At 37.3% G+C, this 115343-nt stretch carries 101 protein-coding genes, 2 pseudogenes and 1 riboswitch (1 of these 104 running past the window's edge); of the genes and pseudogenes, 75 read left to right on the top strand and 28 right to left on the bottom strand.

Annotated features, from left to right (window positions below):
- The coding region annotated (locus ACIQ7T_RS18630; RefSeq protein ID WP_402872372.1) for a hypothetical protein crosses the window boundary (this coding region is incomplete at its 5' end): on the top strand, positions 1–292 show 292 of its 387 nt. 95 nt of the annotated region lie to the left of the window's left edge.
- Between the two features lie 64 nt (positions 293–356).
- On the opposite strand, the gene ACIQ7T_RS18625 is transcribed toward ACIQ7T_RS18630, so the two are convergent.
- Positions 357–908, bottom strand: a complete 552-nt coding sequence (locus ACIQ7T_RS18625; protein WP_370076849.1) for a hypothetical protein — start codon at positions 906–908, stop codon at positions 357–359.
- 116 nt (positions 909–1024) lie between these two features.
- Here ACIQ7T_RS18625 and lpdA (ACIQ7T_RS18620) point away from each other — a divergent pair, with 116 nt between their 5' ends.
- Positions 1025–2362, top strand: a complete 1338-nt coding sequence (lpdA, locus tag ACIQ7T_RS18620) for a dihydrolipoyl dehydrogenase (RefSeq protein WP_370076851.1) — start codon at positions 1025–1027, stop codon at positions 2360–2362.
- 80 nt (positions 2363–2442) lie between these two features.
- Here lpdA (ACIQ7T_RS18620) and ACIQ7T_RS18615 read toward each other — a convergent pair whose 3' ends face one another.
- On the bottom strand, positions 2443–2718 hold the full coding sequence (locus ACIQ7T_RS18615) for a hypothetical protein (protein WP_370076853.1): 276 nt from the start codon (positions 2716–2718) through the stop codon (positions 2443–2445).
- 425 nt (positions 2719–3143) lie between these two features.
- On the opposite strand from ACIQ7T_RS18615, the gene ACIQ7T_RS18610 reads away from it, so the two are divergent.
- From ACIQ7T_RS18610 to ssuE, 3 genes are read left to right on the top strand one after another with little or no spacing between them, the layout of a single operon-like run.
- Complete coding sequence (locus tag ACIQ7T_RS18610) at positions 3144–4190, top strand: LLM class flavin-dependent oxidoreductase (RefSeq protein WP_370076855.1); 1047 nt, start codon at positions 3144–3146, stop codon at positions 4188–4190.
- Between the two features lie 11 nt (positions 4191–4201).
- Positions 4202–5161 (top strand): ATP-grasp domain-containing protein, encoded by a 960-nt coding sequence (locus ACIQ7T_RS18605; RefSeq protein ID WP_370076857.1) that lies wholly within the window; start codon positions 4202–4204, stop codon positions 5159–5161.
- Between the two features lie 34 nt (positions 5162–5195).
- The gene (gene ssuE, locus ACIQ7T_RS18600) at positions 5196–5726 is read left to right on the top strand and encodes an NADPH-dependent FMN reductase (RefSeq protein ID WP_370076859.1); all 531 of its coding nucleotides are present in this window, start codon (positions 5196–5198) and stop codon (positions 5724–5726) included.
- A 244-nt stretch (positions 5727–5970) separates the two neighbouring features.
- On the opposite strand, the gene ACIQ7T_RS18595 is transcribed toward ssuE, so the two are convergent.
- Positions 5971–6126, bottom strand: coding sequence for a hypothetical protein (locus ACIQ7T_RS18595; RefSeq protein ID WP_370076861.1), 156 nt, complete (start codon positions 6124–6126; stop codon positions 5971–5973).
- A 190-nt stretch (positions 6127–6316) separates the two neighbouring features.
- Between ACIQ7T_RS18595 and ACIQ7T_RS18590 the strand changes: the two genes are divergently transcribed.
- From ACIQ7T_RS18590 to ACIQ7T_RS18560, 7 genes are all read left to right on the top strand, one after another.
- Positions 6317–7705, top strand: coding sequence for an aldehyde dehydrogenase (locus tag ACIQ7T_RS18590; protein ID WP_370076863.1), 1389 nt, complete (start codon positions 6317–6319; stop codon positions 7703–7705).
- Between the two features lie 448 nt (positions 7706–8153).
- Positions 8154–9620 carry a UDP-N-acetylmuramoyl-L-alanyl-D-glutamate--2,6-diaminopimelate ligase gene (locus tag ACIQ7T_RS18585; RefSeq protein WP_402872367.1) on the top strand — a complete coding sequence of 489 codons (1467 nt, stop codon included), beginning with the start codon at positions 8154–8156 and terminating at the stop codon, positions 9618–9620.
- Between the two features lie 251 nt (positions 9621–9871).
- The gene (locus ACIQ7T_RS18580) at positions 9872–11449 is read left to right on the top strand and encodes a peptide chain release factor 3 (protein WP_370076867.1); all 1578 of its coding nucleotides are present in this window, start codon (positions 9872–9874) and stop codon (positions 11447–11449) included.
- A gap of 866 nt (positions 11450–12315) precedes the next feature.
- Positions 12316–15366, top strand: coding sequence for an efflux RND transporter permease subunit (locus ACIQ7T_RS18575; RefSeq protein ID WP_402872364.1), 3051 nt, complete (start codon positions 12316–12318; stop codon positions 15364–15366).
- Positions 15367–15384: 18 nt separating this feature from the next.
- The gene (locus tag ACIQ7T_RS18570) at positions 15385–16470 is read left to right on the top strand and encodes an SDR family oxidoreductase (RefSeq protein WP_370076871.1); all 1086 of its coding nucleotides are present in this window, start codon (positions 15385–15387) and stop codon (positions 16468–16470) included.
- Between the two features lie 623 nt (positions 16471–17093).
- On the top strand, positions 17094–17858 hold the full coding sequence (locus ACIQ7T_RS18565) for a TerC family protein (RefSeq protein ID WP_370076873.1): 765 nt from the start codon (positions 17094–17096) through the stop codon (positions 17856–17858).
- Between the two features lie 129 nt (positions 17859–17987).
- A complete protein-coding gene (locus tag ACIQ7T_RS18560; protein ID WP_370076875.1) occupies positions 17988–19343 on the top strand; it encodes a TrkH family potassium uptake protein in 1356 nt (451 codons plus the stop codon).
- A gap of 455 nt (positions 19344–19798) precedes the next feature.
- Here the strand turns inward: ACIQ7T_RS18560 and ACIQ7T_RS18555 are convergent, their stop codons facing one another.
- Positions 19799–21538: a B12-binding domain-containing radical SAM protein gene (locus tag ACIQ7T_RS18555; protein WP_402872359.1), complete on the bottom strand. Its 1740-nt coding sequence runs from the start codon at positions 21536–21538 to the stop codon at positions 19799–19801.
- A gap of 211 nt (positions 21539–21749) precedes the next feature.
- Between ACIQ7T_RS18555 and ACIQ7T_RS18550 the strand changes: the two genes are divergently transcribed.
- Positions 21750–23216, top strand: coding sequence for a PAS domain-containing sensor histidine kinase (locus ACIQ7T_RS18550; RefSeq protein WP_402872379.1), 1467 nt, complete (start codon positions 21750–21752; stop codon positions 23214–23216).
- A gap of 122 nt (positions 23217–23338) precedes the next feature.
- The gene (locus ACIQ7T_RS18545; RefSeq protein ID WP_370076880.1) at positions 23339–23785 is read left to right on the top strand and encodes a MarR family winged helix-turn-helix transcriptional regulator; all 447 of its coding nucleotides are present in this window, start codon (positions 23339–23341) and stop codon (positions 23783–23785) included.
- A gap of 375 nt (positions 23786–24160) precedes the next feature.
- On the opposite strand, the gene ACIQ7T_RS18540 is transcribed toward ACIQ7T_RS18545, so the two are convergent.
- The 3 genes from ACIQ7T_RS18540 to ACIQ7T_RS18530 all read right to left on the bottom strand — a co-directional run bounded on the left by ACIQ7T_RS18540 (position 24161) and on the right by ACIQ7T_RS18530 (position 25814).
- Complete coding sequence (locus ACIQ7T_RS18540) at positions 24161–24865, bottom strand: hypothetical protein (RefSeq protein ID WP_370076882.1); 705 nt, start codon at positions 24863–24865, stop codon at positions 24161–24163.
- 64 nt (positions 24866–24929) lie between these two features.
- Positions 24930–25544: a CPBP family intramembrane glutamic endopeptidase gene (locus ACIQ7T_RS18535; RefSeq protein WP_370076884.1), complete on the bottom strand. Its 615-nt coding sequence runs from the start codon at positions 25542–25544 to the stop codon at positions 24930–24932.
- An 81-nt stretch (positions 25545–25625) separates the two neighbouring features.
- Complete coding sequence (locus ACIQ7T_RS18530) at positions 25626–25814, bottom strand: YkvS family protein (RefSeq protein ID WP_053483503.1); 189 nt, start codon at positions 25812–25814, stop codon at positions 25626–25628.
- Between the two features lie 123 nt (positions 25815–25937).
- On the opposite strand from ACIQ7T_RS18530, the gene ACIQ7T_RS18525 reads away from it, so the two are divergent.
- From ACIQ7T_RS18525 to ACIQ7T_RS18515, 3 genes are all read left to right on the top strand, one after another.
- Complete coding sequence (locus tag ACIQ7T_RS18525) at positions 25938–26126, top strand: hypothetical protein (protein ID WP_100544207.1); 189 nt, start codon at positions 25938–25940, stop codon at positions 26124–26126.
- 92 nt (positions 26127–26218) lie between these two features.
- Positions 26219–26395, top strand: a complete 177-nt coding sequence (locus ACIQ7T_RS18520; protein WP_132357797.1) for an aspartyl-phosphate phosphatase Spo0E family protein — start codon at positions 26219–26221, stop codon at positions 26393–26395.
- Between the two features lie 309 nt (positions 26396–26704).
- Positions 26705–27571 carry an NAD(P)-dependent oxidoreductase gene (locus tag ACIQ7T_RS18515; protein WP_370076886.1) on the top strand — a complete coding sequence of 289 codons (867 nt, stop codon included), beginning with the start codon at positions 26705–26707 and terminating at the stop codon, positions 27569–27571.
- Between the two features lie 142 nt (positions 27572–27713).
- On the opposite strand, the gene ACIQ7T_RS18510 is transcribed toward ACIQ7T_RS18515, so the two are convergent.
- On the bottom strand, positions 27714–28106 hold the full coding sequence (locus ACIQ7T_RS18510; protein WP_370076888.1) for a DoxX family protein: 393 nt from the start codon (positions 28104–28106) through the stop codon (positions 27714–27716).
- Positions 28107–28270: 164 nt separating this feature from the next.
- Between ACIQ7T_RS18510 and ACIQ7T_RS18505 the strand changes: the two genes are divergently transcribed.
- The 7 genes from ACIQ7T_RS18505 (at position 28271) to ACIQ7T_RS18475 (ending at position 38446) form a co-directional block, all read left to right on the top strand.
- Positions 28271–28588, top strand: coding sequence for a winged helix-turn-helix transcriptional regulator (locus tag ACIQ7T_RS18505; RefSeq protein WP_370076890.1), 318 nt, complete (start codon positions 28271–28273; stop codon positions 28586–28588).
- A gap of 144 nt (positions 28589–28732) precedes the next feature.
- Positions 28733–29329 carry a protein kinase gene (locus ACIQ7T_RS18500; RefSeq protein ID WP_402872352.1) on the top strand — a complete coding sequence of 199 codons (597 nt, stop codon included), beginning with the start codon at positions 28733–28735 and terminating at the stop codon, positions 29327–29329.
- Between the two features lie 673 nt (positions 29330–30002).
- Positions 30003–31328, top strand: coding sequence for an MFS transporter (locus ACIQ7T_RS18495; RefSeq protein WP_370076894.1), 1326 nt, complete (start codon positions 30003–30005; stop codon positions 31326–31328).
- 180 nt (positions 31329–31508) lie between these two features.
- On the top strand, positions 31509–32411 hold the full coding sequence (locus tag ACIQ7T_RS18490; protein ID WP_370076896.1) for a chemotaxis protein: 903 nt from the start codon (positions 31509–31511) through the stop codon (positions 32409–32411).
- A gap of 302 nt (positions 32412–32713) precedes the next feature.
- The gene (locus tag ACIQ7T_RS18485) at positions 32714–34267 is read left to right on the top strand and encodes a Ppx/GppA phosphatase family protein (RefSeq protein WP_370076898.1); all 1554 of its coding nucleotides are present in this window, start codon (positions 32714–32716) and stop codon (positions 34265–34267) included.
- The gene (locus ACIQ7T_RS18480; protein WP_370076900.1) at positions 34257–36413 is read left to right on the top strand and encodes an RNA degradosome polyphosphate kinase; all 2157 of its coding nucleotides are present in this window, start codon (positions 34257–34259) and stop codon (positions 36411–36413) included. Before ACIQ7T_RS18485 ends, ACIQ7T_RS18480 begins: the two co-directional genes overlap by 11 nt.
- 29 nt (positions 36414–36442) lie before the next feature.
- Positions 36443–38446, top strand: a complete 2004-nt coding sequence (locus ACIQ7T_RS18475; RefSeq protein ID WP_370076902.1) for an EAL domain-containing protein — start codon at positions 36443–36445, stop codon at positions 38444–38446.
- Positions 38447–39215: 769 nt separating this feature from the next.
- Here the strand turns inward: ACIQ7T_RS18475 and ACIQ7T_RS18470 are convergent.
- A complete protein-coding gene (locus tag ACIQ7T_RS18470; RefSeq protein ID WP_402872345.1) occupies positions 39216–39830 on the bottom strand; it encodes a TetR/AcrR family transcriptional regulator in 615 nt (204 codons plus the stop codon).
- Positions 39831–40055: 225 nt separating this feature from the next.
- On the opposite strand from ACIQ7T_RS18470, the gene ACIQ7T_RS18465 reads away from it, so the two are divergent.
- The 7 genes from ACIQ7T_RS18465 (at position 40056) to ACIQ7T_RS18435 (ending at position 47254) form a co-directional block, all read left to right on the top strand.
- Complete coding sequence (locus ACIQ7T_RS18465; protein ID WP_402872342.1) at positions 40056–40949, top strand: NAD(P)-dependent oxidoreductase; 894 nt, start codon at positions 40056–40058, stop codon at positions 40947–40949.
- A gap of 15 nt (positions 40950–40964) precedes the next feature.
- Positions 40965–42485 (top strand): CoA-acylating methylmalonate-semialdehyde dehydrogenase, encoded by a 1521-nt coding sequence (locus ACIQ7T_RS18460; protein ID WP_402872339.1) that lies wholly within the window; start codon positions 40965–40967, stop codon positions 42483–42485.
- Positions 42486–42552: 67 nt separating this feature from the next.
- On the top strand, positions 42553–43869 hold the full coding sequence (locus ACIQ7T_RS18455; protein ID WP_370076923.1) for a GntP family permease: 1317 nt from the start codon (positions 42553–42555) through the stop codon (positions 43867–43869).
- Positions 43870–43880: 11 nt separating this feature from the next.
- The gene (locus tag ACIQ7T_RS18450) at positions 43881–44642 is read left to right on the top strand and encodes a 3-hydroxybutyrate dehydrogenase (protein WP_370076924.1); all 762 of its coding nucleotides are present in this window, start codon (positions 43881–43883) and stop codon (positions 44640–44642) included.
- 16 nt (positions 44643–44658) lie between these two features.
- On the top strand, positions 44659–45843 hold the full coding sequence (locus ACIQ7T_RS18445) for an iron-containing alcohol dehydrogenase (RefSeq protein ID WP_402872335.1): 1185 nt from the start codon (positions 44659–44661) through the stop codon (positions 45841–45843).
- Between the two features lie 141 nt (positions 45844–45984).
- The gene (locus ACIQ7T_RS18440; protein ID WP_402872332.1) at positions 45985–46437 is read left to right on the top strand and encodes an HIT family protein; all 453 of its coding nucleotides are present in this window, start codon (positions 45985–45987) and stop codon (positions 46435–46437) included.
- Positions 46430–47254 carry a PP2C family serine/threonine-protein phosphatase gene (locus ACIQ7T_RS18435; RefSeq protein ID WP_402872329.1) on the top strand — a complete coding sequence of 275 codons (825 nt, stop codon included), beginning with the start codon at positions 46430–46432 and terminating at the stop codon, positions 47252–47254. Before ACIQ7T_RS18440 ends, ACIQ7T_RS18435 begins: the two co-directional genes overlap by 8 nt.
- A 6-nt stretch (positions 47255–47260) precedes the next feature.
- Here the strand turns inward: ACIQ7T_RS18435 and ACIQ7T_RS18430 are convergent, their stop codons facing one another.
- Positions 47261–47653 carry a hypothetical protein gene (locus ACIQ7T_RS18430; RefSeq protein WP_402872326.1) on the bottom strand — a complete coding sequence of 131 codons (393 nt, stop codon included), beginning with the start codon at positions 47651–47653 and terminating at the stop codon, positions 47261–47263.
- 180 nt (positions 47654–47833) lie between these two features.
- Here ACIQ7T_RS18430 and fadH point away from each other — a divergent pair, with 180 nt between their 5' ends.
- From fadH to ACIQ7T_RS18350, 16 genes are all read left to right on the top strand, one after another.
- On the top strand, positions 47834–48601 hold the full coding sequence (fadH, locus tag ACIQ7T_RS18425; protein WP_370076929.1) for a 2,4-dienoyl-CoA reductase: 768 nt from the start codon (positions 47834–47836) through the stop codon (positions 48599–48601).
- 230 nt (positions 48602–48831) lie between these two features.
- Positions 48832–49071: a hypothetical protein gene (locus ACIQ7T_RS18420; protein WP_049668244.1), complete on the top strand. Its 240-nt coding sequence runs from the start codon at positions 48832–48834 to the stop codon at positions 49069–49071.
- A gap of 252 nt (positions 49072–49323) precedes the next feature.
- The gene (cbpB, locus tag ACIQ7T_RS18415; RefSeq protein WP_370076931.1) at positions 49324–49764 is read left to right on the top strand and encodes a cyclic-di-AMP-binding protein CbpB; all 441 of its coding nucleotides are present in this window, start codon (positions 49324–49326) and stop codon (positions 49762–49764) included.
- Between the two features lie 68 nt (positions 49765–49832).
- On the top strand, positions 49833–50720 hold the full coding sequence (locus ACIQ7T_RS18410) for a transcriptional regulator CcpC (RefSeq protein WP_402872376.1): 888 nt from the start codon (positions 49833–49835) through the stop codon (positions 50718–50720).
- Positions 50721–50947: 227 nt separating this feature from the next.
- Positions 50948–51145 (top strand): hypothetical protein, encoded by a 198-nt coding sequence (locus ACIQ7T_RS18405; protein ID WP_402872323.1) that lies wholly within the window; start codon positions 50948–50950, stop codon positions 51143–51145.
- A gap of 364 nt (positions 51146–51509) precedes the next feature.
- Complete coding sequence (locus ACIQ7T_RS18400; protein WP_402872321.1) at positions 51510–53897, top strand: DUF7408 domain-containing protein; 2388 nt, start codon at positions 51510–51512, stop codon at positions 53895–53897.
- Entirely contained in the window at positions 53897–54832 is a 936-nt protein-coding gene (locus ACIQ7T_RS18395; protein WP_402872319.1) for an ABC transporter ATP-binding protein, read from the top strand. Before ACIQ7T_RS18400 ends, ACIQ7T_RS18395 begins: the two co-directional genes overlap by 1 nt.
- A complete protein-coding gene (locus tag ACIQ7T_RS18390) occupies positions 54829–55674 on the top strand; it encodes an ABC transporter permease (protein WP_370076939.1) in 846 nt (281 codons plus the stop codon). The genes ACIQ7T_RS18395 and ACIQ7T_RS18390 overlap by 4 nt, the downstream gene beginning before the upstream one ends.
- 12 nt (positions 55675–55686) lie before the next feature.
- The gene (locus ACIQ7T_RS18385; RefSeq protein ID WP_402872316.1) at positions 55687–57147 is read left to right on the top strand and encodes a hypothetical protein; all 1461 of its coding nucleotides are present in this window, start codon (positions 55687–55689) and stop codon (positions 57145–57147) included.
- Positions 57148–57158: 11 nt separating this feature from the next.
- Entirely contained in the window at positions 57159–58154 is a 996-nt protein-coding gene (locus ACIQ7T_RS18380) for an AAA family ATPase (RefSeq protein ID WP_370076943.1), read from the top strand.
- On the top strand, positions 58151–59026 hold the full coding sequence (locus ACIQ7T_RS18375; protein ID WP_370076945.1) for a DUF58 domain-containing protein: 876 nt from the start codon (positions 58151–58153) through the stop codon (positions 59024–59026). The genes ACIQ7T_RS18380 and ACIQ7T_RS18375 overlap by 4 nt, the downstream gene beginning before the upstream one ends.
- An 11-nt stretch (positions 59027–59037) precedes the next feature.
- Positions 59038–60783: a vWA domain-containing protein gene (locus tag ACIQ7T_RS18370; protein ID WP_402872313.1), complete on the top strand. Its 1746-nt coding sequence runs from the start codon at positions 59038–59040 to the stop codon at positions 60781–60783.
- The gene (locus ACIQ7T_RS18365; RefSeq protein WP_402872310.1) at positions 60767–63364 is read left to right on the top strand and encodes a VWA domain-containing protein; all 2598 of its coding nucleotides are present in this window, start codon (positions 60767–60769) and stop codon (positions 63362–63364) included. Before ACIQ7T_RS18370 ends, ACIQ7T_RS18365 begins: the two co-directional genes overlap by 17 nt.
- Before the next feature lie 491 nt (positions 63365–63855).
- Positions 63856–64278 (top strand): MarR family winged helix-turn-helix transcriptional regulator, encoded by a 423-nt coding sequence (locus ACIQ7T_RS18360; RefSeq protein WP_370076951.1) that lies wholly within the window; start codon positions 63856–63858, stop codon positions 64276–64278.
- Between the two features lie 359 nt (positions 64279–64637).
- Positions 64638–64961: a hypothetical protein gene (locus ACIQ7T_RS18355; protein ID WP_370076953.1), complete on the top strand. Its 324-nt coding sequence runs from the start codon at positions 64638–64640 to the stop codon at positions 64959–64961.
- Between the two features lie 15 nt (positions 64962–64976).
- The gene (locus ACIQ7T_RS18350; protein WP_370076955.1) at positions 64977–65456 is read left to right on the top strand and encodes an EVE domain-containing protein; all 480 of its coding nucleotides are present in this window, start codon (positions 64977–64979) and stop codon (positions 65454–65456) included.
- An 81-nt stretch (positions 65457–65537) separates the two neighbouring features.
- Here ACIQ7T_RS18350 and thiW read toward each other — a convergent pair whose 3' ends face one another.
- The 7 genes from thiW to ACIQ7T_RS18315 all read right to left on the bottom strand — a co-directional run bounded on the left by thiW (position 65538) and on the right by ACIQ7T_RS18315 (position 72301).
- Positions 65538–66038 carry an energy coupling factor transporter S component ThiW gene (gene thiW / locus ACIQ7T_RS18345; RefSeq protein WP_402872305.1) on the bottom strand — a complete coding sequence of 167 codons (501 nt, stop codon included), beginning with the start codon at positions 66036–66038 and terminating at the stop codon, positions 65538–65540.
- A 127-nt stretch (positions 66039–66165) separates the two neighbouring features.
- Positions 66166–66273, bottom strand: a riboswitch (TPP riboswitch).
- Positions 66274–66340: 67 nt separating this feature from the next.
- Positions 66341–67537 (bottom strand): MFS transporter, encoded by a 1197-nt coding sequence (locus ACIQ7T_RS18340; RefSeq protein WP_370076959.1) that lies wholly within the window; start codon positions 67535–67537, stop codon positions 66341–66343.
- Between the two features lie 431 nt (positions 67538–67968).
- Complete coding sequence (locus tag ACIQ7T_RS18335; protein WP_370076961.1) at positions 67969–69042, bottom strand: ABC transporter substrate-binding protein; 1074 nt, start codon at positions 69040–69042, stop codon at positions 67969–67971.
- A complete protein-coding gene (locus ACIQ7T_RS18330) occupies positions 69039–69836 on the bottom strand; it encodes an ABC transporter permease (protein ID WP_370076963.1) in 798 nt (265 codons plus the stop codon). Before ACIQ7T_RS18330 ends, ACIQ7T_RS18335 begins: the two co-directional genes overlap by 4 nt.
- On the bottom strand, positions 69833–70645 hold the full coding sequence (locus tag ACIQ7T_RS18325; RefSeq protein WP_370076965.1) for an ABC transporter permease: 813 nt from the start codon (positions 70643–70645) through the stop codon (positions 69833–69835). Before ACIQ7T_RS18325 ends, ACIQ7T_RS18330 begins: the two co-directional genes overlap by 4 nt.
- The gene (locus tag ACIQ7T_RS18320; protein ID WP_370076967.1) at positions 70635–71741 is read right to left on the bottom strand and encodes an ABC transporter ATP-binding protein; all 1107 of its coding nucleotides are present in this window, start codon (positions 71739–71741) and stop codon (positions 70635–70637) included. The genes ACIQ7T_RS18325 and ACIQ7T_RS18320 overlap by 11 nt, the downstream gene beginning before the upstream one ends.
- A 17-nt stretch (positions 71742–71758) precedes the next feature.
- The gene (locus ACIQ7T_RS18315) at positions 71759–72301 is read right to left on the bottom strand and encodes a helix-turn-helix domain-containing protein (protein WP_079559677.1); all 543 of its coding nucleotides are present in this window, start codon (positions 72299–72301) and stop codon (positions 71759–71761) included.
- 406 nt (positions 72302–72707) lie between these two features.
- Between ACIQ7T_RS18315 and ACIQ7T_RS18310 the strand changes: the two genes are divergently transcribed.
- The 4 genes from ACIQ7T_RS18310 (at position 72708) to ACIQ7T_RS18295 (ending at position 75756) form a co-directional block, all read left to right on the top strand.
- A complete protein-coding gene (locus ACIQ7T_RS18310) occupies positions 72708–73250 on the top strand; it encodes a peroxiredoxin (RefSeq protein ID WP_248718040.1) in 543 nt (180 codons plus the stop codon).
- 474 nt (positions 73251–73724) lie between these two features.
- Positions 73725–74177 carry a TlpA family protein disulfide reductase gene (locus tag ACIQ7T_RS18305; RefSeq protein ID WP_053483465.1) on the top strand — a complete coding sequence of 151 codons (453 nt, stop codon included), beginning with the start codon at positions 73725–73727 and terminating at the stop codon, positions 74175–74177.
- 431 nt (positions 74178–74608) lie between these two features.
- Entirely contained in the window at positions 74609–75271 is a 663-nt protein-coding gene (locus tag ACIQ7T_RS18300; protein WP_370077040.1) for a potassium channel family protein, read from the top strand.
- Between the two features lie 5 nt (positions 75272–75276).
- On the top strand, positions 75277–75756 hold the full coding sequence (locus ACIQ7T_RS18295; protein ID WP_370076973.1) for a hypothetical protein: 480 nt from the start codon (positions 75277–75279) through the stop codon (positions 75754–75756).
- Positions 75757–75987: 231 nt separating this feature from the next.
- Here the strand turns inward: ACIQ7T_RS18295 and ACIQ7T_RS18290 are convergent, their stop codons facing one another.
- Entirely contained in the window at positions 75988–77250 is a 1263-nt protein-coding gene (locus ACIQ7T_RS18290) for a dicarboxylate/amino acid:cation symporter (RefSeq protein WP_370076975.1), read from the bottom strand.
- Positions 77251–77689: 439 nt separating this feature from the next.
- Here ACIQ7T_RS18290 and ACIQ7T_RS18285 point away from each other — a divergent pair, with 439 nt between their 5' ends.
- The 7 genes from ACIQ7T_RS18285 (at position 77690) to ACIQ7T_RS18255 (ending at position 86737) form a co-directional block, all read left to right on the top strand.
- Positions 77690–79291, top strand: a complete 1602-nt coding sequence (locus ACIQ7T_RS18285) for an ATP-binding protein (RefSeq protein ID WP_370076977.1) — start codon at positions 77690–77692, stop codon at positions 79289–79291.
- On the top strand, positions 79292–79996 hold the full coding sequence (locus tag ACIQ7T_RS18280; protein WP_370076979.1) for a response regulator: 705 nt from the start codon (positions 79292–79294) through the stop codon (positions 79994–79996).
- A gap of 342 nt (positions 79997–80338) precedes the next feature.
- Complete coding sequence (gene mprF / locus ACIQ7T_RS18275) at positions 80339–82861, top strand: bifunctional lysylphosphatidylglycerol flippase/synthetase MprF (RefSeq protein ID WP_370076981.1); 2523 nt, start codon at positions 80339–80341, stop codon at positions 82859–82861.
- A 511-nt stretch (positions 82862–83372) separates the two neighbouring features.
- Positions 83373–83960: an alpha/beta fold hydrolase gene (locus ACIQ7T_RS18270; RefSeq protein ID WP_402872295.1), complete on the top strand. Its 588-nt coding sequence runs from the start codon at positions 83373–83375 to the stop codon at positions 83958–83960.
- Between the two features lie 234 nt (positions 83961–84194).
- The gene (locus ACIQ7T_RS18265) at positions 84195–85160 is read left to right on the top strand and encodes a S66 family peptidase (RefSeq protein WP_402872292.1); all 966 of its coding nucleotides are present in this window, start codon (positions 84195–84197) and stop codon (positions 85158–85160) included.
- Positions 85161–85225: 65 nt separating this feature from the next.
- On the top strand, positions 85226–85723 hold the full coding sequence (locus ACIQ7T_RS18260; protein WP_370076989.1) for a GNAT family N-acetyltransferase: 498 nt from the start codon (positions 85226–85228) through the stop codon (positions 85721–85723).
- An 18-nt stretch (positions 85724–85741) separates the two neighbouring features.
- Positions 85742–86737 (top strand): S66 family peptidase, encoded by a 996-nt coding sequence (locus ACIQ7T_RS18255; RefSeq protein WP_370076991.1) that lies wholly within the window; start codon positions 85742–85744, stop codon positions 86735–86737.
- Positions 86738–86766: 29 nt separating this feature from the next.
- On the opposite strand, the gene ACIQ7T_RS18250 is transcribed toward ACIQ7T_RS18255, so the two are convergent.
- Positions 86767–87327, bottom strand: coding sequence for a GNAT family N-acetyltransferase (locus ACIQ7T_RS18250; protein WP_370076993.1), 561 nt, complete (start codon positions 87325–87327; stop codon positions 86767–86769).
- A 442-nt stretch (positions 87328–87769) separates the two neighbouring features.
- The gene (locus tag ACIQ7T_RS18245; RefSeq protein ID WP_370076995.1) at positions 87770–90859 is read right to left on the bottom strand and encodes an efflux RND transporter permease subunit; all 3090 of its coding nucleotides are present in this window, start codon (positions 90857–90859) and stop codon (positions 87770–87772) included.
- A gap of 98 nt (positions 90860–90957) precedes the next feature.
- Here ACIQ7T_RS18245 and ACIQ7T_RS18240 point away from each other — a divergent pair, with 98 nt between their 5' ends.
- Positions 90958–91791 carry a TetR/AcrR family transcriptional regulator gene (locus ACIQ7T_RS18240; protein WP_370076997.1) on the top strand — a complete coding sequence of 278 codons (834 nt, stop codon included), beginning with the start codon at positions 90958–90960 and terminating at the stop codon, positions 91789–91791.
- Positions 91792–92176: 385 nt separating this feature from the next.
- Here the strand turns inward: ACIQ7T_RS18240 and rnjA are convergent, their stop codons facing one another.
- Entirely contained in the window at positions 92177–93844 is a 1668-nt protein-coding gene (gene rnjA, locus ACIQ7T_RS18235) for a ribonuclease J1 (RefSeq protein WP_370076999.1), read from the bottom strand.
- Between the two features lie 5 nt (positions 93845–93849).
- Positions 93850–94059, bottom strand: coding sequence for a DNA-dependent RNA polymerase subunit epsilon (locus tag ACIQ7T_RS18230; protein ID WP_370077001.1), 210 nt, complete (start codon positions 94057–94059; stop codon positions 93850–93852).
- A 448-nt stretch (positions 94060–94507) separates the two neighbouring features.
- On the opposite strand from ACIQ7T_RS18230, the gene ACIQ7T_RS18225 reads away from it, so the two are divergent.
- Together ACIQ7T_RS18225 and ACIQ7T_RS18220 are read left to right on the top strand one after the other, a co-directional pair.
- Positions 94508–95278 carry a Cof-type HAD-IIB family hydrolase gene (locus tag ACIQ7T_RS18225; RefSeq protein ID WP_370077003.1) on the top strand — a complete coding sequence of 257 codons (771 nt, stop codon included), beginning with the start codon at positions 94508–94510 and terminating at the stop codon, positions 95276–95278.
- A gap of 369 nt (positions 95279–95647) precedes the next feature.
- A pseudogene (locus ACIQ7T_RS18220) lies at positions 95648–96274 on the top strand (RNA-guided endonuclease InsQ/TnpB family protein); the annotation flags it as partial.
- Between the two features lie 94 nt (positions 96275–96368).
- On the opposite strand, the gene ACIQ7T_RS18215 reads toward ACIQ7T_RS18220, so the two are convergent.
- Positions 96369–96512 carry a DeoR family transcriptional regulator gene (locus ACIQ7T_RS18215; protein WP_402872283.1) on the bottom strand — a complete coding sequence of 48 codons (144 nt, stop codon included), beginning with the start codon at positions 96510–96512 and terminating at the stop codon, positions 96369–96371.
- Here ACIQ7T_RS18215 and ACIQ7T_RS18210 point away from each other — a divergent pair.
- Entirely contained in the window at positions 96485–96886 is a 402-nt protein-coding gene (locus tag ACIQ7T_RS18210) for an HAD family hydrolase (protein WP_402872382.1), read from the top strand. The genes ACIQ7T_RS18215 and ACIQ7T_RS18210 overlap by 28 nt on opposite strands.
- Complete coding sequence (locus tag ACIQ7T_RS18205; protein WP_402872280.1) at positions 96883–97152, top strand: hypothetical protein; 270 nt, start codon at positions 96883–96885, stop codon at positions 97150–97152. The genes ACIQ7T_RS18210 and ACIQ7T_RS18205 overlap by 4 nt, the downstream gene beginning before the upstream one ends.
- A gap of 118 nt (positions 97153–97270) precedes the next feature.
- On the opposite strand, the gene def is transcribed toward ACIQ7T_RS18205, so the two are convergent.
- On the bottom strand, positions 97271–97828 hold the full coding sequence (gene def, locus ACIQ7T_RS18200) for a peptide deformylase (RefSeq protein WP_370077007.1): 558 nt from the start codon (positions 97826–97828) through the stop codon (positions 97271–97273).
- A 394-nt stretch (positions 97829–98222) separates the two neighbouring features.
- On the opposite strand from def, the gene pdhA reads away from it, so the two are divergent.
- From pdhA to ACIQ7T_RS18160, 8 genes are all read left to right on the top strand, one after another.
- Complete coding sequence (gene pdhA / locus ACIQ7T_RS18195) at positions 98223–99338, top strand: pyruvate dehydrogenase (acetyl-transferring) E1 component subunit alpha (RefSeq protein WP_100542608.1); 1116 nt, start codon at positions 98223–98225, stop codon at positions 99336–99338.
- A 3-nt stretch (positions 99339–99341) separates the two neighbouring features.
- On the top strand, positions 99342–100319 hold the full coding sequence (locus ACIQ7T_RS18190; protein WP_079559704.1) for an alpha-ketoacid dehydrogenase subunit beta: 978 nt from the start codon (positions 99342–99344) through the stop codon (positions 100317–100319).
- Positions 100320–100364: 45 nt separating this feature from the next.
- Positions 100365–101708: a dihydrolipoamide acetyltransferase family protein gene (locus tag ACIQ7T_RS18185; RefSeq protein WP_402872277.1), complete on the top strand. Its 1344-nt coding sequence runs from the start codon at positions 100365–100367 to the stop codon at positions 101706–101708.
- Positions 101709–101713: 5 nt separating this feature from the next.
- On the top strand, positions 101714–103129 hold the full coding sequence (gene lpdA, locus ACIQ7T_RS18180) for a dihydrolipoyl dehydrogenase (RefSeq protein WP_370077012.1): 1416 nt from the start codon (positions 101714–101716) through the stop codon (positions 103127–103129).
- Between the two features lie 248 nt (positions 103130–103377).
- The gene (locus ACIQ7T_RS18175; RefSeq protein WP_370077014.1) at positions 103378–104160 is read left to right on the top strand and encodes an SDR family NAD(P)-dependent oxidoreductase; all 783 of its coding nucleotides are present in this window, start codon (positions 103378–103380) and stop codon (positions 104158–104160) included.
- 199 nt (positions 104161–104359) lie between these two features.
- On the top strand, positions 104360–104803 hold the full coding sequence (locus ACIQ7T_RS18170) for a CidA/LrgA family protein (RefSeq protein WP_370077016.1): 444 nt from the start codon (positions 104360–104362) through the stop codon (positions 104801–104803).
- The gene (locus tag ACIQ7T_RS18165) at positions 104796–105473 is read left to right on the top strand and encodes an LrgB family protein (RefSeq protein ID WP_370077018.1); all 678 of its coding nucleotides are present in this window, start codon (positions 104796–104798) and stop codon (positions 105471–105473) included. Before ACIQ7T_RS18170 ends, ACIQ7T_RS18165 begins: the two co-directional genes overlap by 8 nt.
- A 416-nt stretch (positions 105474–105889) precedes the next feature.
- The gene (locus tag ACIQ7T_RS18160; protein WP_370077042.1) at positions 105890–106183 is read left to right on the top strand and encodes a hypothetical protein; all 294 of its coding nucleotides are present in this window, start codon (positions 105890–105892) and stop codon (positions 106181–106183) included.
- Positions 106184–106426: 243 nt separating this feature from the next.
- Here the strand turns inward: ACIQ7T_RS18160 and ACIQ7T_RS18155 are convergent, their stop codons facing one another.
- A complete protein-coding gene (locus ACIQ7T_RS18155; protein ID WP_370077020.1) occupies positions 106427–107944 on the bottom strand; it encodes an SH3 domain-containing protein in 1518 nt (505 codons plus the stop codon).
- A gap of 644 nt (positions 107945–108588) precedes the next feature.
- Here ACIQ7T_RS18155 and ACIQ7T_RS18150 point away from each other — a divergent pair.
- Together ACIQ7T_RS18150 and ACIQ7T_RS18145 are read left to right on the top strand one after the other, a co-directional pair.
- Positions 108589–108783 (top strand): hypothetical protein, encoded by a 195-nt coding sequence (locus ACIQ7T_RS18150; RefSeq protein ID WP_370077022.1) that lies wholly within the window; start codon positions 108589–108591, stop codon positions 108781–108783.
- Positions 108784–110131: 1348 nt separating this feature from the next.
- On the top strand, positions 110132–110473 hold the full coding sequence (locus ACIQ7T_RS18145) for a hypothetical protein (protein ID WP_370083754.1): 342 nt from the start codon (positions 110132–110134) through the stop codon (positions 110471–110473).
- Positions 110474–110720: 247 nt separating this feature from the next.
- On the opposite strand, the gene ACIQ7T_RS18140 is transcribed toward ACIQ7T_RS18145, so the two are convergent.
- Both ACIQ7T_RS18140 and ACIQ7T_RS18135 read right to left on the bottom strand, forming a co-directional pair.
- Complete coding sequence (locus ACIQ7T_RS18140; RefSeq protein ID WP_402872268.1) at positions 110721–111452, bottom strand: hypothetical protein; 732 nt, start codon at positions 111450–111452, stop codon at positions 110721–110723.
- Between the two features lie 244 nt (positions 111453–111696).
- Positions 111697–112293, bottom strand: coding sequence for a class I SAM-dependent methyltransferase (locus ACIQ7T_RS18135; RefSeq protein WP_402872265.1), 597 nt, complete (start codon positions 112291–112293; stop codon positions 111697–111699).
- 173 nt (positions 112294–112466) lie between these two features.
- On the opposite strand from ACIQ7T_RS18135, the gene ACIQ7T_RS18130 reads away from it, so the two are divergent.
- The gene (locus ACIQ7T_RS18130) at positions 112467–112820 is read left to right on the top strand and encodes a helix-turn-helix transcriptional regulator (protein WP_370083759.1); all 354 of its coding nucleotides are present in this window, start codon (positions 112467–112469) and stop codon (positions 112818–112820) included.
- A 162-nt stretch (positions 112821–112982) separates the two neighbouring features.
- Here the strand turns inward: ACIQ7T_RS18130 and ACIQ7T_RS18125 are convergent, their stop codons facing one another.
- Positions 112983–114452 (bottom strand): aminotransferase class I/II-fold pyridoxal phosphate-dependent enzyme, encoded by a 1470-nt coding sequence (locus tag ACIQ7T_RS18125; RefSeq protein WP_370083761.1) that lies wholly within the window; start codon positions 114450–114452, stop codon positions 112983–112985.
- A 151-nt stretch (positions 114453–114603) separates the two neighbouring features.
- Between ACIQ7T_RS18125 and ACIQ7T_RS18120 the strand changes: the two are divergent.
- A pseudogene (locus tag ACIQ7T_RS18120) lies at positions 114604–115197 on the top strand (NAD(P)H-dependent flavin oxidoreductase); the annotation flags it as partial.
- Positions 115198–115343 lie beyond the last annotated feature (146 nt).

Below are 115343 nucleotides of genomic sequence, written 5' to 3'. Positions count from 1 at the left end.
CGCGAAAGCCGAGCGAATCCCCGGAAGCAGAGAGAATACTTGCGGAAGCAGAGAGAATACTTGCGGAAGTGGAGCGAATACTCGCGGAAGCCGAGCGAATCCCCTGGAGCAGAGCGAATCCCCGCGTGCCGAGAGAATACTTGCGGAAGCAGAGAGAATACTCGCGGAAGCGGAGCGAATACTTGCGGAAGCGGAGCGAATACTCGCGGAAGCAGAGAGAATACTCGCGGAAGCAGAGGAAATACCCGCGGAAGCAGAGCGAATATCCGCGGAAGCACATGGAATACCGTGATGAAAATACTTACAATTAAAAATCTCTCATTGTTCTATTAAGAATAATGAGAGTATTTTTTTGCCTATTGTACGTTAAATTCAATTGTTGCTGATGGTTTGTACTCCGTTTTTTGTTCATTCGGGTCTTCTGTGTAAAAGTCATTGCTCCCTTTTACGATATAATGTCCTTTTGGAAAATGACCTTTCATTGTTTGTTTCATAAATTCAACGAGTTTAGGTTCTGAAAATTCGTCGTACACGCCTCCGCTCGTGTAGACCTCTTCGTAGGGCACATTTCGTTCAAGAATACGTGTAATTAGTGGAGTATCCATTACACTAGGTATTTCAAAATTCCGTGTCGTTTCTTGCAAATTAAATAGAAATGGGGAGCCTCCATGGTAAATAGTTACGTTTTGTGCCTGCCCTACATATGTGAGTTTAGCCGTTATTTTTATGGATTCCCCCTCTGTAAAGGTGGGTTTGGAAATAGAGAGTTCATAAAGAAAGTCTTCCTGTTGTGAAGTAGCCGTTTGTGAATAGTTCTTACTTGGTGGGGGCTTTAATGCTTCTTTTTTCTGACAGGCGGCAACTAGGAGTAGCATAGAGATTAACAGTAAAATTTTTTTTGCATACAATCCTCCTTTACGGTAGTGGACGTTGGGGTAGACAAAATGTTACTAAATTTCCTGTAACATTTATGACATTGCATTCAAATTTTGTAAATGCTATGGTGGTAAATGAGGTGAATTTTGTGGAAAAATTTGATATTGCAATTATTGGTGCAGGTCCTGGGGGCTATGTAGCAGCCATTCATGCAGCGAAAAGTGGCAAGAAGGTCGCTTTAGTAGAGCGCGATAAAGTAGGAGGAGCCTGCTATAATGTTGGCTGTATTCCTTCGAAAATATTGTTGGAGCATAGTAAGCTCATTCAAGAAATACAACGTGGTAATGACTGGGGTATTGAAACTCCTACAGTAAATGTGAATTTTCCACGATTGATGAAACGTAAGGATGCTATTATTGACGAGCTTTTAACGAATATTGAGGGCTATATTTTGAGCAATCAAATTACCTTTTATCGGGGAGAAGCGGCAGTATTTAATGATTTAACTGTAACAGTTGGTAGTGAGACCTTTACAGCAACGGATATCATTTTAGCAACCGGAAGTAAACCATTTGTACCACCTTTTAAAGGTATAGAGACTTCTTCCTATTATACAACGGATACCTTTTTCGATATGAAAGAGCTGCCGAAGCAGTTAACAATTATTGGCGGAGGCGTTATTGCAGTAGAAATGGCATTTAGTTTAGCACCGCTTGGAACAAAGGTGACGATGCTGAATCATAGTGAAGATATTTTACAGACAGAAGAGCCAGATGCACGACCACTTATTCGTGAAAAGATGAAAAAGCTTGGTATTGAGCTTGTGACAGATTTCCGATTTGAGCATTTTAATGACAATGAAATTCATACATCTAAAGGCATTTATACATATGAAAATCTTCTGTTTGCAACGGGTCGACGCCCGAATACAGAAATAGCCCAGCAACTTGGTCTAATGTTCGATGATCGATTGATAGCTGTCAATGAGCATTTTGAAACAAGCCAGTCACACATTTATGCTATAGGTGACTTAGTTGGGGGGTACCAGCTAGCTCATTCAGCGAGTGCAGAGGGAATTCATGTTGTGGAGCATATTTTGGGAAATAAACCGGCACTAATTGATCAAACATCGATTCCTCGTTGTGTTTATACACATCCTGAAATTGCAACTTTTGGTTTACTAGAAGAGCAGGTTAACGAACCTTATACGGTGACTCAAATCCCTTTACATACAAACCCTAAGGCATTAATGGAAGGAAATACAGTGGGCTTTATAAAGCTTATTGCGACGGAAAAGGAAGGACGTATTTTAGGAGCTTGTGTTGTTGCTGATGGGGCAACAGAAATGTTAAATGTTATTTTAGCTACTAAAAACGCTGGCGGCACTGCCCACACTCTTGCAAATATGATTTTCCCACATCCTACAGTATCAGAGCATATTGGGGATGCTGCAAAAGCTATTTTTGACAAAGCCATTCACCATTAATGATCGCAAAAACTACATTCTTCAGCGGAAGGCTATCCTTCTCGTTAATGGAATGTAGTTTTTTTGTTTGAATTACTTTATTAAGAGAAAAGTCCCCATAACATTACTGTTAAGCCTAATATTATTAGTCCAAATAAAAGGGAGAGAGTTTTAAAAATAACAATATGATACTTTTGGGGAGCGAATTTTTCGGAAATTAATAATACAACAGCTAATACCAAATCAATTAAAAAGAATGTTTCAAGCTCTCCAGAAAAATCGTCATCTTCTTCGTATTTTTTAAAAGCAACATAAAAAGCGTTTCCAGCAAAAAATAATAAAACTAATGAGCATACAAACAGCATTAATTTACTCATGCAATAACATCTCTCCTTATTGAAAGAACCTTACAATGAGGAGAAGCGAGTTTCTCTCATTTCATTGATTCAGCGACCCACTAACAGAGGATGAAGGTTCAACATGGCGTTTAACCCATAAATGTATGTGGTAATTTGCCATATTCACTTTGACACCCTCTCGAATACTTAACTGATTATAATAAGTATTCACATGGGCTTCAAACACCAATATTTACCTCTGACACCCATTAAATAAAAAACCTATTGACTTTGTATGCTATTATGTTAAATTAAGTTTATAAGAATACTTGGTATTTAAAAATGAGTTGACTAGACATCTAGAGGCTTCTATTTTACGTAACGGATTTCCTCCGACCGTAAACATAGAAGCCTTTTTTTATCTTTATGTTGTGAATTTCTATTGGACTTGAGGAGGATGGAATATGAAATTAGGGTTTTGGCTACCGATTTTTGGAGGATGGTTACGTAATGTAGAAAATGAAAATATGCCTGCAACATTTGAATATGTAAAACAGGTTATTCAAACAGGAGAAAAACTTGGCTTTGATGTGACGCTTATTGCCGAGCTATATTTAAATGATATTAAAGGTATTGATGCTGACGCACTTGAGGCGTGGTCTACTGCAGCAGCTTTAGCAGCAGTTACTGAAAAGATTGAAATATTGGCTGCAGTTCGGCCTGGTTATCATAATCCAGCTGTGATGGCAAAAGTAGCTGCAAATATTGATCATATCGCTAATGGCCGTTTTACATTAAATGTAGTTTCAGCTTGGTGGGAAGAAGAAGCAAAGCAATATGGTGGTTATTTTACAGAGCATAGAGAGCGTTATGATCGCACAGAGGAATTCATTGATATTTTAAAAGGTTTATGGACAGAAGAAACGTTCAGCTATCATGGGAAATATTACGAAATAGAAAATGCATATTTATCGCCCAAGCCAGTCCGAAAACCATATCCAACACTATACGCAGGTGGGGAAAGTGAGCGCGGTAAAGAGGCAATTGCAAAGTCATGTGACGCTTACGTGATGCATGGAGGAACAGTAGAGGAAGTCGGGGCCAAAATAAAGGAAATGCTTGCACGTCGAGAAGCAATTGGAAAAGGCCCGTTCGAAACTTTTGGGATGGCTGCATATGTCATTGTGCGTGATTCAGAAGAAGAAGCACTTGCCGAACTAGCGCGAATTACCAATGTACAGGATACAGCAGGGTATGCAGGCTTTAATGACTTCACAAGTAAATCAAAGCTAGAACAACAAATTACACTACAGGATTATTCAGTTTCAAACAGAGGGCTACGACCAAATTTAGTTGGTACACCTCGACAAGTGGCAGAGCGCATTTTAGCTTATGAAGCGGTTGGCGTAAATCTTTTACTTCTTCAATTCTCCCCACATCTAGAGGAAATGGAACGTTTTGCAAGAGAGGTTATGCCTTTAGTGAAAAGAAAATCAGCCATTATACAGTAAGGAGCGACTACATGACTGCAAAAATTTATATTCTTCATGAAAATGATGAATGGACAATTCATTTAACAAAGCGTTTAGAGGAACAAAACCTGCCATATGAGGTTTGGCATTTGGCAGAGGGATTGATTGACCTATCAAAAGAGCCACCACAAGGAATTTTTTATAGTCGTATGAGTGCTTCATCACATACGCGGGGGCATGTATTTGCACCTGAACTAACGGAGGCAGTGCTCGCATGGCTAGAGTATCATGGTCGTCCTGTTATTAATGGAAGTCGAGCCTTACGATTAGAAGTAAGTAAGGTCAATCAATATTTTGCACTTGAAGCTGTAGGCATTCAAACACCTAAAACGATAGCGACAGTTGGCAAATCGCAGCTAATAGAAGCAGCAAGAACAATTGGTACAACACCGTTTATTACGAAGCATAATCGAGCGGGGAAGGGGCTTGGCGTACAACTATTTCATTCAGTTGAAGCACTAGAAGCATATGCAAATAGTGATACTTTTGAGTCACCTATAGATGGTATTACGCTTGTTCAGCAATTTATAAAATCACCTGCTTCTTATATAACGCGATGTGAATTCGTAGGTGGCAAATTTTTATATGCTGTTCGAGTTGATACATCTGAGGGCTTTGAACTCTGTCCTGCTGATAGCTGTCAAATAGAGGATAAATTTTGTCCAGTAGGTGAAACGGCAACTAATAAATCAAAATTTCAAATTATAGACAGTTTTTCAGAGGAGCTTATTGAGCGTTATGAAGAATTTTTAGCGCAAAATAAGGTAAGTGTCGCAGGGATTGAGTCGATTAACGATCAAGAAGGTAATATTTTCACATATGACGTGAATACTAACACGAACTACAATGCAGAAGCCGAAAAAGCCGTAGGGAAATATGGCATGTTGGCTGTTGCTAATTACTTAGGCGCTACATTACGTCAATATGAAAAGACATTGCATTTGGTGTAAGGACATTTAACTTTGTTAATAAGGAGTGGCTAATATGACAAAAGCAGTTATTATTAATGGCACGAATTCGAGAAATTCACGGGTAACGGCGATTCATGAAAAGGTGGAAAATTACTTAAAAGCACAGGGAATAGCGGTACACACAAATTATGTACATGAATTGCCAGCTGAGGACTTAATTAAGGCTAATTTTGCAAGTGAGGCCATCGTTTCAGAAAATAAACAAGTTGAAGAGGCAGATATTATCGTACTTTTGACGCCAATTTATAAAGCTTCATATACAGGAATATTGAAAACTTATTTAGATTTGCTGCCGCAAAAAGCATTGCTTGGAAAGACCATTTTACCAATTGCTGTAGGTGGCTCTATTGGACATTTACTTGCATTAGAATATGCATTAAAACCAGTTTTAGCTGTATTAGGAGCTACAACTATTGCACATTCTGTTTATATTGTTGATAAACAAATTATTCGATTAGAAGATGGAAGCTTTGCTATCGAGGAAGGAGCTATTAACCGTCTTGAGGTAGAATTAAAACAATTTCAGCAAATTGTATCCATTTAAGCATGAAGAAGCTCAGTAATATAACGTGTGGTTGATTTCCGTTCCGACTAGGCGCTTTGTTGTTGCTGACGCTACGCTTTCGCACAGATAAAACATTTGTTGCTGACGCTACGCTTTCGCACAGAGCAAAGCTTCCTGGGGCGTCAGATGAGTTTTAATAATGTCATCCCAATCTTTGGGGCTGAGCCGTGAAGTTCAAAAAATAGCGCATTATAGGAAATGACCTCCTATAACGCGCTATTTTTTAATTAACTTCAGGTTCTTCTTTTTTCTCATCCGGTGTTGTAGAGAGATATAAGAAAGCCTCATCTTGCAATAGCAATATTTTTTCTTCACAAATACCGTGTGCTAATGGTCCAGAAAAAATAGACTCCCACCAAGTTCCTGTTGTTGTTGTCATTCATCTACGCCCCCATTTCAATTTTCCGATATGTAGTTGTAAATTACTCGAAATCATAAATCATCTACACATTCCATCCATTCAAGAAAGAGGAATTTTGGTTATTAATGTTGTATCGTATAGACAAAGATAGTTTGTTTCGAAATGAAAAAACTATGTATGCCATTTTAAAAAAAGGGGTGCTTTTATTATGAATTTTACGACACAAGATGTAGAAAATATGATTACAGAACAGCGTCAATTTTATTTTTCACGAGCGACGAAGAGTACAAAATTTCGAAAAGAGCAATTAATAAATCTGAAGAAAACGATTTTAAAATATGAAAAAGAAATTTTGAATGCTCTATATTTAGATTTACGTAAGAGTGAGTTTGAGGCATATGCAACAGAAGTCGGCATTGTTTTAGATAGTATTTCTTATATGGTCAAGCATATTGAAGAATGGATGAAACCTGAAGCTGTAAAAACACCGATACAATACCAGATGGGAAAAAGCTTTATTGTAAGAGAGCCATATGGAGTAACATTAATCATTGGTCCATTCAATTATCCATTCCAGCTAGTAATGGAGCCATTAATTGGAGCAATTGTTGGTGGTAATACGGCTATAGTAAAACCATCAGAAACATCTGTGCATACTGCAGGAATCGTTAAAAAAATAATTGAAGAAACGTTTAACCCTTCTTATGTTCGGGTTGTAGAGGGAGAAAAAGAAGAAGTGACGGCACTTATTCATGCATCCTTTGACTATATATTTTTTACAGGGAGTGTGGCAGTCGGAAAGGTTGTTGCAAAGGCAGCGGCGGAACGCTTAACACCAATTGCCCTAGAACTTGGTGGGAAAAGTCCCGCAATTGTTGATCAAACAGCCAATTTAGAAGTAGCAGCGAAAAGAATCGCTTGGGGTAAATTTACAAATACTGGTCAAACCTGTGTGGCACCAGATTATGTCCTTGTCCATAAAGATGTCTATGAGCGATTTATGAAGATATTGAAAGCAACGATTCGTTCCTTCTATGGTAAAAATGCATTAAAAAGCCCTGACTACGGCCGTATTGTGAATCTAAGACAATTTGATCGCTTACAGCAAATTATCATGGAAGAACGCGATGCAATTACATTTGGCGGTAGAACAGATCGTGATGATTTGTATATTGAGCCTACAATTATTGGATATGTGAAATGGTCAAGTCCTTCGATGCAGGATGAACTATTTGGTCCGATTTTACCCGTGATGATGTATGATGATCTACCGCTGGCCATTCACCAGATTCGTCAGTTACCAAAACCTTTAGCGGCTTATTTTTTCTCAGAGCATGAAAAGGCTACCCAGTACTTTTTAGAGGAATTACCATTTGGTGGCGGATGTATTAATGATACGATTACACATGTAGGAAATTTACATTTGCCATTTGGCGGTGTCGGACCATCAGGGGTAAAAGCATATCACGGGAAGGCAAGCTTTGAAAACTTTACTCATTCAAAATCTATCTTAAAAAAATCATCGAAGTTAGAGACGAATGTTCTCTTTCCCCCATATAAACAAAAAGTTAAGCTTGTGCGAACTATCATGAAATAGTAAAAGGCGGTGTCGGACACTAAACTGACACCTCCTTTTTTAACTTCTTTCAGCGAATGTTGGTCACCCACTGAAATAGAGCAACTCAGTCTAAGAACGCCACAACCTATGGCAATTTATCTGTGCGACAGCAACAAATGTTTACTGTGCGAAAGCGAAGCGACAGCAACAATTTTGCCGAAGCATAATTGATCAGCTCGTATATTCCGCATTTCGGTTGTCGATAAATGCCGTTTTTTGATATGTTAGGTAAATATCGGTGAAATATTAAAGATATATTAAAATGATAGCGTTTTCATTTAAAAAACGTTCTTACAGGCATTTTATTTATGGGCGAATAAGTAGTAAAATAAATTCATTAGAATGTGGGGGTATTCATCTTGTCATTTTTTGTCGAATAGACAACAAATGATGAAATGAATGTAGAGATTGATTGGAGGACTATGAAATGTATGCAGAGGAATTGTTGAATGCATTACCTTTGAAAAAAATAATTGGAGTGCTACCAGACCAAGTAAGTGATATTGTAATTGATTCGCGAAGTGTGCAACCAAATAGTATGTTTGTTTGTATAAAAGGTTTTACAGTAGATGGTCATGACTATGCACAGAAAGCTGTCGAAGGTGGCGCAACAATTGTTGTAACAGAACGAAAATTACCTTTAGGAGAAAATATTGCACAGGTCATCGTGAAAGATACGGATCGTGCAGTTGGCCTGTTAGCTGCAAAGTTTTTTGACTATCCGTCGAAAGATATGGCAATGATTGGCGTAACAGGGACAAATGGCAAAACATCAGTAACGGGTATTATTCAAAATATAATGCATGGAATGGGCGAGAAGTCTGCACTATCAGGAACAATCGGCTTTAATCTAAATGGCATTTTATATGAATCTGCAAATACTACGAGCGATGCATTATCGACTCAACAAATGATATTCCGTGCAAAAATGGAAGGCTGCCGATTAATGACTATGGAGGTATCTTCACACGGTTTAGCACTTGGACGTCTAGCTGGCGTAGAATATGATGTAGCTATTTTTACAAATCTTACACATGATCATCTTGATTTCCATGGTACGATGGAGGAATATGGCCATGCGAAGGGCTTAATGTTCTCTCAACTTGGACAAGACTTAGAAAAGAATAAATTTGTAGTGTTAAATGCTGATGATGCTTGGTCAGAGCGCTATGCAGCGATGACACCATTTCCAGTATGGACATATGGTTTAAAAAATGAAACAGCTGATTTCCGAGCTATTAACTGTGAGTATCATGATTTCATGACATCTTTTGACGTTGAAATGCCAGAGGGAATATACCATGTAAAAATGCATTTGCTCGGGGAATTTAATATATATAATGTGCTTGCAGCTATGGTTGCTTTTTATGGTCGTGGTTATTCAATGGAAACAATCATTGAGCAAATTGAGCAATTACCACCAGTGAAGGGCCGCATGGAGAAAGTTTGTTCAGATTTACCTGTGCAGATTTTTGTTGATTATGCACATACACCTGATGCAATTGAAAAGGCGATTTCTTCAGCCCAACCGTATAAAACAGGCAAGCTTATTTTCCTAGTTGGCACAGGGGGCAATCGTGATAAATCGAAACGTCCAGCGATGGCAGAAAAGGCATCAGCCGCTGATTACGTTATTTTAACGACAGATGACCCACGCTATGAGGACTATGATAGTATTACAGGTGATCTTGCCAAAGGGATGCTTCATGAAAATTATGCATGTATAGGAGACCGTGCTGATGCGGTGCGTCATGCGATTGAGGTTGCTGAACCAGGGGATATGATTATTTTTGCTGGTAAAGGCCATGAAGATTATCAAATTATTGAGAATACTAAATATCCGCATAGTGATGCAGATATTGCAATAGAAGCTGGCCACTTAAAATTTGTATAATATATGAACTCCAATAAAGAAGTTAGAGCGGACTTGATTTTGTGAACGCAATGCATGTAATAATGCGATAAGTTCACCTTACTTAGAGAACCCCTTTAGTTAGTACTAAGGGGTTTTCTTTTTGAGTTTTTACACCTTACAGAAGTCTCCTCCTCTATAGACCTCTTTTTTGGGGAATTCATGTAAAAAGGTTGTAAGAAAGGCAAGTATTCTTTTATTATTATTAAGTATGAAAAAAGGAGAATGACGAGATGAATTCAAATTTAGAAAAAGATATATTATCACGTCGAACTTTTGCCATTATCAGTCACCCTGATGCTGGGAAAACGACGATTACAGAAAAGCTTTTACTATTTGGTGGTGCGATTCGTGATGCCGGTACAGTAAAAGGAAAGAAAACAGGTAAGTTTGCAACATCTGACTGGATGGAAATTGAAAAACAACGTGGGATTTCTGTAACTTCTTCAGTTATGCAATTCGATTATAACGGCTCACGTGTCAATATTTTAGATACTCCAGGTCACCAAGATTTCTCGGAGGATACGTATCGTACATTAATGGCGGTGGATAGTGCTGTCATGGTCGTAGATGCTGCTAAAGGTATTGAAGCACAAACTTTAAAGCTATTCAAAGTTTGTAAAATGCGTGGTATTCCGATTTTTACTTTTATCAATAAATTAGACCGTCAAGGGAAAGAGCCACTTGAGCTGATTGAAGAGCTTGAGGAAGTACTTGGCATTAACGCTTACCCAATGAACTGGCCAATTGGTATGGGTAAAGAGTTTCTAGGTATTTATGATCGTTATAATAAACGTATCGAGCAATTCCGTACTGAGGAAGAAGAACGTTTCTTACCAATTGATGATAATGGGGAACTTGCAATCGAGCATCCTATGAAGGTGACTTCTTATTATTCACAAGCAATGGATGACATCATGTTGCTTGACGAAGCGGGTAATGAGTATTCTGAAGAAAAAATTCGTCGTGGTGAATTAACACCTGTGTTCTTTGGTTCTGCTCTAACAAATTTCGGTGTACAAACATTCCTTGAAACATATTTACAATTTGCACCGACACCACAGCCTCGCATTACTGAGAATGAACTATTTATTGATCCTGTTGAGCATGAGGAGTTTTCAGGCTTCATTTTCAAAATTCAAGCGAATATGAACCCTGCACACCGAGACCGTATTGCCTTTGTGCGTATCGTATCAGGTAAATTTGAACGAGGCATGAACATGACTTTATCTCGTACAGGTAAATCATTCAAAGTGACACAATCTACACAATTCCTTGCTGACGACCGTGAAACAGTTGATGAGGCAGTTGCTGGTGATATTATCGGTTTATATGACACAGGCACTTATCAGATTGGTGACACAGTTGTAGGTGGTAAAAAGACATTCCAATTTGAAAAACTGCCACAGTTCACTCCGGAGTTATTTGTTCGTGTTACTGCGAAAAATGTTATGAAATCTAAGCAATTCCATAAAGGGATTTTACAATTAGTGCAAGAAGGCGCTATTCAATATTATAAAACGTTGCATACAGAAGAAGTTATTCTTGGAGCAGTTGGTCAATTACAATTTGAAGTTTTTGAGCATCGTATGAAAAATGAATATAATGTTGAAGTGAGAATGGAGCCAATTGGTTCGAAAATTGCAAGATGGATTGAAAACGAAGAGGATGTTAAAGAATCAATGTCTTCAGGTCGTTCAATGCTTGTAAAAGACCGTTTTGATAATTTTGTTTTCTTATTTGAAAATGAATTTGCTATGCGTTGGTTTGCTGATAAAAACGAAAACATTAAACTGTATAGCCTTTTATAATTTAAACAAAATTGTCGGGATGATTTCCGTTCCAGGCTACTCGCTTTGTTGCTGACGCTTCGCTTTCGCACAGATAAAACATTTGTTGCTGACGCTTCGCTTTCGCACAGATAAAACATTTGTTGCTGACGCTTCGCTTTCGCACAGAGTAGAGCTTCCTGTGGGCGAGCGTCGAGCCGCTTCCTCCGCTAAAGGAACGAAGGCTAAGTGCGTCACGTCCTGTGACAACGCCTTCGTGACCAACATCGTGTTGGCCTCAGGGTCTCGCCTGTCTCGCTTTCCCACGGGAGTCGAGTAGCCTTCCACTACAATCAGCAATAGCGTAGAACTTTTATAAAATTTATGCAATGCAAAAGTGAACGCAGTGGTTACTCATCAGAATGGACTTATAACAGTTAAGCCAATTGTATTATCTGTTATTGCCACTGCTTCGTTTTGCCAAAGGGGCATACTTTTTTATAAGACACCTTAATTACATGAAAAAACACGAATCGACATGTTGCGAATCGTGTTTTTTTACAAGGAAAATTGGAGCTATATGTAGAATATATACATTATTAGGAAATATAAGCCTCATCAGCATAACGTGGGTTGATTTCCGTTCCGACTGGGCGCTTTCCTGGGGGCGTCCGATGAGCCGCTTCACTCGCTTTGCTCGCTCCAGGGTCTCATCTGTGACGCTAATCCCCAAGGAGTCGCCCAGTCTCCACTCCAATCAACTTACATATGGCATATGCTTTAACAAATTGCATCTCCTAATTTTGGCGGTGAGTTATATTTTAAACCTATAAAAAATGGGGAAGTTTCTAAATTCATCTGCTTTTCGGGTATTATAGAAAGGAAGAGATTAAAAGGAGCTTGTAATAATGAACATTAGTAATTTTTCTATTAAAAGGCCTGTTTTTACAATTGTTACGATGTTGTTAGTCATTATATTAGGTGGCGTTTCATTATTAAAAATACCTATTACGCTTATTCCAGAATTACGTCCACCAATAGGCATCGTTGTTACCAATTATCCTGGTGCAAGTCCAACAGAGATTAATGAGAAAATAACGAAGCCGTTAGAAACAACACTCGCCACCTTACCAGGGATAAAAAAACTACAGTCTACCTCTCAAGAAGGATCCAATTTAATTATTCTCGAGTTTGATTGGTCAACCAATATTGATGATGCTCAGCTCGATATTTTACAACGCATCGATATGACCCCTTTACCGAGTGATGCTGAGAAACCTAACTTTTTAAAATTTGATCCATCACAATTTCCTATAATTCAACTTTCACTACGGACGGAAAATGACAATGTAGATGTGCGTTTACTGGCGGAAGCTTTGGAAAAAGAACTTCGTCGAACAGCAGGTGTCGCAAGTGTCAACATTTCCGGTAAGCTAGTAGAAGAAGTTCAAATAACTTTGGATGAATCGAAGCTAGTTGAAAAAGGATTAACCCAAGCAGATATTATTCAAATTATTCAATCGAACAATGTTTCTCTTCCGGGTGAACCGGTGTTAACAGCAGACGGGAAGATGTTAACGACACGTATTTTAAGCACTATAAATTCGCCAGAAAGCATTGCTGATTTAATCATTTCAGTAAATCCACTAGATGGTAAAGCATTAACAGTAGGAGAAGTAGCGGCTGTTGAACGTGTGGAGCAAAAATCCGTAACTACTACACGAGCAAATGAGCATCCTGCGGTATTAATGTCTGTATTACAGGAATCGGGTGCTAATACGGCAGAGGTATCAAAAGCTTTTAAAGAAGCTTTAAATGAATTATTAACAAAGAAGCAATATCAAGGAATCGTTGCAGACGTGCTAGTGGACCAAGGGAACTACGTGAATTTAGCGATTGGTAATATCGGATCCTCTTTACTTCTAGGTGGATTATTCGCAATGTTCGTATTATTCGTCTTTCTACGTAGTGTGAAAAGCCCTATTATCATTGGCATTGCGATACCATATTCAGTGATTGTTACATTTGTTTTAATGTTTTTTGCCAATTTCTCGCTCAATATTATGACATTAGGGGCGTTAGCACTTGGCATCGGTATGTTGGTTGACAATGCTATCGTTGTTATTGAAAACATTGAACGACATTTAGGACTTGGCAAGGATCCGATAACAGCAGCTAAAGAAGGGACAAAGGAAGTGGCACTTGCGATTACTGCTTCTACTCTCACAACTATTGCAGTATTCATTCCTGTAATGTTTATTGAAGGGTTGATAGGACAAATTTTCACAGAATTTGCATTAACTATTTCCTTTAGCTTAATTGCTTCGTTAGTCGTTGCGTTAACAGTTGTCCCAATGCTTGCAAGTCGTCTTTTAAAAATGAAATCAACGAATATTTATGAAAAACGTAATGAGTCATCCTTTTATAAGCGCTACAAAACATCAATTATTTGGGTATTGCGTCACCGTATGCTTGTACTAATCTCAGCAGTTGTCTGTTTTGGACTTGCATTGTTTGGGCTTATGAAAATGGGCACAGAGTTTTTACCGCCAACTGACGAAGGATTTGCATCCATTAGCGTAAACCTTGAAAAAGGGGTAGCAGTATCAGAAACAGAAAAAGTTGTAGCGAAAATAGAAGAACGCTTAAAACAGGAGAAAGATGTTGACGTATATGTTAGCTTAATCGGTGGTACGCAACAGGCACAAGCACGGGGACAAACAAGTGCAAACCAAGCAGAACTATATGTAAAGCTTGTCCCTCTAGCAGATAGGGATCGTTCGATTTTTGAATTTGTAGAAGAAATTGAGCGAGATTTGCATAAAGAGCTAGGTAAGCAAGTTGAAATCAACTTTAATGTCTCAACAACAACAGGATCGTCACCAAATACATTAACGTTTAGGTTAACAGACTCTGATGAGCAAAGACTTCAAAGCTCTGTTGATAAAGTACAGCAGGAGCTATTAAAGGTAAAAGCCATCACAAAAGTATCTACGGATTTAGATATTACTGTAAAAGAAATTCAAGTCGAAGTAGACCGAGAAAAGGCGAAAGACTACGGATTTGTACCTGCGCAAATTGCTCAAACGGTCAATCAAATGACGAAGGGGCAGCTAACTACGCAAATTATGGCAGAGGATGGTGCTGTATTGCCTGTTTATACAGGCTTTGGACAAGTGTTTAATGATAGTATCGAGTCATTAAAATCGATGCAGCTTCGTTCACCTGCAGGTTTGTTTGTAAAGCTAGAGGACATTGCGACAGTTTCTGTACAGGAAGGACCAGTATCGATAAGACGCTCTGATCAGGCGGCTGCGGTTGCATTTTTTGTCGAGTATGAAACGAAGGAATCGCTCGGGGGCATCTCAGCAAAAGTGGACAAAGTATTAGAAAAAGCGGATTTACCAACTGAAACTCAAGTTGTCTTTAGTGGAGATCGTGAGCTTTACGATAGTGCGATTAATGATATGCTTTTAGCCGTGGCATTAGCAATAGTCCTTGTATATATCGTAATGGCAGCTCAATTTGAATCATTCAAATACCCATTCGTTATCATGTTTACAGTACCATTAATGATTATTGGCGTTGCCATTGCAATGTTTGCTACGAACACGCTAGTTGGTGTGACATCTGTTATAGGCATCTTAGTACTAGTTGGAATTGTCGTGAATAACGGGATTGTACTTGTCGATTACATTAATCAACAAAAAGCTAGGGGAATGGCGACGTATGATGCGATTTTACTGGCTACACAAGATCGACTTCGCCCCATTTTAATGACTGCACTAACAACAATCTTAGGATTGCTACCACTTGCTCTTGGTATTGGTGAAGGAACAGAAATGAATCAACCGATGGGGATTGTAGTAATCGGAGGACTTGTGACATCAACTTTATTGACATTATATATTGTACCGATTATTTATAGCCTAATGGATAAAGAAACTAGGAAACGGTAAGCTCAGGGGGGATGAGAGATGGGGGTTCATTTTTTTACAGGTTTTCCGGGTTTTATTTCAAGTCAATTAATACGAGAGTTATTTCGAAAAAAACAATCACAGGAAGTAATCGCAATTGTTTTAGCGGGGGAATTAGTAAAGGCCAATGTAGAAAGAGAAAATATACTTGCAGAGTTTCCTAATTGTTCTATTCATATTGTAGAGGGTGATATTACATTACCGAATCTCGGTCTAGAAAACCAAGCCGTACAGGAAATTGTACCTCAAATTGAGGTGCTCTGGCATCTAGCTGCACTTTATGATTTAGCGGTACCACGCGATATTGCATGGAAAGTAAATGTGCATGGTACGACGATGGTCAATGATTTTGTTCGCACACTTCCGAACTTAAGACGCTATATGTATTTTAGTACAGCGTATGTAGCAGGAACACGTAAAGGTATTTTACGTGAAAGTGAACTAATTCGCCCGCCTACATTTAAGAATTATTATGAGGAAACAAAATATGAAGCTGAGCATCGAGTAGAAGATTTGAAATCAGAAATACCACTGACAATTATTCGACCTGGCATAGTACGTGGACATTCTGAAACAGGAGAAACGATTAAATTCGATGGGCCTTATTTCTTTTTAAATATGGTAGATAAATTAAAATACCTCCCTTTTATCCCGTATATTGGTCAATCAACATCAACAATAAATGTGGTACCAGTGGATTATATTATAAACGCTTCGACTTATCTCGTTGATGAAAAATGTGCTGAAGGGAAAACTTTGCATCTAACGGACCCAAATCCTCATCCTGTGCAGGAAGTGTATCGTACGATGGTAAAATTATTAACTAATCATTATCCTAAAGGGCGATTACCGTTAATACTAGCAAGAACATCTTTACAAATACCACTTATTCGAAAATATCTAGGCGTTGAGCAAGAAACTCTAGACTACTTAGCTTGGAATGCTAAATTCGATACATCCGAAGCAGTTACTATTTTGAAAAAGGGTAGTATTGCATGTCCCGATTTTATACAGACTATGCCTAGAATGATTGATTTTTATTTAGCGCATAAAGAAGATAAACGCTATCAAATTCAAATAAAGTGAAGCTTCAATTAGTGGTACGGTGATAAAAATCGATGTTTACATTCAGTCCCATCTAGCTAACAAACAAGTTGAAGCCTCCGGCGGATGTCACGGAATCGGAAAGGAGTTCATAAAGGATGTTAGCCTAAAATCATCGTATCCATGCGATAACGGCTAACTGACCTGCATCGGTAAAAACGCCACGTCCTGTGGCATTACCGAAATGACCGACATCGTGTCGACCCTCACGCAGGCCTAAGCACAAAGCCGTTTCCGGACGCAATTATGCCGAGGCATAATTGATCTTGCGGTAGACATAGAGTTATTGTTTAAAGTGGGGTAGATAATTTTGCCACTCATATATGATAGTGCTATAATAAGTTTTCAGAAGAAAAAAACCTTCGACGTTTTGTCAAAGGGGAGTAGCTAACAGGTACGAGCGAAGTATCTGGATTCACATTCGTCATGACGTGGTTTTTTACCATCGGGTGTGATAAGCGAATAACTCTATACTAGCGGTATTGAACGATTAGTATTTATTTGCTTAGCGAGACCTTTGCCTTTTTAGAGGCAGAGGTCTTTTCTTTTGTATTCGTATAATAATGACTATTTTGGGTAAACAGAGCTTTAGAGGAGGCACATGAATGGAATCAATTTTATTACAATACGGCTGGGTACTGATTGTACTTGTAGTATTAGAAGGGTTATTAGCAGCAGATAATGCAGTTGTGATGGCTGTGATGGTGAAGCACCTGCCACAAGAACAACAAAAAAAGGCATTATTTTATGGATTATTCGGCGCATTAATTTTCCGATTCTCAGCACTTTTTGTCATTACAGTATTAGTTAATTATTGGCAAATCCAAGCGTTGGGAGCAGCTTATTTACTATTCATGTCTGCCAAAAATATATATGATTTGCGTCATAAAGGGGATTCAAACGAAGAATCTAACGATGAAGCGGGGAAAAAGGGCGCTGGTTTTTGGATGACAGTGCTTAAGGTAGAGGCAGCGGATATTGCATTTGCTATTGATTCAATGCTTGCTGCAGTTGCCATTGCTGTAACTTTACCGCAGTTAGGGAACTTTGATATAGGTGGCATCAATGGTGGACAATTTATTGTCATGTTACTTGGAGGCTTTATTGGGGTTATAATGATGCGATTTGCGGCACAATGGTTTGTGAAAATATTAAATGACTACCCCTCACTTGAGACCGCTGCGTTTTTAATTGTAGGTTGGGTAGGCGTGAAGCTTGTTGTGTTGACTTTGTCACATGAGAAGGTGGGCATATTACCTGCAGAATTTCCGCATTCTACTGTGTGGGAGTTAACTTTCTGGATTGTATTAGTGGCCATCGCACTAGTAGGTTATTTAGTAGGAGTTCGTCATAAACATCAAGATCAATAATTAACTTATTTCAACAGAGGCATATTTGATGAGAGGAATAGTCGTATCTATTCCTCTTTCTTTTTTGATGTATTTTTTCTATACTAATATCTATCGAGTTTGGCATCATATGAGGAAGGGGTTGTCAAAGTGCCCTGGAAAAGATCAAAAAATAGACTTGTAACACCTTTTCAGGTACTTGTCTCTTATTATTTTATAGCTATAGCTATTTCCTTCCTGTTACTACGGCTACCAGGCGTTCATCAAGAAGGAGTTAATGTTTCATTATTAGATAGCTTGTTTACTGCAGTAAGTGCAGTTAGTGTAACAGGTTTAACAACATTCAATATATCTGAAAGCTACACAACATTCGGGATTGCGATGGTACTTGTCATTTTACAGCTTGGCGCAATTGGCATTATGTCACTTGGTACTTTTGTGTGGTTACTAGTTGGGAAAAAAATTGGTATGCGTGAGCGTCAATTGATTATGATCGATCATAATCAATACAATTTGTCAGGGGTTGTTCAATTAATTCGGGAAATATTGAAAATCTTAATTGGTATTGAATTGATGGGTGCGTTAATTTTAACTTTGCACTTTACAAATTATTTTGACACTTTCGAAGAAGCCTTGCTTCATGGTGTCTTTGCCTCAATTTCAGCTACTACAAATGGTGGCTTTGATATTACAGGCATGAGTTTGCTTCCGTTTCATAACGATTACTTTGTTCAATTGATAACGATGGTGTTAATTGTGCTTGGTGCGATAGGCTTCCCAGTATTAATTGAAGTGAAAACCTTTTTATTAAATCGCCATACAAATTTCCGTTTTAGTTTATTTACAAAAATAACTACCTCCACATATGCAATTTTATTTGCGGTAGGGGCTGTCGTTATTTTATTGCTTGAATCGTTCCATTCCTTTAAGGGAATGTCTTGGCATGAGGCACTATTTTCGGCAATGTTCCATTCTGTTTCAACACGATCAGCTGGACTTACGACGTATGATGTAACAACCTTTAGTGAAGCAACAGATATTTTTATGAGCTTTTTAATGTTTATTGGTGCCTCACCAAGTTCAGTTGGTGGTGGGATACGTACAACAACGTTTGCAATGGCCATTCTATTCCTAATTACCTTTTCACGAGGAAGAGAGGATATTCAAGTATTCGGACGTGAAATACATTTAATTGATGTATTCCGCTCGTTTGTTGTTATTTTATTGGCATTCTTTATGGTATTAGTTGCGACTATTATTTTGCTCATTACTGAACCACACGCATCACTGATTCAAATAATCTTTGAAATTACATCAGCGTTCGGAACGTGTGGGATGTCTTTAGGAATCACCTCCGACCTATCGGTAGTTGGCAAAATTATCATTATGATTTTAATGTTTATTGGTCGTGTCGGTTTAATTTCCTTCCTTTACACTTTAGGGGGTGGAGGTAGAGGCAAAAAATCTAATTATCACTATCCTAAAGAGCGTGTAATTATTGGGTAAATTACTAGGAGATTAAAAAAGAGCTAATTTAGCTCTTTTTTATTTTTCCGATTAACCCTAAAGCTTATTTATATGAAAACTGAGAAATTTAGAGATTACCTGAGTAGAAAATCTATGCATAAAAGGGGTCTAAGATTGTTTAATTGACTAAAAAAAGGATGTCGCCACATAATTGTCAAAAAAATTTAAATTGTTTTTCCCGGTTATTACGATTATTCGATAGGTAATTTTTACAATAATAAGGTGGTAACTGGTTGAGAATTTCGTACTAAACTTTTTTAGGATAATTGTAATGCCACTTAGAATATCTGTTGATAGCAATGAATATGGTTATTATTGACAATTTGCATAAATAAAAAAGTAATTGTTTGGTTTCATTTTAGGTTACTGAAAAAGTTAATGATGGATGAAAAAAACGCTAGTCCTAAATTTTATTAAAGGACTAGCGTTTCTTATTATATAGAGTGGATTGTTGCAAAGTATGGTGCTTGACCGTGACGGAAGTAAGTTAATAAATAGCTGTTTTTTTGTACAATTTTGCCATTTGAGAAATTTTGGTAATCTACATGGTGCGGAATAATGAGCGTATGTTTAAACAACTCTTTTTCAGATAGATTGAAGCTGGCGAATTCCTCACCTGCAATTGCAGGGTTTTCACGTAAGGCAGCATAAAGTGCTTTCTGTTGCTCCACTGTAGGGCGCTCCTTCCACCATAATTTACGTGGCTGGAACTGCTGTGCCATTAAATAATCTAGTTGCATTAGGCTTTTAATGATAGTTAAATTAGCACCCTCTACAGTTTCTAAAAACATTAATAAACGACGGAATAAATCTTCGAGCTGATGACCGATACGAGACCAACCTTTTGTTTCCCAATAAGTACCGAAGTTTTGGAAGAAATCAAATGGTGTTTCAAACACTTCAGTTACTAAGTATTCAATCGTATGATCCATACGGTGATCGTTCCAATATTTCTCAAGTACATCCTCTGCATGTTTAATGCGTACTATATCATCAAACGTTAAGACATTGTTTGAGAAAATTTCGTAAGGAGATTGGTCCACATACGTATAGCCGAATTTTTCAGCCTCTAGACGAAGGCCTGTACCACGCAGAAGTTTTAGGAATCCAAGCTGTAATTCTTCTGGTCGCATTGCGAAAACATCATTAAAGGTTTGACGGAAGCTTGCATAATCCTCCTCTGGTAAACCAGCGATTAAATCTAAATGCTGATCAATCTTTCCACCTTCTTTGACCATCGTCACTGTACGCGTTAGTTTTTCAAAGTTTTGACGGCGCTTCACAAGAGTATTTGTTAAATCATTCGTTGACTGAACACCAATTTCAAAACGGAACAGACCTTTTGGTGCGTTATCATTTAAAAACTGGATCACTTCAGGACGCATAATATCTGCAGTAATTTCAAATTGGAATACGACCCCTGGCTTATGTTCGTCGATTAAAAATTGGAACATTTCCATGGCATAGCTGCGGCTTATATTAAATGTGCGGTCGACAAATTTAATAGTACGTGCACCATTGTCCATCAAGAATCGAATATCTTCTTTTATTTTTTCTCGGTTGAAATAACGAACACCTACTTCAATAGAAGATAAACAAAATTGACAGCTAAATGGACAGCCTCTACTTGTTTCAATATATTGAATTCGTTTGCTTAAATGAGGGAGATCCTCTTCAAAACGAAATGGACTTGGTAATTCACGTAAATCTATTTTTGGTGCTTGTGCGTGTATGCGTACTTTACCATCCTCTAAGTAGCAAATCCCTGGAACATCGTCCAATGCAATTTCTCCATGAAAATAGCGTAGTAATTGTTTAAAGGATGTTTCTCCTTCACCCATAATAATGAAATCAACCTCTTCAATTTTACGTAACCAATGGTGGGCATCATAAGAAACTTCAGGTCCACCGAGCAAAATTTTAACATTTGGACAGACAGTTTTTAACATCTTGATGACGTGAATGGTTTCTTCAATATTCCAAATATAGCAACTAAATCCTACAATATCAGGTTTTTTTTGGAACAAATCTGATACAATATTAAAAGCAGGATCTTTAATTGTATATTCTGCAATAATTGGATTAAATTCTGGTAAAGCTGCACCTTTTAAATAACGCAATGCTAAATTTGTGTGAATATACTTTGCGTTTAAAGTAGTTAAAATAGTATTCATGCAATAATCTTCCTTTCAATTTCTAATTGTAACAGTCAAGTAGCTGTCATACAATATAATCCTTTTTACCTATTTATTTTGTGAACAGTTCGTGAAATAATTTTAAATACTTAAATTTACTAAATTTTGTAATAATAGAATCGTACAGTCATAAAGTATAGTAAAGGCTCAAAATTCGAATAAGGGGTTATTTACTCTATTGAAAGGTTCGGTGAGAAAGTTGAAGCAAAATGATATTAATCAATGTTTTGAAAATCTTATGACAAGTACTTCGTCACCAACACTTATTCTTAATAAAGTAGGAAAAATTTTGAACGTGAATGAGGCTGCTGTTAAACTTTTTAACCTCAATTCAACGTATTTTGGCTATTTAACTATGGACGAGCCATCTAATTTAAATTGGGCGAAGTTCGTTAAACAATTAGAAAGCGAGTTAAGATCAGAAGAAATCTTCAATATTCAAACAGCTGGTAATGAGTTTGAAATGATGTCCTTTAAATGTTTTTATGATCCAAGCACTGAAGAAATTGTTGCGCAAATTTCAACGTTAAATAATGACATAGCTCATGAATTATATGTTAGCCAAGAGCAGGAGAGATCACAATCTTTCAATGCTTATGATCACTTACCGTACGCTGTTATTATAAGTGACGCTAGCGGGATAATTCTTGGGCTAAATAAGTATGCTGAAATGTTTTTAAGAATAGAAAAATCGCTGCTTCTTCATAGGGCACATCAGCACATATTCGATACATTTACATTGAAGAAGGGTCAAATTACAACATACCTTTCTAAACTGATGGGTGAAAAGCATGCGAGTATTCATGTAATTGATGAAACTATAGTTACTAGCCCTTGCTATTATGAAATTTCAAGTATCTTTGATGAATATAACAATATTATTGTCACAGTCATTAATGATGAAACAGAAAAGAAACAACTTCAACATAAAGTTGAACATCAACAAGCTTTAAATGTTGTCGGTCAAATGGCCGCAAGTATCGCCCATGAAATTCGTAATCCATTAACTTCTTTAAAGGGCTTTACCGAATTGTTAAAGTTAAATGCTGATGAAGAGTCACGCATGTATTTATCTGTCATCGATAGTGAGCTCCAACGGATGGAACAAATTTTATCCGAGCTTTTAGTATTGTCCAAGCCAACAAGTATGAAAGTGGAATTATTAGAGCTAGATCACATTGTGAAGCAAGTGATTGAGTTTATGCTTCCAGATGCGCTTATGAAAAATATTATGATTCAATACATTTCTCCTTCTACACAAGTATACATTGGTGGCAATGAGAATCGCTTAAAGCAAGTATTCATGAATCTTATTAAAAATGCGATGGAATCCATGAATAATGGTGGAACGATCACAGTAGAAATGAATGCTATTGACTGTGCGATTGTAGAATTACTGATTAAAGACGAAGGTACCGGTATGGACAGTGCTACCCTTCAAAACTTATTCCAACCTTTTTACACGACGAAATCAACAGGGACAGGACTAGGCCTTGCTTTCGTGAAAAAGGTGATTGAAGAGCATGAAGGTGTAATAGGTGTGAATAGTGAATTACAGAAGGGGACATGCTTCCACTTACAATTCCCGATTTACACATTTAATCAGATGGATACAATGGATGTTTCCACGAAAGATTCTGCTTATTTAGTAACATAAGAAGAGTCAAAATGGTAACTTAAACCACCGTAAAAGGCTTAAAATCAAATATTGCTTTTGACAATGCTTTTCTAATATCGCTATAATGGCATGTATAAAACGCGAATTGAGAGGAAAAGGATATGACGTCAGAAGAGATAAAGCAATCTTTAAAATTATATATAGTATTATCACGTGCACATAAAGCGATTAATGAGACGACCCATCAATTTTTTCAAGAGAATGGATTAAACCCTACTGAATTTGCTGTATTAGAGCTTCTTTATCATAAAGGAAGACAGCCATTACAGCAAATTGGCAATAAAATTTTGCTAGCTAGTGGGTCTATTACGTATGTCATTGACAAACTTGAAAAAAGAGGGTATTTATTGCGTGTCTCATGTCCATCAGATCGCCGTGTTACCTATGCAGAAATTACGGACAAAGGTGAAGCATTTATGGGAGAACTATTTCCAAAACATGAACAGCATTTACATGAATTGATGAGTGTATTATCTGTTGAAGAAAAAGGTCAAGCGATCACTTTATTAAAAAAATTAGGCCTGTCTATTAAAGACTTATCTTATTAAAAAGAGTTGTCTCAATGAGTTTGAGGCAACTTTTTTTATGGAACGCAACGTGTTATTGTGGAAGAAGTTAAAGTACTCCAACAACCCCCTCTTAAATCCTTAACGTCAAAGATAAGGAAGGAGCGAGCGCAATCGAAGGCTAAGTATCCTGACCTGTGTTAAAGCCCCCATGATCGCTCCTAGCCGCCCATCTGACATCACCTAGCCGGAACGAAAATCAGCCTCACATTATGCTATAAACCCTATTTAAAATAAAGGAACTGTTAAAGTAGAAAATTGATATTTGGAACCTGTTCAGCTTCTTGAAACCTTAACACCGTCAACATAAAAAAGACTATAGAGCAAACAAGTTTGTCTACAGTCTTATTTGAATAATTATTTTTTAGAAATAGTTGCTGCCATTTTAAGCATAGCATCTGTTAAATCTAATTCGTCGTTATCGTGAATTGTTAGTTTTGTAATTAAACCGTCTTTTTCAAAAACAACGCCGATTACTTTTTCTTTCTCTGCTTCAAAATGTACAACATAACCCTCAATGTTTTTAACATCTTTAAATGCAGCTAAATCTTCAGAAGATAAAGATGATGGTTCACCAACAGCATTCATATAATCTTGCATAGATGTTTTTGCATCTTCGTAGCTTGTTTGTGATGCATCAATAGATTCGATACGCATAAATACTTCAGCATTGTCATTAGAAACTAACATGTCTTTACCTGGTTCTTCTTGTGTAAGTGTAAATCCAGGTAGTTGGTGCACTTTATAGTCTTGATCAACACTTTTAGATTCCGTTGCTTTTTCAGTCTTGTCTACACCTTTTTGTACATATTTAACTTCTTGTTCTTTTTTAGTTGTATTGTCTTTATTATCTGTATTGTCTTTATTTGTTTCATTTGATGTAGGCGTTTCTTGCGATTCATCTACAGTTGTATCCTTAGATGATGGTTGTTGCTGTTCAGTCGGTGTATTTGATGGCTCATTTTTTTGAGCATCAGAATCCTTTGTTTCGGAAGTATTACATCCTACGACTAAAACAGCTGTTAGTAATAATGCAGGTACAGAAAATAATTTTTTTTGCATGAAAAGCCCTCCCTTTCTTAATTAAACGCTGGTAAAGATAAAATGTTTCCAAATTTTAATGTTATCATGTTAAAGGTAACACTAAAAATAATAGTAGTACAAAAACTACATGGGTTACAATAACAAGTGGCATACTTTTACGCCATTCATATAACAAGCCCCAAATAAGGCCGGTTACAAATGCGGCGATCATACCAAGCATAAAACCGCTTAATGCAATAGAGATGGCGCATAAAATCGCAGTTACAATAACAGCAAAAATAGGACGCATAAAGCGTTTCAGCTGTTGTTGAACATAGCCACGCCAAAAAATCTCTTCACCGATTGCAACAATGAATACGAGTAAAATATAGTGCCAAATATTTTGTGGTCCATAGTTTGCTAAAAATTTTTGTACTGACTGTACTAATGAATCATTAATGTATGGTGCAAGCCAATAGCCAAAGCGTATAATACCGTATGTTATTGTACCGTACCCAATACCGAAAAGTAAAAATTTCCACGTAGGTAATTGATCTTCAATTTTACCAGCCAAAATGGCAATGGCAATACATACAAGTAAAGTAAAAGCATATAGGTACCAAAATACAGCTTGGTTAGCAAAGGTATATGCAAGCATGCCATAAACGAATAATAAAGAAAGGAGCAATATTATTGTTTGTTTCGAATTTGTAAGCATTATTCGACCTCCATGCTTTTAATATTATCAAAAAAAAAGCCCCTTATCATCTATAAAGACAAATAGGGACTATTCAGACTATTAAGCCTCGTTTGTATATAAAATTTTGTAACGTTTATGGTTGACGACCGTTTTTTCTTCAATTTCAAGGGAATCGAAATTTTCCATGTATGTTAAATCAACGATCACCGAATTTTCATTTACTTTTTCTACTATACCCTGTAAGCCATCTTTAAACTCGATAATATTTCCAACTTCAGCTATTTTCACAGACAGTCAGCTCCTTCATCGACTAATAATATACAGTTTGCATGAAAAAATGGAAAACGTAAAGCCCTTTTTAAATAATTCATAATTTATTAAACAAAATACTAAGAAGTGAGGAAAAGAAAAATGGAAAAATACGAAAATATGCTTAAACAATTACAAAACGGGGAATTAAAAAGTATAGAGATAGAAAAGGAACAATTTTATGAGTTTCGAGAAGTACTTGTAAAACATCCTTTATTTAAACATTTTAGGGGTGAGGCCAAACAAAATGGACGAGTAATCTATACTTATCAAGAAGTTGCAAGAAGCTAATTTGTCGAACATTGTCGTAAGTTAATGCTGTAAGAAATGAAATATAAATGTATAATAATGGTATGATTATTTGTGTGTGGAGGGTTGTATGAATGGTCAATCTACTCTTGAAACAAATGGAGCAAACTCGTGAAATGATGATTCGCTCAGGTGTAGAGAACGGATTACAAAATGCAAAAACCATTCAACTGAGTCGCAGATTAGATCAGTTAATGAATACTTATTATAGACAGACAGCATTTGAAGAAGAAGAAGATCAAGAAGATTGAAAGAATGTTCCTTCAGAGTATAAACTTTTTAAATAATATGTTTAAAAAGCATTAGTTGGGGAATACTTATTTTGAACACAGCAACATTCTCATTTCCCCCTTTAGAGCAGTGATACCCCATCACTTGCTCTCTTTTTTATTTTGATTTAACTTCTTTCAGCGAGTGTCCAGCACATAAGGTATATAGTACAACTTAATAAAAGGAGTTTGAATTATCGCACTTATTCAACTACACTGAAAGATAAAAATAAGTGCTAATGATTGGTTATGTAGAATCGATAGCCTGGATAAACAAAGGAGTATGTACATATGGGAAAAGAGAGTATTGCATTTATCGGCAGTGGTGTTATGGGGGCAAGTATTATCAAGCATTTATTAAAAAATGGTCATGAGGTGACAGTTTACACACGTACAAAGGAGAAAGCGGAGCCGCTTTTGGCGCTAGGTGCAGCTTGGGCAAGTACTCCGGCAGAAGCATTTAAAAATAAGGATATTGCCTTTACAATGGTTGGATACCCAGCAGATGTAGAGGAAGTTTATTTTGGAGATAACGGTTTATTGCAAACAGCTGAATCCGGCAATATCGTTATTGATATGACCACTTCAGAGCCAACATTGGCAAAGAAAATTTTTGAGCATGCCCAAAAGCTTGGGGTAGAAGCACTAGATGCGCCTGTTTCTGGAGGAGATATTGGTGCTCAAAATGGGACATTATCAATTATGGTTGGTGGTAGCCAAGATACATTTAATAAAGTTTTATCAGTCATGAAACATTTTGGTGAAAATATTGTTTATCAAGGTGAAGCTGGTGCAGGACAGCATGCTAAAATGTGTAATCAGATCGTTATTGCTTCTGGAATGATTGGTGTGTGTGAGTCACTTGCTTACGGTTTAAAGGCTGGACTTGATTTACCAACAGTATTGCAATCTATTTCGTCGGGTGCAGCAGGCTCCTGGTCGTTAAGTAATTTAGCACCCCGTATGATCAAAGAAGATTACGCACCAGGTTTTTATATCAAGCATTTTGTAAAGGATATGAAAATTGCTTTAGACGAATCTAAAAAAATGGGGATTACATTACCAGGTCTAGCACTTGCTTATGATATGTATGACAAGCTAGTGGAAGCAGGCTATGGTGAAAACGGTACACAGGCTCTTTTAAAAGCTTATCAATAAAATACTGACTATAGAGAGCGAAGAATTCTGATTTTAGAAAACCCGAAGTATCATCTTATGAAAGGATGGGTACTTCGGGTTTTTGTCTTTGATAAAGAAGCTGCAGCTTACTAACACACAGAAAATAGCAAACTACGAAACATTACTCTTTATGAAAAAGTTTTGCGTCTAAAGAAAAACTAGATGCTCCTGCAAGTGCAAAGTATAAAGCAATTGCAGCTAAAGCTAAATCAAATTCATATCCAGCTAAGCCGTTTTCGCCGATAAAGCCAATACTAAGCTTCGCCGTGAAAATGGCAACAATCATAGTCACTGTCAATAAAGCGCCAAAAAGTCTTGTGCCTAAACCTAGAATAATTGCAACACCACCGACTAGTTCTATAATGGCAACAATATAAGCCATAAAGCCTGGAATACCTATGGCATCAAAATAATCAGCTGTGAAGCCGATACCACCTTGAAATTTTTGGAATCCGTGGGCGGCAAAAATAAAGCCAAGCACCACACGTAAAATAGTTGAACCGATATTTTGCATAGTTTAATAAACTCCTTTTTTTTTTTTTTTTGTGCTTACATTTCGTAACTTAGTTTATTTTTAAAAACAACTTTTGTCAAGTAACTTAATTTTATTTTTAAAAATGATTTTCGGAAAAATGATATACTGTTATATAAGAACGAAGTACTTAGGAGGCAGGGAAATTGGATCAAAAAAAAATTTGCCCACGATTTGAGAAAGCGCTAAAAATATTAAATCATAGCTGGAACACTCTGCTTATTTATCAGTTATTAGAAGGTCCTCAACGATACTCAACAATTAAAAAACAAATGGGTATTAGCAGTCGCGTGTTAACGGAGAGATTAAAAGAATTAGAGATAGAGAACATTGTGAAACGCACTGTTATTCCATCGACACCAGTAGTGATTGAATACGAGCTAACAGAAAAAGGACATGCACTTGCGCCGGTCCTAAAAGCAATTGAAAAATGGTCTTCTATGTGGGTGAATATAGAAGAATAGTAAAAAGGATATCCAAGCGAGGGGGCTTGGATATCTTTTTTAGGCTGTCTTCGTTGTTCTTCAACTAATCTTTAAGAAGGAAAAATTAACAAAGTGTTGAATTTATATACAGTTAAGTTTTTAGTTGTGTAAGGAGGGGAAACAATGCTTAAACAAATAATTCAAAATTGGAATCAGTATTGTAAAGATGAAAATTTTGTTGGCATAGGTTCTACAAGAAAAGTATATAGAGTTTTGGATTATGTAATAAAAGTGCATTTACATCCAATCGGTTATAAACAATCAAAAAATGAATTAGAAATTTACACTTCAATGGCTGATAAAGGTCTTGCCCCCTTACTCGTTCAGACATACTATGTTGATGAATTCATATCTGTACAAAAATATTACAAACCTTTAGAACTAAAGAATAATCAATCGTATGAGGTAAAGGTTGAAGAACACCGATGCTTGATCCCTAATTTATTTGATGAGGTTTTAGAAATATTAGATAAAAACTTCGACTGCTTTGATTTAAAAGACAGTAGTAATTACGGTTTAAACAATGATGGTAAACTTGTTTTTACCGATTATGGTATGACAAAGAGTTTATATGAAAAAGAGTGGGTTCCATTAGCCGAAGAAGGCATACTTCCGCAAATACATTTTGACTTTTGCAGCGTTTGTGGATTAGAAAAGGAACTCCGTATGTACGGAGACAATGACAAAGACAAACGTTGTTATGATTGTGGTAAGGAATAAAGAGAATCAGTATGTCGGAAAGTTTTAGAAATATTATACATAAACTCCCATGAAGGAACTTAATCATCTTTCATTTTCTGTGGTGAAGTGCTGATTTTTGCGCTCCATGGATGGCTAACGGGGTGGTTTAGTTAAAGAAGGATTTACCAAAGACCAAGTTAATCTACAAAATGTGTAGAATTAACTTGGTCTTTATGTATTAATAGCTACAATCTATATTGAAAACAGCCTTTTTTATTATGAATATGTAATTTTTAGTATTCCGCAGATAAGGCTAAGATTCGTTTATTTTAGAGTGTTAGTCAAGTGAAAATAATTGTATATTGTAAATAGTGTTAATTTTCTTTAGATAAGAGGTATTTTTTATTACATGAGGGAATTTATTTAACTTCTTTCAGCAGAAGTCCCCCACCTCTATGGGTGGTGAGATGAATGCAGTTTTAAGTTACTTTTCATTGGGTGTCCAAACATCCGCTGAAAGAAGTTAAAGCCCCCGGCGGATGTCACGGAATCGGAAAGGAGTTCAATTTAGGATGTTAGCCTAAAATCATCGCATCCATGCGATAACGGCTAACTGACCTGCATCACGCAGGCCTAAGCACAAAGCCGATTCCGGACGCAATTATGCCGAGGCATAATTGATCATATAATAGAGAATGGAAAGGAGGGTTTTATGAAGCGGAATTCAGTAATAGACGCACAGCATCGGAGTCAGTTAGCTCTTTATTTATCACTGCCAATTTTATCGTGGGCATTTTATGATTTTGCGAATACAATATTTTCTTCAAATATTAATACTATATTTTTCCCGTTTTATATGGATGAAGTTTTAGGGACGAATGAGGTAATGCAGCAGGTGGCAAGCACGTTTATTTCTTATGCGAATGCCATTGCAAGCTTTTTCCTCGTCGTTTTTTCGCCACTTTTTGGTGTATGGATTGATAATACAGGCTATAAAAAGAGATTTATAGTGTGGTTTGCATCTATCTCTATCTTTTTCACCTTTATGATGGGTGTTTTTGCAAATCTACAGACGTCAGCGAATTATTCAGGTGTGCCGCTTAGTTTATTTTTAGTTGTAGTCAGCTTTATCATCGCAAAATTTTTCTTTAATTCAAGTCTAGTGTTCTATGATTCAATGATGGGTGATTTAGGAACAAAAGAAGAAATGCCCCTTATTTCTGGCTATGGGGTAGCGATTGGATATCTTGGTACAATTCTTGGACTACTTGTTTATTTGTATGTAGGAAATAGTGGATTCCATCGGGCATTTATTCCAACTGCAATTTTATATTTGTTATTTTCTTTGCCATTATTTTTTATTAATAAAGATACACCGATTCCAAGGTCTCAGCGCAAGCCTATTAAATTTCTAGATGGCTATAAGGAAATTGTTCAGACTTTTAAAGACATGAAGCAATATAAAACTATTTTCACCTTTATGATTGCTTATTTCTTTTTAAATGATGCCATTGCAACAACCATTGCAATGATGGCTGTATATGCAACAACGATTGTCGGCTTTACGTCGGGTCAATTTATCGTGCTTTATTTAGTGTCTACGGTTTCAACTATTATTGGCTCTTTTGCATTTGGTTATATTACAAAAGCAATTGGAGCCAAACGTGCGATTACCGTGGTGGCGCTATTAATGATTGTTGCTTTAACATTTGCTGTCTTTGCGACAGAGCAATGGATGTTCTGGCTTGCAGGTAGTATGTTTGGCGTATCACTAGGATCCATGTGGGTAACATCTAGAACATATATTATTGAATTGTCTCCAGAAGAAAAACGGGGTCAGTTTTTTGGCTTATTTGCATTCTCAGGTAAAGTATCCTCCATTATTGGGCCGGCAGTCTACGGAACGGTCACATTATGGATGAAAGATTACGGAACGCTAGCAAGCCGTGTTGCATTATCGACATTAATTGTGATGACGATAATTGGCCTATTGATACATTTAAAAATTAATGGCTCAAAAGTTGGAGATGACATTTGAAAAAACGTATGCACGCCCAGGTAAGCGCCCTATCGGAATGGAAATCAACCCAATGTTATGATGACAACCCAAGTTCATGATAAAATTGGTAAAAGCAAGTAGGAGAAATGTATTGCCTATGATACAATTGAATTATAAATAGAATTAAATTGAAGTTGAGGAGAAAGGAGCGGGGTTGCTTTGGAACATAAAGGTATATTGTTAGAAAGTGGCACAAATGAGCTAGAGATTGTTGAATTTGAAGTAGCGAACAATAAATTTGGTATTAACGTTATTAAAGTAAAGGAAATTATTCAACCGATTCCAGTAACATTTATTCCACACGCGCACCCGCATGTAGAAGGGATCATTCAATTACGAGGTGAGGTTTTACCAGTAGTTGATATGCTCCGAGTATTAGGTATTCAAAATGCAGAGCGTAGTCCTCAGCAAAAATATATTGTAGCTGAGTTTAATAAACAGCGCGTAGTATTCCATGTAGATAATGTAACGCAGATCCACCGTATTTCATGGAATCAAATCGAGAAACCTTCTGATATGTATCAAGGAGGAACATCACAAGTAATTGGTGTTATTAAGCAAAATGAACAGATGATTTTATTACTTGATTTCGAAAGAATTATGGTGGATATAAATCCGGATTCTGGTATTAGTGTAGAATCCGTTAAAAAGCTCGGTAAACGTGAACGCTCTGAAAAACGAATTTTAATTGCTGAAGATTCGCCATTACTACGTAAGCTCTTATTCGATACTATGAATGAGGCGGGTTATGCGAATGTTGAATTCTTTGAAAACGGCCGTGATGCTTATGAATACCTCGAATCTATCGTCAAAGGTGGTAACGAAGTAGCCGAGCATATTCAATTAGTTGTGACAGACATTGAAATGCCACAAATGGATGGGCATCATTTAACACGTAAAATAAAAGAGCATCCAGACCTCCAAAAGCTTCCTGTTATTATTTTCTCAAGCTTAATTACAGATGATCTTCGTCATAAAGGTGACCAAGTAGGTGCAGAGGATCAAATTAGTAAGCCTGAAATTGCGGAGCTTATTTTACGAATAGATCAACTTATCTTATAAAATTAAGTTTTATCAGGGTTTAACAATAGAGATAAAGGTACTTCACAATATTAATAATGGGTATCCTGAAAGTATATTAATAATTTTAAGAGAGTCGGATGCCTTTTAGGCTCCGGCTCTTTTGTATAGATAAATGAGGCTAGGAACAAAATAATAAGGACTGATTTGTCGGGGGATCTATACAACTTTGACGTGAGTATCCTGACACGGGCAAGCTAAGAGCCCGCAGGTTTGTATCTACAAACCGAGGAGGCTAAACGATCAGTAAATAGTATGAATGTATGCGTTAAGGAAGTGATCATTTGAATGAATTAAAAACTGCTATCATCGATATTGGCTCCAACACTGTTCGATTAGTATTGTATCAATACGATAAAGAAGAGGGACTTCGTGAGATTGGAAATATTAAAACGGTTGCACGTTTACGTACATATTTACAGCCCTCTGGTGAAATGTCTGAAGAAGGTATACAAGTATTAACAGAAACATTATTGACTTTTAAAGAAATGCTCGATGATTTTGAAGTGACTGATGTTAAAGCTGCTGCAACAGCTGCAATCCGTCAGGCAACAAATAGAGCAAAAATTATTACCTTAATGAAAGAACAGACAGGCATTCAAATAGAGCTTTTATCAGAAGAAGAAGAGGCATATTATGGTTTTGTTGCTGTAGCGCATTCAATAGGCACGAAGTCCGCTGTAACTATCGATATTGGTGGTGGTAGTACAGAAATAACGCTTTTTGAAAATAAAGAACTACAGAAATCTTATAGTTTCCCTTTTGGAACAGTTTCTTTAAAGCAACGTTTTGTAAAGGGCGAGATTATGAATGGTAGTGAAAAAAAGGAACTCATTGCATTTGTTAAAGAACAGTTCAAATCACTTCCGTGGATTCAGGATATTGGTTTACCGATTATCGCCATTGGTGGTAGTGCTCGAAATATTGCCCAAATTCATCAACAAAAACATGCATATCCGATAGCAAGTGTACATGGCTACGAAATGACTAAGGAAAATTTAGTGGAGCTCAGTGTGTTTTTAGGTAGTTTAAGTTTTAATGAATTGAAACAGTTAGATGGGCTTTCGACAGATCGTGCAGACATCATCGCTCCTGCACTAGAGGTTTTCAATGTGTTAGTGGAGGTTGTTGGCAGTAAGTTGTTCCAAATAACAAAAAAGGGTTTGCGAGAAGGACTCATTATACAGCGTATTTTGCAAACAGATAAACGTGCGTTTGATAAGTACAATGTGTTTGAGGGAAACGCTAAAAGATTGGCTCGTCAGTATGGTCGAACTGAAATAGAAGTGGACTATTTGACGCGTTTAACGGATCAATTGTACAGTGAATGCTGTCGCGTCGGTTGTTTACAACATAATCCAAAAGATTTGCAATTATTGGCGAAAGCGGCGAAGGTTTTTAATATAGGGGAGTATATTGAGTTAAGTTCGGCGAGCCAGCATACCTTTTATTTAATTGCGAACCAATCTATCGATGGGCTAAACCATAAGGAGCGTGTGAAATTAGCACTGTTAGCCTCGTATAAAAATAAAGATTATTATCAGCTATTCGCAGCTCCTTTTACAGAATGGATAAGTCGTGAGGAGTATCGTAAAATACGAGACTTTGGCGCACTTTTAAAATTTGTCTATGCGTTAAATGTATCTAAAAGAAAGATTGTACGTACCATTAAGATGCAAACAAAAGAGGATTATGTTCAGCTTAACATCTATGTGAAACACAATGCGACCGCTGAAAAATATCAAGCAAATCGACATAAAAAGCATCTAGAACGCGCACTGAAAATACCTATAAAAATAAACTTTATTGAAGAAGGGTTGAGCAATTATGACAACTGAAGTTACGAATAATCAGTTAAGTGAAGGGAATTTAACAGAAGCACAAGGTCGTTTACTAGAGGAAATCGCTAAGCCACAATACTATAATAATCGTGAATTAAGCTGGTTAGCCTTCAACGAACGAGTATTAGAGGAAGCAGAGGATGTCAACAATCCTCTGCTAGAACGATTGAAATTTTTGGCGATATTTAGCTCGAATTTAGATGAATTTTTTATGGTGCGTGTTGCGGGTCTACAGGATCAGGTGCGTGCAGGTTTCCATAAGCCTGAAAATAAGTCAGGCTTAACACCAAAAGAACAATTAGCAAAAATTGCAGAGCGAACTCAGGCATTAGTGCGCCGACAAACTGAAGTTTATAGACATTTAATATATGATTTATTACCACAACATAATGTACATATTGCAGACATGAAAGACTTAAATAATACACAGAAAGCATTCGTCAATGAAATGTTTGCAGAAACTATCTTCCCTGTTTTAACACCTGTAGCTGTAGATGCGTATCGTCCCTTCCCAACTTTGCTTGGTAAAACTTTGAATTTACTTGTTTTATTAGAGCAAGATGAAGCCGACTTAGAAAATCGTGAAAAGGTAGCAATCGTACAAGTTCCATCTGTCTTAGATCGTTATATTAAAGTACCATCAGCAGATGGAGAGACAGTTATTGTCTTATTAGAAGACGTGATTGTAGCGCATATCGAAAAGCTCTTTTATGGTTACAGTGTCAAATCAGCACAGGCTTTCCGTTTGACACGTAATGCTGATTTAACGATTCATGAGGAAGGTGCACGAGATTTACTTGTAGAAATCGAAAAAGAGTTGAAAAAACGTAAATGGGGTGTAGGGAGTCGTCTAGAAGTTCGTGAGGGCGAGATGAGCGAGGAAGTTCTTACATACTTACTTGATGAATTTGAAATTGAAGAAACAGATGTTTTTCATATAGATGGACCACTAGATTTAACTTTTATGTTCTCGTTTGTAAAAGGCATATCTGTTGGTCGAGAACATTTAGAATATGAAAGCTTTATTCCACAGCCACCATTAGATTTGCAATCGGATGAAAATATTTTTGAAAAAGCTCTGCAACAAGATATATTTTTCCATCACCCATATGAGTCGTTTGTGCCAATTGTAGATTTTATCTCAGAAGCGGCGGTCAATCCAAATGTTTTAGCAATCAAACAAACGTTATATCGTGTAAGTGGTAATTCACCTATTATACAAGCGTTAAAGTTTGCAGCAGAAAATGGTAAGCAGGTAACAGTGTTAGTTGAATTGAAAGCACGTTTTGATGAAGAAAATAATGTGCTTTGGGCAAAGCAACTTGAGCAAGCTGGCTGCCTGGTCATTTACGGTATGAATAACTTAAAAACACACTCGAAAATAACGCTTGTTGTAAGTCGTCGAAATGGAAAGATTGAGCGTTTTGTACATCTTGGAACAGGAAATTATAATGATGCAACTGCAAAAATTTATACAGACATGGGTATAATAACGACAGATAAGGAATTTGGCATTGATGCTACTAACTTCTTTAACTATTTAAGCGGTTATACAGAAAAGCCAACTTTTAATCATTTAGTTGTGGCGCCATTTGATATTCGAGATGAGTTTATCCGATTAATGGATGAGGAAATTGCTTGTCATAAGAAGCATGGGAATGGTTTTATTCGAGCTAAAATGAATTCACTAACGGACAAAGACTTAATGATGAAGCTATATGAGGCGTCTATTGCAGGTGTGAAAGTAGAGCTGATCATTCGGGGTATTTGTTGCATTAGACCAGGTATCCCTGGAATTAGTGAAAACATAACAGTAACGAGTATTGTTGGTCGTTTCCTTGAGCATTCTCGTATTTATTGGTTCCATCATAATGGAGAAAATAAAGTCTACTTATCTTCTGCAGATATGATGACTCGTAATATGATTAAACGTGTGGAAATTTTATTCCCTGTATATGCAAGCGAAGCAAAAGCTCGTATTATTAACATCATGAATACACAACTTGAGGATACAGCAAAAGCTCGTATTCAAGACTCCAATGGAAAATATCATTACAAAGAGTTTGACCGTGGTGAAGACCCAATTAATAGTCAGGAAATTTTCCTAAAGGATGCACTAAAACCTACGCTAGACGAAGAATAAAGCAAACACGCTACTTAGTGAGGGATATAATGAAAAAATATAAAGAGAGTGTAGCGCAATTTGCAGACTATCATCAATTCATACAACTCAACCCATTTGATGCAATCGTATGTTTGAGAAAAGTTGATACAAAAGCGTTTGAAGTCGTTCATTTTAACGAAAAGCTACCGTCATTTATTAAGCTACAAGATGTGAAAGCCATCAACGCAGAACAATTTTTTAAGGAGCAATGCTGGCTGCAATTATCAAATATATTACAACAAGAATTCAATATAGACCAAAGTCTAAAGGAAAGTACGGAGCACACAGTAAAAACATTTGTTGTTCGTGTACTGCCCTTAGAAAAATCAGTTATAGCAGTTATTCTACGGGAGAAACAAAATGAGGTAGAACCGTATTTGCAATTTGTAGAACAGCACGTAAGTCCGGTATTAACAACTGATTTACAAGGTCGCATTATTCACCAAAACGTTGTTGCCACTTCTCTATTGTCAAAAGAACATCAAAGCTTGATAGGTCAAAATATTTTTTCATTATTAGAGAGTAAGTATATCAACGAATTTAAATTATTATTCGCAAAAACTATTGAGGGCTCAGCATTTGGTATGCCCAAATGCATGTTTAAAGGTCAATTGCTAAGTAAAGAACCATTTTATTTAAGAACGCATCCAACGTACTTTAATGGTGAAATTATAGGTGTACATTTATTTGTGAAAGATGCCACTTCATTTATGAATGATCATGAGGCCTTTTATTACCTAGCATTAATGGATGAATTAACGGGTATTTGGAATCGCAAGGCTTTTAAGGAGCATTGGCTTCAACATTTAAATGATAAAAAGCGTAATAAGCAAGCAGCTATTATTTTAGTGGATATTGATCGCTTTAAAAAGTTTAATGAATCCCTTGGTGAAAGTAAGGGTGATGAACTTATGCGAATGTTTAGTCATAGACTTCGTGAGCTCTGTTACTCCAAATGCTCTCTTTATCGTTATAATAGTGATGAATTTATTTTTGTTCTAAAAGATGCAACCATCAACAAAATTGAACATACGGCTAATGCTATTTTAGACGCATTAAAACAGCCATTCATGATTGATGGGCAGGAATATTTTATTAGCGTGTCGATTGGTATCTCACTCAGTCCAGCAGATGGCATGGATTTAGAAACGCTTGTACGTAAAGCAGATAAAGCATTGTTTTCTGTAAAAGAACATGGGCGTTCACACTACCGTTACTATCGTGAAGATATGACAACTATTTTTCCAAATGAAGCGCTAATGGAGGCCCATTTACGTCGTGCTATCGAATTTAATGAGCTAAGTATTCATTTACAACCACAAATGGATTTAACGAATAACAGCACCAATAGCTTTGAGGCCTTATTACGATGGAATAATCGAAAATTTGGCTATGTGTCTCCTGCACAATTTATACCTATTGCGGAGGCATCAGGCTTAATAATTGAAATCGGTGATTGGATTATTGACGAGGTATGTCGCTATCAAAAAGAGTGGCAAATGAAGGGTTATCGACCAGTACGAATTGCCATCAATATTTCACCAAAACAATTTAGAAAAGAAAACTTTGCTCGGAAAATTAAAACTGCCTTGAAAAAGTATAATGTGCCACCTGAATTATTAGAGGTGGAAATTACCGAAAGCTCCATGACTAATGTTCATGAAACATTTTCAATTTTAACTGAATTGAAGCAACTAGGTGTTTATGTTTCGGTTGATGATTTTGGAACAGGCTATTCATCTTTAAGCTATTTAAAGCGTTATCCGATAGACATCATAAAAATTGATCAATCATTTATAGCTGATATTACGAAAGATGATAAAAATGAGGCAATTATTAAGGCCATTATTTCAATGTCCCATAACTTGGGATTAGAGGTCATTGCTGAAGGGATCGAGGAACCATCACAGGTTGATTTCCTAAAACGTCATTGTTGCCAAAAAGGCCAAGGCTTTTTATATAACAAGCCATTACCTGTAGAAACCATTGTTAATAAATATTTTGTCGGCTAATGAAAACAAGTCAAGTAGCACTTCATCGTGAATTGGATGAAGTGCTACTTTTTTAGAGTTTTGGGAAGAGGGGTATCTAAGGGAAATGCAGGTACAACCGATCAAAAAAAGGCATAACCTGATCACATCTCCGGGCAAGCCGATCAAAAAAGGACTTCACCTGATCACATCTCTGGGCAAGCCGATCAAAAAGGAATATACCTGATCACATCTCCGGGCAAGCCGATCAAAAAAGGGCTATACCTGATCACTTTTCCGGGCAAGCCGATCAAAAAAGGAATATACCTGATCACATCTCTGGTCTAGCCGATCAAAAAAGGAATATACCTGATCACATCTCCGGTCAAGGCGATCAAAAAAGGGCTATACCTGATCACTTTTCCGGGCAAGCCGATCAAAAAGGAATATACCTGATTACATCTCCGGCCAAGCCGATCAAAAAAGGAATATACCTAATCACATCTCCGGTCAAGGCGATCAAAAAAGGGCTAAACCTGATCACTTTTCCGGGCTAGCCGATCAAAAAAGGACTTCACCTGATCACATCTCCGGGCAAGCCGATCAAAAAAGGACTTCACCTAATCACATCTCCGGGCAAGCCGATCAAAAAAGGACTTCACCTAATCACATCTCTGGTCAACTCGATCAAATAATGCTTTACCCGAGCAGTTCTCCCGTCAACCCGAACGAACGGAGATACAACCGGATTGGAAAAGGACTACACCCGAGCGCATGCTGTTTCCACCTGAGCAAACCTGTCTAAAATGAGCTATTTATTTTCTACTTTCAATCCATCTAACACAATAGCTGTAAATTGCGCCATTTCTGCAGCTAAATTGAAATCTTCATTGTGGATTAACCAATCATAAACATTTGCACGCATACAACGTTGAATAATTGCTTGAATTTGATTAACCTCTATATCGTGACGAAACTCCCCAAGTTGAATACCTTCTTCGATATAACTGTTCATAATTTGGAAAATCATTCTTTGTGGATTTATTAAATAATGATCTTGTTCCACTTGATTTGTCATCGCAGCAGTATACACAGTTCGTAACAAATCTTTTCCAACAACATTTGTTAAATACTTCATTTGTTCTTGATACAGCAATAAAATTTTTTCACTTGCAGGCAATGTACGATCAATATTTTTTTCCACAGAGCCATAAAAACTATCTAGCTCTTTAAATTTTTCTAAAATAACGTCGTACTTGGATGGGAAATGTGTGTAAAATGTTCCTTTTGATACATTACAGGCTTTAGTAATTTGCTCAACAGATACATGCTCGAATCCATGTTTATTAAATAAATCTAAAGATGCTTTGAGTAATTTTTCCCGTGTTTCTAATGCCTTTTTTTGACGGCTAGTCAATGAATTCATATTGGACAATCCCTTCAAGTTAAAGTATTTTAACATATTTTTTATGGAAAATATTCTGAAAATATAAAATGTTTTGATTGACGTAATGGATTTGATTTGATTATCATTTAATTGACCGTAGTCAATGACTTTGGTCAATTAATAAATCACGTTATTAATGTTACGATAAAAGAGTAGGGTTTGGCTAGTGTTCATTGGATTTTCAAGGAACGGGGGATGTCAACAATGACGGAGAAATTAGGTTTTATCGGCTTAGGCAATATGGGGTTACCGATGTCAGTTAATTTATTAAAGGCTGGCTATAAGGTATATGGCTTTGATACTAATTCACAAGCAGTGGAGCAATTTAAAAAAGAAGGTGGAGTTGGACTTGCAACAGCAAAGGAAGTTGCTGAGCAAAGCGATATTATTATGACGAGCTTGCCGACACCACAAGTAGTGGAACAAGTATATAGATCTGAACAGGGTATAATGCATCATGCTAAGAAAGGAAGTTTATTAATAGACTTTAGTACGGTAAATCCCGAATTGAATGATTCCTTACATAAGGAAGCACAATCATTGGGATTACGATATCTTGGGGCACCTGTTAGTGGAGGTGTTGTAGGTGCTATTAATGCAACACTTACGATAATGGTTGGTGGTGAAGAGGATGATTATCAAAGCGGATCTGGAATATTCCGAATAGTAGGAAAAAATATTTATCATCTGGGTACGTCTTCAAGTGTAGGTACACGTATAAAATTACTCAATAATTTAATGATTGGATTTTATACTGAGGCAGTCGCTGAAACAATCGTGCTTGGTGAAAAGATGGGTATCCATGCAGATACATTGTTTGAAGTGTTAAGTAATAGTTACGGTCAAAGCCGTATTTATGAACGTAATTTTTTAGAATACATGAAAAACGACAACTATCAGCCAGGTTTTTCTACAAATCTATTATTAAAAGATTTGAAACTAGCGAAAAATATGGCAGAAGAAGCAGGGGTACCACTTCGAATCGGGAATAAATTAGTGGATCTTTATAGTGATATTTCTCAGCAAGGCTATGGAGAAAATGATATGTCGGCTGCTTATTTAAGTTTAAAAGAAACATGTAAAATTGAACAATTTTAAAGGAGGACAATAAATATGACAACAGCACATGAGGTTAAAACATTAACGCACTTTATTGGTGGGGAACTAATAGAAGGGAAAAGCGAACGTTTCGGTTCGGTATTTAACCCAACGACTGGTGAGGTTATTGCCAAGGTTCCGCTTGCAACTGCAGAAGAAACTCGAGAGGCAATCGATAAGGCACAGACAGCTTTTCCACAATGGAGAGATACATCAGTAGCTAAACGTGCTGAGATTGTATTAAAGTTCCGTAATCTTATTACTGAAAATATGGAGGAGCTTTTACAAATTATTTGTACAGAAAGCGGTAAAACAATTGAGGATGCGAAAGGTGAAATTACACGTGGTTTAGAGTCTGTTGACTTAGCTATCGGTGCACCTCATTTAATGAAGGGAGAGTATTCAGTTAATGTTGGTGGTGACATTAATGCCTACTCTGCAAAATATCCCTTAGGTGTTGTAGCGGCTATTTCACCATTTAACTTCCCGATCATGGTGCCTTTAGCGCAAACAAGTATGGCAGTTGCTGTCGGTAATGCCGTTATTTTAAAAGCTTCCGAACGTGTTCCTATGACTGCCTTATATGTTAGTGAGCTTTGGAAAAAGGCTGGGTTACCAGATGGCATTTGGACGGTAGTAAATGGAGATAAAGATGCAGTTAATGAACTATTAGAAAATCCGAGTGTGGAAGCAATTTCATTTGTAGGGTCGACACCAGTTGCCAAATATATTTATGAAACAGGCTCGAAACACGGTAAACGTGTCACAGCACTTGGTGGAGGAAAAAACAATATGGTTGTTATGCCTGATGCAGATCTTGATCAGGTAGCAAATGCGTTTATCGGAGCAGCTTATGGAGCAGCCTCTCAACGTTGTATGGCCATTTCTACGATTATGCCTGTTGGAAAGGATACAGCAGATCGTCTTCTTGAAATCTTAAAGGAGAAAATCACTAATTTGAAGGTAGGTTCATATACAAATCCAGAGACAGATTTTGGCCCTGTCATTTCACAGCAATCGAAGGAAGCGATTATTGCTGCGATCAATCGAGGAGAGTCTGAAGGGGCAACAGTTGTTTGTGATGGTCGTGAACTTGATATTGTCAAAGAGTCAAAAGGATTCTTTGTAGGTCCAACATTGCTAGATAACGTAAAACCGGGCATGGAAATTTATGAACAAGAAATATTTGGTCCAGCACGAAATGTTGTACGTGTGGATTCATTGGACGAAGCAATCCAACTTATAAATAAGCATGAGCTTGGAAATGGGGTAACAATCTTTACGAATGACGGTTTAGCAGCTCGTAAATTTACTACAGAAATCGATGTTGGTATGGTTGGTGTAAATGTCCCAATTCCAATCCCAGTAGGCTACCATAACTTTGCTGGATTTAAAGGTTCTCGTTTTGGAGAAGGGCATATGTTTGGTCCCGATCAAGCACGCTTCTTCACTAAAACAAAAACAATATCAGAGCGTTGGATGACAGGTCAAGCATCGACAGCATCTACGTTTGCATTCCCAAGTAATAACGACTAGTTCAGAAGAGGAGCTGTAATAATACTTTTACAGCTCTTTTTTCTAAAAGCAGAAGAGGAGGATGGGGATGTTAGAGTACATTGGGCTTTTTGGTAGTTTAGCTTTACTTGTGTATTTAACAATGAGGGGCGTAAATTTACTGATTTCAGCACCATTGACTGCATTGATAGCGGCCGTAACGAATGGTCTAGCATTTTTTCCACAAACAGCTGATGAGAATCAAGCTAACTTCTTAACAAGTTATATGGATGGGTTCACTGGATTCGTTGGTTCATGGTATTTAATGTTCATGGCAGGAGCCATTTTCGGAAAGGTAATGGAAGATACGGGAGCAGCTGATAGTGTCTCTAAATGGATTGTAGAAAAAATTGGAGTGAAATATGCAGCCTATGCAGTAGTAGCTGCAGCAGCAGTACTAACGTATGGTGGAGTCTCAGTGTTTATCGTAGCCTTTTCTGTATATCCAATGGCTATCAGTTTATTCAAGCAAGCTAATTTTCCTCGTCGCTTTATCCCTGCTGCACTTGGTTTAGGTTCTGTAACCTTTACGATGACCTCAGCAGGTTCACCGGAAATTCAAAATTGGATTCCTATTCCATACCTTGGTACAACGCCATACGCCGGATGGGAAGTAAGTATAATTGTTGCAATTTTTATGGCTATTGGTGGATCACTGTGGCTAAATTGGATGATCAAACGTGCAGTAAAAAGCGGAGAGATATTCATCGAACGCTCTACTGATCCAGTTGTTGATGAATCTCGTAAGCTTCCAAGTCCAATTTTAAGTATTGTACCACTAGTAGTAGTTTTAGGCATTTCCTTTGCGTTCCACGAATCTCTAGGAACTTCAGCCCTAATTGTGGCATTAACGAGCGGATGTATTATGGCTTATCTAGTGAGCTATAAATATTCAAAGTCTGTCGGTGCGACACTAGCAGCTGGTGCTATGGGGGCAGTTGTAGCTATCGCTAATACGGCAGCTGTAGTTGGTTTCGGAGGTGTGGTAAAAGCTACACCATCATTTTTGGCAACTGTTGACGTTATGACTAATATTCCTGGAAGTCCGTTAATTGGCGGTGCGTTAGCCATCGCTGTAATAGCAGGTTTAACAGGCTCGGCTTCAGGTGGTCAAACAATTGCACTGCCTTTACTTGCTCCACACTATATTGACATTGGAGTTGATACGGAGGCGTTGCACCGTACAATTGCTATTGCATCAGGTTCTCTCGATTCATTGCCACATGGTGGTTATGTAGTAACAACCATCAATTCGGTATGCAATGAAAAGCATAAAGATGCTTATATGCCATTTGGTGCTTTAACCGTCATTATACCGATTATAGGTACATTGATTGCCATCATATTATTCTCACTAGGAATGTAGGGGGATTTGACGTGAAAGGAAAAACTGTTTTTATTACAGGAGCAGCCCGTGGTATCGGGTTATCCATGGCGTTAGCGTTTGCTGAGCAGGGAGCTAATGTCGTTATAACAGATATTAATGAACAGCTTTTAGCGGAGGCAATTCAACAAAATTCGCAATTAACTGCATACACATGTGATGTTACGAATGAACAGGCAATATGTGATGCGATTGACTTTACTATTAAAAAGTTTAAGACAATAGATATTTTAATTAACAACGCAGGGTTTCAGCATGTTTCTCTTATAGAGGATTTCGCGACAGAAATCTTCGAATCCATGCAAAAAGTGATGCTTGTTGCACCTTTTATAGCAATGAAATATGTCTTACCACATATGAAGAAAAATAAGTTTGGACGCATTATTAATATGGCATCCATTAATGGCGTTATTGGGTTTGCAGGTAAAGCTGGCTACAATGCCGCCAAACATGGGCTAGTCGGTTTAACGAAAGTGGCGGCACTAGAAGTTGCAACTGAAGGGATAACCGTGAATGCGATTTGTCCAGGGTATGTCGATACAGAATTAGTACGTAATCAGTTTACGGATTTGGCAAAGACAAGGGGAATTCAAGTAGAGGAAGTGCTTGAGCAGGTGCTTTATCCACTCGTTCCTCAAAAACGCTTACTAGATGTATCGGAAGTTACAGGACTTGCGCTTTATTTAGCTAGTGATATGGCAAAGGGGTTAACAGGTCAAGCAATACTTTTGGATGGCGGTTATACAGCACAATAGTTTAGGAGGGTGAAAGATGATTCAAACAAAAACAATCTATACGGTACATTCACCAGGAACAATCGTTTATGGACGAGATTCTTTTCAAGAAGTAGGTGACTATGCGAAAAAATTGGGGACTAAGGCTCTTATCATTAGTGATCCGATAATGGATAGCTTAGGCTTTGTTAATCAATGTAATACTTTATTAAAAGCTAGTGGTTTGGAAGCGATTTCGTATTTAGGCGTAACAACGGAACCAGTAGATACGTATGTAGCAGAGGGGCTCCATATTTTACAATCTGAGGGCTGCGACATTATTATTTCCGTCGGTGGTGGGAGCTGTATCGATACAGGAAAAGCGATCGCAGTAGTTGCAACGAATGGTGGCTACATTGGCGATTATATGAAAATGGCAAAAATTGCAGAGCAAGCACCAATCCCGCATATTGCGATACCGACAACGGCTGGTACTGGTTCAGAAGCCACGGATGCAACAGTCATTACGAATACGAGAAATGACGTGAAAATGATGATTAAGCAACCTGCATTTATGCCAAGTATCGCTATTGTAGATCCGATTTTAACGGTTACATCCCCACCCTCCATCACTGCAGCGACTGGTATCGATGCATTAAGTCATGCTATTGAAAGTTATTTATCTCGTTTAGCACATCCTTACTCGAATGTACTTGCACTATCAGCCATGGAGTTAATCGTTAATAATATTTTAAAAGTTTATGAGCAAGGTAATGATATTGAAGCACGGGAAGCGATGTCGCTAGGTTCAATGCAAGCAGGTCTTTCATTTTCAAATGCTTCTGTCGCTTTAGTACATGGCATGTCTCGTCCGATAGGAGCGCTATTCCATGTGCCACATGGTATTTCAAATGCCATGCTCTTGCCAGCAGTATTAGAATTTTCAAAGGATGCTTGTGTCAAACGGCTGGCGGATATAGGTGAATTTTTCAATACAGATAATGAGCAATTATCACAAGAAGAGCTTGCCGATTTAGCTATTGTTTCGATTAAGGAATTGTGCAAGAAGATGGATATAGGGAATTTAAAACAGTGGGGGATTGATGAACAAGCCTTTTACGCAGCTATTCCAAAAATGACAGCTGATGCAATTGCCAGCGGTAGCCCTGGAAATAATCCTAAGGTTCCAACACAGGAAGAACTAATGGAGCTTTATAAGATTGCTTACCATTATGAGTTTTAGGATTACGAAAAGAAACTGTCTAAAATAGAGTTACAAATCATATGTGATTTGTAACTCTATTTTTATCGGTTAGGAAAAGTATTCCGATTTATTGGTAGTTATGTTATAATTTCGAAAATTCAAGCGAGGGAGTGGGGATTAATGGAAGAATGTTTTATTTGCAATAAACACACGGGCAACATTCAAACTTCAGGGGTCATGATTTATGAAGACGAATATGTTTATGTTGGGCATATAGATAGGAATGGAGCACCCAATTATTTAGGTCATATAATGATAGATTTAAAAAGACATGTCCCTACTCTTGGAGATATGACTTTAGAAGAGGCACAAGCATTTGGGGTTATTATGGCTAGAGTCAGTAAGGCAATAATGGAGTGTGAAAAGGCAGAGCATATTTATTCATTAGTTTCCGGAAACTCAGTGCCACATTTGCATATGCATTTAGTTCCTCGATATCCTAATACCCCTCAACAGTATTGGGGACCAAATGATGTGTATGATTGGGAAGAAGCTCCTATGGGTGACAATAGCGAAGTTGTTAAACTTTGTACACGTATTAGAGCATATCTGGAGAATAATGCATATGAGTAAATCTATTGAAGATTTTAGTTGGATAGGTAGCCAAGACAACTTCATAAATCAACCAAGTGTTCATCAAATTAAACATGTTATTGTTGGGCGATATGGTGGTAACTCCGATGCAGGCCAATATAAAAACGAAGATGGCTGTTTAGTATGGCTAGATGAAAAGCAAGATTGGGAATTTTCCGTTTTACTGGATGCGCATAATACATCTGAGAGTGCTCAAATCATTATCGAGCAATTTTTTTATTATAAAGATGAAATTAAACATTTATTATCATTACCAACAAACCATCAAACCTTTAAAAGACTTGAAGAGAAGATTTTAACTATATTTCAATCAGAAGAGTTCTTATCTGTTTGCAGGAATATTACTGGAGAAACTGCGTGTTTAATTGTCGTAAGAAAAGATAAATATGTATGGTGGTTTTCAGTTGGAGACTGTGTTCTTTTTTTATTTCATCAAGAATTGGCTGCACTCGGTCAGTTTCAATTAAATCAAAGGCAATTTTACGAATGGATAGGCCAAGTCAATACTTTTGAACAGGACGTCCCTTGCTACAGTATTGGAATTAAAGAATTAAGAAAAGGAGAAAATCGTCTTTTTCTAACCACAGATGGCTTACTTGAATGTCCCCATGAACCATATTCAAACCCTATTAACATTTATAATTCATTTTTTAACTCTACGGATCAAGAGAGCATTTGCTCAATGTTAAACAATATCAAAAAAAATGGTGTCAGAGATAGCACCACTATCGTTTTTTGGAAAGTTAATATTGCAAAGGAAGCCACTAGAGCAAGTAATCAAGAAGCGAGTTCGTAATGGATTCTACCCGCGCGCACCATGGAAATACCCGCGGAAGAGAAGCGGATCTCCGCGCAACACGGAAATACTTGCGAAAGAGAAGCGAATACTCGCGCGCACCATGGAAATACTCGCGAAAGAGAAGCGGATCTCCGCGCGCGTCAGAGAAATACCCGAGGAAGAGAAGTGAATTCCCGCGCGCACCATGGAAATACTCGCGAAAGAGAAGTGGATACTCGCGCGCACCATGGAAATACTCGTGGAAGAGAAGCAGATACTCGCGCGCACCATGGAAATACTCGTGGAAGAAAAGAGGATCCCCGCGCACGGCATGGAAATACTCGCGAAAGAGAAGCGGATCTCCGCGCGCGTCAGAGAAATACCCGAGGAAGAGAAGTGAATTCCCGCGCGCATCATGGAAATACCCGCGAAAGGGAAACGAATCTCCGCGCACGCCAGTGAAATAGCCCCGCAACTTAAGAATCCCTGCTAGTAGGACTACTCCCTAACGTTTTGCAGAATTAATATGACATATACGAGAAAATATAGTAATATTTATATGAATCATCATTCATTTTTTTCGAAGGGGGAAATCGTATGTTGCAGGGGAAAACAATTATTATTACGGGTGGATCAAATGGCATGGGGCTTTATATGGCAAAGCAATTTGTTGCTGAAGGGGCAAATGTTGTCATTACAGGTCGTAACGAGGAGCGATTAGCAGAAGCGAAAGCCTTTATTTTAGAGGTTGGAAAAACGATTGAAACGTTCCAAATGGATGTTCGAGTGCCTGAGCATGCTGAGGCAATGCTAGCATTTGCTGTTGAAAAGTTTGGACAAGTTGATGGGCTTGTGAATAATGCGGCCGGTAATTTTATAGTGCGTGCAGAGGATTTATCACCAAATGGTTGGAAGGCTGTTATTGATATTGTTTTAAATGGGACATTCTTTTGTTCTTCGGCAGTCGGTAAGTACTGGATCCAAAATAATATTAAGGGATCTATTATTAATATGGTTGCAACTTACGCATGGAGTGCAGGTGCTGGTGTTATTCATTCTGCAGCAGCAAAAGCAGGTGTATTGTCATTAACTCGAACGTTAGCTGTTGAATGGGGGAAACAATATGGCATTCGAGTAAATGCGATTGCTCCTGGTCCAATTGAGCGTACAGGTGGTGCGGAAAAGCTTTGGGAATCAGAGGCTGCAGCTGCTCGTACGCTAGATTCTGTTCCGTTAGGCCGGACAGGTACTCCTGAAGAAATTGCAGATTTAGCTACATTTATAATGTCTAATAAAGCAAGTTATATGAACGGTGAATGTGTGACACTTGATGGCGGGCAATGGCTTAATCAGTATCCTTTCTAACTTTTTTCAGCAGTTTTTTTCTGTAGCGAAAGCAAAGCGTCAGCTACAAGTGTTTTATGTAACGTGAGCGAAATGGCTGTTACAATTATTTTTGTGGCGAAAGCGAAGCGACAGCAGCAAATGTTTTCTGCGCGAAAGCGGCAATTTGCCGAGGCTAATTGATAATAAAAACTTTGCATAATGGAGAGCTGGGTTGACGCATACTAAGGGTAAAGAAAGGAGTTTTGACGATGGGTATGTGGTTAATACCGGCTCTTATTGCCATTACGATTATTTCTGCCATTTCGCTTGTGTCGACGTTGAAAATTGCTAAAATGACGTCTCAGCGGAAATCAGAAAACGATACGCCGATTTCAGAAACCGTTGAAGAGTATGCGACTATGCTCAACCCAGTTGTTTGGGTATATATCATTTTTTTACTCTTTTTGGGAATAATGATTTTTTATTACTGGAGTAAGGCTGGATATTAAGTAAATAATATCTTCATTCAGTTCATATTTTATAAATGAGGCTGAATGAAGATATTTCTCCATTGCCCTCAAATAAAAACTCTCGTATATATGCACTTTAGATACTTAGTTTTGTTCAAAATGCTAAAATAATTCGTTGCTTTATAAAAAACTCTTCTCGGCCTTGTCGTGGTCATAAAAGGAATAGTTATGATATGATAAAAGGGAAGCATCCTGTTCTGCAAAGCGGGGACAGAAAAGGAGAAGAAGTTCATGATTTCAACTAACAGCAAAGACTTATTAGCAATGCCAATTAGTGATTTTATTATTTCATCTGAAAAGGTTGCACATGTACAAAGTGGAAATAGTGCGGAACATGCACTCCTAGTACTTACACGTACAGGGTATTCATCGATACCTGTTTTAGATATGAAATATCGACTTCAAGGTTTACTAAGTATGAAAATGATTACTGAATCCATTCTTGGACTAGAACATATTGAATATGAAAAGCTACCCGACATTAAAGTGGATACAATAATGGAGAAAGATATCGCTGTATTAAAGTTGAAGGATACTTTCCAGCGAGCGCTCGACTTAGTTATTAATCACGCCTTTTTATGTGTTGTGGACGAAGAAGGAACATTTGCGGGAATTTTAACAAGACGTGTTATTTTAAAGCAATTGAAAAAATATATTTATCAAAAAGAGTAGTAGTTTAAGAGGGGACTCAGATGAAAATCATGAGGCCCTCTTTGCTTGTATCGGAGGTTTACTGATTGATGGCAACGGAGGCTGAAATTTTAAAAGTACTAGCAGAGGAACGTAATATGCGTAAAGCAGCAGAACGTTTATTTTTATCTCAACCAGCACTTTCTCAACGGTTGCAGACTATTGAAAAGGACTGGGGTGCTCAGTTATTTATTCGTTCGCAAAAAGGACTTACGGCGACACCTGCTGGAGAGCTTATTATTGCCTATGCAACAGAAATGCTCAGCAAAAAAGAAGAGATCTTTGAAACAATCCAATCTTTAACGACAAAAGTAAACGGGACATTGAAAATCGCCTGTGCATCGATTGTCGGCCAAAACTGGCTTCCTATCATATTAAAGGATTTTGTATCGAAATATCCTGATGCAAAAATCTCTCTGATGACTGGCTGGAGCTCTGAAATTGTAAAAGCGCTTTATGAGGGTGAGGCTCATATTGGGATTGTGCGTGGGCAGGTTGATTGGAAAGGGGAAAAAATTCACCTATTTCGTGACACCCTTTATTTAGTAGATAAAGAGCTAAAAACTATAGAAGATGTCCTGACGACAGACCGACCTTTTATTCAATTTAAAAGTGATTCCAATTATTATCAGGAAATTCAACAATGGTGGCAGCAACATTTCGCTTCAAATCCAAGAAAGCAAATTTTAGTGGATCAGATTGAAATTTGTAAGCAAATGGCATTGAACGGCATTGGTTATGCTATTTTACCTTCCATTACTTTAAGTGACAATGATGGCATTAATAAAATAGCATTAACGAATAATGAAAAAGAATTTGGTTTAACGCGTGATACTTGGTTAATTGGCTATGAATCTTCATTTGAGTTACGACAAGTAGAGGCTTTTGTAGAAGTAGTGCAAGACCATGCACGATGTTTGTTTGATTATACGAAATAAAAAAATATCAAGGCAGTCTCAAGTGATTCACTCGGGGCTGCCTTTTTTAACCAATTCTTAATCTCACCATAGCGTAGGTTGATTTCCGTTCCGACTGGGCGCTTTGTAGCTGCCGCTTTGCTTTCGCTACAGAAAACAATTGTAGCTGCCGCTTCGCTTTCGCACAGTTAAAACATTTGTTGCTGCCGCTTCGCTTTCGCACAGAGCAAAGCTTCCTGGGGGGTCCGTTGAGCCGCTTGGGCCAACAGATGTTTTTTTCGCGAAAACGTAGTGCAACGAAGCGACAGCAACAGCAGGATGTTGGTCACGAAGGCGTTATCACAGGACGTGATGGTGTTAGCCTTCGTTCCCCTATGTGCTCTCTCCAGGGTCTCATCTGTGACGCTAGTCCCCTAGTCTCCACTCCAATCAACTTATTCACATGACATAGGTTTAAAAAAATGTCATCCCACTTTTTTATTTTATCGGAACACTTTCAAGAATTATCGCCCAACCTTTAGAAAAAGGATTCACACACAGTTTTGTGTATGAATCCTTTTTGCTCTTTGGAAGGTGGATGTCGATAAAATTTAAAAGTTAGGTGATAAAACGTGAAAGTTTATCGATAAAATTTAGCCTCCACTCCACTTACATGCATACGTTTTAATAAAATGTCATCCCTAACTTTGGAAATCAGCTAATTCTTAAGAGTTTATGAATATTCATGAAGATGTCATAAGAAATGGAACAAAGTACAATTTAAATCGTATAATTATGTAACCAACAATTTACATAAAAGGGGTTGAGTTTTTGAAGAAAAAGAATATAACGGCACTCATACTACTATTCATGCTTGTTATTAGCTTTATTCTACCTATGGAGCAGGCAAAAGCGGCTGCTACGTTAGATGTGCAGGCTAAGGCAGGGATTGCAGGTAAAGCAAAATACCAATCAGTTGTGCCAATTCAAATAACAGTAAAAAATAATGGTACAGATTTTTCTGGAGATATGGTCATCAATACTTCCAGTTCCAATCAAGCTGCGTCAGCTAAAGTGCTTCCAATAGATATAGCGGCGGGAGAAGAAAAAACATTTGATATTTATCTAGAGGGTATCGATTCCTGGAATGCAGATGTGTTTGCATTTTATGAAGGAGGCATTGAAAAAGGAAAAAAGGTTGCTTATAAAGGAACAAAGCAGCTACAAGGTAATCTTTTAGATCCTTCATCAGTTTTTATTTACACATTAACGGATAATAGTGATCGTTTATCGGCATTTTTCAAGCTATCCCAATTAGCTCCACAAAATAGTGTTGAAGTTTTCAATTTAAAGCAAATCAAGGATTATACACTGCCAGAGGATACACAGGGATTTGCAATGGCGAATGTTATCGTCATCGATGAAATTGCGATTGCTGATTTAACGCAAAAGCAACAAGAGTCCTTACTAAATTGGGTACAAAATGGTGGAACATTAATAGTAGGAGCTGCTGATCAAGTAAATGCAACAGCAGGTATTTTCAAAGATTATTTACCACTAGCATTATCACAACAAATGACATCCGTTTCTGCAGATAGCCTATCAAAATTATCAGGAGGAGGAAAATTTGCACATCCTATTTCTGTATATGGAGCAACTGAAAATAAAGGAAGTATTCCTGTATTAACAGATAACAATAAGATTTTAGCTTCTAAGAAAAAAGTTGGCAGTGGGGAAATTATTCAAACAGCCTTTTCTTTAGGAGATCAACCACTTGCGTCTATGGATGGCTACCCAGCACTAGTGTCAAAATTGATAAATATTCAAAAGATGTCACAACAAGGGGTAATGATTAATGGACAGTCACCGCTGGATCAAATTCCATATGACCTGCGTACCATAAATGAGCTATTCCCTTCGTTTGAAGTATCTGTTAGCTATATGCTAATAGTTATTATTTTATATATTTTAATTATCGGACCTATTTTATATTTCATTTTAAAGAAAATAGACAAACGTGAGCATGCATGGTGGATCATTCCTGCGATATCAATTGTGTTATCTATTGCTCTATTTATTTTTGGTGCAAAAGATCGAATTGGGCAACCGCAAATTCAACAATCTGCATTTTATAAAATAAATGAAGATAGTAGTGTAAATGGTTATTATGTAGAGTCCATTTTAACAAATCGTAGTGGTGATTTTGTTGTTAATGCAGATAAGAATACAAGTGCATTCGCGTTACGAAATTCTATTAATTTCGCAGGGGTAAGGGAGGATTTACACGAAATATCCTATATTAAGGAAAATGCCAATGGTTCAACGCTAACACTACGTGATTTAAGTTATTGGTCTGTGCAATCGTTTGCAGGGAAGTCAGTGGCACAAAATATTGGGAAGATGGATATCGATATTACGTTAAATAATGAAAAGTTAACTGGGACAATTAAGAACAATTTCCCGTTTGCCCTAAAGGACGTTACTCTAATCTCTGGCATTAAAGAAGTTAAACTTGGCGACATTGAAGCGAACGGTACACTTAAAGTCGACACAGAGCTAAAAGCAACGGTTCTTCAAAAACCATCTGATTTTACTAATTACAATTTTAATAATTATCCAGCGAAGAAGGAAGACGTGAATCCTTCACGTATCGAGGGTATGAAATCTATGGCATTACCGCTTGTAGAAGATGATAAAAAACCTGTCATTACAGCATGGGCAGACCAAGCAATTGCTGGGGTTGAGCTAGAAACAAGTGTTAGTATGTCACCGATTTCCTATTTTGTTCAGCCATTTGAAGGCAAAGTAGAGTTATCAGGTCCATTTACGATGAAACGTAACAACTTTGCGTATTCAGTAAACCAACTATCTCCTAATTCGTATGCTGAAAAAGTGGATGAACAATTAAATAATTGGCGCTTGTCGGATGGTTCCTATGAAGTATCCATCGCGATGCCAGATAAGTTTATGAATTCAGTTCAAACATTAAACGAATTGACAGTTTCAAATAAGGATATTGATCGCATGCAGCTATCGATTTGGAATAACGAAACGAAAAATTATGAGCCATTGGTAGATGCGAAACAGGTGTTTACAGGTAACATAAAAAAATACTTCAATGATCATGATGAATTGCTGATTGAGATTAAATTCGGACCAGATCAAACAGGTGAGGAAACAAGATTACCAGATGTAGAGCTGAAGGGAGTGGCGAAATAATGATTGAAATTCGTGATTTAACGAAAAGATACGGCTCCTTTACAGCATTAGATCATTTGAATTTATCTTTGGAGGAAGGGGTTGTCTTTGGTTTTGTAGGTGCCAATGGGGCAGGTAAATCGACTACATTCTCGATTTTAGCAACCTTGCTATCTCCAACTTCAGGTGATGCCATTATTAATGGTAAAAGCGTTATTAAGGAACCTAAGGAAGTTCGAAAACAAATTGGTTATATGCCAGATTTCTTTGGCGTTTATGATCAACTAAAAGTAGACGAATACTTAGACTTTTACGGTGCCAGCTACGGCATTGGGGCAGCTGAACGAAAAGTACTTATTCCACAGCTACTAGAGCTCGTGAATTTATCGAATAAACGTCATGAATATGTTGATTTACTGTCACGTGGGATGAAGCAGCGTCTATGTTTGGCACGTGCACTTATCCACGATCCTAAAGTATTAATTTTGGATGAACCTGCTTCAGGCTTAGATCCACGCGCCCGAGTAGAAATGCGAGATATTTTACGGAATTTAAAATCTATGGGAAAAACGATTTTAATCTCCTCACATATTTTGCCTGAGCTTGCAGAAATGTGTGATGAAATCGGTGTGATTGATAATGGTAAGCTTATCGCTCATGGCAATGTGGCTTCCATTCAAGCACAGCTGCAGGGGGAGAAGCGTATCGTAGTAAAAGTAACGGATCGTTTAAACGAGGTACGTGCGTTTTTGGAGGAGGATCCACTGATTTCTTCTATAGATGTAATGGATAGTCGCTTAGAGATAGCCTTTAATTACCGAGGAACAGATGACGATCAGGTAGCACTATTGAAAAAGGCAATACTTGCGAATTTACCTATTTATGCATTAAGCGAAGAGGAAAAAGATTTAGAGGATGTCTTTATGGCTATTACGAAGGGAGCGGACAATCAATGATGGAACGATTTTATAATCCGGTATTCGTAAAAGAATTGAAGTTGCGCTTCCGTTCTTTTAAAAGCTTTTCAGGTTTAATGTTTTATTTAGCGGTTATTTGTATTTTTATTGTAGGATTTTTGCTTATAACAACTGGATTCACAGGCAAAGGTTTCTTTAGACCAGACACAAGCTTTATGATGTTCGCAGTCTTAACAATATTACAAATGGCTCTTGTTCTTTTCATTACACCGAGCTTAACTGCCGGTGCAATTAGCAGCGAAAGGGAAAAGCAAACATTAAATATTTTACTAACAACGACACAAAGTTCTACTCAAATCATCATTGGGAAATTATTATCCTCGGTAGCATTTTTAGTATTAATGCTTATCGCAGGGTTACCATTGTATAGTTTAGTATTTTTATTTGGTGGCGTATCACCGTCTCAATTAATCTCGATATTTTTATTTTATTTATTAACAGTTGTAGCCATTGGTAGTATTGGTGTTATGTTTTCAACCATTACAAAACGAACAATTGTTGCGATGATTTCTACGTATGGTTCGATCATTTTTTTAGGTGGCATTACAGCGTTTTTCTTCTTCTTATCAATGGCCTTCCATCAAATGGGGAATGCCGCAGGTACTGGTACTTCCTACATGACTTACTTCTGGGCTTCTATTAACCCAGGTGCATTAATGCTTACGCTTACTTCATCATCTATGGGCGATGCTTTAGTGCAAGTTTCAGGAGTGAAATTACCTGTATGGATTAGTTATTTAATAGCTTATTCATTGATCATTGTTGTTTGTTTAACAATTGCGATTAAAAAATTACGTGCCAATATGAAAAGTAACCGATAAGGAGGAAATCTTATGGAGCGTCGTAAGCAATTACGAAAATATATTCAACGTGCAAAGACGAGTTTAACAGTAGAAAGAAGCATTCCAATTGCACAGTACGGCTTGTTTTTGGCATTGCTTTCGAGTGCTGCCCTCTTCCTCGTTTCCAGGCTCTTTGTTTGGCCGTATTATCGCCAAACAGCTCTTGCTATCTTTATCATAGTCATACTAGCAACAGTGCTGTTTATGTGGTGGAAGCGTGTGAAAGAAAAGGAAGCATTGCATACACTGGATGATTATTTTTCTCACAATGAACTTGTGACAGCCTTATCGTTCGAGGACGATAAGGACCCACTCGTTCAATCTCTACTAACGAAAGCAATCGAGAACGTTGAAAAGGCATTTGCTGATTTTAAGGCTCGGAAAAAAATTTTATTTCGCCCCAAAGCATTGATTGGCTTATTTGGAACAGCTGTCGTACTGGCCATTCTTTATATGTTCCCAGCAGCTTCACAAATTGAAGCAATTGAGGTGGAAAAAGAAAAAGCTGTCATTGAAGACGTAAAGAAGGAAGTTGCTAAATTAGAGAAAAAAGCAGAAACAAAAGAAGTGAAAGAGCAATTAAAAGAATTGCAAAATACGTTAAAAAAGACAGAAACAGCTGAAGAGGCATTACGCGAAGTTGTGAAAAAGCAAAAGGAGCTTTCTTTAAAGGAGCAACAATTAAAGGATAAGCAAACGGCTAGTAAGGAGGGCGCTTCTGACGACAAAGGCTTATCGAAGGAAGAAGCGGAGCAATTGAAGGAGCTCGCCCAAATGCAGCAGGAGCTAACGCAAAATGCAAATGCTACTCAGACAGCTATGAGCAAGCTTGGGAAACCTGCAAGCAATACTCTACAAAATGCTATTGCGAGTGCCAATAGTGCCAATAATAATCAGCAAAACAATCCTAATACCAATCCATCAGCGAATTCACAGCAAAGTAATCAACAAGGTCAAACAGGACAACAAGGCCAAACTAATTCTCAAAATGGTTCCCAACAGGCTAGTGGTCAAGGACAGAAACAAGGATCGAATCAAAGCAATCAACAAGGACAAGGCAATGGTCAAGGAAACGGACAAGGTCAGGGTCAAGGACAAGGTCAAGGACAAGGTCAAGGACAAGGTCAGGGAAATGGCAATGGTCAAAGTCAAGGTACTGCTCAAGGAGGTAAAGGCGCAGGCACAGGACAGGGCGGCCGCGATTTATTGACAACACCGAATAGAATTGGTGGCTCTAGTCAGACTTCAGTTGATGGTGGAGCATTAGGAGATGGATCACATGTTTCAGAGCAACAAGGAAATGGCCCGATTACTAAAGGTTCTATCCGTTCTTATGAGGAAGTTATAGGTTCCTATAAAGATAGCTATTTAGAAAGCTCAGAGCGTTTACAATTACCGAAGGATTTACAAAATGTCGTGCAATCTTATTTCACGTCAATTGACTCTAAGTAGGAGGAAAAGGAATGGCATTTACAGAGCAACAATATGTTGAAATGAGTACGAAATTACAACAAGTAAAGGAAGAAATTCATCGCTTTATCGTTGGCCAAGAGGAAGCAATTGATTATACATTATACGCAGTCCTTGCTGATGGGCATGCATTATTAGAGGGCCTACCGGGTTTAGGGAAAACGATGTTAATTCGTACAATTTCTGAAGTACTAGATTTATCATTTTCACGAATTCAATTTACACCAGATTTAATGCCAGCGGATATTACAGGGACAAGCATGATTGAGCGCACAGCTGATGGCAAGCAGCAATTTACGTTCCAGCCTGGTCCAATTTTTAGCCAAATGGTATTAGCAGATGAGATTAACCGCGCAACACCAAAAACACAAAGTGCACTGCTTGAAGCAATGGGTGAAAAAACTGTAACAATTTTGGGAGATACAAAGAAGATGGCGAAACCATTCTTCGTGTTAGCAACACAAAACCCGATTGAGATGGAGGGAACATACCCTTTACCAGAAGCACAAATGGACCGATTCCTATGTAAAATTCTAGTGCCGTATCCTGAGAAAAGTGAACTAATGGAAATTATGAAGCGTACAACAGGCGCTAAGGAAATTGATTTACAAAAGATCATGGATACAGAAGCACTGATTGAAGCGCAGCAAATGGTTAAGGAAGTACTTGTTGCTGATGAAATGCTCGAATTTGCGACGGATCTTGTTGTGGCTACACATCCGGAGAGAGTGGATGCCATTGATGAGGTCAAGCAATATGCCATGTATGGTAGCGGCCCTCGAGGTTTACAAAGTTTAATCAAATTAGCGAAGGCAAGGGCGCTTATGAATGGACGTTTCCACGTCTCTGTAGCAGATATTAAGTCAGTGGCTAAGCCAGTATTACGCCACCGGATGCTGTTGAATTATGAAGGGGAGGCTTCAGGTAAAACAGCAGACGATGTGATTGATGTCATTTTAGAAAAAGTACAGCAAGGTGTTAGCAGGTGACGCAAAAATTATTATTGCCCGAGGATTGGTTAGCGAAAATCAGTCGCTTCCAAGTGGCAACGGCCTCCAAATTACGTGGGCAGCACAAGGGCTCGCACCGTTCGCAACGCTTTGGGGCATCGCTCGATTTTTCGGATTTTCGTGAATATCATTTAGGTGATGATGTACGTCAGGTGGATTGGAACGTCTTTGCGAGAACTGATAAATACTTCATTAAACGTTTTTTAGATGAACAAGAAATGCGCGTCCACATTTTGCTAGATACAACTAAATCGATGGGCGATCAAGCAAAATGGACTTTTGCCCGGCAAATTGTCGCCTCACTTGGCCTAATGGTGCTCGGACGCGATGATCGCTTATCATTTTCTTTTCTACAGGATGAGGTGAAGCCACCGTTTCGTCGTAAGGGTGCTATGTATCGTCGCGCCTTTTTACAGTTGGTCACCGAGATTGAGCAAGCAACTTATACAAATAGCTTCGCACAAGGAGCTTTCAAAGCATTGCCTAAGGATAGTACCGTACTATTTATTGTCACAGACGGACTTGAGCCAATCGAGGAATGGGAGCAACTTTTAAAAAGGCTACCACGTTTTGCAGGGGATGTCCGTATTTTGCAAATAGTTACACAAGAAGAAATAGCACCAGAATATACGGGTGATGTGCGCTTACTTGATCGTGAAACGGGCAGAGATGTAAATGTTACGATGTCTTCTAAAGTGCTGGACACATATACGGCAAGACGTTTATTACATGAAGAGGAATTTGAAGCAATTTGTCGACGTTTCGGTGTTCGACAATTACAACTTAAAGTAGAGGATGGATTACAGCATGCCATCTTCCATCAATTATTAAAAGCACATTGGATTAGGTGAGGTGAGCCGTATTGGGCTTTAGTCAATTACTTTTTAGCTGGACGGCCATCATCCCGGTCATTGTCCTTCTATATTATTTCTTTCGAAAAAAATATACCGATCAAACCGTATCCTCCACACTTTTCTGGTCGGAAATTATGCAAGAAACACGTGTGTCACCATACTTAAAACATTTACAAAAAAATGCACTGCTTTATTTGCAACTACTTGCTCTTCTTTTACTCGTACTAGCATTAATGAATCCATATGTTAAAAAGTCAACCATTGTTGGTGCGCAGACGATTTTCATAGTGGACACTTCTGCAACGATGTTAGCAGGGAAAGAGCAGTCAACATTTGATACACATAAAAAAGAAATGCTGTCATTGGTCAATGAGCTTGATGGAAGACCTGTGACACTCATTACAACAGGTAATACGCCAAAAGCCATATTACAGCAAGAAACAAATACTAAAGATATTGAAAAAGCCATTCAACAGTTACAAGTAACGTATGAGACAGCTCAAATGAATAAAGCTTTAGATGTGGCACAGGCTTTTGTCGGCAATACACCAACATCTATTTATGTCTTTACAGATGCGCTCGATAAAAAGCAATTACCGATGGAAAAAGATACGGTGAAGTGGATCGTAAAAGGGTCTGCAAAGGATTTAACAAATATCGCAATGACACGTTTTGTTGCTACTACAGATGGACAATCTGCTATGGCGCTTGTACAGTTACAAAATGATACGGACCAAGAGCAAAATGTAAAACTTTCGATAGAAAATGTTAAGGGTAAGGAGATCGTTACAGAGAGTGTCGCATTACCTCCAAATGAAGCCATAACAAAAACATTTAAAGATCTACCGTTAGAAGATACGGTGACTGCCAAAATAGATGCTAAGGACGATTATGCTGTTGATAATTCACAGCCTGTATTGCTACAAACAGCTACTTCAAAAGTAGTTGTGGATCAAAGTATGCATCAACTCATTCAAAAAGGTTTGCAAACGATTAATAGTAGCGTGAAAATTGTTCCATCTTCACAACTGGCTGACAATCAGGATGCTACAGTAGTGACCAATCAGACGGCGCTACTCGAAAAGATGGACAAGCCAATTGTTTTATTTGGACGGGATGACGTTGAGAAGGTTGAAGCTACTGGGGAAATCAGTACAACAAGTGATGCATTGTTTGCATTTAGTGAGCTAAAAGATATTTACGTCAGTGCTGTATATCCTGGATTCGATGACTATAAAACGATTGCATCAGTTGGAGACCAGCCATTTATTCAGCGTTCACCTGAAGGGGATATCGTTGTATTAGCTGATATTGCAGATACAGATTGGCCGTTACATCCTTCATTCCCATTATTTTTATGGAGTGCTGAACAGGAACTTTCAGCATCAGTTGGTTCTCTTGGTATTTTTACACCAAATGAGCAACGCGCAGTTGCTTTAGCGCAAGGTGATTGGAGTATATATTCGCAGGAAGAAGAGTTTTTATCGTCTATTTCGAATGGTCTACTAACAGCTCCAATGAAGCCAGGAATTTATACAGCTCGCTCAAAAGATGAAGAAAAGCGCTTCATCGTACAGCTCCAAGTGCAAGAGCGTGTGATTGAAAAAGGGACAAGTTATACACTTGGAGGGCTTCCAGACAATGGTAAGGAAGAAATATCGAAAACCTCGTTCGTACCTTGGCTGATCCTTATGATTTTGGTATTACTTGTTTTAGAGTGGGAGGTGCAACGACGTCGTGGATTTACGAATTGATATGCCATTAGCATTGTTGCTTTTACTTCCATTGCTTATGTATTTTGGATGGACCTATTGGCGTGAACGACAGCGACTAAAGAAGAGTCATATCGTCGTACTAGGTATTCGCATTGTGGCAGTATGCTGTTTGGTTTTTGCACTTGCAGGACCCTATATTTTATTGCCCGTAAAGGAAGAACAAGTATTATTCTTAGTAGATCGTTCTGCTTCAATGAATGGGACAGATGATAAGATGGCCAATTTTATAGCGGAAAGTTTACAGTCGAAGAAAGATGAACAGCTTGCAGGGATTTATTCTTTTTCATCGACATTACAAACGGAAGCCATTTTATCGAAGACTTTAAAGGAAGTGCCGAAGTTTACAGCTATAAAAGCAACAGATCAAACAAATATTGAACAGAGTCTACAGCTTGCTTCAGGTATTGTAGATCAAAAAAAAGCAACACGACTTGTACTCTTAACGGATGGCAATGAAACAAAAGGAGATACCTTAGAATTTGCATCGAAGTTTAAAGGGTCAAATATAAGTGTTGATGTAATGCCATTTAACCAACCTGTTGCTAAGGATGTATCTATGAAAAGCTTTGTCACACCGCAAGTTGCTTATGTAGGTGAGCAACAGCAGCTAGTTGCCGAAATAAATGCAACTGTAGCAGAACAAGGTGAGCTATTGCTATACGAAAACGATAAGCTTATTCACCGTGAAGCAGTGGAGCTTGCAGAAGGGTCAAATATTTTTACATATAAACATTCAGCGACGGCTGAAGGGCTTGTAAAATATGAGGCAATCATGCAGGTCGAACAGGATGCCATTTTTGAAAATAATAAATTAACAAGCGTCACAATGGTGCAAAGTGAACCACATTTACTAATTGTTAATGGCTATGATACGGTATCACCAATTGCAGCAGCGCTTGGCAAACAATCAATTGCCTATGATGTTGTAAATGCTAACAGTCTGCCAAATGAACTCTCTAGTTATTTACAATACAATGCCATCATTTTTGATAATGTGCCAGGACATTTAGTAGGCGAGGCAAAAATGAATGTCATTGAGCAAGCAGTGAAAAATTTCGGTGTCGGTTTTACAATGGTCGGTGGCGAAAATAGCTTTGGCTTAGGAGGCTACTTTAAAACACCAATCGAAACTTTACTACCTGTTGAAATGGAGATTAAAGGTAAGGAACAATTACCGTCATTAGGGCTTGTGATTGTCCTTGACCGCTCTGGAAGTATGTCTGGAGCAAAGCTAGAGCTCGCAAAAGAGGCGGCCGCTCGTTCAGTTGAACTGCTACGAGAAGAGGATACACTCGGGTTTATTGCCTTTGATGATCGACCTTGGGAAATTATTGAGGCAGGACCACTTAGCAATAAGGAAGAAGCGGTAGATACGATATTATCTGTAACGCCAGGGGGTGGTACCGAAATATATGGCTCACTAGAAAAAGCTTATGAAAATCTAGCTGATTTAAAGCTACAGCGAAAGCATATTATTCTATTAACTGATGGTCAGTCTCAGCCTGGTAACTATGAAGACTTAATTGCTCAAGGAAAAGAGAATGGCATTACTCTTTCAACAGTTGCAATTGGTCAGGATGCAGATGCTAACTTACTTGAAGCGCTTAGCGAGATGGGCAGTGGGCGTTTCTACGATGTTGTTGATGAGCAGACAATCCCTTCTATTTTATCGCGTGAAACAGCCATGATTTCACGCACATATATTGAGGATAACCCATTCTATCCAACGATATTTAATGCAGCTGGCTGGAATACATTATTTACAGATGGTGTACCTAAAATGAACGCTTATATCGGTACGACAGCAAAGCAAGGAGCTACTGTTATTGCAGAAAGTGAGAAGGAAGATCCAGTACTTGCAGAATGGCAATATGGCCTTGGCAAAACATTCGCCTTTACTTCTGATTCGACAGGAAAATGGACAGGAGACTGGGCAAGATGGCAAAATTGGGGCACATTTTGGCAAACGCTTATTTCAAAAATGCTACCAAGCTATAATGATGTTGCCTATGATGTACGTCTAGAATCAGACGGCTCATTTGTCATCACTGACCCAACAAATGAAGCGGCGTTCTTAGATATTGTTGCTGTCAATGAAGCGGGTGAAGAACTTGATACACAGCTTGAAACAATTTCAGCATCACAAGTTCGAGCAGTCGTACAAGCAGAACCAGGACTCATCTTCTTCCGCATTGCCGATGAAGAAAATGCCATTTACCAGGCAGGCTTAAGTGTACCTTATAGTGCTGAGTATGAATTACGCCCAGTGAATGATAAGCTGGTCAAAGAGCTAACAAAGCAAACAGGCGGCTCCGTTTTAAAAGAACCGAGCGAGGCATTCCGTGAATTTACTAAAAAAGGTGCGGAACGCCAAAATATTGCAACATGGCTCTTATTGGCAGGTATGCTACTATTCTTCATAGATATTACTATTCGACGCTTTGGTTGGGGCTTCCTAACAAGGCCGAAGAAAAAAGAACAGCCTGTAGAGGAAACACAGATACAGGCAGAGGACACAAATGTTGCCCAGCTATTAAAGGGTATGAGAAAACGATCCTAGTAACTAAAAACGATGGTTCATTGCTTTATAGTAATGAGCCATCGTTTTTTTGTCATTCTATTTTAGAGTTATCACCAAAAGATCGGAATGACATTTGTTAAAGCATATACCATAAATAATTAGTTGATTGGAGTGGAGACTGGGCGACTCCTTGGGGATTAGCAATAGAGGAACGAAGGCTAAAACCATCACGTCCTGTGATAACACCTTCGTGACCAGCATCGTGCTGGCCCGAGACCCTGCAGCGAAGCGAATGTTTTCTGTGCGAAAGCGTAGTGCTAACGTAGCGGCAGCAACAAAGCGCCCAGTCGGAACGGTAATCAACCACCATATGATGATGAGTTTTAGATTTCTACTTTTGTGAAACTAGAGATCTTTTTTTGTGATAAGAAAAATTTTCCTTGTAAATAATATGCACGAATGTAATAATGGATGATAGTAATAAAATATTACTATCACTTTTAAGTACTATGGATTTTGGAGGTTTGGACATGACCAATATAATGAATTCTTTTGGGTTTCTTAGTTTTAAATTAGCAGAGGCTTTGGAGGAAAACCTCGAGAAATATATTAGTGAAAAATATCAAATGAAATCCAGAGAAGTCGGGATCATGATTGCTGTAAAAGAAAATAAACTTAGTCAAATTCAAATAGGGCAGATTTTAAAGTTAGATAAAAATAGTGTCCGCTTTTTTATCGATGGTCTAGAAGAAAGAAATTATGTTTATAGGGAGAAAAATCCAGAAAATAGAAGAGAGAATTTAATATGCCTTACGGAACATGGTGAAAATTTGGCAGAAGATTTATTGAAGACCCTTTCGATTTCTGAGAATGAAGTGTTAAACGTACTATCATTGGAAGAAAAAGAGCTGTTGAAAAGCATATTGAAAAAAGTATATGAAAATCGTGAATAGGGTTTAACTTCTTTCAGCAACCTGCTGAAATAGAGGAACTCAGTCTAAGAACGCCACGTCCTGTGGCAACGACTGAGTGACCAACTTCGTGTTGGCCTAAAGCCTCCGGCGGATGTCACGGATTCGGAAAGGAGTTAATAAAGGATGTTAGCCTAAAACCATCGCATCCATGCGATAACGGCTAACTGACCTGCAACGGTGCCACTTCCGCTACGCTTTCGCACAAAAAACATCTGCAGGCCTAAGCACAAAGCCGAATCCGGACGCATTGTTTATCTGTGCGAAAGCGAAGCGACAGCAACAATTATGCCGAGGCATAATTGATAACCATATCAATAAAAAAGAAAGAGTGATGAGAAATGAAAGCAGTAGAGGTTATGAAGGAGTATTTGAGAAGAGCGCAAGAAGAGGGTCAGGATTTATCTGATATGTATGTAGATCATGGAGAATTAAAAAATTTTAAAGGTGAAATTTTTAAAGGAAGAAAAGAAATACAAAACTTTTACACGTCACCTATGCCAAAAGGCTTTAAATTAACTATCCAAAATATTGATGGTGATGATACAGAATGTATTGCTACAGTTTTAACTACTTGGGATGGTTTGCCAAACCCAGTGATTCTGGAAGAAAGGTTGATTCTTGAAAATGAAAAAATAAAATCGTTGGCGATGATTCCAAAATAAAAGGGGGCGGAAGCTATGTCATTAAATCCTAATAAAAATTCCCTTCCTACACCTGAAAGAGACACGAAATATTGGATTGGTGTGGTATCTCTTAATCATGTGCAAAAAGGGGTTGAGGGAGGATTCGGCCAGCTATGCCATGGTAAAGAAAGACCTTTGAAACGAATGCAAAAAGGAGACTGGATCATTTATTATTCTCCTAAAAGAAGTCTAGATGGTAATGAGCCTGTAAGAGCATTTACCGCAATTGGAAGAGTGAAGGACGAGCGAATATACGAGTTCCAAATGGCAGAAAATTTTATTCCTTTTAGAAGAGATATAGACTTTTATAAAGATGCAAAAGCTGTGCCAATAAAAAGGATCTTAGATTATTTAGAGTTTGTAGAGGACAAATCCAAATATGGCTATAAATTTAGATTTGGTCATTTTGAAATAAGCAAAAAAGACTTTTTATTAATTGCTCATGAAATGGGATTACCGTTGAAGTATGGGTGAATTAGGTTGGAACAAAAAACGTTACTTTCTTAATTAATTGTCATTAAAGAAAGTAACGTTTTTAAATTGCTGTAAATCAAGTTATTTAAGCTGAGTGTTAAGGTTAGTTACAAATACTGTCTTACGCAAATTGCTAGCAACGACAATGCCTAGCATAGCACCAATGGTACTTGAAGTTAAAAAGGCTGGCATGAAAAATAAAGCAGCAACGGATGTCCCCATTAATAAATGCGCGTAAGGTACTGCGATAAGTGAGGCAATGATACCTGTCCCCAACATTTCACTGACTCCTGCAAGCCATTGCTTACCGCTGTATTTATAGGCAAGAGCTGCACATAGAGCGCCAATAACACTGCCAGGTATAGCTAGTAATGAGCCTGTGCCTGTTAAAATACGAATAATGGCTGTGACAAAGGCGACCATAACAGTAGGCACTGGACCAAGAATGATAGCACCGATAACATTAATGGCATGTTGGACAGGGTAGGCACGCGCAATCCCCGTTGGTATTGAAACGAAGGTAGAACCTGCTACGGCAATTGCTACTAATAAGGCCATGATTGTTAATTTTCGAATTGACATAATTTCCACTCCTTTGAAATGTGAATTTTATAGTTAGCGCCGCTAAACAGGAGAGTTCCGCCGCTAAAGCGTAAAAAAGCCGCTTCCTAAAAAACAATAGGAAGCGGCCTTGTATCTACATAGTAAAAAGCAAGTGTCGGCACTTCCCTCCGCTAGTGTGAACTAGATCAGGTTCAAAGGGTCCGTATATGATAATATACGTCTCAGCCTTTTAAAGACTCCCCTAGTGGTAATTAATAGAATTTTTAGTTTTTCACATATTAATGTAGCATACTACTAAAAATAGTCAATAACTTTTCAGACTATTTTGTATCAGGGTGCATAAGATGTGGTGCTTTTTTCATTGTCCAAATAAGGGCAAGGAAGAAACAAGCCATTAAAATAATAGACCCGAATATATAAGGACTGTTCATATTCCAATCGAATAATATACCTGCTAGAGCTGGACCAATCATATTACCAAGACTCATATAAGCATTGTTCAGACCAGCTGCATAGCCCTGTTCATTCTCAGCAAGCTTTGAAATCAATGTGTTGACGGCTGGGCGAATCAATGTCGTAGCTGTAGAGAAGATGGTCGCTACAATTAAAATAAGTGCAAAACCAGATGCGAATAATATTAAGAAAATCGAAACGGCTGCAATAAATAAATTGACTAACACTACTTTCATTTCGCCGAAGCGATTAAACAGCGGTGTAATAACAAACATCTGTACAACAACACCAAAAGCGCCGCCCATAACTAATATAATGGCGATATCAGTAGGTGTGTAATTAAACTTGTCTGTAACAAATAATGATAATGTTGTTTGGAAGTTAGCAATCCCGAAAGAGAATACAAGCATGATAATTAGCATGACAAAATAAGGCATTCGGACTGAACGGGCCATCTGCTTTGCAAGATTATCCTGCTTCTGTGCTTTTTTAGCAGTGTTCGGTTTTGTAGCAGGCAATAAAAAGAACGATAAAATAGCTGCTAAGATAGCTGCACATCCAGCAGTATAAAACGGAAAATGCAAACTAACTTTTGAGAGGAATCCGCCAATACCTGGTCCGATCATAAAACCAAAGGACATTGCTGCCCCTATCATCCCCATACCTTTTCCGCGTTCCTCGTACGTTGTGATGTCAGCCACAAATGCCATTATAGGAGGTGCCACAAATGCAGATCCAAGGCCACCTAAAAAGCGTGCCAAGAAGAGCATCCACACATCTGTAGAAAGTCCGAATCCAATTTGTGCAAGTCCTGTTACGATAAGGCCGAAAATAATGAGATTTTTACGACCGTATTGATCGGAAAGATTCCCAGCAATTGGAGAAAATACGAATTGTGCTAAGGCGAACGTTGCAATCAACATGCCAAGTACTTGTCCTGCAGCACCAAATAGTTTTAAATAATCAGGCATGACAGGAATAATAATTCCGATACTCCCCATTGCGATAAACATATTAAACATTAAAATATACAAAGCCGCCTTGTTAGACTTCTGCTGGGTCATCGAATACCCCTTTCTTTAATCAAATATACTACAGTCTACCACAAGGCTTGTACGTTTGCTATTGACTATAAGTCTGAGATTTAGTAGTAAGGTTATGAGGATTCTATTGATCAAATAAAATAAGCGTGTTGATTTCCGTTCCGGCTGGGCGCTTTCCTGGGGGCGTCCGATGAGCCGCTTCGCTTCGCTGCAGGGTCTCATCTGTGACGCTGATCCCCAAGAGTCGCCCAGCCTCCACTCCAATCAACTTATAACATGATATAGTTTTAACAATTATCAGTCCTATCTATTAGAGATGAGTCGATAAAAGGAATCTTTTATTGATATTTTGCTTGTTTATCCATTTTTAAAAATAGTTTACCTTCAGCTAAACGAAAAAGCTGTTCTCAACGTTACTAACGTGAGAACAGCTTTAAATGGGTTAAAATAGGTTATCGAATACTCATTTTAAATTCCAAGAACAGCTCATTATATTTGCCTAAGTAATCAGGACCTAAGTTTTTATAAACTTCTAATGTTTTACGTTGTTCTTCAGTAGGATAGAAGCGTTTATCAGATACAACTTCTTTATCCATTAACTTCATCGCTGCAATATTAGGGGTAGAATAGCCTACATAATCAGCGTTTTTAGCACCCGATTCAGCTTTCAGCATAAAGTTAATGAAAGCATGTGCACCATCAATATTTTTTGACGTTTTTGGGATAACCATATTGTCAAACCATAAGTTTGAGCCTTCTTTTGGTACAGCGAAGTCTAAATCTTCATTTTCTGATAACATGTCTGCTGCTTGACCAGACCAAGTGAGTGCCACAGTAGCTTCATTATTAACCATCAACGGTGTAATTTCATCCCCGATAATGGCTTTAACATTTGGCGCCAATGTGATTAGTTTATCAGTAGCTTTACGTAGCTCCTGGTCATCTAAAGAGTTGAGAGAGTAGCCAAGACTGTTTAAGCCCATACCAATCACCTCACGTGCACCGTCTACTAAAAAGACTTTACGCTTTAATGAAGGATCCCATAAGTCCTTCCAAGATGAGAAGTCTAAATTTCCAACGAGCTTTGGATTATAGACAATGCCGACTGTTCCCCAGAAATATGGGACAGAATATTTATTGTCCTTATCAAATGGTAAATCTAAAAAATAAGGATCAATATTTTTAAAATTAGGGATTTTCGTTTTATCTAAAGGAATAAGTAAGTTTTCTTCCTTCATTTTTTCAATCATATATTCAGAAGGTACTGCGATATCGTAAGCTGTACCACCTTGTTGAATTTTTGTCATCATTGCTTCATTTGAATCGAACGTTTCATAAATGACGTGAATGCCTGTTTCTTTTTCAAATTGCTTCAGCAAATCCGGGTCTATATATTCTCCCCAGTTAAAGATCGTTAACGTATCTTTACCACTTTTACCACCACCGGCACTTAGGGCGTCAGCAGCATAGAACAAAAGGGCGGAAACGACAAGGATTGCGACTGTTGCTTGAATTAATTGCTTCATTGAGTTCCCCCCGTTCTTTTACTAGCGCGGCTTGTAATGAAGTAATAGCCAACTACGACGATAACCGTTACAAAGAATACTAAACCAGAAATAGCGTTAACCGTTAAGGAAATACCGGCACGTGCCATTGAGTAAATTTCAACAGATAAAGTACTAAAGCCGTTACCTGTCACGAAAAATGTTACCGCAAAATCATCTAGAGAATATGTTAAGGCAAGGAAGAACCCTGCAAAAATACCAGGTTGAATATACGGTAAAATAACACGCATCATGACATCTTTTTTCGTTGCTCCCAAATCTAATGCAGCATCGATTAATGATTTATTCATTTCTAATAGTTTCGGTAAGACCATCAGTACAACAATTGGGACGCTGAACGCTACATGTGCTATTAACACAGAAGTAAATCCTAATTTAATACCAATCATTGTGAATAAAATTAAGAAGCTTGCACCAATAATGACATCCGGGCTCACAATTAACACATTGTTTAAAGAAAGTAGTGTATTGCGCATTTTTGCATCTTTAACAGTGACAATGCCAATTGCTCCTAGTGTCCCAATGATTGTAGAAATCAATGCAGAGAGTAATGCCACGATCACTGTATTAATTAGAATTACGAGTAGACGTGAATCCTCAAATACGGCTTTATAATGTTCTAACGTAAAGGACTCAAAATTATTCATTGATCCGCCACTATTGAACGAATAGAAGATTAAATAGAAGATAGGTGCATACAAAACGATAAAAACAATCGCTAAATACACTCTTGCTGTAGCAGATAGTTTTTTCATCGTACGCGACCTCCTTTATCCTTTTTCTGTCCTGTAATTAACATAACGATGACCATGAATAAAATTAAGAAAACAGCAATTGTTGAACCCATTCCCCAGTTTTGGGTTACAAGGAATTGTTGTTCAATAGCTGTACCCAGTGTAATAACACGATTTCCTGCAATTAAACGAGTGATCATGAAAAGTGATAATGCAGGAATAAATACAACTTGAATACCTGATTTAACACCGTCCATTGTTAAAGGCAATATAACGCGACGGAATGTAGTAAAGGCAGATGCCCCCAAATCACGTGCGGCATAAACAAGAGCCGGATTTAAACGATCCAATGAGTTGAAAATCGGTAAAATCATAAATGGAATAAAAATATAAACGGATACGAACACAAAGCTAATGTCAGTGAATAGCATTTGCTTCGGATCAAAACCAAATACTTCGATAAATGCATTTAATGGACCGTACAAGCCGAAAATCCCGATAAAGGCATATGTTTTTAACAAAAGATTAATCCAAGAAGGAATAATAATTAGTAAAAGCCAAAGCTGTTTATGTTTCGTCTTCGTTAAAAAATAGGCTGTTGGATACGAAACAAGTAACGTAAAGAACGTAATTAAAAACGCATACCAGAATGAACTTAATGTCATTTTTAAATAGACAGAAGTAAAGAATGCTTTATAGTTATCGAGCGTGAAATTGCCATGTATATCTAGTAGGGAATAGTAAACAACGAGTGCAATCGGCGCGATAACGAAAAACGCAATCCATAAAACATATGGAAATAAGGCTGATTTCGAAGTCTTAGTTTGCATCTTCGTCGTCTCCATACGCCTCTAAACGTTTGTCGAATTCTTCTTCTGTTTCATTTAAGCGCATTACATGAATTGCTTCTGGATCAAAGTCTAAACCAATTTCTGTCCCTACCTCAGCTTTTTTCAATGAATGCACGAGCCATTCATTGCCATCTTTGTCGTACGTAGATAATTCATAATGCACCCCACGGAACAATTGAGTATCAACTTTAACGACAAGCTTGCCTTTATCGATTGTTGTCATTTCTAAATCCTCTGGGCGAATGACAATATCGATTTTTTCGTTTGGCTTCATACCTTGGTCAACACATTCAAAAACTTTACCAGCAAATTCTACTTTGAAATCTTCAATCATCACGCCAGGAACAATATTTGATTCACCAATAAAATCAGCAACGAAGCGGTTAATTGGCTCATCATAAATATCTACCGGTGTACCAGATTGTTGAATTTCACCTTCACTTAAGACAAAGATTTCATCACTCATGGCAAGTGCTTCTTCTTGATCGTGTGTGACAAAGACAAATGTTTTCCCAAGGCGTTGTTGTAACTCACGTAACTCATATTGCATTTCTGTACGTAGCTTTAAATCTAAAGCTGAAAGAGGTTCATCGAGTAAAATTACTTCAGGATCGTTCACAATCGCACGAGCAATTGCAACACGTTGACGTTGGCCACCAGACATTTCAGAAATTTCACGATTGCCATAGCCTGCTAAGTTAACGAATTTTAATGCTTCAACAACACGGTTTTTAATTTCACTTTCAGGAAGCTTTTTTATACGAAGCCCAAATGCGACGTTTTCAAAGACGTTTAAATGAGGAAACAAAGCATAATCTTGAAAAACAGTATTTACTTGGCGTTCATTTGCTGGCACTGAGTTGATTTTTTTATTATGAAAATAGATATTTCCTGTTGTCGGTTCTGTGAATCCAGCGATCATACGTAAAATAGTTGTTTTACCACAACCGGACGGACCTAGTAGTGTATAGAATTTGCCCTTTTCTAGCTCCAGGTTAATGTTTTTTAAGACGACCGTGCCGTCATTATAGGACTTTGAAACGTTTTCAAAGCGGATAATCGAATTCGTTGTCATAGATGCGCCTCCTTAAGCTATAAATATGAATCCGTTGCGACAAGTAAAATTTTTGTTTCATCAGCATGTGCATTAAAAATTTGATGATGATCTGTCGCTTCAAAATAGAGAGCATTGCCTTCACTCGCTATGTACTGTTCATCTCCTAAAACGAGACGAATACGCCCTTCGACAACATAAATAAATGTTTCTGAAAGGGAGGGTTCAAACTGCTTAAATTCACCATCAGCAGCAAGTGTTAAGAAAATGGGCTCCATTTCTTTTTCATTTGATGTAGGAATCAGCCACTGAATTTCATATTTCTTTTCTTCATCTGTATAAGTGGATTGATCTTCCTCTGTATATACAACCTTTTGTTCAGGTGCTCCATCATCGAAAAATTCCTTAGGTGTTGACCCTAAAACCTCTAATAGTGAAAATAGTGTTTCAATGGAAGGTGAATTTAGATCACGTTCTAATTGTGAAATATACCCTTTACTTAAATCTGTACGTTCTCCAAGCTCCTCTTGGGTAAGACCTTTTTTTAAACGAAGCGCTTTGATTTTTGCTCCTATTTGCATCTTTTCCCTCCTAGAAGAAGTTTAGCAATCATAAACTTTTGAAATACGAAGTTTACTTTAACGAAACTTTTAGTTTACTAAAACCATTACAATTATACATAATAATAAAGAATTTGCAATCGTTTTTAATGAAAAAAAAGTAGATGAAATTTTTAGAAATTATACATAAATACCGCATAGAAAAATTTCGTTTAAATAAGAATAAAATTGTTAAAAATAGCTAATGAATAGGCTGTAGCAGTTATTCCATTTAGGGATTTGACGGAAATTTGTCAGATAATTTAATGTGAGCACTTTTGTGAAGTTTACTTGTTTGAAAAACTACGATTACTCTGTTATCGTAGAAGACGAGTTCGCTGGTGCGAATGGAATATATACACTACATATTTAATCGGAGGGATTTATAATGGCAGAACGCATGGTAGGTAAACAAGCACCTGACTTTACAATGGAAGCAGTACTTCCAGACAAATCATTTGGTAAAGTATCATTAGAAGACATTAAAGCACAAGACAAATGGACAGTTCTTTTCTTCTATCCAATGGACTTCACTTTCGTATGTCCAACAGAAATCACTGCAATGAGCGATCGTTACGATGAGTTCGAAGACTTAGATGCAGAAGTAATCGGTGTTTCTACTGATACAATCCACACTCACTTAGCTTGGATTAACACTGACCGCACTAAAAATGGTCTTGGTGAGTTAAAATACCCATTAGCAGCAGATACAAATCACCAAATTTCACAAGAATATGGTGTATTAATTGAAGAAGAAGGTATCGCACTACGCGGCTTATTCATCATCAACCCAGAAGGTGAATTAAAATACCAAACAGTATTCGATAACAACATCGGCCGTGATGTAGACGAAACTTTACGTGTACTTCAAGCTTTACAAACTGGTGGTCTTTGCCCAGCAAACTGGCGCCCAGGTCAAGCAACTCTATAATTTAGAGTTTTAGATCATTCAACAAATAAAGAGTCCCCACAGTAAGTTTGTGGGGATTTTTTTAAACTTGATAGAGAAAAAGGTTCATCACCAAAAATTGGGGATGACTTTTGTTAAAACGTTGGAGTGGAGGCTAGGCGACTCCTTGGGGGATTAGCAATAGAGGAACGAAGGCTAAAACCATCACGTCCTGTGATAACGCCTTCGTGACCAGCATCGTGCTGGCCCGAGACCCTGCAGCGAAGCGGATGTTTTCTGTGCGAAAGCGTAGTGCTAACGTAGCGGCAGCAAATGTTTTATCTGCGCGAAAGCGAAGCGTCAGCGGCAATTGTTTTCTGTAGCGAAAGCGAAGCGTCAGCGGCAATTGTTTTCTGTAGCGAAAGCAAAGCGGCAGCTACAAAGCGCCTAGCCGGAACGGAAATCAACCACACGTTTTGATAATGATCCTAGAAAAAGGAAAAAGGAGAATGTTTTATGAAACTTCGTGAACAAATGCCTGAACTTGTAGGCGCAACGACTTGGTTAAATGGTGAAGTAACAAAAGCGGATTTAGTAGGCGAAAAGCCAACATTAATCCACTTCTGGTCAGTTAGTTGCCATCTATGTAAAGAGGCAATGCCGGATGTGAACAATTTCCGTGATCAATACAAAGATGAGTTAAACGTTATCGCAGTGCATATGCCACGTTCTGAGGAAGATACAAATTTAGAAACAATCAAATCGGTAGCAGCAGAGCATGACATTGTGCAACCAATCTTTGTAGATAGCGAATTAAAGCTGACAGATGCATTTGAAAACCAATACGTACCTGCGTATTTTGTTTTCGATAAAGATGGTCAGCTTCGTCATATGCAAGCTGGTGGTAGCGGTATGAAAATGCTAGAAAAACGTGTGAATCGCGTTTTAGATGAAATGCGCAACGCATAAAATAGTAGAAAACGAGGCGGGGATATTTTACTCCTCGTCTTTTTTTATGGAAAACACAATGTTAGTGTCCACTACGGGATTATTATGAAGCTCACTATATGTGACGTACCTTGAGCGATCAATGAGTCAAGCTGATTGAAAAAAAGCAAGCCGATGGAGAAGTGACCAGAGCGGAAAAGGGGTTGGCCGGATTACTTCCTCGGCAACCCGAGTAGTTTTATGGCAAACCTGATCACTTCCTCGGTCAACCCGAGCAGTTTCGTCTCTCACCCGATCAAATCCTAACGACAACCGAACAAGAAAGCCACTAGGCAGAACGATCCTGTCCAAGGATTGTCTTTTATTGACGAATAGTCTCTTGTTTTGACGATACATATAGCAGAGAATACGTTACAATAATGGTATAGTAGTTTTCGGAGGGATTATTAATGATGAAAAAAGAGTTTGCTGTCATTGGACTGGGTCGTTTTGGAGGAAGTATTGTTCGAGAACTAATGAGTCAAGGCGCACAAGTTATGGCGATAGATCATTCCTCAGAGCGGGTGGACGAGTTTGCTTCGATTGCCACGCAGGCCGTTATCGCAGATTCGACGGATGAATCGGTATTAATTTCATTAGGTATTCGTAATTTTGAGCATGTTATCGTAGCGATTGGTGAAAATATTCAGGCTAGTATTTTGTCGACTATTATTTTAAAAGAAATTGGTGTTCAGCAGATTACTGTAAAGGCTCAGAATGATTACCATGAAAAAGTTCTGCGTAAAATTGGCGCAGATTTTGTCGTGCATCCTGAGCGTGATATGGGGATACGTATTGCCAATAATATGTTGTCTAATACAGTGCTCGATTATTTAGAGCTTTCAGATGAACATTCAATTATGGAGCTTAAGGCCAATGATGCGATTGCAGGTTACTCTATTATGGATCTAGATATTCGTGCAAAGTACGGGATTAATATTGTAGGTCTTAAGCGTGGTCCAGATATCATCGTATCTCCACAGGCGAGTGATAAAATTTTGCTGGGAGATATAATGCTTGTCATTGGGGCGGATGTAGATATTAACCGCTTTGTCAAAAAGGCATTGAATGGGTAATGAAAATGAATAAACGAAGATGGAAACTAGTTATATTTGCTGCAATTATTCTTATTGTCGCCTTTACATTACAATCTCGCGACAAAAATGAGGAAGAGGCTATTTCTCGCATTTTAGATCATACAGCAGAAATTGATGCAATCGAGCTATTTAAAGGAGAGCAATCTTTATTTCGAGCAACAGGTCAAGATGCAACAGCTAATATTGAAAACTATCCGCTAAGCCATGTTAAGAAACTAAGTAAAAAAGAACGAGCTATATTTGAAGAAAAACCACTTTATCATATTGTCTACGAAATTAAAGGAGAGCCTTTATATGAGGTAGATATTTTAAAGGTCGCGATTAGCTCTGAGCTAAGTGAAGAATTACAGCAGATGGTTTTTAATGTTGGGGATCAGCAATATTTGATATATTGGGCAAAAGAGAAAAAAGCACTTGAACAATCAACAAATACGCAACGTTTGCTTGAACAATATGTTAAATAAAAAGGAGTAGTGAAAACAGCAACTAGCTGTCATCACTACCCTTTCTTGTAGTTAAGGAAAATATAGACCCTTTGCCTGTAGATAACTTAGAACATAGTAGGTGTCTAGGCTAACCGCTACAACCTCTAGGTCGCTTCGATCCCTCGGGCAAAAGTGGATTAGCGTTTACTTTTGCCCCGAGGGGCTCTCCGGCGCTTGTCGGATGTAAACGAGCGCTTTAGTGAATTGTTCTTAGGACACAATAGTATTTTTTCCTTGAAGTGCACGCTCTTGCATTTCTATATCAAACTCTTTTTCAGATTTCGATACGACTACACAAGCTACACCGTTACCAATTAAATTTGTTACGGCACGTGCCTCAGACATGAAGCGGTCAACACCAATTAATAGCGCAATTCCTTCAACTGGAATCATTGGGAAAGCAGCAAGTGTTGCTGCTAATGTGATAAAACCAGAACCTGTTACACCAGCGGCTCCTTTAGATGTAATCATTAAAATTCCAAGAAGTGTAATGATTTGAATCCACGTCAAATCCATTCCGTATGCTTGTGCAATAAATAATGCAGCCATTGATAGGTAGATGGACGTTCCATCAAGATTGAAGGAATAACCGGTTGGTACTACTAATCCAACAACTTGTTTAGAGCAACCAAAGTTTTCTAATTTACGCATCATAGATGGCAAGGCAGATTCAGATGATGAAGTACCAATTACTAAGAAAATCTCCTCTTTTATATAAGCGATAAATTTAAAAATGTTGAAGCCGAAAAATTTTGCGATCGTTCCTAAAACAAAAACTACGAATAAGAACATTGTAATGTATACTGCGGCCATTAATAGACCTAAGTTGCCTAACGATTTCAAGCCAAAATTACCAATCGTAAAGGCCATTGCACCAAAAGCACCTATTGGAGATATTTTCATCACCATACTTACGATTTTGAAGAAAATTTCTGCCACTTGTTCAAAAAATGTGATGACAGGTTTTGCAGGTGCTCCAATAGAAGCAGCAGCTAAGCCGAACAATATTGCAGAGAATAACACAGGAAGTAATTGTCCTGTTGCAAGTGCACCTACAACGTTTTCAGGAATAATGCTAGAGATGAAAGCACCTAAGCCTTGCTCAGACTCTGCTGCAGCAGTTGTATATTTTGAGATATCGGCTTCGGAAGCACCTGATGTATCTAAACCTGTACCAGGGCTAACAATTAATGCAACAGCAATACCGATTGCTAAGGCAATGGTAGAGACAATTTCGAAATACAGTAACGCCTTTCCTCCGATCTTTCCAACTTTTTTCATATCCCCCATACTACCGATTCCGATTACAACTGTTAAGAAGATAATAGGGGCGATTAACATTTTAATTAGCTTAATGAATAAGTCAGCCAGGATTTTAAGGCTTGCACCAAACTCAGGGAAGATAGCCCCAACAATCACCCCTAGAATAATCGCAACTATAACCTGAACAGTCAGATTTTTCAGTAATTTCACTTTATGCTACCTCTTTTCTAAATTTTCTCTTTGATATCGTTTTCACTAGAATTATCATAGCGAATCTTTTTAGAAAAAAGAGATTTAGAAAATAAGAAACATATCGTTCATTAAGTACATTCATCCATATTTTAAATAAAACGTAGTGTTTTCAATAACTCAAGCTGTTATGATACTCTGCAAATAATTTACTATTGTTATAATACAAAAATAATTAATGAAAGAAAATTTAGTTTTATGTCAATTTTTTGTAATATTGTTCATTAAGTTCATGACTTTCTCCTACTTATGTCAACTAAAAGTGTTGTCAAAAGATTTTTTTGAAGATAATCTTAAAAGCATATCATTGATAGAAGTTACATTCTGAGCATGAGTAAAATCATCCCATTAAACTTCTTTAATAGTGAAATGCAGAGATTTGGAAAGGAAGGAATATTAAATGATAAAAATGCCTGTAAACGGCAAAATCCTGCTAGTGACATTTTTAATCATTGCATTCTCCTTTTTACTTGGTGGCATTTTTGTACTTGGAAACCTCTTAACTGAGCAAGAAAAGGAGTTTGGTCAGCGTGCTATGCTCGTAGCGCGGACTGTATCAAATGTGCCAGAAATCAGTATGCATTTGAAAAATGACAATATTAAAGAAGCTGCGAAAAATGTCAATAAAATTGTAGATGGAATTCGTGTTGTTAATAAAGCGGAGTATATTGTTGTAATGAATATGGATCGTATTAAACTATCTCACCCAGTTAGTAAAGAAATAGGGAAGCGTAGTGAATCACAGGATTTAAATGCTTCCTTTAGTGAGCATTATTATATATCGAAGGCGCAAGGGGAAGCGGGTGTAATGATTCGAGCTTTTGTCCCTATTATTGATGACAAAAAAGAACAAGTAGGCATTGTCGTTGTAGGGTATTCACTGCCAACTTTTATAGAAATGTTGCAAAATTATGAGCATGAAATTTTTATTACTATTCTTATATCGCTTGTTTTTAGTATTTGGGGGGCATATACACTTGGCCGACATATTAAAAAGCAAATGTTTGGGCTTGAGCCTCATGAGATTGCCAAGATGTATGTGGAACGAACAGAAACGTTCAATGCTATGCATGAAGGCATTATAGCAGTCGATAAAGGAATGAATATTACAATTTTTAATGAAAAAGCAGCTGATATATTAGGAGTTGCTAGAAAGATAGAGGATTGTATCGGGGAAAAGATTTATGATGTTTTGCCTGACACACGATTGCCTGAAATTGTTGAAACGGCAACGCCGGTATACGATCAAGAGCTCTACATCAATCATCATAGTATTTTGAGTAATCGTGTCCCGATTATCGTAAATGGTGAGTTAGTGGGAGCAGTTGCTATGTTTAAAGATTTAACAGCCGTGAAAAAGCTTGCGGAAGAGGTAACAGGTGTTAAAGCTTTTGTGCAAGCACTGCGTGTACAAACACATGAGCATAAAAATAAGCTTCATACTATTGCAGGACTTCTACAATTGGGACATACAAAGCAAGCACTTGAATACGTTACAGCTACTACTGAAAATGAAGCTTCTTTAACGAAGTTTTTGAATGAACGCTTTCATAATGAAAATATTTCAGGATTATTGCTTAGTAAAGTTAGTTATGGCAAGGAATTAGGCATACAAGTAGAAATCGATCGAAAAAGTCATTTTAAAAGCTTTCCCCCATTATTAGATCACCACGATTTTGTCGTCTTGTTAGGAAATTTAATTGAAAATGCCTTTGAAGCGCTAAATGTTCTTTCGAAGGATGATAAATATGTAGCGATTTCTGTAGATGAGCATGACGGTGTGCTAGCAATTGCTGTTTCTGATAATGGAATTGGGATGTCTGAAGAGGTTCAAGTTCGTATGTTTGAAAATGGATTTTCTACAAAGGCAAGTGAGAATCGCGGTATCGGCTTGCATTTAATACATGAAATCGTAAGAAAAGGTAATGGCGATATTGAGGTAGTGAGTGAATTTATGAAAGGGACAAGTTTCTTAATCTTATTTGAGTTAGGGGAAGAGTAGATGGATGTAATAAATGTGTTATTAATTGAAGATGATCCAATGGTACGAGAAGTGAACAGGCAATTTATTGAGCAAATCACAGGATTTTCATTGATAGGCTATGCTGGTAATGGGATAGAAGGGATAGAGAAGATTAAACAATTAAACCCTGACCTTGTCTTTATGGATATTTTTATGCCAGAGCAGGATGGTATTATTACGCTAGGAAAAATTCGTGAAGAACATATTCCAGTTGATGTTATTGCCGTAACTGCTGCGAATGATATGCCTACTGTGCAGAGAATATTACACCTAGGTGTCTATGATTATATTATGAAACCTTTTACGTTTGAACGAATTGAACAGACTTTAAAGAATTATCAAGGTTATAGAAAGAAAATAAGTGGTATGCAAGATCTAACACAGCATGATGTAGATCATCTAATGCAGCAACGTATTTCTGAACAAATAGTTGTTCCTCCGATCACTGAGACGATAATAATTGACGAGCTACCAAAGGGTTTTAATCGAGCAACATTAGACAAGGTGCTTGCCTACATTCAAGAGAGTGACGGAGCCGTATCAGCGGAAGAAGTGTCAACGTATATTGGAGCAGCTCGTGTAACAGCTCGACGTTACCTGGATTTTTTAGAAAAACAAAATTTATTAAAGGTGGATATACAATATGGAAGTGTGGGACGTCCTATCCATCGATATTATATTTAATCCGAATGAGTGTCTTATAGAGCTGTTTAATACATCTTTTATAGGGAAACTATAGAAATTAAGGGGATATTCGAAGCATCATTCGCTTTCTCACCAATATGGATTAGATTTTGGGAAGAAGAAGGTGTTTAGGGAAATTTGTTTATTGATGAATACATTATGCAGCAAATAGAGTCAATAGTTGAATAAAATATGCTTTATCCCGAGAGGCAAACTTACTTTAGCGATACATATAGCAGAGAATCCGTTACAATAATGGTATGTTATTCTTCGGAGGATTTTTTATGGAAATTAAAGATATACTTGATTTTAGAAAGCTAATGGGGAGTAGGTTTAATACACATGTTCAACGTTCGAAAAGAGTCGCTATTTAAATTTTTGAAAATTCTATTTCCAATAGCGCTTTTAGCAATAGCAATTTATGAAATTCTACAAACGATAAGTGGGATAGATGTTCATTTACTTCGGAAAGAAGTGAATGAACTGCAGATATGGGAGCTCTTATTTATTCTTTTTATCACCTTCTGTGCCATTACACCGATGATTTTTTATGATGTAATTTTAGTGAAAATATTAGGAATCAAAATAAACAATCGTCTTTTGCTGAATCATTCATTTATTGTGAACACCTTCTCCAATCTTATAGGCTTTGGTGGTTTAGTTGGTGTTTTTCTGCGTAACTATTTCTATTCGAAATATAAAGAGGATAAGGAAGACTTGTTAAAAAGCATTGCCTCCGTAACACTCTTTTATTTAACAGGGATTTCGCTGTTAGCTTGGATTATGTATATATTCTTTTGGGACTTCCCATTGCTAAAAGAAGTACGATGGTTAAAGATAGCAGTTATTCTTGTCAGCTTATATGTTCCGATTTTTATTGCTATGCTTTTCATTCGCAATAAAAAAGCAGGTTCTATAAAGCCGAAGATCTCTCTTCAATTGATAGGTACTTCCGTAACTGAATGGGTTGCAGTCTTTTTAGTTATCTGGATATTAACTTTTATATTGAAGATCCCAATAGAATTCTCCAATTTAATCCCCATATTTTTAATTGCTTCCTGCGCGGGTATTGTTAGTATGATCCCTGGCGGAGTGGGCTCTTTTGACCTTGTTTTTTTATGGGGGACTCAAAGTTTAGGAATCGCTGATGAAAAAGTGCTTTTTCTATTAATTTTGTACCGGGTTGGCTACTTTGTGCTTCCGTTTTTAGTTTCTTCTCTTTTGTTTGTAAAAGAATATTGGGAACGTTGGAATCAATCATGGGATGACTTGCCAAATGTCGTTTTTCAGAAACTTAGCCACATGCTATTAACGATAATGGTATTTCTCTCTGGCATTGTATTATTGCTATCGGCTTCAGTTCCAGGGATTTTAAGTCGACTAAAAATAGCTCAGGAATTTTTATCTTCGCCGATTATGCATGTCTCTCATCAAATGACTGTTGCAGCTGGCTTTATTCTCTTAGGTCTATGTAGAGGGATTAAATATAAAGTAAAAAGGGCATATCAGCTCTGCCTCATTGTGCTAAGTAGTTCTGCACTATTTTCAATTTTTAAAGGCTTGGACTATGAAGAAGCTATTTTTCTACTGATTGTCGCAGGGCTGTTAATTGCCTCAAAAAAACAATTTTACCGTGAAAGTTACGTTTTGACATGGGGCATCGTTTTGATTGATCTTGCTGCAGTGACAATTATTACAACGATGTATGTATTGATTGGTTATGTGAACTTACCGTCTTCCAAAATTCATATTCCAGTCGCTCTGCAGGAATACATCATTACTGATTACCGAGACCTATTTTATAGTGCAGTAATTGGTATCCTAATAGCAATTGTTATTTTTTATATAGGTTATTTTATCCGTGCACCTAAGAAAATGGAAAAGCTTTTATCAAGTGAGCAAGAAGAGAGAATCAAAGATCATTTGATGACCTATAAAGGGACGGAGTATTCACATTTAATTTTTTTACATGACAAATTTGTACATTGGAATAAACAAGGTACAGTTTTATTTTCTTATCAAATATATGCCGATAAGATCGTTGTACTGGGAGATCCAGTAGGAGATGAATCTGATTTTTTATCAGCTATTCAAGAGTTTTTAGAATTGGCAGATAAGCATGGTTATACACCAGTCTTTTATGAAATTAACAATAAAATTTTCCCTTCTTTACATGAGCATGGGTATAGTTTTTTTAAGCTTGGCGAAGAAGCTTTTGTAGATTTGGAGAAGTTTACACTTGCTGGTAAGGGAATGAAGGGACGTCGAGCGGTAAAAAATAAATTTGAACGAGAAAATTTTACAGTTGAAATAGTAAGCCCTCCTTACTCACAGGAATTAATGAATGAAATGCAAGAAGTATCAACGAAATGGTTGCAGGGAAGGTCAGAAAAAGGCTTTTCTCTTGGCTTTTTTAATGAACACTATTTAAACACTTCAAACATTGCCGTTTTACGTGGTACAGAAGGAGTTATTGGCTTTGCTAGTCTCATGCCCATGTACGATAATGGCGAAAGACTCTCAGTAGATCTCATGCGTTTTAAGCCGGGAGCACCATCTGGAACGATGGATTTCATATTCCTATCGCTTTTTGAATGGGCAAAATCAGAAGGCTACCGTGTTTTTAATATGGGGATGTCGCCATTGTCAAATGTCGGGCAGTCTAGGTATTCCTTTTTAAGTGAAAAAATTGCAGCACAAATATTTTTACATGGGCAGCACTTCTATCATTTTAAAGGATTAAGAAACTTTAAATTAAAATATGCAGATTTTTGGGAGCCAAAGTATATAGCCTATCGAAAGAAATCTTCATTGCCATTTACAATGGCACAAGTCACGCTATTGATTGGCAAAAAGAGAAAATAGATAGCCGAATCATTTTAAAAAGTCTGTGCTGCCAGCATAATTAAACGCATTGGTCGCACAGCCAATAAAAAAAAGATGCATTGCAAAATTACTTTGCGATGCATCTTTTTTGATTGATTTTTTATCATTGGAAGAACAGCGGACATCGCTGATAAAAAGCCGGAATCGCTGATAAAGCATCGAACATCGCTGATAAGAGAGCCGGAATCGCTGATAAAGCATCGAACATCGCTGATAAAAAAGCTAGAATCGCTGATAAAGTATCGAACATCGCCTAGAAACATTATGAATGTGGTATGCGGTATTCCAAATAGTATTTACTGGGCTTCATTACACGATGAAACAAAATATATGAAAAAAATGTAATTTTGCATTTGATTTTCCATTGGAGCTTTGTAATAATAGAGAAAATTTTAGTTTTGAGGTAAGTGGTGATCAGACCAAATTTTTTGTATATAGAACCTTTACGAGGAGCTCAAACTGTAAGTGAATTAGGGGGAGGTATAGTATCGTGAAAAATTATATACAATACAATGCATTTCAGAATAAAGAGGTAATAATTGCGATACCTGCGCTTGGTGAACGTAAAGAAATGTACGCAGCATTAGCGAGCATCTTACCAGAAGCCCATATTGTAGCAATCGATTTACCAGGGCATAATGGTCAACTAGATAATGATTTTTCATTTCAGTCGTATAACAATACGATAAAAGAAATTATGGAGTATCTAAAAATTACTAAAGCTCATTTTCTTGGAAATTCAATAGGTGCATGGATCATTCAAAATTTTTATACAAACTATCCTGATTCGGTTAAATCATTAACATTGTTAGACGGTGGATATTATTTTATAGGCGAATATCATCCTGATGATAAAGCAGAAATACAATTACCTATCATTGAACGATTAGAAGATTTACAAGAGGCTATAAATGAAGAAATACGGAACATGGGGAACTTGTCTGCAGAAAATAAAGAATATTTGTATAATTATTTCCTTCATAACTTTGTTGAAAAAAACAATGTCTATTACCATCACAGTGATGCAAATGCCTTAAATGATTTGTCAAAAGCAGTAGAAAAAATAATTACTGTATAGAAAATGAAATTCCTTTGTCGGTGTTATTACTGTTGGCAGACGAACATTCGGATAGTTTGTTACATAAGAAGTTAAATAGATTTCAAGAAAGACAACCGAATGCACAAGTTGAGATTATTCCCAAAAGCTATCATTTTTTGCCTCTCACCAATCCAAATGAGATAGCTGCACGGATTAGAAAGGCAATCTTGCATTAAATTTTTTTAACTTCTACAAAGCAGAGGAGGGAGTAGCTTGCGTATTCCGAATAAATTAAAAGTAGGTGAAGAGATACGGATTATCGCACCTAGTCGTAGCGCAGCAATCATAACAGCAGAAGGCGCTGAACAAACAAAGAAAAATCTTGAAGAGTTAGGTTTTAAAGTATCCTTTGGTCAACATATTTTTGAATGTGATCTTCAAAATTCAACTTCTATTGAGCATCGAGTTGCTGACATTCATGATGCCTTTCGTGATGAGAATGTAAAGGCTGTATTAACAGTTGTTGGTGGTTATAACTGTAATGAGGTATTACCCTATTTGGATTACGACATGATAGCAAATAACCCAAAAATATTTTGTGGCTTCAGTGATATCACAGCTTTAGCAACAGCTATTACAAAAAAATGTGAATTTATTACGTATTCGGGTCCTCATTTTTCTAGCTTCCGTATGGAACAGGCACAAGACTATCAGCTATCATATTTTCAAAAATGTTTGATGAGTAATACACCATATACTATTAAAGCATCAAGCGTTTGGAGTGATGATGCATGGTATTTAGATCAACATAATCGTCATTTTGAAGCGGCTAGTTGGAAAGTATATTCCGCAGGAGAAGCAAGTGGGCAATTATTCGGTGGGAATTTATGTACATTAAATTTGTTGCAAGGGACACCGTATATGCCAGATTTATCAAATAGTATTTTATTTGTAGAGGATGATAAACTAGTTTATCCAGAAATATTTGCTCGGGACTTCAGCTCAATATTACAAGCTACTAGTAATATTAAAGGTATTGCGATAGGGCGTTTTCAAAGAGCTTCTAATATGACAGAGGAGCAACTACATTTTATTTTAGATAAGCATCCAAATTTAAGAAAAATACCAGTTCTATATGATGTTGATTTTGGACATACACAGCCAATCTTTACGTTTCCAATTGGTGGTGAAATTCAAATGAATACGAAAGATTTGATGATACATGTCACTAAATTTTAACTTCTTTCAGCGGGAGTCCAAACATCCGCTGAAGGCTAATTGATAAAGAAGGGAGTACGATCAAGATGTTAGTAAGAGAGGCAATAGGTAAAGATGCTGAACAGGTAATAGCTGTCATCAAAAATGCGGAAGAGTCTAATTTTATGTTATTCAGGCCAGGTGAACGAAAGTTAGAGACTGAACAGTTTACTAAATTTATCGAGAATATGAACAATAACAGCCATTCAGCTTTATTTATAGCTGAAATTGAAAAGATAGTAGTTGGTTATTTAATAGTTCAAGGTAATCATATGCCATCCAGTGTTTCACATCGAGCCTATATAGTCGTAGGTATCCATAGTGAATATAGGGGACAGAAAATTGGTACTGCATTGTTTAGTCACCTCGACGATTGGGCAAAAGAAAAGAGCATGCATCGCTTGGAACTAACAGTAATGGCGAATAACATGGCAGCCATAGCTTTATATAAAAAAATGGGGTTTGAAATTGAGGGGACTAAAAGACATTCCTTATATGTTGATGGGGAATATATGGATGAATATCATATGTCAAAATTATTGTAATAAAAAAGGGGGATGTATATGAATTCTAGAAGAAACACTAGAAGTATTAATATCGGTATTTTTTCACCGTCTTCCCCTGCATCCGTCAATGCACTTTCTCGATATAAGCGTGCAAAAGCTTTTCTTGAACAAAAAAATATTAATCTAATTGAAGGTAGTTTGACGGGTAAAGCTGATATTTATCGCTCAGGTACTCCTAAAGAGCGCGCAGAGGAATTGAATGAATTATTACGTGATCCAAACGTCCACATTATCATGTCGACAATAGGTGGTACAAACTCAAATAGTATGCTGCCATATATTGATTATGAGGCTTTTCGAAGCAATCCCAAAATCGTCGTTGGTTACTCTGATACAACAGCAATTTTACTGGCACTTTACGCAAAAACAGGAATTACAACTTATTACGGACCAGCATTAATTCCTTCCTTTGGTGAATTTGAGCCATTAGTCAATGATACATATCAATTCTTCGAGAACTACTTCTTGAAATCACAAGTATCACCTTATGAAATTCCAATGCCTACATACTGGTCAGATGAACCTGTCAATTGGCTAGAAAAAACGGTGGAAAAAAATTTATATAAAAATGAATGGGTGACGGTTCAAGAAGGTGTTGCTGAAGGTAGATTAATCGGCGGCAATGTAAATGCTATGTATGGATTTATTGGTACTTCTTATTTCCCGAAAATTAATGTTGGAGATATCTTATTAATAGAAGATTGCGCTAAAAATACGGCTATCGTTGAGAAGAATTTTGCAATGCTGAAATTGCATGGTGTATTTGAAAAAATAAGTGGCATTATTTTAGGCAAGCATGAACGTTATGATGATTTAGGGACTGGGCGTAAACCATATGAAATCCTGCTTGAACAGTTAGACGGCATTGATATCCCGATATTGGCAGAATTTGATATATGTCATACGCATCCGATGCATCCAATTGCTATAGGAAAACAAGTGAGATTAGATGCAACGGCCAAAAAAGTCTATTGTATTGAGAAATGGTTGTAAGCCCTGCTTTTTTGCAGGGATTAGTCCATTTAAGATTTAACATAGTCATCATCTGTAATAGCATACATATTAACATTTTGATGAATGCCCTTAACAAACATACATTTTCGTAAAACTCCCTCAAAATGCATCCCTGATTTCTCCATTACTTTTTGAGATCCAATATTTTCTTCAAAGCATCGCGCTTGAATTCGCACTAATCCTAACTCGTTAAAGCCAAAGTCGATTAGTTTTTTTGCCGCTTCAGTCGTTATCCCTTTATTCCAATAAGCTTCAGAAAGAACATAACCAACCTCCGCAAATTTATGTGTCGTGTTAATCGACACGAAGTCAATGGTGCCAATCAATTTTTGCTCATATTCGATGCCCCAAAAAAAGTGTTGACCTTGTTGGTAACCAGATAAAATCAATGCAATAAAATCCTTCGTTTCATCTAAACTTTTATGTGCGTCCCATGTCACATAACGAGCTACATGTTCACTGGAAGCATAAAGAAACATGGCTTCTACATCATTCAGTGTAATTGGTCTTAATGTTAATCTTTCTGTCTTTAAAACAGGTACTGCTTGTTTAAAAATGTTGTCGCTCATAAAACTCCCCCTTAAAAGCGTTTGAGTGTATTTAATTATAACAAGATTTGTAAATTTTCGTTAGGCTGTTTATTTGAGATTGAAAGGGGATGAACTCGTTTAGTAGTCTGTAATCTAATGCAACAGCTTTACTTATAATATGATGATTTGCGCGAAGCTAGAGAATACCCGCGGAAGGAGGGCAAATACTCGCGGAAGGAAAGCAAATACCCGCCATATTGCTGACGCTACGTCAACGCTACGCTTTCGCGCAAAAACCATCTGCCGCTGCCGCTACGCTTTCGCGCAAAAAACACCTGTTGCCACGACGCCCTCAGGAAACCGATCAACCGTAACGGAAATCAACCTCACTTTATGCTAATGAGTCATAGACAATAGTATTTCTTCAAAACATAGAAAAAAGGGCCTCCTACAATGGAGAGCCCTTTTTTACAAGTATTTATTAATTATCTTTAACGTCTTTTCGGTTTTTCTTTAACATTTTAGATAGCATTTCATACACGATTGGTACAACTACTAATGTTAATAATGTTGAAGATAGTAAACCACCAATTACGGTAATCGCTAGGTCTTTTGAAATTAGACCACTGCCACCATTACCAAGTGCCATTGGAATCATCGCACCAATTGTTGCGATGGCTGTCATTAGGATTGGACGTAAACGAGTTGCACCTGCCTCTAAAATGGCCTCGCGCATAGCAAGTCCGTCACGTTCCATATGAATAATGCGATCTACTAATACGATGGCATTTGTTACAACGATACCTATTAACATTAATAGTCCCATCATAACAGAAACAGAAATGGTTTGATTTGTAACGTACAAGCCGACAAATGCACCAATTACTGCGAATGGTAGTGAGAACAGAATAGCAAATGGTGCTAAACCTTCACCGAATGTTACTACTAGGATGAAGTAAACAATCGCGATCGCAGCTAACATAGCAATTCCAAGCTGTGTGAACGTTTCTTGCATGTCTGCAGCAACGCCTCCAACGCCAGTCGTTACACCTTTAGGTAAATCTAATTTATCGATATTCTTATCAGCAGCTGTAGTTGCTTTTGAAATATCGTCACCGATAATCGTACCAGAAACTTTTGCGAAATATTCACCTTTTGAGCGAGACAATGTGTTTAATGTAGTGCCTTCTTCTACTTTTACTAACTCACCGATTGTCATTGTTGTGCCTAAAGCTGTTTGGATTTTAGTAGCTAATACATCATCAAGAGATTTGGCTGCAGCTTTTTCTTCATGTTGTACAATAACATCAATATCTTCACCATCATACTGAACTTTAGTTAGAACTTCTGATGATGTATTTTGATTTAAAGCCATTACAATTTGAGCAGTAGTTAAACCATATTGTAGAACATTCTTTTGATCTACTTTTAAGGTATTTTCAACAAATGGATCTTCAGTATCAGACTTAATTTCTTCTAAACCATCAACTTCTTTTAATGCGCCTTCCACTTGTTTCACTGCTTTGCGAAGCTTATCTAGATCTTCACTGTATAATGTGTAACTTACTTCATTTGAAGACCCCGACATTGATGAGAAGTTTTGAGATTTCCATTCTCCTGATTGATCGATGTTCGTTACATAGTCTTCTACTTCTTGACGTGCTTCAGGGAAGTCCTTCATATCTGGATCGAAGATGAGGTACATTAAGGCACCACCAGCACCGCCACCCATCATCATTGCTGAAGGATCAACATGTTTAGGGTCATTGATCGAAACTTGTAAAATATTAACGTCTTTACGTTTCATTAATTCTTTTTCTACTTTTGCAACATTTGCTTCTGTATCTTTCATTAGCTCGCCTGTACCAGGAGTATACGTTAAGTACATAACCTTATCTTCTTGAGAGCCCATGAAGCTGAAGCCGATAAGTGGTGTTAAAGCAAGAGAACCAACAAGCAATACAATCGCTATAACTGATGTAATGATTTTATGGTTTAATGCTTTTTTTAGTACACCTTTATACCAAAGAGCTAGCTTTCCAACTTCTTTATGTTGACTTTCTTTTTTCTCACCGTATATTTTTTTGCGGAATAGGAAGTGAGATAAAGCTGGAACTATTGTAATCGCCACTAGTAATGAAGCACCTAGCGCAAATGACATTGTTAACGCAAACGGCATGAATAATTCACCAACCATACCGCCTACAAACATTAGTGGGGCGAATACGGCCACAGTTACTAATGTAGAAGAAAGGATTGGTTTGAACATTTCAATTGTCGCTTCACGAATAAGAGCACGACCTGTTAGTTTTTCTCCTTTTAAATGGATACGTCGATAAATATTTTCAACAACTACAATGGAGTCATCGATAACACGACCTATCGCCACGGTAATGGCACCGAGAGTCATAATGTTTAATGTGATATCCATCCAGTTTAATAGTAGTAATGCCATGAATACTGAAACTGGGATAGAAATAATCGAAATAATTGTTGATTTGAAATCACGTAAAAATAGTAAAATAATTAATACGGCAATGGCACCACCGAATACTGCTTTTTCAATCATTGTGAAGACTGAATCTTCAATTGGTTTACCTTGGTCAAGTGAGATATCCACTTTTAAGCCGGCTAATGATTTTTCTTCGTCTTTCATTAAATCTTTCACTGCATTTACGACTTTTACCGTATTTGCATCTTGAGCTTTAACGATTTGAATCGCAATCGCATCTTTGCCATTTGTACGTGATACAGATTGTACTTTACCTTCGACTTCAATCGTTGCAATATCGCCTAAGCGAACGAATGGTGAAGGATTTGTAGCTGAAGGTGTGACTGGGATCAATAATTCTTTTAACTGATCGATAGATTGTACTTTACCGTCTACTGATACGGCTTGTTCGCCAACGGTAAATTGATATAAACCAAGTGATAGTGACATATCACTTGCTTGAATCATTTGCTTGACAGAATCCTCTGTTAAGCCGAGAGCAGCCATTTTTGCTTTATCATATTTAAATGATATTTCATTAATGTGCTGACCATTGATAGTTGCTGAAGCAACGCCATCAATTTTTTCGATTTTTGGAAGTAGAATGTCTTCTACTGTTGACGTTAATTCAACAATATCTTCCTTAGAGCTACTAACTGATAAAGCGACAACAGGCATCATATTCATGCTAATTGCCATAACTGTCGGTTTTTGAGCACCTTCAGGTATTTTTATACCTTCTAAAGCGGACTCTAATTGGCGCTTTTTCTCATCCATATCAATGCCGTAGTCGTATTCAACTTGAACTTGAGCTACGTTTGAAGAGGAATTTGAGTAAACAGCCTTTACATCTTCTAAGCTTTCTATTGACTTTTCAAATGGCATGGAAAGCTCATTCATAACCTGTTCAGGTGTTGCACCAGGATAAACACCCATTACAATTAAATATGGTATAGAAATGTCAGGTATGGACTCCATTTTCATTTTTGTACCTGAATAAATACCAGAGACAGTGATGATAATTGTTAATAACCACACTGCCAATTTGTTTTTCAATACGAAATTAACTAAACCTTTCACCTTCACACCTACCCTTTATTGACTAACTAGATTTCGTTATTTATACTAATGACTAATCGGTCATTTGTCAATGAAACACATTAGGAGAGATTAAAAGTATGTTAAAAAAGCAACTTATTATGGAGAAAGCGTTGGAGCTATTTTCAGAACAAGGCTTCGAAGCTACATCTGTACAGCAAATTACAGAACGATGTGGAATTTCAAAGGGTGCATTTTATTTATCTTTCAAAACAAAAGACGAGCTTCTAATTTCTATGGTAGAGTATTATCTACAACAGTTTGTCACTGACGTTGACCAAGTAGTCAGAAGTTCACTTAGTAAAGATATCATTTTAGTTGAATTTTACAAAAGTATTTTTCAAGCTTTTAAAAATCATGCTGCATCTGCCCGTGTGTTTTTTAATGAGAAAGTACTTCTTACAAAAAAAGAATTGTTTCAGAAAATAATTGCCTATGATGTTGAGATGTCTAAGTCGATTCTCTATATGCTGGAGCAGTTATATCAGGATGAACTTCAGGAGACAAAATATGATGTTATGTATTGCATTAAAGGATTTATGAAAAGTTATTCGGAACTTTTTATTTTTTCCGATATACCACTCGATTTAGATCAATTGGCCAGATCGCTAGCTGAAAAGACGGAAATTATTGCACGACATACGACGATACCATTTATAACTGAAGAACTCGTTCGATTAACGGAAAAACCTTGTGATGAAGAAGTTACGCAGGAATCTTTGCTAGAATTAATCGAACAACATCTAGATGGCTTAGAAGACACTATAGAACGAGAGTCTCTAGAATTATTAAAAGACCAAGTCGAAAATCCAACCTATAGTAAACCGATTGTAAAAGGTTTAATTGAAAACATACGCTTGCAGCCAGATTATCGTTGGGTTGCTTATGTAATAGCTAAATACTTTAATATGTAGACATAAGGATAGGATTGCACATTCTAACGGGTGAGCGATCCTATTTTATCTTCATTTGGCACAGTGTTTTCTGTAGCGACAGTTAAAGTTATGACACTGCGAAATTGGTTAAGATTATTGAATGTTATATGAAAACTTGAAGTGTTAGCGGTAATTAAGTATTAGTCTCGGTGACTAGAAGTGATTGCGAGTTTCTGATAGTACTACAATAGGGACAAAACTCCATTCGAGTAGCTATTTCTTGTGTTACTCTAATTCATTTTGAAACTTATTGTTGTTGAAATTATTTTAGAGTCTTCATACTATATACGAAAAAAAAGCAAAGAGGTTCCAAAAAAATGAAAATAAAAAAACTACGCAATTTTGCGTAGTTTTTTTAATGAGATTAAACCTCCATAATGATCGGTAAAATCATAGGGCGACGTTTTGTTTTTTCGAATAAATATGGTCCTAATACGTCAGTGATTTCATTTTTTAGCTCAGTCCATTGAGGCGTTTTGCCTTGAATTGATTCATTCAGGTGTCGGTTTAGCATTTTTTGTGCTTCATTAATCATCGTACCTGACTCACGCATGTAAACAAAGCCTCGTGAAATAATGTCTGGACCGGAAACGATTTTTTGGTTTTCCATATCCACACTTACAACAACGATCACTAAACCTTCTTCAGAAAGAATGCGTCGATCACGTAATACGATATTGCCGATATCTCCAATACCATTGCCGTCAATATAAACGTCTCCTGAAGGAATACGACCTGCTACATGTGCTTCGTTGGCACTTAATGCTAGCACGTCACCATTCTCCATAACGAATGTATTTTCAAGCGGAACATCACAATCTTCTGCTAGATGAGTATGCATTTTCAACATACGGAATTCACCGTGAATTGGCATAAAGAATTTAGGCTTCATTAGGCGCAGCATTAGTTTTTGTTCTTCTTGAGAACCGTGACCAGAAGTATGGATATTATTCAGTGCACCATGTATAACTTCTGCACCTGCACGGAAAAGTAAGTTGATAATCTTGTTTACACTTACCGTATTTCCTGGTACTGGTGAAGAAGAGAAGATAACTGTGTCACCAGGCTGGATTTGGATTTGACGATGTGTACCATTGGCAATGCGAGAAAGTGCGGCCATCGGTTCACCTTGAGAGCCTGTACATAATATCATAACTTCATTGGCAGGAAGACGATTAATGCTTTGGGCATCAATAAATGTATCCTTTGGTGCATTAATATAGCCTAGTTCACGACCAATTGTAATGGCATTATCCATTGAACGTCCGAAGACAGCAATTTTTCTTCCGTATTTTACTGCAGCATCTGTTGCTTGTTGTAAACGGTGAATGTTAGATGCGAAAGTTGCAAAAATAATACGACTATCTACCTTACGGAAAATTTCATCGATACTTTTACCAACTGTACGCTCTGACATTGTAAAGTTCGGCTTTTCTGCATTCGTACTATCTGAAAGTAAGCATAGTACGCCATCACGGCCGATTTCAGCCATTTTTGTTAAGTTGGCTGGCTCGCCTACAGGTGTAAAGTCAAATTTAAAATCACCTGTATGCACGATGTTACCAGGTGGTGTTTTTACAACGATTCCGTAAGCATCTGGAATACTGTGTGTTGTTCTAAAGAAGCTAACAGATGTTTTTCTGAACTTAATAACATCCTCTTCTTTAATTTCGATAAGCTTTGTTGTACGTAGTAAACCATGCTCGTCTAACTTATTGCGTAATAAACCAAGTGCAAGCTTGCCGCCGTAGACAGGGACATTTACTTGACGTAATAAGTAGGGAATACCACCAATATGGTCTTCATGTCCATGTGTAACAAATAATCCTTTAATTTTGTCGGCGTTGCGTACTAAATAAGTATAATCCGGAATAACGTAGTCAATGCCGAGTAAGTCGTCTTCTGGGAATTTAATGCCGGCATCAATTAAAATGATTTCATCTTGAAATTGAACGCCGTAAGTGTTTTTGCCGATTTCGCCCAGTCCGCCGAGCGCGAAAACAGCTGCTTGGTCATTTTTAACAAACTTCATGTTTGTTAAATTTCCTCCAAGATGAAGTTCGGGCTTGCTTGTTCGTAGACTAAATAGTTACCTTCAAGCAATTGAACGAACTCGATGTTGTAGTTTCGGTCTTTTAGCTTTTCACGTACTTCGCGTTCTGAAGCAGCTTCTAGGTATAGACTTTTAGTGTTTTCGCGAACTGGAATTTCATTTACTTTTTCTTGATAATAAACTTTGTAAATCATAGTTTGCTCTCCTTTTATTGCGTACAATTTTCTTGCACCTTTGACTAATACCACACACGTACTACAAGAAAAAACAGCAAATTTCTAGTAAACAAAGGAAGAAATTAGGCGTTTGAAGTTCTTGTATCTCAGTGTTACAATCCAGACGTAATTACAACAAGGTGTAATTGAATTATGCAATGAGACAGTGGTTGCGCATAGCCAAATAAATGCATTTCCTTTATATTATCACGCAGTTACTCTAAAATAAAGAAAAGCCCTTCAAATAATGAAGGGCAAATGTTAGGCAATTGATTTTTTTCCGAGTATGCCGCGAAGTTGCTTCAACAATTTGCGTTTGAGTTTCTTCAGCATGGCACATCACTCCTTAGGATCATTATAATAAAAAATATTGCCTCTGTAAAGTCATTAACCTTGCAGAATAATACATAATGAAGGGGACTATAAGATGAAGAAAATATTATTTTTTGATGTAGATGGTACACTTTATAATAGTGAGAAAATATTACCTGCTTCTGCGAAAGAGGCACTTTTTGAAGCTCGTCGTAATGGATATGAGATAGCGATTGCAACTGGACGTGCACCTTTCATGATTCAATCCTTGCTAGAAGAGCTAGATATTAATACGTATGTGACATTTAACGGACAATATGTTGTTTATCGTGGTGAGGTTATTTATACGAATGGTGTTGGAAAAGGTGAGCTAGCCAAAATCATTGCCTTTGGTGAAGCGCGAAATGAACCTGTAGTATTTTTAGACGACAAGCGTATGATTGCATCTGTAGGAAATAACGATATGGTAGTAGAAAGCCTCGATACATTAAAATACGAGTATCCGACTATAGACTCAACTTATTATATGCAGAACGATGTCTATCAAACACTTATTTTTATGGAAGAAAAAGATGAACATTTATATCGTGAAGCATTTCCGAACGTGGAGTTTGTACGCTGGCACCGCTATTCTTGTGATATTTTACCAAAGGGAGGCTCGAAGGCTGCTGGTATTGAAAAGGTCCTTGATAAGATAGGGCTGACATTAAATGATGCCATTGCTTTTGGGGATGGACTTAACGATATTGAAATGCTACAGGCTGTTGGGACTGGCGTGGCGATGGGGAATGGTCATGAGAGAGTGAAGGCTGTTGCTACTCATATTGCGGAGCATGTGGACGAGGATGGTCTTGCTAAAATCATGCACCAATTAAATATTATCTAACTTATTTCAACGGAGTCGAAACATCCGTACCTGTCGCTAAGCTTTCGGTACAAAAGACATCCGCTGAAATAAGTTAAACCTCCGGACGCAATGCCGAGGCATAATTGATTAGAGAAACTAAAGAAGCAACTAGTTGTAAGAATTGACTACAACTAGTTGCTTTTGTATTTAATAAATTATTTAGTGTCTTCGATGTTTGTTCTTACTATTTTCAGTTGTACACCATTATCCGTGAAATGATTGACCGTGTCTTTAGAGAGTGAGTAATCTGTGATAATCATATCTACCGCATTTACTGGACAAACTTGAATAGCGACATCTTTGTTAAGTTTTGAAGAGTCCGCTGCTACATAGACAGTTTGAGAAATATTTATAATTTGTTTCCGCGAATACGAACATCAACCTATAAAAAAGGAAGTACAAGATGTTGTTGGGTTAGATTTTTCCATGAATGGCTTATTTGTCGATAGCGAAGAAGGTAAGACAGCCAATTACCCACGTTTCTATCGTCAAGCCTTGGTAAAATTAGCGAAGGAACAAAGTATTCTATCACGCAAAAAGAAAGATTCTAATCGTTGGCACAAACAGCGTCTTAAAGTAGCGAGGTTACATGAAAAAATCGCCAACCAACGGAAAGACTTTCTGCATAAAGAATCGCATAAAGTAGCAAAACCTATGATTGCGTGGTGATTGAAGATCTCAACATGAAGGGGATGTCACAAGCACTCCGTTTTGGTAAAAGCGTTGCAGATAATGCATGGGGCTTGTTCACAACTTTTCTTAGGTATAAGTTAGAGGAGCAAGGGAAAAAGTTAATCAAAATAGACAGATGGTTTCCTTCTTCCGAAACTTGTTCCAATTGTGGTCAAGTAAAGGAGTCCTTATCTCTTTCTGAGTGTACGTTCTACTGTGATTGTGGGTTTATAGCAGACAGGGACTGGAATGCCGTTTATCAACATCAGACATGAAGGATTGCGTTTATTAGCGTTAGCATAACAAAAAAACTTTTGGAACAAGAGGGATAGCTCGGTCAGTTTTCGTTGGCTACTAAAAGCAACGATAAGTCGAGAAGCCCCCACTTCAAAAACTGTTAGGTTATAAATGGTGGGTAGTTCACCACCGCCATAAAACTTCTCCATTTTCTTATCTTGCACAAGCTGTGTTGAATATCACGACGAATTGTTTCCGTTGAAACGTTGAACTCTTTTGTTAGCGTTACTAATTTTACTATCATATGTTTTCGTACAAATTGTAAAATATGCTGTTGCCTTTCTATTGTATACATTTCATTTCACGGAACAGGATGTCCTAGCTTTATATATGCAGTTTGAATCAAAGCTAATGGAATCGTTAGCTACTTACACAGATCCGATTCAGCATGTGAAAGAAACGGTGTATCGATTAAGGAAAGAGGGTATTCGTATTGGCTCCACGACGGGATATACAGACTCTATGATGGAGGTAGTGACTCATCATGCAGCGGCAAAAGGATATGAACCTGATTTTTTAGTAACGCCTACTCAAGTAGGGGATAAAGGACGTCCGTACCCATATATGATTTTTAAAAATATGGAGGCATTAGATATTGGGCAACGAAACAAGTTGTGAAGATTGGTGATACAACCTCAGATATTAAAGAGGCTTTAAATGAAGGTGTCTGGGCTGTAGGTGTTATTGTTGGAAGTTCTGAGATGGGGTTATCTGAAGAAGAGTTTATGGCTTTATCTGAAGAAGAGCAGCAAATAGCTATTGAAAAAACAGCACGAATAATTAAAGAGATAGGTGCGCATTATACGATTCGAACGATGGAAGAGCTGCCTGCACTGCTGGAAAAAATAAACGAACGTTTAGAACAAGGAATAGAAATAGCATAAAAATAATTGGGATATTTGAAAATTGAAAGTGATGGGTAGAAGATCAAAAAGAGCCTGAAAATAAAGTAAACCCCCGCAGTTTATAATAACTGCAGGGGTTTGCTTTCTTTCTGTGCTCCTAATCGCGCTCGTATGGTGTAGAATCTGGAATTTCCGCAAATGGATTTTTTTCATTGATGCGATCGTAAAACATAATGCCGTTAAGGTGGTCTAATTCGTGTTGGAAGGCTATAGCAGGCATGCCTTTAAGTCGCAATTTTTTCTCTTCACCGTCAATTGTTTTAAATTTAACTGTAACACGAGCATGACGTGGTACATAGCCTGGAACATTGCGATCTACAGAAAGGCAGCCCTCACCCGCTGCAAGGTATGAGTTTTCTACAGAATGGCTAACGATTTTTGGGTTGATAGCTACAAAACTTAATTGTTCGCCATTGTCATCAGTTAAATGAAGGGCAAACATGCGATGTAGGCTATTTACTTGATTGGCAGCTAATCCAATGCCGCCGCGTAAATTATATTTATCTGCCATTTCAGGATCTTGGCTGTTTATTAAATATTGAAGCATGTCTTCTGCAAGCTGTCTTACTTCATCAGTTAAAGGGAATTTGACCTCCTCAGCTTTTGTGCGTAAAGTCGGATGACCTTCGCGAATAATATCATCCATTAAAATCATATATGAATCTTCCTTTCAACTTTGTAGTGCTTACTTATAAGTATACATCACGTCTTAAAACAATCACATGAAAAAAGACCTTATTTGAATATACTTAAAAAATTTTTCTAAAGCTATTAGATTGTCTGGAACTGGGGCATTCTACTATTGGTAATCATGTAAGGAAACTAAATAATTATGTACTTTCGATATGTTGTTATAATACAGTTATTCTTTGTTAGTGGTACAGTATGAAACAGAGTTGTATAATCGCTATGTTAGAAAAAATCTTTGTTTATACGCGTATTATATGATTGACCGACAGTATTTTATTCAGTATACTGAGTGCAAAGAATAAGTTGTACTAGTTGAAATGGTGATTTATTTTAATACAGCTGAAAGGGAGATGTGACAAATGGGCAAGAAAAACAATAATATTTTTGACGCTAAACAAACGCTAACTGAAATAGAAGATAAATTTGAAATGTTTCAAATTTTAAATGAAGAAGGCGAAATTATAAATGACGAGGCAGACCCAAAGTTATCTGATGAGGAGCTAGTTGAGTTAATGACGCGTATGGTTTATACACGTATTTTAGACCAACGTTCCATTTCTCTTAACCGTCAAGGTCGATTAGGCTTCTATGCACCAACGGCTGGGCAAGAAGCTTCACAACTTGCTTCACACTTTGCGTTAGAAAAAGAAGATTGGATTTTACCAGGTTACCGTGATGTACCACAAATCGTATGGCATGGTTTACCTTTAGATAAAGCGTTTTTATTCTCACGCGGTCATTTTATGGGGAATCAAGTTCCTGAAGGGGTAAACGTATTAGCACCTCAAATCATTATCGGTGCACAATATATTCAAGCTGCAGGTGTAGCGCTTGGTATTCAAAAACGTGGTAAAAAGGCTGTCGCTGTAACTTATACAGGTGATGGTGGGTCATCGCAAGGGGATTTCTATGAAGGCATTAACTTTGCGGGTGCGTTTAAATCACCAGCAATTTTCATTGTACAAAATAACCAATATGCAATTTCAACACCTCGTGAATTACAAACAGCTGCGAAAACAATTGCTCAAAAAGGTGTAGCAGCAGGCTTACCAAGTATTTTAGTAGATGGAATGGATGCGTTAGCTGTTTACGTAGCAACACGTGATGCACGTGAGCGCGCTGTTAATGGCGAAGGTCCTACTTTAATTGAAACAATGTGCTATCGCTATGGTCCTCATACAATGGCAGGGGATGACCCAACGCGTTACCGTACATCGGATACAGATAGTGAATGGGCGCAAAAAGACCCTCTTGTACGCTTCCGTAAATATCTAGAGGCGAAAGGTTTATGGGATGAGCAAAAAGAAGAGGCTGTTATTGAGCGTGCAAAAGAAGAAATTAAAGAGGCAATCAAAAAAGCCGATGCTGCTCCAAAACAAAAAGTAACACAGTTAATGGAAAACATGTATAAAGGCGAAATGCCATCAAACTTAAAAGAACAATATGAAATCTATAAAGAGAAGGAGTCGAAATAACCTATGGCACAAATGACAATGATTCAAGCAATTACAGATGCACTTCGCACAGAATTAAAGAATGATGAAAACGTTCTTGTATTCGGGGAAGATGTAGGTGTCAATGGTGGGGTATTCCGCGCAACTGAAGGCCTACAAAAAGAATTCGGTGTTGACCGCGTTTTCGATACTCCATTAGCAGAGTCAGGTATTGGTGGCTTAGCAGTCGGACTTTCTCTTCAAGGTTTCCGTCCAGTTCCTGAAATTCAGTTCTTCGGCTTTGTTTATGAAGTAATGGATTCAATTAGTGGTCAATTAGCACGTATGAGCTACCGTAGCGGCGGTGTCTATAATGCACCAGTAACAATCCGTTCTCCATTTGGTGGTGGTGTACATACACCAGAAATGCACTCAGATAGCTTAGAGAGTTTAATGACAGCACAACCAGGGTTAACGGTTGTTGTACCATCTACACCATACGATGCGAAAGGCTTACTGATTTCATCTATTCGAAATGACAACCCAGTCATTTTCTTAGAGCATTTAAAATTATATCGTTCATTCCGTGAAGAGGTGCCAGAGGAAGCATACGAAATTCCACTAGGTAAAGCGGATGTAAAACGTGAAGGTAAAGATCTAACAATCATTGCCTATGGTTTAATGGTTCACGAAAGCTTAAAGGCTGCAGAAGAGCTAGAAAAAGAAGGTCACTCTGTAGAAGTTATTGATTTACGTACAATCCAACCTATTGATATTGAAACAATTATTGCGTCAGTTGAAAAAACAGGTCGCGCAATCGTTGTACAAGAGGCTCAAAAACAAGCAGGTATCGCTGCAAATGTTGTGGCTGAAATTACAGAACGCGCGATTTTAAGCTTAGAAGCACCTGTACTTCGTGTGGCTGCACCAGATACTGTGTACCCATTCCCACAAGCTGAAGGTGTTTGGTTACCAAACTATAAAGATGTAATGGAAACTGCAAAAAAAGTTTTAACATTCTAATGTAGCTTCTAAACAAGGAACTGTAAATCGAAAGGATGGGTACACATGGCATTTGAATTTAGATTACCAGACATAGGCGAGGGTATTCACGAAGGCGAAATCGTGAAATGGTTCGTTAAAGCTGGAGATACAGTAAAAGAAGATGATATTCTTTGTGAAGTACAAAATGACAAAGCAGTAGTAGAAATCCCTTCTCCGGTGGAAGGGAAAGTAGAGGAAGTTTTAGTAGGAGAAGGCACAGTAGCAGTTGTTGGTGATGTCTTAATCCGTTTTGATGCACCTGGCTATGAAGACTTAAAGCTAAAAGGTGATGACCATGCTGAGGCGAAAACAGAGGCTCAAGTTCAAGCAACAGCTGAGGATGGTCAGAAAGTAGAAAAGGCTCCTGTTAAAGATGAGCAGGCTCCAGAGAAAGCTGCCGAAAAGACTGAAGCTGTAACTGTAGCTGATGAAAATAAGCGTGTCATTGCAATGCCTTCAGTACGTAAATTTGCACGAGAGCATGATGTTAATATTCGTGAAGTTAAAGGTACAGGCAAAAATGGTCGTATTTTAAAACAAGATATTGAGAATTTCCTAAAAGGTGGAGGCGCTGTAGAGGCTGAAGTAGCACCGGTGGCTAATGAGGAGGCTGTTCAGCAAGAAACAACTGCACAAGCAGCAGCACCAGTAGTTCTTGAAGGTGAATTCCCTGAAACACGTGAGAAAATGTCGGGCATTCGAAAAGCGATTGCAAAAGCGATGGTTCACTCGAAACAAACGGCTCCACATGTTACACTAATGGATGAAGTCGATGTAACAGCTCTAGTAGCACATCGCAAAAAATTCAAAGATATCGCTGCTGAAAAAGGTGTCAAATTAACGTACTTACCATACGTAGTTAAAGCGCTTATTTCAACTTTACGCGAATTCCCAGAATTTAACCGCTCATTAGATGATGCAACACAAGAGATTATTCAGAAGCATTATTATAATATTGGTATTGCAGCAGATACAGAAAAAGGCTTGTTAGTACCAGTTATTAAGCACGCAGATCGTAAATCTGTATTTGCAGTATCAAACGAGATTAATGAATTAGCGACTAAAGCACGTGAAGGCAAGCTTGCACCACATGAAATGAAGGGCGCTTCGATGTCGATTACGAATATCGGCTCTGCAGGAGGACAATGGTTTACTCCGGTAATTAATCATCCTGAAGTAGCAATTCTAGGTATTGGTCGAATTTCAGAAAAACCTGTAATAAAAAATGGTGAAATTGTAGCCGCACCTGTGTTAGCATTATCATTGAGCTTTGATCATCGTATGATTGATGGAGCCACTGCGCAAAATGCTTTAAATCACTTAAAGCGTTTGCTAAGTGAACCAGAATTATTATTAATGGAGGCGTAACAAAAATGGTAGTAGGAGATTTTCCAATCGAAACAGATACTCTTGTCATTGGTTCAGGTCCTGGAGGATATGTAGCAGCAATCCGTGCAGCTCAAACTGGCCAAAAAGTAACAATCGTTGAAAAAAATGTACTTGGTGGTGTGTGCTTAAACGTAGGTTGTATCCCATCAAAAGCATTAATTTCAGTAGGTCACCGTTTTGAGCATGCTAAACATTCAGATGACATGGGTATCATCGCTTCTGACGTGAAATTAGACTTCTCAAAAGCACAAGCATTTAAAGACAGCGTTGTTAAAAAATTAACTGGCGGTGTTGAAGGCTTACTTAAAGGTAATAAAGTTGAAATTGTACAAGGTGAAGCTTATTTCGTTGACGCTCATTCAGTGCGTATCATCAATGGTGAATCTGCTCAAACATACACATTTAACAATGTAATTATCGCAACAGGTTCTCGCCCAGTTGAAATTCCAACATTCAAATTCTCTGATCGCGTACTAAATTCTACTGGCGCACTTTCTTTACAAGAAGTACCAGGTAAATTAGTTGTTATCGGTGGAGGTTATATTGGTACAGAGTTAGGTTCAGCATATGCTAATCTTGGCTCACAAGTAACAATTATCGAGGGCGGAAAAGATATCTTAGCTGGTTTCGAAAAACAAATGACACAAATCGTGAAAAAAGGCCTTAAAAAGAAAGGCGTTGAAATGGAAGTAAACGCATCTGCAAAAGGCGTTGAAGAAACAGAAAACGGCGTAGTAGTAACATATGAAGTTGGCGGAGAAGAGAAAAAAGTTGAAGCTGACTATGTATTAGTAACTGTAGGTCGTCGTCCAAATACAGATGAAATGGGCCTTGCTGAAATCGGTATTGAATTCGGTGAACGTGGTCTTATCAATGTTGACAAACAATGTCGTACAAATATTCCAAACATCTATGCAATTGGTGATATTGTAGCTGGTCCTCAACTTGCTCATAAAGCATCTTACGAAGGTAAAGTTGCTGCTGAAGCAATCGCTGGTGAAAAATCAATCGTTGATTATTTAGCTATTCCTGCTGTATGCTTCACAGATCCAGAAATGGCAACAGTTGGTTATAACGAAGATGAAGCGAAAGCTGAAGGCATTGAATACACTGCAGCGAAATTCCCATTCGCAGCAAATGGTCGTGCACTTGCATTAAACCAAACAGAAGGTTTCGTGAAGCTTGTTGCGCGTAAAGAAGATGGCTTATTAATCGGTGCTCAAATCGTAGGTGCTGGTGCATCAGATATGATCGCTGAAATGGGCTTAGCAATTGAAGGCGGCATGACTGCTGAAGATATCGCATTAACAATCCATGCTCACCCAACATTAGGTGAAATTACAATGGAAGCTGCTGAAGTATTACTTGGCAACCCAATCCATATTGTAGCTAAAAAATAATAAAGTTTATGAAAACGGCTATAAAGCATTTGCTTTGTAGCCGTTTTTTTGTATATTACTTGTAATTTTGATAAAGTAATTATATCGAATGAATATTCAAATAATATAGTTCGGTTGGGATTATATTAAATACCGAATAGATTTAGCGAATGTATCAGATAGTCTCTGAAATTGACTGCTAGATATTCGAAAATGATATCGATGTTTGTATAACAAAAGAAGTTGAACAAAAAACTGGGGTGATCACAATGGAACTAGGCTTAAAGGGGAAAGTAGCAGTTATTACAGGTTCAAGTAAGGGAATTGGTTATTATACAGCGATGCAGCTTGTGAAAGAGGGGGCAAAGGTTGTACTTTGTGCTCGTGGTGAAAAACAGCTTCAAGTGGCTGCAGGCTGTATTAAAAACGAAACAGGCGAGGACGTATTAATTGTAGCGACTGATATTACAAAGGAAAAAGATTGTAAGTACTTAATTGAACGAGCAGTAGAACATTTTGGTCGTCTTGATATTCTTATTAATAATGCAGGGACAGCTTCGGCTAATCCATTTGAAGCGGTTAGTAGTGAGCTATGGCAAGCTGATTTAGATTTAAAAGTATTTGGTGCTGTCAATTGTTCAAAATATGCTGCACCTCATTTGCGTAAGGTTGGTGGCGGTGCAATAGTTAATGTGACTGCAGTAATGGCTAAAACACCACCAGCAAACTCACTCCCTACTACTGTAAGTCGTGCGGCAGGGCTTGCGTTAACGAAGGCTATGAGCAAAGACTTAGGGAAAGATAATATTCGTGTGAATTCTGTTTGTATTGGGCTTATTCGTAGTGATCAAATTGAGAAGAAGTGGAAGGAAGAAGCGCCAGAACTATCGTGGGAAAATTATTCCCGTAAAGTAGGTCAAGCGATTCCACTTGGTCGAGTAGGGGATACTCAAGAAGCAGCAAATGTCATTACTTTTTTAGTATCAGATGCAGCTAGTTATGTGACAGGAACTTCTGTAAACATTGATGGTGGTTCTGGACACGCATTATAGTTAAAAAAAGACTTTTGGCGTTGTCTTAAAAACGAATGTAGAGCAGTTTTTAGACAACCTCTTTATCTTATGTATAGAAAAAGGATGGCTCAAAGTGTTTTGGAGTTATCCTTTTTTTCTATTGTTTTCCTAAAATTATAATAGACAGAAAATTCCTGCAGATGTAGAATAAACGTTATAGGGGGTGAAATGTGGCGAAATGTTGAACGAAAATTTTGCTTCGATGTTAAAGAGAGTTGTTCGTATTATTGTTCAGATTGGGATACTCAATATTTTTTATTACATGGGTGTCGGTATTGTGGCTTTACTACATGTACCTCTTCCGGGAAGTGTAATTGGATTACTATTACTAGCACTTTCACTCAATTTTAAAATAATTAAAGTAGAATACATTCAAGATGGAGCAGGCTTCTTAATTGGCGTATTAACCTTGTTTTTCATTCCTGCAACAGTAGGAGTGATTGACTACCCTGAACTTTTTTCAACTACTGGCCTATTGATTATGCTAGCCGTTATAGCAAGCACGCTAATCTCTATTTATGTTACAGGATTACTTAGTCAAATGGTTGAGAAAAAAGAGCTGGCTAAAAAAGAAACAGAAACCATTGTAGAAGAAGGAGAGGGGAAATTAACTGTTGATTGAAATTATTGTTGTCGTTGGCACCGTTGTCTTATTCGTGTTATTTACAAAACTTTATCAACGTTACCCACATCCTTTAATGATTCCGCTAGTGACGACAACGATCGTCAGTGCTGTTATGTTATTAGTCTTTAACATTCCATATTCTACTTATATGGAGGGAGGGCAATGGCTTCAAAAAATGCTAGGTCCAGCAGTTGTAGCCCTAGCTTATCCTCTATATAATCAGCGTGAGATCATTATGAAATATAAATATGCTATTTTGTCAGGTATTTTTATCGCTATGATTACGGGCTTAGCAACAATATTTGTTATGCTGAAATGGATTGGCGTCAATAAAAGCTGGCTGCTGACGGCCTTGCCTAAATCATTAACGACACCTGTAGGTATGCAGGTGAGTGAGACAATTGGCGGCATTCCACCATTAACAGCTGTGCTTGTAATGCTGGCAGGGTTTGTAGGCGCTATTATTGGACCGCTAGTCATTAAATACGGCAAAATTGATTCAGCCGTTAGTAGAGGTGTTGCAGTAGGTAGTGCTTCACATGGCGTTGGGCTTGTTAAATTAAGAGAATACGGAGAACAAGAATTATCAGTAGGCTCGCTATCTATGGCCTTAACTGCAATTATAGGCGCATTTTTATGTCCACTATTTGTTTATTTATTTTTGTAAAAAAAAGCTATATACAGTTTATATTTTTATTAAAAGTCAAGAATTAAAGTAATGCACTTAATATTTCTGGATCTATATACAATGTGCAACATTATAATATGCTATTTTTTAAGCTGAACTAATTTTGATCTTGGTTCAGCTTTTATGTGTGTTTTAAGTGTTGGTTTGAAATAAAGATTGATCAAAAGTATGCTACGGCTGTTGTTATAATCTAACTCAAAGTTGAAAGGGTTTAGACCTCAACGCCTCGCCCTGCTGTAACAGTCAATCTCCCTTGTTAGTCATACACATCCATCTCCCACCAACATTTGGAAACATGTTACACTATACCAAACAACTGATTATTCAGATATTCAACTAACGGAGCAGTTTAGTTGATTAAGCTAACGAATTTTAAAGGAGAGTAGAAATTGAGTATGAATCAATTATATTTATCTTTAAATAAAGCAGGTTTGATGTTTAAGGGGAATTCAGAACAGGGAGAGGTTGATTTCATTCATCTTGAAACTGACGAGAATGGAACAACAAATTCAGTGGATGTAAATACATTTGAAACGCTTTTTGGGGATGTAAAAGGGAATCCAAGCTACGAGGCATTGTCGGGTTCTCATACTTTTAAATGGGAAGATACGCAATACACTATGATAGCAGAGGAAAAGGGTTATCAAAAGTATTTTAACAAGTGGAAAGAGCAAGGGTTGTTTAACTAACGAGAGCGGTAGGTTAATAAGAAAAGGGCTTGCGTGTATGATTGAATCTCATATATGCAAGTCCTTTTGTTATGCTTTCTCAATCACTCCAGTAGCTTAACACAAGACTTTGTAGCTCCCATCAAGCAATCTGTGTCAATGAATTTAGTTATGAAAGGTTCGAGGAGTGTCAAGAAAGGATTTATTAAACATAAAAAAGAAAAGATGACTTTTATAGTCACCTTTTCACTTGTAAGTAGCAATTTAGTTATTGAATATTTGTTCGTAACGGTGGAAGAATGCCACTGTGTGCGCTCTTGTTAGAGAATCATTTGGTTTAAACTCTTCATTTGTTTTAGTAGTTGTTAAACCATTATCACGAAGGAATTTAATAGCTTCTGACTGAGATACAGTCTTACCATAATGCATTGAAGCTAAGATACGAGCGAAGTTACCCCGTGTGATATCCTTACCTGCAATGGCTTGTTTGGATGCTGTGTTTGCACCTAGGACTGGTAGAGAGTATTTTGTAGCCAGTTGGTAGTTTACGTCTCCATACCATGAAGTATTAGCTATCGTTGAAGCTAGTTCTGATGGTTTGAAGTAACGAAATAGGATAGATAACATTTGGTTTTCCGTTAAGTTATTGTACGGTTTAAGTAAGTTTTCGTACTTACCTGTTGATGGGTTTTTCACGTTTGGGTCTCCACTGATGAGACCGATGTTGACTGCCCACTTAAAATCCTCAGCCCAGTATTGGTTTGCATTGTAATCAGCAAACTTTGATACATCAACGTTACCCGTTGTTGGCGGTGTTACTGGAGGTGTTGGCGTTGGTGTTGAAGCTGAGTAGTTTAAAAAACTTGATGCTACATACCCCTCTGTCCCGTCACTTCTTTTCACAGGATACCAAACAAAATGGTTTTTCTTCGTTTTTACTTCTTCATATTCAAAAGGACCCGTAATGGTAACAATTTCGCCTTCACGTAAAGTACCCAAAGAAGGACTATCTATAGAAGGTCTTGTCCTAAATTTCACATTTGTTGTTGTTGCACTAACTTTTTGATTTGTTTCAAAAAAATACTTTGATTTTGTTAATGGTAAATCAAAAGGATAGTTCATCGCCGAGAATTTAATATTTTCCCTGCTGTTAGAGTCATATTGAAAATATTCGCGTGAAAAAGGCAGCTCTGTTAAGTCTATTAATTCCAATTTCTCAATAATTCGGAGAATTCTTTCTTGATAGGCATTTGCATTTCTTTCACCAGTTGCTTGGACAATTGGACTATTTACTGGCTTAGTACCGTTATAAGCCATGATAGCGAAGTACCAATGTTCCAGTACATCTCTTTCCCCACTGTTGATGCTAGGTAAATCCTTCCGCTTAAACATTTTATCTAGAGTCTCTACACCAGCTTGAATATTATAGACAATATCACTTTTTAGTCTATCTTGATTGTAGCCGGCTTGATTTGTAATTTGCATAATGCCAATTCCATTATCGGCTGTCACAATAGCTTCACCATTCATATCGAAATGACGCCAATTTCCACTTTCACCTTCCGCTATTGCCTTCACAATTTCAGGAGGAACATCATAAATCAGTGCTGTTTCGGTTAACAAACAGTTCATTGTGGAAAAATCAGGGTTTCCTTTCGATGCCGAATTATAATCACATGTATTTGCAATATTACTAGCTAATACATTTTTATCTATATTTATAGATAGAGAGAGGGCACCAATGGCAATAACACTAATCAATGGTTTCAATATCTTTTTCATATCTGAATATTACACTTCCTTTCATATTTTCTAAAGTTATAAGATTCAGATATATGTTATCATAAACCCAATATTTGGGATAGTGGTAATATTCAATGTTTCTTTCATTTAATAGGATTGAGTGATAAATGATAGCCCTAACATATATTGTTTAATATTGATTCGGTGAAAGGGTTGTAAATAGTGATTGTTGGATTTTTACCTTTTTGTTAAATATGTAAGCTTCCTAAAGTCCATTGAGACAAGCCCAAGCCAAATCTATCAACTCTTACAGGCTCGTTAAATGGCTCTGTAAGCCTGCTACGATTGTTGTTGTAAGCTGACTCAAAGTTGAAAGAATTGAACTTTGCCACACTCCTTATTTCAACCAAGAGCTTGTGTTTGTTTTTTCGCTTCTTATATTCATTAATCCGATTCAAATAGAAAAAGCACACCAATTTAATGATGTGCTACCGCAATCTCATCATAGCTCGATTTATAAGCTCGCACTTCCGCACACCCATATTTGTAAATATGTTTCACTAGACATAGCAACTGATTATTCAGTTATTCAACTAACGGAGCAGTTTAGTGCAATAAGAAGGAATAATGTAAACTGTAATAAAAGGCGAATTTATGCAGGGTTAAAATAGGAGGGTGAACTAATGGATAAGACAGTTACTTTTTCATTCAGTAGTACAAAATATGAAGGTACAGAGGCGACAGAAACATTTACTTTTAAAGAATTAGGTATTGATAATGATTTGGATGATAAAGCACTAAAAATAGAAATAGATAGGATTTTCCAGGCTTGGGTTTGGGATAAACTTAACATCTCATTTAGTATAGTAATAGAATAAGGGAAACGCACATAGTACAGATGATGTTCGGTAACAATATATGACTAAAGGGTGCTTTTCTTGAAGACCATTGAGTTGCATAGGCAGCTCTTTTTCTTATTGAACTAACGGTGCAGTTTAGTTGAAGAAGAGGTTTTTTTGCGAATGCGTTGAATAAGTTAATATATGTAAAATATTGAACGAAAAGGGGTGCTTTACTTCAAGTCTAGGGGTAGCACTTTTTTCTTAAACTAACGCAGGATAGTTCAATTATTTATAGGGGGCACTTTATGATTAAGTCTTTAAAAGGGCAATTTTTCTTATCTATATTTGTTGCTTTTGGCTTTGTTTATGTTAATTTTTCTAGTATTGAGTTTATTGCTGACAAGAGGGATCCGACCGTTCGGGTAATATTTTTTTCATTATGATTTTATCGGTGTTTAATGCGGGATTATTGACGGAAAAATACATTCAAACAAGAAAGAAGAAATAACTTTTATCCAACTAACGGGGCAGATTAGTTGAATAAGAACTTTGGTTTTCCTTCAGTATTGATTTAAAACTGCGTAAGGAAAATGCTAACAGGGATATTTATGGTTAAGGATTTTGTAAATAGCTAAACAAAAGTGAGAAAGTTGGAGTCTAGGGGATATTCAAATTACGTATATGTATAAAGATAAATTGTATCAAGCGAAATCAATTAAATTCTGCGATATTTTAATACAAAAAAAAGCAGGAATGTTAGTTTAAACAACATTTCTGCTTTACTATCTTTTTTTAACCGACGCTGTCTTCCGATTTCTCAATTGTTTTTTTCTTTATTATATAACCTATACATCCAAATATAAACATAAGAAGTGAAATTACTTCTAGAAGTGGAAAAGCATACATACCAATTAACCCTGCCCAAGAGTTTCCTGTCACATACTGAGGTATTATTATAAGAAAAAAGCTGATTATAGGTGAAAAAATTAGTACAGAGAAAACTCCCCAAATAATTAAATTTAAGCTCCAAGAGCGTTTATAAGTTAGAAAGAAAGCCATTATAAACAAAATTGTAAACACTATGAATAAAGAGATTAAAATTTGAATCACACTCCTTAAATTCCCTAAATTTATAATTTACACCAATTATACTTTATTTAATATTATTTTATCATACCTTAAAAACATTAGAATACACAAAATGAGCATATAGCCAATTCAATTGATTATTGATTCAAATTGGAAGTTATGTTATTCAACTAACGGGGGCTTTACTTCAATAAGGAGTAGAGCCTTTTTCTACTTAAACTAACGGGGCAGGATATTTGAAAATCAAAAATAAAATGATACTTAAAATAAGTCTTAAACAAAGAGAGGGATAATTATGAACGATAATAAGAAACTGAACCAATTTACGTTGGTAGATATTATTGAAAGGAAGATACATTTTACAGATACAAATACCATTTTTGATAAAACTGAGTTTCAATATACCAATGAGGGTGAACTCTTAGCTTATAATGAAATGCTGGTAGATGTTAAACATATGGATGAGAACGGATTTATAAGTAAGTACCTAAAAATAATAAACCAACTTACAGTACAGTTCGAAAACGAAGAATTTAAAGACGAAAAAGAAATTGAAAAAATGTCCGGATACAATAACGCAATAGTATCCATTTTGGAGTGTATAAACCCAATTTATTTATATGATTTAAATGATTAAAACAACCTTAATTGAATAAGATTGTGAAGTATTACACTTAAACTAACGGAGTGCGATTGTTCAATTAGAGCAGTCGCTTCTTGTGCTAACGGTGCAGTTTAATTGCACAAGATTGTGTTATAAAAAGAAACTTTTACCAATATATACCGTCAAACTTACGTACGGAGAATTATTCTGGAATGTGCACTTAATTTTTGAAAGAGGAATTTAGAAATGATGAAACAAGCTATAATTTCAGGAGTTGTATTTAGTTCAATTTTGTTAGTTGGGTGTAATGGGGAGTAGAAAGAAGAACAAGTTCAAGAAAAAATGACTGAGGGAATGGAAAGCGAGCGGAAGTATTAGTTGCTTCGAAAAAAGGGGAAATTGATGAAATACCAAATTTATTATCTGAATTGCCATAGGTGGTGTTTTGTATCGATAAGAATCCAGAACAAGAAATTAAACGAACTAAAATAAATGCAAAATGTGGCTGTAAGGGTTCTTCTGTTCCAGCAACAGAAGGCATTCTTGGTTTATCAACTCGGACACCTTTTAATTCTTCTTTTAATTGATTTAATATAGCTTGACTCTCAAATAATGGATTATTATATGGATATTGATTTAAACGGATTATTGCTTTATAAAATGATTTTAATGCTGACAAAAAACGACTAATTGTATTCGGACTTTTATTGAATGAGTCTTGATCTCGGATCTTGCAGTTCATTTCATGCATTAAATAATCTTCAACAACAACTCGTATCTTTTCTTCTTCATCATTCCATTGCACTCGTTCCCCTTGAAAATTACTTTCTTCCTCTAACCATTTGAAAAAGGGAAGTAAACAGTTTAAATAGGATGTTGCAGAGCTCTTATCAATTCGTCCTAAACAATCATTAAAATAATCTGATAATGGTAAAAAGGGTTGGTTTTCTTTAAATACTAAAAGCTTATACTTGCTTTCTATATGTTTTGGGCAGTATTCATCCCAATACAAAAACATTCACCTCCACTAATTAAAAACAACTAATATTACTTTAATTTTTTACATTGTAATTTGGTACATACTTCAATAAATTGCAATGTAATACTTAACAAAATAAAAAATGTACACCACTAAAATTTATTTTAGTAATGTACATTTTCATAATTTGTGCAACATTATAAACAAGTTATGATTGAATCAAATACCATGTATAATTACTTGTTTTTAACCTTACAGAGTACTGTATATAGTCTTTTTAATTTTTTTCTATAATAAATTGAATGGTATGAGCAAGTCCTGTGTGGAGTATACCTTCATTTCGCATTTGTTCACCTGTGAAAAAATGGATGATCTTATAAGGTTGACACCATTTTAGAACATCCAAAGGATCATATAAGAAATCAAGCTGTTTGGGGCCACCTGACGCGTAAGGTAGTTGATAAATTGAATAAAGTTCCATCATAATACGACCACCAGATTTTACAGAGTTCACAATCCTCTTAAACACTTCTTGTTGCTGTTCAACCGGAAAATGTCCAAACACCATAATAGCAGCATCAAACTTTTCTACTGGTAGTTCATCTTGCAGTAAGTCAGTAAGCTTTGTATGAACTGAAACATTATGTTTTTCTGCGAGCTGTTCTGTTTTTTCAAGACCGCTTTCTGCATAATCAAAGGCAGTTACTGTATGCCCCTGTAAAGCTAAAAATACAGCATTTCGACCTTCACCTTCGGCATATGCAGCCACATTTGGATAATCCTTTAAATAGTGTACATAGTCTTCTATAAATGTATTTGGCTGCTCACCATACACATATTCAGCTGTTTTAAATCGTTGATCCCATGTATTCATTCCATCACTCCTCACTAAATAGTGTAAGTAAAATATGCTCTAGAATCGAATTTTTTGCTCAGTTTCTTTGAAAGCAACTATGCGTTGCGAATTAGCAAATGATAACTTCTAGAATAAAGTGTAATAATCCATTATTATTTGATCAAAATCCTATATGTTGGAGGTGAAATTTAATGAATTTAGAAAACCGTTTAAAGGAATTGAGAGAACAGCATAAGTATACACAGGATGATGTCGCAGCTTTTTTAAATATTTCAAGACAATCCGTTTCAAAATGGGAGTTAGGAAAAGGCTATCCTGATATAGATAATTTAAGAAGGTTAAGTGATTTATATAAAATTTCTTTAGACCAGCTTATTACAGGTGAAGAAAAATATCATAAACTAGAAGCCTCAGCCCCAACCCCAGCTTCAGCCACTGATTCAAATAAATCCGATCATAAAACTGTTGGGGATTTCTTGTGGAGGCATTGGTGGCTTGTTTTTCCTATATTTGGTATGCTATCTGCTTGGTTCCATTATTATTAGTCAATAAACATACTGGGACAAAAAGAAAAAATGTTAGACTGATTGTATTTCGATCTAACATTTTTTTGATTTAGGGAGGAACACTCTACTTATTGAAGCGAAGAGTTATTATCTATTTTCGCTGTTTTTCAAAAAAATCGAGTTCTGTCCCAGCCTCTACCATTAAATAATAGGTTTGCGTTCTTTAATGACGCGAATTGTTTTTAATGTTGTATCTTCTGGTCCTTGAACAGGTAAACCAGCTTCAATATTCATTTGAATATAACGAATATTTTCTTGAGTAATTATTTCCCCGGGAATAAAAATCGGAATACCTGGGGGATATACCATAACAAATTCTGCGCAAATGCAATTATCCGCTTCTGCAAGTGGAACAACTTCAGTATCTGCATAAAATGCATCACGTGGTGACATAGCAAGTGCAGGAATTTCTGGTACATTGACCATTGTTTCAGTAATAGCAGCTTCTGAATCGAATGCTTTAGACATACGGCTAAGGGCATTGATAAGGAGATTAATTTCCTTTTTCGTATCACCTAATGTCACTAAACATAAAATATTGTATAGATCTGATAATTCTACTTCAATATTTGCATTGTGACGAAGCCATTCTTCAGCTTGATGACCAGAGATACCTAAATCTTTAATACTTATTAATAGCTTTAAAGGATCCATATCATAAGTTGCAGATGAATTTAATTTTTCTTTACCAGCACATTTTAAATGTGGAATTTGGTTAATGCGTTTACGTGCATCCTTTGCCAAGCGAAGTGCATCGCCAATTAAATCATAACCATGGATCGCTAGCTGACGTCGAGCTGTGTCAAGGGAAGCGAGTAATGGATAAGATGTCGATGTTGTTGTTAGCATCGACAGGATAGCTTGGACACGTTTTGCAGAAACAAGTCCTTCACGAACATTTAAAATAGACGTTTGAGTCATAGAACCGCCAAGCTTATGTACGCTGGTTGCAGCCATATCAGCTCCAGCTTCCATTGCAGAGTATGGAAGATCATCATGGAATTTAATGTGTACACCATGTGCTTCATCGACAACTACCGGAATATTGCGGCTATGGACTATTTCGACAATACGCTTTAAGTCTGCTGAGAAGCCGAAGTACGTTGGATTAATAACAAGAACTGCCTTTGTATCTGGATAAGCATTTAAAGCTTTTTCAACAGCTTCAGGCGATATTCCATGAGAAATACCATATTCACTATCTACTTCAGGATGAATAAAAATCGGGATTGCTCCAGCGAAAACAATCGCCGACATAATGGATTTATGAACATTCCGTGGTACTAGAATCTTATCACCTGGACCGACGACAGTCAGAATCATCGCCATGATGGCGCCACTAGTACCTTGAACGGAAAAGAATGTATGATCAGCACCAAAGGCTTTGGCAGCAAGTGCTTGCGCTTCTTTAATAGCGCCCTTTGGTGAATGTAAATCGTCTAGTGGAGCAATATTAATTAAATCAATTGATAAAACGTTGTCGCCGACGAATTCTCGGAACGCAGGGTCCATACCTTGACCTTTCTTATGGCCTGGAATATGGAACTGAATTGGGTGTCTGTTCCGATGTTTAAGTAATACGTCGAACAATGGAGTCTCTAATTGTGACAACGCAGGTACCACCTCACTTTATAATATGTAAGAAAACAAATGAATTATAGCACCTAATTGCAAGAAAAAATAGACTTTACAGAAAAAAATAAAATAAAAAGGATATTTTGATAATTTCGAGAAATTAGTATCGTAGGAAAGGGGAGATACTATGAATTGGAATTCACGTGTAACAGAGCTTTTAAATATTAAATACCCAATTATTCAAGGGGGATTAGCCTATTTAGCATATGCAGATTTAGCAGCGGCGGTGTCGAATGCTGGGGGGCTAGGGCAAATAACAGCAATGAGTTTACGAGATCCTGACTTATTGCGCGCAGAGATTCATAAAGTACGAACATTAACGGATAAACCGTTTGGCATAAATTTTGCAATTGGTATGTATGGCACTGGTTATGAAGATATGGTGCGTGTTGCAGTGGAAGAAAAAGTACCAGTTGTTACAATGACTGGTGGGAATCCTGCACCAATTTTTGATATTTTAGAAGGAACGGATATTAAAAAATTAGTACTTGTTGCTGCACGTAGACAAGCTCAAAAGGCGGAACAACTAGGTGCAGATGCTGTTATGGTTGTTGGTCAAGAGGGTGGAGGTCATCTTGGACGTGATGATATAGGGACAATGGTACTTGTGCCACAGGTTGTAGATAGTGTGAAAATACCTGTTATTGCCTCGGGTGGAATTGGCGATGGTCGTGGCTGGATGGCAGCTCATGCACTAGGAGCAGAGGGAATTGAAATGGGTAACTAAACTGTTACGAAAAATTAGACAAACCTATACAAACCTGTATAGAAGCATAGATTTATAACAGAATACCCTTCGTATCAAGCGATTGGTGCGAACTCCACGTTAATTGCTTTTAACTCCTAAAGCCTTGTGACCAAAGCGGA

The sequence above is a fragment of the Lysinibacillus sp. NPDC096212 genome (assembly GCF_044763105.1).
Taxonomy (GTDB): domain Bacteria; phylum Bacillota; class Bacilli; order Bacillales_A; family Planococcaceae; genus Lysinibacillus.
The sequence above is the reverse complement of the archived record's forward strand: the minus strand, read 5'-3'. Positions and strand labels throughout refer to the sequence as shown.

Bases quoted from the DNA above. Each gene is read 5' to 3' on its own strand.
- ACIQ7T_RS18615 (WP_370076853.1), bottom strand. From the start codon at position 2,718: ATGAGTAAATTAATGCTGTTTGTATGCTCATTAGTTTTATTATTTTTT.
- ACIQ7T_RS18610 (WP_370076855.1), top strand. From the start codon at position 3,144: ATGAAATTAGGGTTTTGGCTACCGATTTTTGGAGGATGGTTACGTAAT.
- ACIQ7T_RS18605 (WP_370076857.1), top strand. From the start codon at position 4,202: ATGACTGCAAAAATTTATATTCTTCATGAAAATGATGAATGGACAATT.
- ssuE (WP_370076859.1), top strand. From the start codon at position 5,196: ATGACAAAAGCAGTTATTATTAATGGCACGAATTCGAGAAATTCACGG.
- ACIQ7T_RS18595 (WP_370076861.1), bottom strand. From the start codon at position 6,126: ATGACAACAACAACAGGAACTTGGTGGGAGTCTATTTTTTCTGGACCA.
- ACIQ7T_RS18590 (WP_370076863.1), top strand. From the start codon at position 6,317: ATGAATTTTACGACACAAGATGTAGAAAATATGATTACAGAACAGCGT.
- ACIQ7T_RS18585 (WP_402872367.1), top strand. From the start codon at position 8,154: ATGTATGCAGAGGAATTGTTGAATGCATTACCTTTGAAAAAAATAATT.
- ACIQ7T_RS18580 (WP_370076867.1), top strand. From the start codon at position 9,872: ATGAATTCAAATTTAGAAAAAGATATATTATCACGTCGAACTTTTGCC.
- ACIQ7T_RS18575 (WP_402872364.1), top strand. From the start codon at position 12,316: ATGAACATTAGTAATTTTTCTATTAAAAGGCCTGTTTTTACAATTGTT.
- ACIQ7T_RS18570 (WP_370076871.1), top strand. From the start codon at position 15,385: ATGGGGGTTCATTTTTTTACAGGTTTTCCGGGTTTTATTTCAAGTCAA.
- ACIQ7T_RS18565 (WP_370076873.1), top strand. From the start codon at position 17,094: ATGGAATCAATTTTATTACAATACGGCTGGGTACTGATTGTACTTGTA.
- ACIQ7T_RS18555 (WP_402872359.1), bottom strand. From the start codon at position 21,538: ATGAATACTATTTTAACTACTTTAAACGCAAAGTATATTCACACAAAT.
- ACIQ7T_RS18545 (WP_370076880.1), top strand. From the start codon at position 23,339: ATGACGTCAGAAGAGATAAAGCAATCTTTAAAATTATATATAGTATTA.
- ACIQ7T_RS18540 (WP_370076882.1), bottom strand. From the start codon at position 24,865: ATGCAAAAAAAATTATTTTCTGTACCTGCATTATTACTAACAGCTGTT.
- ACIQ7T_RS18535 (WP_370076884.1), bottom strand. From the start codon at position 25,544: ATGCTTACAAATTCGAAACAAACAATAATATTGCTCCTTTCTTTATTA.
- ACIQ7T_RS18525 (WP_100544207.1), top strand. From the start codon at position 25,938: ATGGAAAAATACGAAAATATGCTTAAACAATTACAAAACGGGGAATTA.
- ACIQ7T_RS18520 (WP_132357797.1), top strand. From the start codon at position 26,219: ATGGTCAATCTACTCTTGAAACAAATGGAGCAAACTCGTGAAATGATG.
- ACIQ7T_RS18515 (WP_370076886.1), top strand. From the start codon at position 26,705: ATGGGAAAAGAGAGTATTGCATTTATCGGCAGTGGTGTTATGGGGGCA.
- ACIQ7T_RS18510 (WP_370076888.1), bottom strand. From the start codon at position 28,106: ATGCAAAATATCGGTTCAACTATTTTACGTGTGGTGCTTGGCTTTATT.
- ACIQ7T_RS18500 (WP_402872352.1), top strand. From the start codon at position 28,733: ATGCTTAAACAAATAATTCAAAATTGGAATCAGTATTGTAAAGATGAA.
- ACIQ7T_RS18495 (WP_370076894.1), top strand. From the start codon at position 30,003: ATGAAGCGGAATTCAGTAATAGACGCACAGCATCGGAGTCAGTTAGCT.
- ACIQ7T_RS18480 (WP_370076900.1), top strand. From the start codon at position 34,257: ATGACAACTGAAGTTACGAATAATCAGTTAAGTGAAGGGAATTTAACA.
- ACIQ7T_RS18475 (WP_370076902.1), top strand. From the start codon at position 36,443: ATGAAAAAATATAAAGAGAGTGTAGCGCAATTTGCAGACTATCATCAA.
- ACIQ7T_RS18470 (WP_402872345.1), bottom strand. From the start codon at position 39,830: ATGAATTCATTGACTAGCCGTCAAAAAAAGGCATTAGAAACACGGGAA.
- ACIQ7T_RS18465 (WP_402872342.1), top strand. From the start codon at position 40,056: ATGACGGAGAAATTAGGTTTTATCGGCTTAGGCAATATGGGGTTACCG.
- ACIQ7T_RS18460 (WP_402872339.1), top strand. From the start codon at position 40,965: ATGACAACAGCACATGAGGTTAAAACATTAACGCACTTTATTGGTGGG.
- ACIQ7T_RS18455 (WP_370076923.1), top strand. From the start codon at position 42,553: ATGTTAGAGTACATTGGGCTTTTTGGTAGTTTAGCTTTACTTGTGTAT.
- ACIQ7T_RS18445 (WP_402872335.1), top strand. From the start codon at position 44,659: ATGATTCAAACAAAAACAATCTATACGGTACATTCACCAGGAACAATC.
- ACIQ7T_RS18440 (WP_402872332.1), top strand. From the start codon at position 45,985: ATGGAAGAATGTTTTATTTGCAATAAACACACGGGCAACATTCAAACT.
- ACIQ7T_RS18435 (WP_402872329.1), top strand. From the start codon at position 46,430: ATGAGTAAATCTATTGAAGATTTTAGTTGGATAGGTAGCCAAGACAAC.
- ACIQ7T_RS18430 (WP_402872326.1), bottom strand. From the start codon at position 47,653: ATGATGCGCGCGGGAATTCACTTCTCTTCCTCGGGTATTTCTCTGACG.
- fadH (WP_370076929.1), top strand. From the start codon at position 47,834: ATGTTGCAGGGGAAAACAATTATTATTACGGGTGGATCAAATGGCATG.
- ACIQ7T_RS18420 (WP_049668244.1), top strand. From the start codon at position 48,832: ATGGGTATGTGGTTAATACCGGCTCTTATTGCCATTACGATTATTTCT.
- cbpB (WP_370076931.1), top strand. From the start codon at position 49,324: ATGATTTCAACTAACAGCAAAGACTTATTAGCAATGCCAATTAGTGAT.
- ACIQ7T_RS18410 (WP_402872376.1), top strand. From the start codon at position 49,833: ATGGCAACGGAGGCTGAAATTTTAAAAGTACTAGCAGAGGAACGTAAT.
- ACIQ7T_RS18395 (WP_402872319.1), top strand. From the start codon at position 53,897: ATGATTGAAATTCGTGATTTAACGAAAAGATACGGCTCCTTTACAGCA.
- ACIQ7T_RS18390 (WP_370076939.1), top strand. From the start codon at position 54,829: ATGATGGAACGATTTTATAATCCGGTATTCGTAAAAGAATTGAAGTTG.
- ACIQ7T_RS18385 (WP_402872316.1), top strand. From the start codon at position 55,687: ATGGAGCGTCGTAAGCAATTACGAAAATATATTCAACGTGCAAAGACG.
- ACIQ7T_RS18380 (WP_370076943.1), top strand. From the start codon at position 57,159: ATGGCATTTACAGAGCAACAATATGTTGAAATGAGTACGAAATTACAA.
- ACIQ7T_RS18360 (WP_370076951.1), top strand. From the start codon at position 63,856: ATGACCAATATAATGAATTCTTTTGGGTTTCTTAGTTTTAAATTAGCA.
- ACIQ7T_RS18355 (WP_370076953.1), top strand. From the start codon at position 64,638: ATGAAAGCAGTAGAGGTTATGAAGGAGTATTTGAGAAGAGCGCAAGAA.
- ACIQ7T_RS18350 (WP_370076955.1), top strand. From the start codon at position 64,977: ATGTCATTAAATCCTAATAAAAATTCCCTTCCTACACCTGAAAGAGAC.
- thiW (WP_402872305.1), bottom strand. From the start codon at position 66,038: ATGTCAATTCGAAAATTAACAATCATGGCCTTATTAGTAGCAATTGCC.
- ACIQ7T_RS18340 (WP_370076959.1), bottom strand. From the start codon at position 67,537: ATGACCCAGCAGAAGTCTAACAAGGCGGCTTTGTATATTTTAATGTTT.
- ACIQ7T_RS18335 (WP_370076961.1), bottom strand. From the start codon at position 69,042: ATGAAGCAATTAATTCAAGCAACAGTCGCAATCCTTGTCGTTTCCGCC.
- ACIQ7T_RS18330 (WP_370076963.1), bottom strand. From the start codon at position 69,836: ATGAAAAAACTATCTGCTACAGCAAGAGTGTATTTAGCGATTGTTTTT.
- ACIQ7T_RS18325 (WP_370076965.1), bottom strand. From the start codon at position 70,645: ATGCAAACTAAGACTTCGAAATCAGCCTTATTTCCATATGTTTTATGG.
- ACIQ7T_RS18320 (WP_370076967.1), bottom strand. From the start codon at position 71,741: ATGACAACGAATTCGATTATCCGCTTTGAAAACGTTTCAAAGTCCTAT.
- ACIQ7T_RS18315 (WP_079559677.1), bottom strand. From the start codon at position 72,301: ATGCAAATAGGAGCAAAAATCAAAGCGCTTCGTTTAAAAAAAGGTCTT.
- ACIQ7T_RS18310 (WP_248718040.1), top strand. From the start codon at position 72,708: ATGGCAGAACGCATGGTAGGTAAACAAGCACCTGACTTTACAATGGAA.
- ACIQ7T_RS18305 (WP_053483465.1), top strand. From the start codon at position 73,725: ATGAAACTTCGTGAACAAATGCCTGAACTTGTAGGCGCAACGACTTGG.
- ACIQ7T_RS18300 (WP_370077040.1), top strand. From the start codon at position 74,609: ATGAAAAAAGAGTTTGCTGTCATTGGACTGGGTCGTTTTGGAGGAAGT.
- ACIQ7T_RS18295 (WP_370076973.1), top strand. From the start codon at position 75,277: ATGAATAAACGAAGATGGAAACTAGTTATATTTGCTGCAATTATTCTT.
- ACIQ7T_RS18285 (WP_370076977.1), top strand. From the start codon at position 77,690: ATGATAAAAATGCCTGTAAACGGCAAAATCCTGCTAGTGACATTTTTA.
- ACIQ7T_RS18280 (WP_370076979.1), top strand. From the start codon at position 79,292: ATGGATGTAATAAATGTGTTATTAATTGAAGATGATCCAATGGTACGA.
- mprF (WP_370076981.1), top strand. From the start codon at position 80,339: ATGTTCAACGTTCGAAAAGAGTCGCTATTTAAATTTTTGAAAATTCTA.
- ACIQ7T_RS18260 (WP_370076989.1), top strand. From the start codon at position 85,226: ATGTTAGTAAGAGAGGCAATAGGTAAAGATGCTGAACAGGTAATAGCT.
- ACIQ7T_RS18255 (WP_370076991.1), top strand. From the start codon at position 85,742: ATGAATTCTAGAAGAAACACTAGAAGTATTAATATCGGTATTTTTTCA.
- ACIQ7T_RS18250 (WP_370076993.1), bottom strand. From the start codon at position 87,327: ATGAGCGACAACATTTTTAAACAAGCAGTACCTGTTTTAAAGACAGAA.
- ACIQ7T_RS18240 (WP_370076997.1), top strand. From the start codon at position 90,958: ATGTTAAAAAAGCAACTTATTATGGAGAAAGCGTTGGAGCTATTTTCA.
- rnjA (WP_370076999.1), bottom strand. From the start codon at position 93,844: ATGAAGTTTGTTAAAAATGACCAAGCAGCTGTTTTCGCGCTCGGCGGA.
- ACIQ7T_RS18230 (WP_370077001.1), bottom strand. From the start codon at position 94,059: ATGATTTACAAAGTTTATTATCAAGAAAAAGTAAATGAAATTCCAGTT.
- ACIQ7T_RS18225 (WP_370077003.1), top strand. From the start codon at position 94,508: ATGAAGAAAATATTATTTTTTGATGTAGATGGTACACTTTATAATAGT.
- ACIQ7T_RS18215 (WP_402872283.1), bottom strand. From the start codon at position 96,512: ATGATAGTAAAATTAGTAACGCTAACAAAAGAGTTCAACGTTTCAACG.
- def (WP_370077007.1), bottom strand. From the start codon at position 97,828: ATGATTTTAATGGATGATATTATTCGCGAAGGTCATCCGACTTTACGC.
- pdhA (WP_100542608.1), top strand. From the start codon at position 98,223: ATGGGCAAGAAAAACAATAATATTTTTGACGCTAAACAAACGCTAACT.
- ACIQ7T_RS18190 (WP_079559704.1), top strand. From the start codon at position 99,342: ATGGCACAAATGACAATGATTCAAGCAATTACAGATGCACTTCGCACA.
- ACIQ7T_RS18185 (WP_402872277.1), top strand. From the start codon at position 100,365: ATGGCATTTGAATTTAGATTACCAGACATAGGCGAGGGTATTCACGAA.
- lpdA (WP_370077012.1), top strand. From the start codon at position 101,714: ATGGTAGTAGGAGATTTTCCAATCGAAACAGATACTCTTGTCATTGGT.
- ACIQ7T_RS18175 (WP_370077014.1), top strand. From the start codon at position 103,378: ATGGAACTAGGCTTAAAGGGGAAAGTAGCAGTTATTACAGGTTCAAGT.
- ACIQ7T_RS18170 (WP_370077016.1), top strand. From the start codon at position 104,360: ATGTTGAACGAAAATTTTGCTTCGATGTTAAAGAGAGTTGTTCGTATT.
- ACIQ7T_RS18160 (WP_370077042.1), top strand. From the start codon at position 105,890: ATGAATCAATTATATTTATCTTTAAATAAAGCAGGTTTGATGTTTAAG.
- ACIQ7T_RS18155 (WP_370077020.1), bottom strand. From the start codon at position 107,944: ATGAAAAAGATATTGAAACCATTGATTAGTGTTATTGCCATTGGTGCC.
- ACIQ7T_RS18150 (WP_370077022.1), top strand. From the start codon at position 108,589: ATGGATAAGACAGTTACTTTTTCATTCAGTAGTACAAAATATGAAGGT.
- ACIQ7T_RS18145 (WP_370083754.1), top strand. From the start codon at position 110,132: ATGAACGATAATAAGAAACTGAACCAATTTACGTTGGTAGATATTATT.
- ACIQ7T_RS18135 (WP_402872265.1), bottom strand. From the start codon at position 112,293: ATGAATACATGGGATCAACGATTTAAAACAGCTGAATATGTGTATGGT.
- ACIQ7T_RS18130 (WP_370083759.1), top strand. From the start codon at position 112,467: ATGAATTTAGAAAACCGTTTAAAGGAATTGAGAGAACAGCATAAGTAT.